At 65.9% G+C, this 96,980-nt stretch carries 89 protein-coding genes, 1 tRNA gene and 1 pseudogene; 37 read left to right on the forward strand and 54 right to left on the reverse strand.

The features are described from left to right. Positions 1 to 240: 240 nt before the first annotated feature. Entirely contained in the window at positions 241 to 2,607 is a 2,367-nt protein-coding gene (locus EO170_RS20610; protein WP_104582546.1) for a Tex family protein, read from the reverse strand. A 257-nt stretch (positions 2,608 to 2,864) separates the two neighbouring features. Continuing rightward, on the reverse strand, positions 2,865 to 3,092 hold the full coding sequence (locus tag EO170_RS20615) for a hypothetical protein (RefSeq protein WP_016904406.1): 228 nt from the start codon (positions 3,090 to 3,092) through the stop codon (positions 2,865 to 2,867). A gap of 192 nt (positions 3,093 to 3,284) precedes the next feature. Between EO170_RS20615 and EO170_RS20620 the strand changes: the two genes are divergently transcribed. Next, on the forward strand, positions 3,285 to 4,496 hold the full coding sequence (locus EO170_RS20620; RefSeq protein WP_126947817.1) for an FAD-dependent oxidoreductase: 1,212 nt from the start codon (positions 3,285 to 3,287) through the stop codon (positions 4,494 to 4,496). Here the strand turns inward: EO170_RS20620 and EO170_RS20625 are convergent. The 5 genes from EO170_RS20625 to EO170_RS20645 form a co-directional block, all read right to left on the reverse strand. Continuing rightward, complete coding sequence (locus EO170_RS20625) at positions 4,454 to 4,942, reverse strand: hypothetical protein (RefSeq protein ID WP_164741126.1); 489 nt, start codon at positions 4,940 to 4,942, stop codon at positions 4,454 to 4,456. The two genes, EO170_RS20620 and EO170_RS20625, sit on opposite strands and share 43 nt — an antisense overlap. Continuing rightward, positions 4,939 to 5,139 (reverse strand): PspC domain-containing protein, encoded by a 201-nt coding sequence (locus tag EO170_RS20630; protein WP_016904409.1) that lies wholly within the window; start codon positions 5,137 to 5,139, stop codon positions 4,939 to 4,941. The genes EO170_RS20625 and EO170_RS20630 overlap by 4 nt, the downstream gene beginning before the upstream one ends. A gap of 103 nt (positions 5,140 to 5,242) precedes the next feature. Then, complete coding sequence (locus tag EO170_RS20635) at positions 5,243 to 6,319, reverse strand: class III poly(R)-hydroxyalkanoic acid synthase subunit PhaC (RefSeq protein WP_126947820.1); 1,077 nt, start codon at positions 6,317 to 6,319, stop codon at positions 5,243 to 5,245. Then, on the reverse strand, positions 6,316 to 7,482 hold the full coding sequence (gene phaE, locus EO170_RS20640; RefSeq protein WP_164741127.1) for a class III poly(R)-hydroxyalkanoic acid synthase subunit PhaE: 1,167 nt from the start codon (positions 7,480 to 7,482) through the stop codon (positions 6,316 to 6,318). Before phaE ends, EO170_RS20635 begins: the two co-directional genes overlap by 4 nt. Before the next feature lie 54 nt (positions 7,483 to 7,536). Further along, the gene (locus EO170_RS20645; protein WP_180497015.1) at positions 7,537 to 8,199 is read right to left on the reverse strand and encodes a CDP-alcohol phosphatidyltransferase family protein; all 663 of its coding nucleotides are present in this window, start codon (positions 8,197 to 8,199) and stop codon (positions 7,537 to 7,539) included. 82 nt (positions 8,200 to 8,281) lie between these two features. Between EO170_RS20645 and EO170_RS20650 the strand changes: the two genes are divergently transcribed. After that, the gene (locus tag EO170_RS20650; RefSeq protein ID WP_126942109.1) at positions 8,282 to 9,043 is read left to right on the forward strand and encodes a 3-hydroxybutyrate dehydrogenase; all 762 of its coding nucleotides are present in this window, start codon (positions 8,282 to 8,284) and stop codon (positions 9,041 to 9,043) included. A gap of 341 nt (positions 9,044 to 9,384) precedes the next feature. On the opposite strand, the gene EO170_RS20655 is transcribed toward EO170_RS20650, so the two are convergent. From EO170_RS20655 to EO170_RS20665, 3 genes are all read right to left on the reverse strand, one after another. Next, positions 9,385 to 9,873: an 8-oxo-dGTP diphosphatase gene (locus tag EO170_RS20655; protein WP_104582543.1), complete on the reverse strand. Its 489-nt coding sequence runs from the start codon at positions 9,871 to 9,873 to the stop codon at positions 9,385 to 9,387. A gap of 64 nt (positions 9,874 to 9,937) precedes the next feature. Next, positions 9,938 to 10,447 (reverse strand): DUF1249 domain-containing protein, encoded by a 510-nt coding sequence (locus EO170_RS20660; protein ID WP_104582542.1) that lies wholly within the window; start codon positions 10,445 to 10,447, stop codon positions 9,938 to 9,940. Positions 10,448 to 10,645: 198 nt separating this feature from the next. After that, positions 10,646 to 11,467, reverse strand: coding sequence for a pyruvate, water dikinase regulatory protein (locus EO170_RS20665; protein ID WP_024939184.1), 822 nt, complete (start codon positions 11,465 to 11,467; stop codon positions 10,646 to 10,648). 142 nt (positions 11,468 to 11,609) lie between these two features. Between EO170_RS20665 and ppsA the strand changes: the two genes are divergently transcribed. Beyond that, a complete protein-coding gene (gene ppsA, locus EO170_RS20670; protein ID WP_104582541.1) occupies positions 11,610 to 13,988 on the forward strand; it encodes a phosphoenolpyruvate synthase in 2,379 nt (792 codons plus the stop codon). Beyond that, on the forward strand, positions 13,988 to 14,950 hold the full coding sequence (locus tag EO170_RS20675; RefSeq protein WP_104648934.1) for a mechanosensitive ion channel family protein: 963 nt from the start codon (positions 13,988 to 13,990) through the stop codon (positions 14,948 to 14,950). The genes ppsA and EO170_RS20675 overlap by 1 nt, the downstream gene beginning before the upstream one ends. Before the next feature lie 190 nt (positions 14,951 to 15,140). On the opposite strand, the gene orn is transcribed toward EO170_RS20675, so the two are convergent. From orn to mntR, 3 genes are all read right to left on the reverse strand, one after another. Continuing rightward, positions 15,141 to 15,725 (reverse strand): oligoribonuclease, encoded by a 585-nt coding sequence (gene orn, locus EO170_RS20680; protein ID WP_126942116.1) that lies wholly within the window; start codon positions 15,723 to 15,725, stop codon positions 15,141 to 15,143. A gap of 70 nt (positions 15,726 to 15,795) precedes the next feature. Beyond that, on the reverse strand, positions 15,796 to 16,305 hold the full coding sequence (gene tadA, locus EO170_RS20685) for a tRNA adenosine(34) deaminase TadA (RefSeq protein WP_126947892.1): 510 nt from the start codon (positions 16,303 to 16,305) through the stop codon (positions 15,796 to 15,798). A 2-nt stretch (positions 16,306 to 16,307) separates the two neighbouring features. After that, a complete protein-coding gene (gene mntR, locus EO170_RS20690) occupies positions 16,308 to 16,775 on the reverse strand; it encodes a manganese-binding transcriptional regulator MntR (RefSeq protein WP_024939187.1) in 468 nt (155 codons plus the stop codon). Between the two features lie 142 nt (positions 16,776 to 16,917). Between mntR and EO170_RS20695 the strand changes: the two genes are divergently transcribed. From EO170_RS20695 to EO170_RS20710, 4 genes are all read left to right on the forward strand, one after another. After that, positions 16,918 to 18,264, forward strand: a complete 1,347-nt coding sequence (locus EO170_RS20695; protein WP_126947825.1) for an Nramp family divalent metal transporter — start codon at positions 16,918 to 16,920, stop codon at positions 18,262 to 18,264. 226 nt (positions 18,265 to 18,490) lie between these two features. Then, a complete protein-coding gene (locus EO170_RS20700) occupies positions 18,491 to 19,315 on the forward strand; it encodes an alpha/beta hydrolase (RefSeq protein ID WP_104582537.1) in 825 nt (274 codons plus the stop codon). Positions 19,316 to 19,661: 346 nt separating this feature from the next. Continuing rightward, positions 19,662 to 20,789 (forward strand): Cache 3/Cache 2 fusion domain-containing protein, encoded by a 1,128-nt coding sequence (locus EO170_RS20705; protein WP_104582536.1) that lies wholly within the window; start codon positions 19,662 to 19,664, stop codon positions 20,787 to 20,789. Positions 20,790 to 20,833: 44 nt separating this feature from the next. Continuing rightward, positions 20,834 to 21,460 (forward strand): hypothetical protein, encoded by a 627-nt coding sequence (locus EO170_RS20710; protein ID WP_126947827.1) that lies wholly within the window; start codon positions 20,834 to 20,836, stop codon positions 21,458 to 21,460. Between the two features lie 167 nt (positions 21,461 to 21,627). On the opposite strand, the gene guaA is transcribed toward EO170_RS20710, so the two are convergent. The 3 genes from guaA to folD all read right to left on the reverse strand — a co-directional run bounded on the left by guaA (position 21,628) and on the right by folD (position 25,759). Beyond that, positions 21,628 to 23,193 (reverse strand): glutamine-hydrolyzing GMP synthase, encoded by a 1,566-nt coding sequence (gene guaA / locus EO170_RS20715; protein WP_126947829.1) that lies wholly within the window; start codon positions 23,191 to 23,193, stop codon positions 21,628 to 21,630. A 131-nt stretch (positions 23,194 to 23,324) separates the two neighbouring features. After that, the gene (guaB, locus tag EO170_RS20720; protein WP_016903541.1) at positions 23,325 to 24,782 is read right to left on the reverse strand and encodes an IMP dehydrogenase; all 1,458 of its coding nucleotides are present in this window, start codon (positions 24,780 to 24,782) and stop codon (positions 23,325 to 23,327) included. Positions 24,783 to 24,874: 92 nt separating this feature from the next. Beyond that, positions 24,875 to 25,759 (reverse strand): bifunctional methylenetetrahydrofolate dehydrogenase/methenyltetrahydrofolate cyclohydrolase FolD, encoded by an 885-nt coding sequence (gene folD / locus EO170_RS20725; RefSeq protein ID WP_104582533.1) that lies wholly within the window; start codon positions 25,757 to 25,759, stop codon positions 24,875 to 24,877. Positions 25,760 to 25,808: 49 nt separating this feature from the next. On the opposite strand from folD, the gene EO170_RS20730 reads away from it, so the two are divergent. Continuing rightward, the gene (locus EO170_RS20730) at positions 25,809 to 26,129 is read left to right on the forward strand and encodes a DUF1244 domain-containing protein (RefSeq protein WP_104582532.1); all 321 of its coding nucleotides are present in this window, start codon (positions 25,809 to 25,811) and stop codon (positions 26,127 to 26,129) included. Between the two features lie 364 nt (positions 26,130 to 26,493). Here the strand turns inward: EO170_RS20730 and galU are convergent, their stop codons facing one another. From galU to cmk, 8 genes are all read right to left on the reverse strand, one after another. Beyond that, positions 26,494 to 27,387, reverse strand: a complete 894-nt coding sequence (gene galU, locus EO170_RS20735; protein ID WP_016903544.1) for a UTP--glucose-1-phosphate uridylyltransferase GalU — start codon at positions 27,385 to 27,387, stop codon at positions 26,494 to 26,496. Beyond that, positions 27,387 to 29,294: a nucleoside-diphosphate sugar epimerase/dehydratase gene (locus EO170_RS20740; protein ID WP_164739802.1), complete on the reverse strand. Its 1,908-nt coding sequence runs from the start codon at positions 29,292 to 29,294 to the stop codon at positions 27,387 to 27,389. Before EO170_RS20740 ends, galU begins: the two co-directional genes overlap by 1 nt. A gap of 13 nt (positions 29,295 to 29,307) precedes the next feature. Beyond that, on the reverse strand, positions 29,308 to 30,285 hold the full coding sequence (locus EO170_RS20745; RefSeq protein WP_126947894.1) for a glycosyltransferase family 4 protein: 978 nt from the start codon (positions 30,283 to 30,285) through the stop codon (positions 29,308 to 29,310). Beyond that, positions 30,285 to 31,463: a lipopolysaccharide assembly protein LapB gene (lapB, locus tag EO170_RS20750; protein WP_104582530.1), complete on the reverse strand. Its 1,179-nt coding sequence runs from the start codon at positions 31,461 to 31,463 to the stop codon at positions 30,285 to 30,287. Before lapB ends, EO170_RS20745 begins: the two co-directional genes overlap by 1 nt. A 6-nt stretch (positions 31,464 to 31,469) precedes the next feature. Then, the gene (locus tag EO170_RS20755; protein WP_104533506.1) at positions 31,470 to 31,775 is read right to left on the reverse strand and encodes a LapA family protein; all 306 of its coding nucleotides are present in this window, start codon (positions 31,773 to 31,775) and stop codon (positions 31,470 to 31,472) included. Between the two features lie 66 nt (positions 31,776 to 31,841). Continuing rightward, positions 31,842 to 32,153, reverse strand: coding sequence for an integration host factor subunit beta (locus EO170_RS20760; protein WP_104582529.1), 312 nt, complete (start codon positions 32,151 to 32,153; stop codon positions 31,842 to 31,844). A gap of 87 nt (positions 32,154 to 32,240) precedes the next feature. Then, positions 32,241 to 33,926: a 30S ribosomal protein S1 gene (gene rpsA / locus EO170_RS20765; RefSeq protein ID WP_016903550.1), complete on the reverse strand. Its 1,686-nt coding sequence runs from the start codon at positions 33,924 to 33,926 to the stop codon at positions 32,241 to 32,243. A 183-nt stretch (positions 33,927 to 34,109) separates the two neighbouring features. Then, positions 34,110 to 34,793 carry a (d)CMP kinase gene (gene cmk, locus EO170_RS20770; protein WP_104582528.1) on the reverse strand — a complete coding sequence of 228 codons (684 nt, stop codon included), beginning with the start codon at positions 34,791 to 34,793 and terminating at the stop codon, positions 34,110 to 34,112. Between the two features lie 172 nt (positions 34,794 to 34,965). Between cmk and ykgO the strand changes: the two genes are divergently transcribed. From ykgO to EO170_RS20800, 6 genes and pseudogenes are all read left to right on the forward strand, one after another. Continuing rightward, positions 34,966 to 35,091, forward strand: coding sequence for a type B 50S ribosomal protein L36 (gene ykgO / locus EO170_RS20775; protein ID WP_005913193.1), 126 nt, complete (start codon positions 34,966 to 34,968; stop codon positions 35,089 to 35,091). A 241-nt stretch (positions 35,092 to 35,332) separates the two neighbouring features. Beyond that, a complete protein-coding gene (locus EO170_RS20780) occupies positions 35,333 to 35,662 on the forward strand; it encodes a hypothetical protein (RefSeq protein ID WP_104582527.1) in 330 nt (109 codons plus the stop codon). A gap of 261 nt (positions 35,663 to 35,923) precedes the next feature. Then, positions 35,924 to 36,958, forward strand: a complete 1,035-nt coding sequence (locus EO170_RS20785) for an agmatine deiminase family protein (RefSeq protein WP_126947831.1) — start codon at positions 35,924 to 35,926, stop codon at positions 36,956 to 36,958. 80 nt (positions 36,959 to 37,038) lie between these two features. Next, a complete protein-coding gene (locus tag EO170_RS20790; protein WP_104582525.1) occupies positions 37,039 to 37,923 on the forward strand; it encodes a carbon-nitrogen hydrolase in 885 nt (294 codons plus the stop codon). A gap of 40 nt (positions 37,924 to 37,963) precedes the next feature. Continuing rightward, positions 37,964 to 38,200: pseudogene (locus EO170_RS20795) on the forward strand (phosphinothricin acetyltransferase); the annotation flags it as partial. 4 nt (positions 38,201 to 38,204) lie between these two features. After that, the gene (locus EO170_RS20800; RefSeq protein ID WP_180496629.1) at positions 38,205 to 39,425 is read left to right on the forward strand and encodes a TraB/GumN family protein; all 1,221 of its coding nucleotides are present in this window, start codon (positions 38,205 to 38,207) and stop codon (positions 39,423 to 39,425) included. A 115-nt stretch (positions 39,426 to 39,540) separates the two neighbouring features. On the opposite strand, the gene EO170_RS20805 is transcribed toward EO170_RS20800, so the two are convergent. From EO170_RS20805 to EO170_RS20850, 10 genes are all read right to left on the reverse strand, one after another. Beyond that, a complete protein-coding gene (locus tag EO170_RS20805) occupies positions 39,541 to 40,452 on the reverse strand; it encodes an endonuclease/exonuclease/phosphatase family protein (protein ID WP_164741128.1) in 912 nt (303 codons plus the stop codon). Between the two features lie 62 nt (positions 40,453 to 40,514). After that, positions 40,515 to 43,652: a discoidin domain-containing protein gene (locus EO170_RS20810; protein ID WP_164741122.1), complete on the reverse strand. Its 3,138-nt coding sequence runs from the start codon at positions 43,650 to 43,652 to the stop codon at positions 40,515 to 40,517. A 26-nt stretch (positions 43,653 to 43,678) separates the two neighbouring features. Further along, complete coding sequence (locus EO170_RS20815; protein WP_104582522.1) at positions 43,679 to 44,515, reverse strand: carbohydrate ABC transporter permease; 837 nt, start codon at positions 44,513 to 44,515, stop codon at positions 43,679 to 43,681. Continuing rightward, on the reverse strand, positions 44,512 to 45,396 hold the full coding sequence (locus EO170_RS20820; RefSeq protein ID WP_024940601.1) for a sugar ABC transporter permease: 885 nt from the start codon (positions 45,394 to 45,396) through the stop codon (positions 44,512 to 44,514). Before EO170_RS20820 ends, EO170_RS20815 begins: the two co-directional genes overlap by 4 nt. Continuing rightward, positions 45,393 to 46,745 carry a sugar ABC transporter substrate-binding protein gene (locus EO170_RS20825; RefSeq protein ID WP_119128705.1) on the reverse strand — a complete coding sequence of 451 codons (1,353 nt, stop codon included), beginning with the start codon at positions 46,743 to 46,745 and terminating at the stop codon, positions 45,393 to 45,395. The genes EO170_RS20820 and EO170_RS20825 overlap by 4 nt, the downstream gene beginning before the upstream one ends. A 3-nt stretch (positions 46,746 to 46,748) precedes the next feature. After that, positions 46,749 to 48,386, reverse strand: a complete 1,638-nt coding sequence (locus EO170_RS20830) for a glucoamylase family protein (RefSeq protein WP_104582520.1) — start codon at positions 48,384 to 48,386, stop codon at positions 46,749 to 46,751. Positions 48,387 to 48,487: 101 nt separating this feature from the next. Continuing rightward, entirely contained in the window at positions 48,488 to 51,466 is a 2,979-nt protein-coding gene (locus EO170_RS20835) for a TonB-dependent receptor (RefSeq protein ID WP_104582519.1), read from the reverse strand. 119 nt (positions 51,467 to 51,585) lie between these two features. Next, the gene (locus EO170_RS20840) at positions 51,586 to 52,608 is read right to left on the reverse strand and encodes a LacI family DNA-binding transcriptional regulator (RefSeq protein ID WP_104648989.1); all 1,023 of its coding nucleotides are present in this window, start codon (positions 52,606 to 52,608) and stop codon (positions 51,586 to 51,588) included. A 326-nt stretch (positions 52,609 to 52,934) separates the two neighbouring features. Continuing rightward, entirely contained in the window at positions 52,935 to 53,204 is a 270-nt protein-coding gene (locus EO170_RS20845) for a BolA family protein (protein WP_126947837.1), read from the reverse strand. Next, entirely contained in the window at positions 53,201 to 53,500 is a 300-nt protein-coding gene (locus tag EO170_RS20850; protein ID WP_126947839.1) for a YciI family protein, read from the reverse strand. Before EO170_RS20850 ends, EO170_RS20845 begins: the two co-directional genes overlap by 4 nt. A 350-nt stretch (positions 53,501 to 53,850) precedes the next feature. Here EO170_RS20850 and EO170_RS20855 point away from each other — a divergent pair, with 350 nt between their 5' ends. The 3 genes from EO170_RS20855 to EO170_RS20865 are packed head-to-tail and all read left to right on the forward strand — an operon-like array spanning position 53,851 to position 57,566. Then, entirely contained in the window at positions 53,851 to 54,756 is a 906-nt protein-coding gene (locus EO170_RS20855; protein WP_024940608.1) for a ScpA family protein, read from the forward strand. A gap of 13 nt (positions 54,757 to 54,769) precedes the next feature. After that, positions 54,770 to 55,936: an SMC-Scp complex subunit ScpB gene (gene scpB / locus EO170_RS20860; protein ID WP_206514042.1), complete on the forward strand. Its 1,167-nt coding sequence runs from the start codon at positions 54,770 to 54,772 to the stop codon at positions 55,934 to 55,936. Then, positions 55,929 to 57,566: a pseudouridine synthase gene (locus EO170_RS20865; RefSeq protein ID WP_126947843.1), complete on the forward strand. Its 1,638-nt coding sequence runs from the start codon at positions 55,929 to 55,931 to the stop codon at positions 57,564 to 57,566. Before scpB ends, EO170_RS20865 begins: the two co-directional genes overlap by 8 nt. Before the next feature lie 171 nt (positions 57,567 to 57,737). Here EO170_RS20865 and EO170_RS20870 read toward each other — a convergent pair whose 3' ends face one another. Next, positions 57,738 to 58,175 (reverse strand): hypothetical protein, encoded by a 438-nt coding sequence (locus EO170_RS20870; RefSeq protein ID WP_104648994.1) that lies wholly within the window; start codon positions 58,173 to 58,175, stop codon positions 57,738 to 57,740. A 165-nt stretch (positions 58,176 to 58,340) separates the two neighbouring features. On the opposite strand from EO170_RS20870, the gene EO170_RS20875 reads away from it, so the two are divergent. After that, positions 58,341 to 59,111, forward strand: coding sequence for a glutaminyl-peptide cyclotransferase (locus tag EO170_RS20875; RefSeq protein WP_126947845.1), 771 nt, complete (start codon positions 58,341 to 58,343; stop codon positions 59,109 to 59,111). Positions 59,112 to 59,203: 92 nt separating this feature from the next. On the opposite strand, the gene EO170_RS20880 is transcribed toward EO170_RS20875, so the two are convergent. Then, positions 59,204 to 60,004, reverse strand: a complete 801-nt coding sequence (locus EO170_RS20880; protein ID WP_126947847.1) for an amidohydrolase — start codon at positions 60,002 to 60,004, stop codon at positions 59,204 to 59,206. A gap of 147 nt (positions 60,005 to 60,151) precedes the next feature. Then, positions 60,152 to 61,300 (reverse strand): pyridoxal phosphate-dependent aminotransferase, encoded by a 1,149-nt coding sequence (locus EO170_RS20885; protein ID WP_126947849.1) that lies wholly within the window; start codon positions 61,298 to 61,300, stop codon positions 60,152 to 60,154. A 245-nt stretch (positions 61,301 to 61,545) separates the two neighbouring features. Between EO170_RS20885 and ccmA the strand changes: the two genes are divergently transcribed. The 11 genes from ccmA to EO170_RS20945 all read left to right on the forward strand — a co-directional run bounded on the left by ccmA (position 61,546) and on the right by EO170_RS20945 (position 71,119). Next, positions 61,546 to 62,190 carry a heme ABC exporter ATP-binding protein CcmA gene (ccmA, locus tag EO170_RS20890; RefSeq protein WP_104582508.1) on the forward strand — a complete coding sequence of 215 codons (645 nt, stop codon included), beginning with the start codon at positions 61,546 to 61,548 and terminating at the stop codon, positions 62,188 to 62,190. Then, on the forward strand, positions 62,187 to 62,882 hold the full coding sequence (ccmB, locus tag EO170_RS20895) for a heme exporter protein CcmB (protein ID WP_126947851.1): 696 nt from the start codon (positions 62,187 to 62,189) through the stop codon (positions 62,880 to 62,882). Before ccmA ends, ccmB begins: the two co-directional genes overlap by 4 nt. Before the next feature lie 94 nt (positions 62,883 to 62,976). Then, entirely contained in the window at positions 62,977 to 63,729 is a 753-nt protein-coding gene (gene ccmC, locus EO170_RS20900; RefSeq protein WP_126947853.1) for a heme ABC transporter permease CcmC, read from the forward strand. After that, entirely contained in the window at positions 63,726 to 63,896 is a 171-nt protein-coding gene (locus EO170_RS20905; RefSeq protein ID WP_033483498.1) for a heme exporter protein CcmD, read from the forward strand. The genes ccmC and EO170_RS20905 overlap by 4 nt, the downstream gene beginning before the upstream one ends. Further along, a complete protein-coding gene (gene ccmE, locus EO170_RS20910; protein WP_104582505.1) occupies positions 63,893 to 64,363 on the forward strand; it encodes a cytochrome c maturation protein CcmE in 471 nt (156 codons plus the stop codon). Before EO170_RS20905 ends, ccmE begins: the two co-directional genes overlap by 4 nt. A 171-nt stretch (positions 64,364 to 64,534) precedes the next feature. Then, entirely contained in the window at positions 64,535 to 66,472 is a 1,938-nt protein-coding gene (locus EO170_RS20915; RefSeq protein ID WP_126947855.1) for a heme lyase CcmF/NrfE family subunit, read from the forward strand. Next, a complete protein-coding gene (locus EO170_RS20920) occupies positions 66,465 to 67,067 on the forward strand; it encodes a DsbE family thiol:disulfide interchange protein (RefSeq protein WP_104582503.1) in 603 nt (200 codons plus the stop codon). The genes EO170_RS20915 and EO170_RS20920 overlap by 8 nt, the downstream gene beginning before the upstream one ends. Further along, entirely contained in the window at positions 67,064 to 67,498 is a 435-nt protein-coding gene (locus tag EO170_RS20925; protein WP_164739247.1) for a cytochrome c-type biogenesis protein, read from the forward strand. Before EO170_RS20920 ends, EO170_RS20925 begins: the two co-directional genes overlap by 4 nt. Next, entirely contained in the window at positions 67,498 to 68,520 is a 1,023-nt protein-coding gene (locus EO170_RS20930; RefSeq protein ID WP_164741124.1) for a tetratricopeptide repeat protein, read from the forward strand. Before EO170_RS20925 ends, EO170_RS20930 begins: the two co-directional genes overlap by 1 nt. A gap of 962 nt (positions 68,521 to 69,482) precedes the next feature. Then, positions 69,483 to 70,685 carry a homoserine O-acetyltransferase gene (locus EO170_RS20940; RefSeq protein ID WP_126947859.1) on the forward strand — a complete coding sequence of 401 codons (1,203 nt, stop codon included), beginning with the start codon at positions 69,483 to 69,485 and terminating at the stop codon, positions 70,683 to 70,685. Beyond that, on the forward strand, positions 70,679 to 71,119 hold the full coding sequence (locus EO170_RS20945; RefSeq protein WP_126947861.1) for a DUF1294 domain-containing protein: 441 nt from the start codon (positions 70,679 to 70,681) through the stop codon (positions 71,117 to 71,119). Before EO170_RS20940 ends, EO170_RS20945 begins: the two co-directional genes overlap by 7 nt. A gap of 66 nt (positions 71,120 to 71,185) precedes the next feature. Here EO170_RS20945 and EO170_RS20950 read toward each other — a convergent pair whose 3' ends face one another. Genes EO170_RS20950 through cydD form a run of 3 tightly spaced genes read right to left on the reverse strand, consistent with a single transcriptional unit; the run spans position 71,186 to position 75,474 of the window. After that, a complete protein-coding gene (locus EO170_RS20950; RefSeq protein WP_104649004.1) occupies positions 71,186 to 71,956 on the reverse strand; it encodes a hypothetical protein in 771 nt (256 codons plus the stop codon). A gap of 60 nt (positions 71,957 to 72,016) precedes the next feature. Further along, a complete protein-coding gene (gene cydC / locus EO170_RS20955; protein WP_126947863.1) occupies positions 72,017 to 73,693 on the reverse strand; it encodes a thiol reductant ABC exporter subunit CydC in 1,677 nt (558 codons plus the stop codon). Next, complete coding sequence (gene cydD, locus EO170_RS20960) at positions 73,690 to 75,474, reverse strand: thiol reductant ABC exporter subunit CydD (protein WP_126947865.1); 1,785 nt, start codon at positions 75,472 to 75,474, stop codon at positions 73,690 to 73,692. Before cydD ends, cydC begins: the two co-directional genes overlap by 4 nt. 109 nt (positions 75,475 to 75,583) lie before the next feature. Between cydD and EO170_RS20965 the strand changes: the two genes are divergently transcribed. From EO170_RS20965 to EO170_RS20985, 5 genes are all read left to right on the forward strand, one after another. Continuing rightward, the gene (locus tag EO170_RS20965; protein WP_126947867.1) at positions 75,584 to 77,206 is read left to right on the forward strand and encodes a cytochrome ubiquinol oxidase subunit I; all 1,623 of its coding nucleotides are present in this window, start codon (positions 75,584 to 75,586) and stop codon (positions 77,204 to 77,206) included. A gap of 15 nt (positions 77,207 to 77,221) precedes the next feature. Continuing rightward, on the forward strand, positions 77,222 to 78,373 hold the full coding sequence (cydB, locus tag EO170_RS20970) for a cytochrome d ubiquinol oxidase subunit II (protein WP_126947869.1): 1,152 nt from the start codon (positions 77,222 to 77,224) through the stop codon (positions 78,371 to 78,373). An 86-nt stretch (positions 78,374 to 78,459) separates the two neighbouring features. Then, complete coding sequence (gene cydX, locus EO170_RS20975) at positions 78,460 to 78,570, forward strand: cytochrome bd-I oxidase subunit CydX (RefSeq protein WP_016903201.1); 111 nt, start codon at positions 78,460 to 78,462, stop codon at positions 78,568 to 78,570. Between the two features lie 61 nt (positions 78,571 to 78,631). Then, positions 78,632 to 78,708: transfer RNA gene (locus EO170_RS20980), tRNA-Pro, on the forward strand. A gap of 123 nt (positions 78,709 to 78,831) precedes the next feature. Next, positions 78,832 to 80,058, forward strand: a complete 1,227-nt coding sequence (locus EO170_RS20985; protein ID WP_164741129.1) for an MFS transporter — start codon at positions 78,832 to 78,834, stop codon at positions 80,056 to 80,058. Here EO170_RS20985 and EO170_RS20990 read toward each other — a convergent pair. Together EO170_RS20990 and EO170_RS20995 are read right to left on the reverse strand one after the other, a co-directional pair. Continuing rightward, positions 80,039 to 81,952 (reverse strand): CocE/NonD family hydrolase, encoded by a 1,914-nt coding sequence (locus EO170_RS20990; RefSeq protein WP_119128688.1) that lies wholly within the window; start codon positions 81,950 to 81,952, stop codon positions 80,039 to 80,041. The two genes, EO170_RS20985 and EO170_RS20990, sit on opposite strands and share 20 nt — an antisense overlap. Positions 81,953 to 82,188: 236 nt before the next feature. Continuing rightward, the gene (locus EO170_RS20995; RefSeq protein ID WP_126947873.1) at positions 82,189 to 82,578 is read right to left on the reverse strand and encodes a hypothetical protein; all 390 of its coding nucleotides are present in this window, start codon (positions 82,576 to 82,578) and stop codon (positions 82,189 to 82,191) included. A gap of 37 nt (positions 82,579 to 82,615) precedes the next feature. On the opposite strand from EO170_RS20995, the gene EO170_RS21000 reads away from it, so the two are divergent. Further along, entirely contained in the window at positions 82,616 to 83,116 is a 501-nt protein-coding gene (locus EO170_RS21000) for a hypothetical protein (protein ID WP_232099089.1), read from the forward strand. Between the two features lie 70 nt (positions 83,117 to 83,186). Here the strand turns inward: EO170_RS21000 and EO170_RS21005 are convergent, their stop codons facing one another. From EO170_RS21005 to EO170_RS21060, 12 genes are all read right to left on the reverse strand, one after another. Further along, positions 83,187 to 84,431 (reverse strand): glutamate-5-semialdehyde dehydrogenase, encoded by a 1,245-nt coding sequence (locus EO170_RS21005; RefSeq protein ID WP_126947876.1) that lies wholly within the window; start codon positions 84,429 to 84,431, stop codon positions 83,187 to 83,189. A gap of 160 nt (positions 84,432 to 84,591) precedes the next feature. Continuing rightward, positions 84,592 to 85,746 carry a glutamate 5-kinase gene (gene proB / locus EO170_RS21010; RefSeq protein WP_126947878.1) on the reverse strand — a complete coding sequence of 385 codons (1,155 nt, stop codon included), beginning with the start codon at positions 85,744 to 85,746 and terminating at the stop codon, positions 84,592 to 84,594. Positions 85,747 to 85,759: 13 nt separating this feature from the next. Beyond that, the gene (locus EO170_RS21015) at positions 85,760 to 86,020 is read right to left on the reverse strand and encodes a YciI family protein (protein ID WP_126947880.1); all 261 of its coding nucleotides are present in this window, start codon (positions 86,018 to 86,020) and stop codon (positions 85,760 to 85,762) included. After that, the gene (locus tag EO170_RS21020) at positions 86,020 to 86,373 is read right to left on the reverse strand and encodes a cupin domain-containing protein (RefSeq protein ID WP_164739245.1); all 354 of its coding nucleotides are present in this window, start codon (positions 86,371 to 86,373) and stop codon (positions 86,020 to 86,022) included. Before EO170_RS21020 ends, EO170_RS21015 begins: the two co-directional genes overlap by 1 nt. Beyond that, positions 86,373 to 87,668: an argininosuccinate lyase gene (locus EO170_RS21025; RefSeq protein WP_126947882.1), complete on the reverse strand. Its 1,296-nt coding sequence runs from the start codon at positions 87,666 to 87,668 to the stop codon at positions 86,373 to 86,375. Before EO170_RS21025 ends, EO170_RS21020 begins: the two co-directional genes overlap by 1 nt. A gap of 126 nt (positions 87,669 to 87,794) precedes the next feature. Beyond that, the gene (argC, locus tag EO170_RS21030) at positions 87,795 to 88,745 is read right to left on the reverse strand and encodes an N-acetyl-gamma-glutamyl-phosphate reductase (RefSeq protein WP_126947884.1); all 951 of its coding nucleotides are present in this window, start codon (positions 88,743 to 88,745) and stop codon (positions 87,795 to 87,797) included. Then, complete coding sequence (locus tag EO170_RS21035; protein ID WP_104649090.1) at positions 88,742 to 89,353, reverse strand: GNAT family N-acetyltransferase; 612 nt, start codon at positions 89,351 to 89,353, stop codon at positions 88,742 to 88,744. Before EO170_RS21035 ends, argC begins: the two co-directional genes overlap by 4 nt. A gap of 5 nt (positions 89,354 to 89,358) precedes the next feature. Next, positions 89,359 to 90,702 carry an acetylglutamate kinase gene (locus EO170_RS21040; RefSeq protein ID WP_119128682.1) on the reverse strand — a complete coding sequence of 448 codons (1,344 nt, stop codon included), beginning with the start codon at positions 90,700 to 90,702 and terminating at the stop codon, positions 89,359 to 89,361. Positions 90,703 to 90,750: 48 nt separating this feature from the next. Continuing rightward, the gene (locus EO170_RS21045) at positions 90,751 to 91,851 is read right to left on the reverse strand and encodes an acetylornithine deacetylase (protein WP_126947886.1); all 1,101 of its coding nucleotides are present in this window, start codon (positions 91,849 to 91,851) and stop codon (positions 90,751 to 90,753) included. Between the two features lie 196 nt (positions 91,852 to 92,047). Further along, positions 92,048 to 93,292: an argininosuccinate synthase gene (locus EO170_RS21050; protein WP_126947888.1), complete on the reverse strand. Its 1,245-nt coding sequence runs from the start codon at positions 93,290 to 93,292 to the stop codon at positions 92,048 to 92,050. A 71-nt stretch (positions 93,293 to 93,363) separates the two neighbouring features. Then, positions 93,364 to 94,389 carry an N-acetylornithine carbamoyltransferase gene (locus EO170_RS21055; RefSeq protein WP_104586076.1) on the reverse strand — a complete coding sequence of 342 codons (1,026 nt, stop codon included), beginning with the start codon at positions 94,387 to 94,389 and terminating at the stop codon, positions 93,364 to 93,366. A gap of 312 nt (positions 94,390 to 94,701) precedes the next feature. After that, a complete protein-coding gene (locus EO170_RS21060) occupies positions 94,702 to 95,193 on the reverse strand; it encodes a hypothetical protein (protein ID WP_164739250.1) in 492 nt (163 codons plus the stop codon). Positions 95,194 to 95,379: 186 nt separating this feature from the next. Between EO170_RS21060 and cysS the strand changes: the two genes are divergently transcribed. Next, positions 95,380 to 96,804, forward strand: a complete 1,425-nt coding sequence (cysS, locus tag EO170_RS21070) for a cysteine--tRNA ligase (RefSeq protein ID WP_164741125.1) — start codon at positions 95,380 to 95,382, stop codon at positions 96,802 to 96,804. The last annotated feature ends 176 nt before the right edge of the window (positions 96,805 to 96,980 follow it).

Raw genomic sequence — 96,980 nt, forward strand, 5'->3', positions numbered from 1 at the left:
TGCGGCGTGTCCTGCGGGGGTGGGCGGGCAAGGGCCCTGCAGCAAGGCCTCGGATCAGCCGCCTTACGACTGATCGTATCTGCATGGGCGCACCGCGGTGGTCGGAGGGCACGGACCCAGCAGCCAGTTGCAGATCAGCCTGCCCACGCACGCTCCAATCGCAGCAGCAGACCCGCCGCCTTGCGAGCGGGTCTATCTACACTGCCCAGCCACGCCACCACAGCCGCCGGGCACGCCGGGTCAGCTGCGCTTGGCGCGTGCGAATGCGGCGGCCAGCGCGTTGTCGGCCGGCGGTGCAGTGATGCGTGGCTTGTTGTTGCCCTGTGCCGGGCCACGTCCACCGCCACCGTCGCGCCTGCCCTGCCCCGGGCCGCCGCTGCCGCGCTGATCGCGCGATTGGGCTGCGCCATCGGCCGGTGGAGGCGTGTCGGACAGACGGCAGGTCAGTGCGATGCGTTTGCGCGCCACGTCCACTTCCAGCACCTTGACCTTGACGATGTCGCCGGCCTTGACCACATCGCGCGGATCCTTGACGAAGGTGTCCGACAACGCGGAGATGTGCACCAAGCCATCCTGGTGCACGCCGATATCGACGAACGCACCGAATGCGGCCACGTTGCTGACCACGCCTTCGAGCACCATGCCGGGCTTGAGGTGCTTGATGTCCTCGATGCCTTCGGCGAACTGCGCGGCCTTGAACTCGGGACGCGGATCACGGCCGGGTTTTTCCAGCTCCTTGAGGATGTCGCGCACGGTCGGTACACCGAACTGTTCGTCGGTGAACAGCTCCGGCTTGAGTCCGCGCAGAAAGCTGCCGTCGCCCAGCAAGGCCTTGATCGGCTTGCCGGTGCTGCCGACGATACGCTCGACCACCGGATAGGCTTCCGGGTGCACCGCCGAGACGTCCAGCGGCTCGTCGCCATCGGCGATGCGCAGGAAACCGGCGCATTGTTCGAAGGTCTTCTCGCCCAGACGCGGCACCTTGAGCAGGTCCTTGCGGCGCTTGAACGGGCCGTTGTCGTCGCGATGGCGCACGATGTTTTCCGCCACCGTGCTCGACAGCCCGGACACCCGCGACAGCAACGCCGCCGAAGCGGTGTTGACGTACACGCCGACCGCGTTGACGCAGTCTTCCACGCGCGCTTCCAGCGCCTTGGCCAAGCGATACTGGTCCACGTCGTGCTGGTACTGGCCCACGCCGATCGCCTTGGGTTCGATCTTGACCAGCTCGGCCAGCGGGTCCTGCAGGCGTCGCGCGATCGACACCGCGCCGCGCAGCGACACGTCCAGGGTGGGGAACTCCTTGGCCGCAAATTCGGACGCCGAATACACCGACGCCCCCGCTTCGCTGACCACGATCTTCTGCAGCTTGCTCGCCCCGCACAGCGCGATCGCCTCACCGGCGAGCTTGTCGGTTTCGCGGCTGGCAGTGCCGTTGCCGATCGCGATCAGCTCCACGTTGTGCTGCAGGCACAGCTTCTTGATCGTCTGCAGCGACTGGTCCCATTGCCGCTTGGGCTCATGCGGATAAATCGTCTCGGTGGCCACCAGCTTGCCGGTGGCATCGACCACGGCGATCTTGCAGCCGGTGCGGATACCGGGGTCCAGCCCCAGCACCACGCGCGGGCCGGCCGGCGCGGCCAGCATCAGGTCCTTGAGATTGTCGCCGAACACGGCGATCGCCTCGGCCTCGGCCTTTTCGCGCGCCTGGTTGAACAGGTCCAGCAGCAGATGCATGTGCAGCTTGGCGCGCCAGGTCAGCCGGCAGGCATCCAGCAGCCAGCGGTCGGCCGGGCGGTTCTGGTTGGAAATGCCGGCGTTGCGCGCCACACGCCCTTCGGCGTACTGATGGCCGGCCTCGGCATCGTTGCCCGGCTCCAGGTCCAGGTACAGGAACTCCTCGCGGCGCGCGCGAAACAGCGCCAACAGGCGGTGCGAGGGAATCCTGGACAGCGCTTCGGCGTGATCGAAGTAATCGCGGTACTTGGCGCCGGCCTCTTCCTTGCCCTCGGCAACGCGCGCGCGGATCACGCCGTTGTCGTTCAACCAGCCGCGCAGCTCGCCCACCAGGGCGGCGTCCTCGCCCCAGCGCTCCATCAGGATGGCGCGCGCGCCTTCCAGCGCCGCCTTGATATCGGCCACGCCCTTGTCTGCATCGATGAACGCAGCAGCAGCGACTTCCGGCGCCTGGTTCGGGTCGGCCAGCAGGCCATCGGCCAGCGGTTCCAGGCCGGCTTCGCGCGCGATCTGCGCGCGGGTGCGGCGCTTGGGCTTGTAAGGCAGGTACAGATCTTCCAGCCGCGACTTGGTGTCGGCCGCCACGATCTCACCACGCAATTCGTCGCTGAGCTTGCCCTGCTCGCCAATGCTGGCCAGGATCGCCGCGCGCCGTTCTTCCAGCTCGCGCAGATAGGTCAGGCGCGTTTCCAGATTGCGCAGTTGCGTATCGTCCAGCCCGCCGGTGACTTCCTTGCGGTAGCGGGCAATGAACGGAACGCTGGCGCCTTCGTCGAGAAGGGCGATGGCGGCGCGCGCCTGGGCGGGTTGGGCACCGATCTCGTCGGCGATGGTGCGAGCGATCTGCTGGGCAAGCTGGCTATCGTGCATGGCGGCGCGGCCAAAGCCGCTTCACTGAAAAAAGCATTTTCGCAGTGCTGGCCCGCCGCGGGAACCCGTTGACAGGATCACCGTAAACCTGTGCCGGCGCACACTGAAGTGACTGCCCAGGCTTGAAGTAGCTGGCTGGATGTCACGACGTCTCCGCGCGGGCGTGGCTGCATGCTGCAGCCCGGAGCGATACCTGCTGGTGCAGGGCTCCCGGTACGCCCGTCAGCCTGTACGCGGCGGCGCCCGGTTGGCCGCGCTCAGCTGGCGCGTCCGGCGTAGTGGGTGGCAGCGCGCTCGACCAGGATGCTCTCGTGCAGCGACTCCAGCGCCATCACGCGGATCTTGCCGACGTCCTTCAGCGGCACCATGCGCTCGACATAGATCTCCGGCCCGGCGTCGGTCATTGCACGCGACTTGCTGAACCCGTAAGGCACAACACCCTTGTCGCCATCTTTGCTGCCACCGACATACAGAACGATCGACATGCCCACACCCTCGTTAACAACTGTGACTACGTTAGTGGCGCGAGCATACCGACCGTGCCGTGAGGAGCTTTCCACGCACGTTAACGCCGGCTGTTTGCGGTTTGGTGACCGCCGCATCCGGGCCAGCGCCTGCACGACCGCTTCACCCGGCCTGCCCGTCCAATTGCGCTCTGCCCGCACGTACGACACCGCATGGACCTCAAAAGTGGCTACCCGTTCTGGTCGATCCGCAACGGGCTGATGCGCGCCTACCCGCGTCTGGAACAGGACACCCAATGCGAAGTCGCCATCGTCGGTGGCGGTGTCACCGCCGCCTTGATCGCACACGAACTGCTCAAGCACGGGCACGAAGTGGTGGTGGTCGAGCAGCGCGAGATCGGCTGGGGCAGTACGTCGGCCAGCACTGCCTTGCTGCAGTACGAAATCGATACGCCGATGATCGCGCTGGCCAACCACTACGGCATGCCGGCCGCCGCGCTGGCATACGGGGCATGCGCGCAAGCCATCCTCGACCTGCAAGGCCTTTGCAATACGTTGGGCGGCTGCGACTTCAGCCGTCAGGACAGCCTCTACTATGCGAGCCGGTCGCGGGATCTCAACGACCTGCGCAGCGAACTGGATACGCGAAGAACCCACAAGCTTCCGGTGGAATGGATCGAGCGCGCACCCTTGTGGCACAACTACGGCGTGCGCTCGGAGGGCGCCATCCTCAGCCGCCTGGCCGCCGGCGTCGACCCGTACCGGCTGTGCTACCGCCTGTTTGCAGAAGGCGAGCAATACGGCGCGCGCATCTACGACCGCACCACGATTGCCGCCATCACACCCTATGACCAGCATGTTCAATTGCGCACCCAGGAGGGGGTCACGCTGCGCGCCCGGCACGTCATCCTGGCCGCGGGTTACGGAAACCAGCAATGGCTGTCGCAGCGCGTGGCACGCAACCGCAGCAGCTACGCATTCGTGACCGATCCCCTGCACGACAGCGACATGGGCGCGCTCAAGCACACCATGATGTGGGAAACCGCGCGGCCCTATCTCTACCTGCGCAGCACGCCGGATGGACGCGTGGTGGCCGGCGGCGAAGACGACAGCGTCGATCTTCCCGCGCGTCGCGATGCGCGTGTCATGGGCAAGCTGAAAACGCTGCTGAAGAAAATCCACCAGACGATGCCGGATATCACCTTGCGCCCGGTATTTGCCTGGGGCGGCACCTTTGCCGAAACCGCCGATGGATTGCCGTTCTTCGGCACGCATCCCGAACATGGGCCGCGGGTGTCGTTCGCCATGGCCTATGGCGGCAACGGCATCACCTATAGCGCCATCGGTGCAGGGTTACTGCGCGCACAACTGGAAGGCAGGCCTCACCCGTTGTCGGACCTGTTCGGTTTCTCGCGCTTGCGCTGAGCCCCCCATGGCCACCAGCCGTGGCCATGCAGCGCATATCCGTCGGCCGCCCGTTCCAGCGGATTGCGAACGTGGATGCCCCCGCACAGGAAATACACCGGCAGAAACAGCGGGCCGAGCAGCATGTACTGATAGACATGGGCCCGCTCATGATCGCCCAGGCGCACCAGCGGGTGCCGGCAAAGCCCGGCGGCATGCGCATAGGTGCTGCATTGCAGGTCGAGCGAGGCGCCCTTGAGCAGGATCACATTGCCCAGCGTCATCGCCCCGCCCGGCCCCCATGGCCAGGCATGGAACACGATTGCGAGTTCCGCACCGGACCAGCGCGGACGCGCGCCGAAGCAACTGCCCGTGGCGCCGATCGCAAGACCGAGCACGGTGTTGGGCAGCGTCCACACCGCGCCCAGCACATGCAGCGCGGACCACCCGCGCCGGGCGGGCGTCAGTCGGCCTGGTTGGGGATCAGCAGCCACAGGATCAGATAGACCAGGATGCCGGGAAACGCCGCCGAGGCGATCGAAACGATCACGAACAGCACGCGCAGCAGCGTGGAACTCCAGCCGAAGCGGCGGGCGATGCCGCCGACGACGCCGGCGATCATGCGATCGTTGAGGGAACGGGACAATGCGGTGGTCGTGGCCATGGAAGGCTCCTTCGAACGTGGCGCCCAGTCTAGAAAGCGCAGCGACAGCGCGTCGTGATGGCTGCAGCGTCTGGTCTCACGTGCAGCGCAACGCGAACTCGCCTCACGCGTTGCCGCCCCGCTCCTGCAACCAACGGTGGATCGCCACCGGCACTTCGCGCTGCGCGCGCCCGGAGACATAGATGCCGATATGCCCGCCACGGAAACTCAGCTCGGTGTAGTCGTCGCTGCCGACCAGGCCACGCAATGCACGCGAGGCGTCGGGCGGCACCAGATGATCGTGTTCGGCATAGATGTTGAGCACCGGCATGTCCACCGCCTGCAGATCGACCGCCTCCCCGCCGATGTGCACCTGCCCGGTCACCAGGCCATTGCGCTGATAGAACTGGGTGACGAACTCGCGGAAGGCCTCGCCGGCCAGGTCGGGCGAATCGAAGATCCACTTTTCCATGCGCAGGAAATCTTCCAGTGCCTGCTTGTCGTCGAGGATGTCGAGCAAGCCGACGTATTTCTGCAGATTCAGGCGGAACGGCTTGAGCATCAGGTAACTGGCGTTCATCAGATCCGCCGGCACGTTGCCCATGGTGTCCACGAACAGATCCACATCGACCATGCGCGCCCAGTTGGAGAGCATGTTGTCGGGGGTGTGGAAATCCACCGGCGTGACCATGGTGATCAGGTTGCGCACCTTCGGCCGCTGCAGCGCCGCATAGCACAGCGCAAACGTGCCGCCCTGGCAGATGCCGAGCACATCGACCGCCTCCAGCCCCGACTGCGCGCGCAAGTGATCCACCGCGCCATCGATATAGCGCAGCAGATAGTCCTCCAGCGTGAGGTAACGCTCGGAGCGGTCCGGGTAGCCCCAGTCCAGCACGTAGACGTCCTGGCCGTGGCCCAGCAGGCCTTTGACCAGCGAGCGGTCGGCCTGCAGGTCGACCATGTAGGGGCGGTTGACCAGCGCATAGACGATCAGCAGCGGCGTCCTGGCCACCGGCGCCTGCTCGCCGACAAAGCGGTATAGCACCACCTTGCCGTCGCGCCAGATTTCCTCGCGCTCGGTCACCCCGTAATCCACGTCTTCCACGCCGGGCAGCAACTTGAGCCCCTCGCGCAGCTTGCGCTGCATCGACAGGGTTTCCTGCATCAGGTCTTCGGCGCTGAATCCCAACGGGCCTTTCATGCCTGCGCTCCCCGTGGCTTGCGTGCGGCCGGCGTGCCGGGGGATGTGCCGCCGGAACGCCTGGAGGTGTTTTTCGACACCTTCGTGTCTTTCGTGTCTTTGCCTGGGACGGTCTTCGCCGGCGATTTCCTGACGGCCGGCGGCCGGGGCGCAGCGTCCGCCCTGGCTGCCGGGGCGCGCTTGGCCGTGGCCGGCGCAACCGGGTCAGCCGCCGCTGCAGCGGGCTTGCCGGCCGGGCTGGCCGCGGTGCGCAGCAGGCGCCGCACCGCACGTTCCAGCTCGGCGATGCGGCGGTGCGCGGCGTCCATCTCCGAACGCGTGGGCATCCCGAAACGTTCGCTCAGCTGCTCCACTTCTTCCTGCAGCGCGGCGCGCAAGCGCATATGCGCATTGGCAAAGCCGCCGTACACCTCACGAAACTGGTCGGACAGCGCGACGTCGGCATATGACTCTTCGGCAGCCTCGATCCACAGGTCGAACAAGGCACGCGCGCTGGTCAGCTGACTGCCGCTGCTTTCGTGCTCGCCCAGCTTGGAGGCAAACCGCCCGAATGCCTGCTCGATGGCCGACTTGAGTTGTTCGCCATAGGCCTGCGACTGTGCCTGGTATTCCTGCTGCGCACGGGCCAGCGTCTGCAGGCGCGCCTGGTGATTGCGGTTCAGGCCGAACGCCGGCATGTCCAGCCACGGCGCGTTTTCCTCCCGCCACTTTGCCAGGGCCTGCGCGGCGTCCTGCAGCCACGGGTCGAAGCCGCCCGGGCTGCCGCCACGCAGCGAGCCCAGCGTCCATTGCATCAGCTGCTCGCCCTGCCCTTGCACGGCACGGCGCCAGGCCTCGGAGACCTCGTTGGCCGAGGTGTCGCGCCCGGCAAACTGCGCGGCCACCTGCTGCATGGTGCCAAACCAGTCGCCGGCCTGATGACGAAAGCGGTCGATCGCCTCCTGCGCCTGCGGTGCGGCCTGGGTGGGCAGCAGCTGCGACCACCAGTCCATCGCCTTGCGCCAATCCTGCGGTGGCTCGGTGCCCGGCCCCATGCCGGGAACGGCGCCGGGCTGCGCAGCGGCGCCGGACTGGCCGTGGCGCATGGCATCTCCCCAGGCGCTCCAGTACTGGCGCGCCTTGTCTTCGAAGTTGCCGTTGTCCGAACCGCTGGTTGCCATGATCCCTTCCCGTGACTGTCCACCAGCCATCCTACCGCGTGCGCCCGGCTGTACCGGTCAGGGTTTTGGGATCCGCAACGTCTTGCTGATCATCAGCGAGCCGGACACCGCAAACAGCAGCACCAACGGGTGGAACTGCCATGGCCCGAGCTGCCACTGGCCCCACCACAAGGTCTGGCCGATATGGCCACTGCTGGCGGCCACCGCCAGCAGGATCACCAGCAGCAGGCTGGTGGGAATCGGGGTGCCTTCGAAGTACGGCACCTTGTCGGCCTCGCCGGCGATCTCTTCGGCGGTGACGTTGTAGCGCGCCAGCCGGCTCACGCCGCAGCAGACGAAATAGCTCAGCACCAGCCAGTCCCAGCCGCCGCGCATGCCGCAGGCATAGCCCAGTGCCGCAGGCGCCACGCCGAACGAGATCACGTCGGCCAGTGAATCCAGCTCGCGGCCCAGGGTCGAGGACGCCTTGCGCCAGCGCGCCACGTGCCCGTCCAGCGCATCGAACACGAACGCCAGCGGGATCAGCGCCATGCCCAGCAGCAGGTCGCCGCGATGGCCTTCCTGCAGGAAACGCATCGACGCAAACACCGCGCCGGTGCCGCAGAAGGCGTTGGCCAGGGTGAACCAGTCCGCCAGTTGGAAATCGCGCAGCATCGAGAAATGGCGTTTCATGCGGAACCTGAGAAGTGCAAGGCGCAAAGGGTAACGCGCGCACGCCATGCAGGCGACCGTTTCGCGCCATGGGCTAGTCTGGCGGTCGACGCGGCCGGTCCGGCCGGGCACGATCAACGACGAGGACAGCATGAAGCGCAGCATCCTGATCACCGGCGCAGGCAGCGGTATCGGCGCCGGTATCGCCACCGAGCTGGCTGCCGGCGGCCACCACCTGATCGTCAGCGACATGGACCTGGCGGCGGCCGAACGCACGGCGCAGGGCCTGCGCGCGACCGGTGGCTCGGCCGAAGCGCTGGCGCTGGACGTCACCGACGAGCACAGCATCGCGCAGGCATTGGCAAGCGCGACGCGTGCGCCGCAGGTGCTGGTCAACAACGCAGGGCTGCAGCAGGTGTCGGCGCTGGAAGACTTCCCGATGCAGCGCTGGACCTTGCTGGTGGATGTGATGCTGACCGGCGCCGCACGGCTCGGCCGCGCGGTCCTGCCCGGCATGCGCGCGGCCGGCTACGGGCGCATCGTCAATATCGGCAGCATCCACTCGCTGGTCGCCAGCCCGTACAAGAGTGCGTATGTCGCCGCCAAGCACGGCCTGGTCGGCCTGGCCAAGGTCATCGCCCTGGAGACCGCCGACTGCGACATCACCGTCAACACGCTGTGCCCGAGCTACGTGCGCACCCCGCTGGTGGAGCGCCAGATCGCCGATCAGGCGCGCACGCGCGGCATCGCCGAAGAGGCGGTGATCCGCGATGTGATGCTCAAGCCGATGCCCAAGGGCGCCTTCATCGACTACGACGAACTCGCCGGCACGGTCGCGTTCCTGATGTCGCATGCCGCGCGCAACATCACCGGGCAGGCGATCGCCATCGATGGCGGCTGGACCGCGCAGTAAGCACGGCTGGCGAAATTTTCACCAGCCGACGTGGCGGCCTTGCGCCGCAAGGCGCGCACGCAGTTGTCCACAGACTTGCGCAGGATCCATCCACAGCGGGTGTGGAGAAATGCGTGGAGACGAATGCGACCGGCATGTGGCCACAGCGTGCAACGCCGCTTGCGCTTGCGCTCGCCAACCTTGTCCTGCGTGCATTGCCGTCACTGACCGAACTACACGGTCTAGGGAAGACAAGAACGGTCTAGGGAAGACAAGAAACAGTGCGCAGGCGCAGGAAGACACCGGCGGCCATCCGGCTGCGGCCGCGCTCGCCTGACGACTGCACCTGACTGGATCGCCACTCAGACGCGCGAGTACGTCCACGACTGCATGCGTCCGTCGCGATACGGCATCACGCCATGAAACGGGCGCGGGTCGCCATCGAAGACCAGCGGCAGGAAATTACGGTCGCCCTCCCACATCGGCACCTGGTCCATGCGGTCGATCGCCACCCACTCCAGCGTGCCTTCCGGGTTGGAGGCCTGAGGCTCGCCTTCGAAGCTGTGGATCAGGAACACGAAGCCCAGCCAGTCCTCGCCATGCTTGCCGAATCCCGGCCAGCTGATGGTGCCGCGCAGTTGCATGTCTCCGCACTCCACACCGGCCTCTTCGCGAATTTCGCGGCGCATGCCGGCCAGCACGTCTTCGTCCGGCTCCACCTTGCCGCCGAGACCGTTGTACTTGCCCAGGTGCTGATCGCCGGGGCGGGCATTGCGATGGATCATCAGGACCTGGGTGCCGTCGGGCGACAACAGGTAACCGAGCGTGGCGACGATGGGGGTATAGGGCATGGCGGGCGATCTGACATCGAGCGCATCAGTATGACCGATGCCGCCCAAGCGGCGTGGCGCAGACTCAGCCGGCCGCGGCCTGCGCACCGGGGCGCGGTGGCGCCACGTACTCGGCATCCAGGCGCAAGGTGGCCACGCCATGGCCGCGCTCGGCCAGATAGTCCAGCCACTTGCCCAGGAAGGTGTTCATGCGCATGCGGTGGCTGATCAGCTCGGCCGGCGGCGGGAACAGTCCCATCACGTCCTGCCAGCGACGGCCGACATAGCAATGGGTGGTCTCGGCCTGGCGGGCATCGCGGTACAGCCGCACATAGGCCGACGGGTCCGGCTCGCCGGTCACCGGGTCGCACAGGTCGTAGGTCAGCCGCAGCTCGACCGTGTAGCGGTGGCATTCGATCACGTCCAGACGCAGATCCAGGCCATCGCCGATCGAGGACACGTAGGAGCCAGGAGCGAGGTCGGCCGGTGCGAACAACCGGGTCAGGTGCTGGAAGTTTTCTGCGTACAAGCCCATCAGCCAGCCGAACCGGCTCAACTTGGGGATGCGTTCGAGTTTACTCAGTGCTTGCGCCATGAACCGATCCTACACGCTGCGCTGCCGCACGGGCAGCATTGACGACCGGCCACCGGCAGGCCTACCTTGGCGGAGCACTGCCCCGCCCGCTGTGTTTCCTTGACGCTTGCCAACAGACCGTAATACGTCGCGGCAGGACCTGGTTGTGAAGATGCAACGCGCCTCCCCATCCCGAATCCCGCCACACAAATCCCCGCCTCAAAACATCTCGCGTTGCAGCCCCAGCGTGGACAACACCTTGCTGGAAATCTCCTCGATCGAGGTATTGGTGGTGCTCAAGGTCGGAATGCGCTCCATCTGGAACATGCGCTCGGCGGTGGCCACCTCGCGCCGGCAGGTCTCCGCCGCGCTGTAGCGTGAATTGGCACGCCGCTCCTGGCGGATCTGCTGCAACCGCTCCGGGTCGATGGTCAGGCCGAACAGCTTGCTGCGGTAGTTGCGCAGGCGCGGCGGCAGGCGCTCGTTTTCCAGATCTTCCTCGGTCAACGGATAGTTGGCGGCGCGGATGCCGTAATGCAATGCCAGGTAGATGCAGGTCGGCGTCTTGCCGGCGCGCGACACCGCCACCAGGATCACGTCGGCCTCGTCGTAATTGAGTGCGATGCCGTCATCGTGGCTCAGCGCAAAGTTCATCGCGTTGATGCGGCGGTGATAGGTCTCGAAATCCACCATGCCGTGCGCACGCCCCACCCGCGAATGCCGCGGCGCATTGAGCTCGCGCTCCAGCGGTTCGATGAAGGGCGCGAACACGTCCAGCATCAGGGCGCCGCTTTCGGCCAGGATCATGCTCAGTTGGGGATCGACGCAGGAATTGACCACCACCGGGCGCACCTGGTACCGCTCGCCTGCCGCGCGCACGCGCAACGCCGCATCGCGCGCTTTTTCTGCATCATCAATGAACGACATGCGGTCGGTGACGAAGTTGAATCCGCTGAACTGCGTGAGCAGGCTATGCCCAATCGTTTCAGCGGTGATACCGGTTCCATCGGAGACGTAGAACACCGGCCGAATTGTTGACATCAAGACCACCTCTTTGAACTGGTGTCCAAAACTTACGGGTTCATGCTTGTGCAGATTCCGCTGTGCACTGCATCATAGCGGCTTCTTCCTACGGACGCGGCCATCCAGCCCGCTCGGGCGATGGCCATACGGAGCATCGCGCTTGAACGAGAATATCCTGTGGTTGCATGAGCTACGCCTGGCCGATCTGGCCCGCGTAGGCGGTAAGAATTCCTCGCTCGGCGAGATGATCGGCAACCTGGCCGGGCTTGGCGTTTCGGTTCCCGGTGGATATGCGACCACTGCCGAAGCTTTCAAGGACTTCATCGCGCATAACGATCTGTCCAAGCGGATCTTCGACAAGCTTGCAACGCTGGACGTCGAAGACGTTGGCGCCCTCACCATCGCCGGCAAGGAAATCCGCGGCTGGGTGATCGATGCGCCGCTGCAACCGGAACTGGACCGCGACATCCGCACCGCCTACGCACAGCTGTGCGCGGAAAACGGTGGCGGCGAGGTGGCCGTGGCGGTGCGTTCGTCGGCCACCGCCGAAGATCTGCCCGATGCCTCGTTCGCCGGTCAGCAGGAAACCTTCCTCAATGTCACCGGCGCCGACGATGTCGTGCACAAGGTCAAGGAAGTGTTCGCCAGCCTCTACAACGATCGTGCGATCGCCTATCGCGTGCATCATGGTTTCAAGCACGAAGACGTGTTCCTGTCGGCCGGCGTGCAGTTGATGGTGCGCTCGGGCGTCGGTGCGGCCGGCGTGCTGTTCACCCTGGACACCGAATCGGGCTTCCGCGATGTGGTGTTCGTCACCTCCAGCTTCGGCCTGGGCGAGATGGTCGTGCAGGGCGCGGTCAACCCGGACGAGTTCTATGTCTACAAGCCCACGCTGACTGCGGGCAAGCCGGCAATCCTGCGCCGCTCGCTCGGCAGCAAGGCGATCCGCATGGTCTATTCGGACGTGCCCGGCGAGCGCGTGCGTACCGAAGACACGCCGGTGGAACTGCGCAGCACCTTCTCGATCAGCGACGAAGACGTGCAGGAGCTCTCCAAGCAGGCACTGGTGATCGAAAAGCATTACGGCCGCCCGATGGATATCGAGTGGGCCAAGGACGGTGTCAGCGGCAAGCTGTTCATCGTGCAGGCGCGCCCGGAGACCGTGAAATCGCGCAGCCATGCCACCCAGATCGAGCGTTTCTCGCTGGAAGCCAAGGACGCCAAGGTCCTGGTCGAGGGCCGTGCGGTGGGCGCCAAGATCGGCAGCGGCGTGGCCCGCGTGGTGCGTTCGCTGGACGACATGAATCGCGTGCAGGCCGGCGATGTGTTGATCGCCGACATGACCGATCCCGATTGGGAGCCGGTGATGAAGCGAGCCTCGGCCATCGTCACCAACCGCGGCGGCCGCACCTGCCACGCGGCGATCATCGCGCGCGAACTCGGCGTGCCGGCCGTGGTCGGCTCGGGCAACGCCACCGACGTGATCAGCGACGGCCAGGAAGTGACGGTCAGCTGCGCCGAAGGCGATACCGGCTTCATCTACGACGGCCTGCTGCCGTTCGAGCGCACCACCACCGACCTGGGCAACATGCCGCCTGCCCCGCTCAAGATCATGATGAACGTGGCCAACCCCGAGCGCGCGTTCGACTTCGGCCAGCTGCCCAACGCCGGCATCGGCCTGGCACGCCTGGAAATGATCATTGCCGCGCATATCGGCATCCATCCCAACGCGCTGCTGGAGTACGACAAGCAGGACGCCGACGTCCGCAAGAAGATCGACGCCAAGACCGCCGGCTACGGCGATCCGGTGAGCTTCTACGTCAATCGCCTGGCCGAGGGCATCGCGACGCTGACCGCCTCGGTGGCGCCGAACACGGTGATCGTGCGCCTGTCGGACTTCAAGTCCAACGAGTACGCCAACCTGATCGGCGGCACGCGCTACGAGCCGCATGAAGAGAACCCGATGATCGGCTTCCGTGGCGCCAGCCGCTACGTCGACCCGTCCTTCACCAAGGCCTTCTCGCTGGAGTGCAAGGCGGTGCTGAAGGTGCGCAACGAGATGGGCCTGGACAACCTCTGGGTGATGATCCCGTTCGTGCGTACGCTGGAAGAAGGCCGCAAGGTAATCGAGGTGCTGGAGCAGAACGGGCTCAAGCAGGGCGAGAACGGTCTGAAGATCATCATGATGTGCGAGCTGCCGTCCAACGCGTTGCTGGCCGATGAATTCCTGGAGATCTTCGACGGTTTCTCGATCGGCTCCAACGACCTGACCCAGCTGACCCTGGGCCTGGACCGCGATTCGTCGATCGTGGCGCATCTGTTCGACGAGCGGAATCCGGCGGTCAAGAAGCTGCTGTCGATGGCGATCAAGTCGGCGCGCGCCAAGGGCAAGTACGTGGGCATCTGCGGCCAGGGGCCGTCGGATCACCCGGAGCTGGCCGAGTGGCTGATGCAGGAAGGCATCGAGTCGGTGTCGCTGAATCCTGACACCGTGGTCGATACCTGGCTGCGTCTGGCCAAGCTGAAGAGCGAGAGCTGATGGGCATGCTGGGTGCAGTGGCGGCGGCGGCTGGAGCCGTCGCCGCAAGGCCGGTGGCGACCAAGGCGGCGGAGCCGGCGTTCAACTGGGCAAACATCCCGTGGGCGCAGTACGTGCTCAACTGGGGACTGGCCCTGCTGATCGTGGTGGTCGGCATGTGGCTGGCCAAGCAACTCAGCCAGTGGCTGCACCGTGCGCTGACCCGCGCGCGCGTGGAGATCACGCTGACCAACTTCCTGCGCAATGTGCTGTATGCGTTGTTGCTGGTGCTGGTCTTCGTCACTGCGTTGAGCAAGATCGGTGTGCCGCCGACCTCGCTGATCGCAGTGCTGGGTGCAGCCGGCCTGGCGGTTGGTCTGGCGTTGAAGGATTCGCTGTCCAATATCGCTGCAGGCGTGATGCTGATCGTGCTGCGGCCGATGCGCGATGGCGACCACGTGGTGATTGCCGGCCAGGAGGGCATCGTCGACGAGATCAGGATCTTCCAGACGCGGATCCGTTCGTTCGACGAGCGCATGATTACCCTGCCCAACAGCACGATCACCACCTCGCCGATCGTCAACTACAGCACCCTGCCCAACCGGCGCCTGGAAGTGACGGTGGGCGTGGGCTACGGCGACGATCTGAAAAAAGCCCAGCAGCTGTTGCTGCAGATTGCCAAGGACAATCCGAACCTCCTGGAGTCGCCGGCACCGTTCGTGCAGGTCACCAACCTGGGCGAAAGCACGGTGGACCTGATGTTGTTCGCATATGCGACCAACGGCAATTTCGGCGCAGCCAAGAGCACCACGCTGGAACAGATCCGCAACCAGTTGCTGGAAAACGGGCTCAATATCCCGTATCCGCAGCGCGACCTGCACGTGTACCACCACGATGCCGACGGCAAGCCGATCTCCGACCTGCTGCTGAGAGGCATCGCCGACGATGGCGACCTGAGCAAGGGGCCGTCGCTGGCACGCTGACGTGCTGGATGGCGTGACGCAAAAGCAAAAGGCCGCATCGAAGGATGCGGCCTTCTTGCTGGATGCGCTGGCACCGTGTGCGTCTGGCTACGCGGTCAGCGGCGAACCCCGCGCGCTGCTCGGCGCACGCAGGCCGCAACTGGGCACGTCAACACGCCACGCCCACCGCGTGCAACACCGCAGCTAGCGCTCAGCCCTGCGCCTTTGCCTGGGAATCGCCGCCCAACGCGCCCATGAACTGGCGGTAGTGCCGCAGCTCGTCGATCGAATCGCGCACATCGCTCAGGGCGGTGTGCGCCGAGCTCTTGGCAACCCCATTGGCCACCGTCGGCGCCCAGCGCCGTGCCAGCTCCTTGATGGTGGACACGTCCAGGTTGCGGTAATGGAAATAGCGCTCCAGGCGCGACATCTGGCGGTGCAGGAAGCGGCGATCCTGGCAGATCGAGTTGCCGCACATCGGCGAGGCACCGGCGCGGATCCACTCGCCCAGGAAGGCCACCGTCTGCGCTTCTGCCTGGGCATGGGTGACCTGGCTGTCGAGCACACGCTGCCACAGGCCCGAACGGCGGTGCTGGTTGCGGTTCCATTCGTCCATGGCTTCCAGCGTTGCCAGCGGATGGGCGATGGCCAGTTCCGGCCCTTCGGCAAGCACGTTCAACTGCGCATCGGTCACGATGGTGGCGATCTCGATGATGGAATCGCGATCGGTATCCAGGCCGGTCATTTCCAGATCGATCCAGATCAGTCGGTCGTTGCCTGCAAGGGTGTCTGCCATGTCGCCGTCCTGTGGAGGGCCGTCGCCGGCCAGATGCTGAAGGGCGCGCATCATACCGCGGCCGCGCCGCTCAGGGCGCGAGGGGCGGCTTGCCACGCTTGGCCCTGAAGTAATTGGTCAGCCGCAGCCCCGCCTCGGCGGCCAGGACGCCACCACTGACCTGCACGCGGTGGTTGTGGCGCGGGTCGGCGGGCAGGTCGAACACGCTGCCGCAGGCGCCGGTCTTGGGGTCGCTGGCAGCGAATACCACCCGGGCGATACGCGCATGGATCATCGCCATTGCGCACATCGCGCACGGCTCCAGCGTGACGTACAGCGTGCAGCCGATCAGCCGATGGTTGGCCAGGTGGCGGCCGCCTTCGCGCATGGCCATGATCTCCGCATGCGCGCTGGGATCGTGGCTGGCGATATTGAAGTTCCAGCCTTCGCCCAGCACGTTGCCCTGCGCATCGATCAGCAGCGCGCCGACCGGGATCTCGTCAAAGTCGCGTTCGGCACGCTCGGCCAGCTGCAGGGCGCGTTGCATCCACTGTCGGTCGATAAGCGCCTGCGCCGCGTCGACCGACGTCTCCACCCGCATGCTCACGCGGCGCTGCCGCCCTGGCGATCCAGGAACGCGGCGAACGCGGCCACGGTGGCTTCGCTGACATGGTGCTCGATGCCTTCGGCATCGCGCCGCGCGGTGGCCTCGTCGATGCCCAGCGCAAGCAGGAAGCGTTCGACGATCTGATGGCGCTGCCGGCTGGACGCGGCCAGCGCCTCGCCGGCCGGGGTCAGGAACACCCCGCGGTAGGGGCGCTGCACCACCCAGCCGTCGCGCACCAGCCGCTTGAGCATCTTGGCCACGGTCGGCTGGGCCACGCCCAGGCGTGCGGCGATATCGACCTGGCGCGCCTCACCGCCGTCGACCAGCAGATCGGAGATCAGCTCCACGTAGTCCTCGACCAGCTCGGCGCGACGCGCCTCGCGCACCTGACGGAAGCTCTCCATGTGCACCTGCGCGTCGATCAGCGCCGGCGCGGCTGCTTCCAGCTTTTCGCTCTTGCCCACCCTCATCCCCGTCATCACGTCCGGCGCCAGTGCCGGGATGCGTAGTTTGAAGCACGCAGCCGATCATTACGATTTAAATTGCCAATGCTCAACAGCATAGCAGTTGCTATATCATCCGTATGACCCTAGCCAGCCTGCCCGCATGTCCGCCGATCTCCGTCCCAACGCAGCCCTGCCCCTCCCCTCGCCGGCAGCGGCCCATGGCGGGCTGGGCGACCACCACGCCAGCGTCGCCGTGCCCAAAGGAGGCCACTGGTGGTTCCGGCTGCTGGCGTTTCTGGGCCCGGGCTACATGGTGTCGGTCGGGTACATGGACCCGGGCAACTGGGCCACCGACCTGGCCGGTGGCTCGCAGTTCGGCTATCTGCTGCTGTCGGTGATCCTGTTGTCCAACCTGATGGCGATCGTGCTGCAGAGCCTGTCGGCACGGCTGGGCATCGCCACCGGGCTGGATCTGGCGCAGGCCTGCCGGGCGCGTTATCCGCGCGGGGTGAACCTGGCACTGTGGGGCATCTGCGAACTGGCGATCATCGCCTGCGACCTGGCCGAGGTGATCGGCACCGCCATCGCGTTGAAGCTGTTGTTCGGCATTCCGCTGACCGTGGGCGCCATCATCACCGCGGTGGACGTGGTGCTGGTGTTGCTGCTGATGAATCGCGGTTTCCGCGCGCTGGAAGCGTTCGTGATCGCGCTGCTGTTGATCATCTTCGTCTGCTTCGGCATCCAGATCGCGCTGGCGGCACCGCCAATCGCAGCCGTGCTGGGCGGCTTCATTCCGCGTGCGCAAGTGGTCACCGACCCGCATGCGCTGTATCTGGCGATCGGCATCATCGGTGCGACGGTGATGCCGCATAACCTGTACCTGCATTCGTCGATCGTGCAGACACGTGCGTACCCGCGCACCGATGTGGGCCGCAAGTCGGCGCTGCGCTGGGCGGTGACCGACAGCACCGTGGCGTTGATGTTCGCGCTTTTCATCAACGCCTCGATCCTGATCCTCGCGGCGGCGGTGTTCCATGCGCAGGGCCGTACCGATGTGCAGGAGATCGAACAGGCGCATGCCCTGCTCGCACCGATGCTGGGCGTGGGCCTGGCCTCGACGCTGTTTGCCGTCGCGCTGCTGGCCTCCGGCGTCAATTCCACCGTCACCGCCACGCTGGCTGGACAGATCGTGATGGAAGGCTTCCTGCAATTGCGCTTGCCGCCGTGGCTGCGCCGCCTACTGACGCGCGGCATCGCCATCGTGCCGGTGGTGATCGTGACCTGGCTGTATGGCGAGGCCGGCACCGCGCGGCTATTGGTGCTGAGCCAGGTAGTGTTGTCGATGCAGCTGCCGTTTGCGGTGATCCCGCTGGTGCGCTTCGTGTCCGACCGTGCGTTGATGGGCGCGCTGGTGGCACCGCCCTGGCTGGTGCGCATCGCCTGGGTCATTGCGACGGTGATCGTCGGCTTGAACCTGAAGCTGCTGTGGGATACCGCGCTGCAGTGATCCGTCTCGGCGACCAGCGGCGGTGATCTGCCCGTCCGGTCGAGGCTGATGCGCTGGCGGCGCCTTGCAGATACCGAATGCACAACGGCCGACGCCGGACGCCGCAGCTTTCTCATCTCCGGCACGGCCACCGTGGCAGCGTTGGCGCTGCCGGGCGTCGCCAGTGCTGCCCCGGCGTGACGCGCTCACCCCACCGCCCCAACCGACCAACAACGGAGTCAAGCCGATGTCCAATTTCGTCACCCGCCCCGACGGCGCCACCATTTTTTACAAGGACTGGGGTAAGGGCCAGCCGGTCGTGTTCTCGCACGGCTGGCCGCTCAGCGCCGATGCCTGGGATGCGCAGATGCTGTTCATGGGCCAACAGGGCTTCCGCGTGATCGCGCATGACCGCCGCAGTCATGGCCGCTCGTCGCAGACCTGGGACGGCAACGACATGGACACCTATGCCGACGACCTGGCGGCTGTGATCGAAACGCTGGACCTGCAGGACGCGATCCTGGTCGGCCATTCCACCGGCGGCGGCGAAGTGGCGCATTACGTCGGCCGCCATGGCAGCAAGCGCGTGGCCAAGGTAGTGCTGGTCGGCGCGGTGCCGCCGCAAATGGTCAAGAGCCCGACCAATCCCGGCGGCCTGCCGATGAGCGTGTTCGACGGCATCCGCGACGGCGTGGCCAAGGACCGCTCGCAGTTCTATCAGGACCTGACCACCCCGTTCTTCGGCGCCAACCGCGACGGCCACAAGGTCACCCAGGGCATGCGCGACGCGTTCTGGCTGCAGGGCATGCTGGGCGGCCACAAGGGCCAGTACGACTGCATCCAGCAGTTCTCCGAAGTGGACTACACCCCGGACCTGGAGAAGATCGACGTGCCCGCACTGGTGGTGCATGGCGACGACGACCAGATCGTGCCGATCGACGCATCCGGCAAGCTGTCGGCCAAGATCATCAAGAACGCCGAACTGAAGATCTACGCCGGCGCTCCGCATGGCCTCACCGTGACCCACGCCGATCAGTTCAACCAGGATCTGCTGGCCTTTGCAAACGCCTGACCTGGTTCGATTCGGGTTACTGAGCCGACTCGCGAGAGTCGGCTTTTTCGTGCGCTCCTGCTTCGCATCGCCCGTTCGAAGTGCGCAAGATCCACTACGCCGTTTTTTTTCTGCTCACGCCCATTCCGCCGCGACCTGCAACAAGGTCGAGCCTGCTTGAACGCCCGGCCACACGGCGCACCTGCCGCGCTGCCAAATCGATCGCCTTGAGCTATCGTATGCACCGCCAGCGGCGTGGGGGCCGCTTCAGCATCGTGTACAACCGCCGATAACGGCTAGGTCCGACCGCTGCCGGGGGGCTGCGGCGCACTCGATCCAATCACTAAACGCGTTCAGGGGAATTGCGATGCTTCGTCACTCTTTGCGGGTGCGCCTGCTGTTGCCGGTGCTGGCCTTGGTGCTGGTCGTGGTGGCGGCACTGACGGTCATTCTGGCCATTACCGAAGCGAACCGGGTCAGGTTCGAGGCCGGCGACGCGATCGAGCGCCAGTCGGTGTCCCTGCAGACCTTGTTCTCGGTCACCCGCGCGATGATGCTGGACCGCGTCAACTCCTCCATGCGCCAGCTGCGCAAGGAAGCCAACGCACACGGCGCTGCAAGCATCGGCAACGAAGTGCGCGTGGGCGAGCGCAATGCCAACGACCTGCTGCTGGGCCAGAAGGCGCAGGCCAACGACTTCGACATGCTCGACGATGTAACCGCCATCCACGAAGGCACCGCCACGCTGTTCTCGCGTACCGGCGATGACTTCGTGCGCATCTCCACCAACGTCAAGAAGGACGACGGCAGCCGCGCCATCGGCACCGTGCTCGATCCCAACGGCCAGGCCGCCGCCAAGCTGCGCAACGGCGAAAGCTTCTATGGCGTGGTCGACATCCTCGGCAACCCGTACGTCACCGGCTACGAGCCGATCTTTGCCGGCAACGACAAGCGCGTAATTGGTGCCTGGTACGTTGGCTACAAGGCCGACACGCAGGCGCTGGAAAACGTGGTCAGCAGCCGTCGCGTGCTCGACTCCGGCTTCATCGCCGTGTTCGACAGCAAGAACACGCTGCGCTTCCAGTCCACAACCGGTGCCACCACCGACACCGCCACCATCGAGCGGATCGTCAAGGACACGCCTGACGACTGGGTCGTGACCAAGCAGGAAGTGCCGGACTGGGGCTTCACCCTGGTCTCGGCCTACCCCAAGAGCGACGTCAATGACGTGATCGTGCGCCAGTCGCTGTGGATCGCCGGCATCGGCCTGCTGGTCTGCGCCTTGCTGCTCGGCCTGCAATGGGCGTTGATCTGGAGCCGCGTGCTGCGCCCGATCCAGCACCTGACCACCGTGGCCGAAGAGCTGAGCCTGGGCAAGTGGAACCACACCATCGACGAGGTCAACCTCAAGGATGAAATTGGTACCCTGGCGCGCGCCATCTCCCGCCTGTCCAACAGCGTGCGGCTGGCGATGGAACGGCTCAGCAAACGCTGAGCCCCGCGCACCCACTTCGTACCAGATGATGCAAGGAAGACGCCATGTCCACTGAATTCCGTCCGCTGATCGACGTGCTGCGCGAGCTCAAGGCGCTGGCACTGAAGAAGGCGTCCGGCTTTCTGTTCGTCGTCACCGAGGAGAACCACTCCTGCATCGTCCGCCTCAACGCCGGGCAGATCGAAGAAGTGGTGTTCCGCATGTTGCGCAATGACGAGGCGGTACAGCGCCTCACCATGGTCAACGCGGCCAAGGCCCGCTTCCAGGCCGACCCCGGTGCCGGCATGGGCAAGCCGTCGCTGCTGAGCGACGACGCGCGGCAGTGGTTGATGGGCGGTTTCGAACAGGATCTGGGTGGTGCGCCGGCTGGGCCGCGTGCGCCAATTGCACCGGCACGCGTGACGACTGCAGCAACGCCTGTCGCGGCACCGGGCGCGTCGCCTGCATCCGTCGGCGGCGGATCTGCACCAGACGAGCGCGTCCGCGATGCACTGGAGAAGGTCGCGTTGAACTACCTCGGCCCGATCGCCGGCATGCTCTGCGACGAAGCCTGGGACGCATCGAGCGACATCGAACAGGTGCTCAACCAGCTGGGCGCCAACCTCTCCACGCCGCAGGAAACGCAGAAGTTCATGGCCGATGCCCGTGTGGCGCTGGCCAAGGCGCACTGAAGAAGTTGGCGGCGGCGCGGCACAGCACAATCGACGTCGACATCTGCAAGCGCTACGCACTGCTTTCCAGTACGGCGCGCAACTGGCGATGTACCACTGAACGCAAACCTGTCGGCTAACTGCACGCCCTGACGAAAAGGCGCCTCACGGCGCCTTTGTCGTTCAACTCACTCCCACTCGATCGTCGCCGGCGGCTTGCCGGAGATGTCGTAGACCACGCGCGAGACGCCGCGCAGTTCGTTGATGATGCGGTTGCTCACCGTGCCGAGGAAGTCGTACGGCAGGTGTGCCCAGTGCGCGGTCATGAAGTCGATGGTCTCCACAGCGCGCAGCGCGATCACCCATTCGTAGGCGCGTGCGTCGCCGACCACGCCCACCGACTTGACCGGCAGGAACACCGCAAATGCCTGGCTGGTCTTGTCATACAGATCGGCCTTGCGCAGCTCGTCGATGAAGATCGCATCGGCCTTGGCCAGCAGTTCGGCGTATTCGCGCTTCACTTCGCCCAGGATGCGCACGCCCAGGCCAGGACCCGGGAACGGATGGCGATACACCATCGTGCGCGGCAGGCCGAGTTCGACACCGAGGCGGCGCACTTCGTCCTTGAACAATTCGCGCAACGGTTCGACCAGGCCCAGCTTCATGTGCTCGGGCAGGCCACCGACGTTGTGGTGGCTCTTGATCACGTGCGCCTTGCCGGTCTTGCTGCCGGCCGACTCGATCACGTCCGGATAGATCGTGCCTTGCGCCAGCCACTTGGCATTGGCCAGCTTGTTGGATTCTTCGTCGAAGATCTCCACGAACAGGTTGCCGATGATCTTGCGCTTGGCTTCCGGGTCGCTGACGCCTTCGAGCTTGGCGAAATAGCGGTCGGCCGCGTTGACGCGGATCACCTTCACGCCCATGTGCTCGGCGAACATCGCCATCACCTGGTCGCCTTCCTGCCAGCGCAGCAGGCCAGTATCGACGAACACGCAGGTCAGCTTGTCGCCGATCGCCTTGTGCAACAGCGCGGCCACCACCGACGAATCCACGCCGCCGGACAGGCCGAGAATCACTTCGTCATCGCCCACCTGCTCGCGCACGCGCGCGATCTGGTCGTCGATGATGTTGGCCGCCGTCCACAGCGTCTGGCAGCCGCAGACATCGACCACGAAGCGGCGCAGCAAGGTCTGGCCCTGCAGCGTGTGCGTCACTTCCGGATGGAATTGCACGCCGTACCAGCGCTTGTCCTCGTTGGACATTGCCGCCACCGGAATGCGGTCGGTCACTGCGGTAACGGTGAAGCCCGGCGGCACCTGCGAGACATGGTCACCGTGGCTCATCCATACGTTCAAACGCGACGCGCCGGCATGGTCGGTCAAGCCTGCGAACAAGGCATCGGCCGCCACCACATCGACTTCGGCATGGCCGAATTCGCGTTGATCGGCCGCTTCCGTAGCACCGCCCAGCTGCGCCGCCAGCGTCTGCATGCCGTAGCAGATGCCGAACACCGGCAGGCCGCTGTCGAACACTTCCTGTGGCGCGACCGGCGCACCCGGCAAGGTGGTCGACTCGGGACCACCGGACAGAATGATGCCCTTGGCACCGAAACCGGCAATCTCCGACGGGTCGTGATCCCAGGCCCAGATCTCGCAATACACCCCGATCTCGCGGATGCGCCGCGCAATCAGCTGGGTGTACTGCGCGCCGAAATCGAGGATGAGGATCTTGTCGCTATGGATGTTGGTCATTGAGAGCCGGAATTGGGAATTCGGGATTGGGGATTTGCAACAGCGGAATGGCAGCGATGCACCGCGCCGAAGGAGATGCGGCGGGCTGTTACGAATCCCCAATCCCGAATCCCCAATCCCGCGGATGGGCATCAGCCCATCCGGTAATTCGGCGGTTCCTTGGTGATCTGCACGTCGTGGACATGGCTCTCGCGCTGGCCGGCACCGGTGATGGTGACGAACTTCGGCTTGGTGCGCATTTCCTCGATGGTCGCGCAACCCACGTAGCCCATCGTGGCGCGCAGGCCGCCGATCAACTGATGGACGATGCCGCCGACCGGGCCGCGATACGGCACGCGCCCTTCGATGCCTTCCGGCACCAGCTTGTCGGCATCGCTGGAATCCTGGAAATAGCGGTCCTTGGACCCCTTCTCCATCGCGCCCAGGCTGCCCATGCCGCGGTAGCTCTTGTAGCTGCGGCCCTGGAACAGTTCGACCTCGCCCGGGGCCTCCTCGGTGCCGGCGAACAGGCCGCCGACCATCACCGTGGAGGCGCCGGCGACCAGTGCCTTGCCGATGTCGCCGGAATAGCGGATGCCGCCATCGGCGATCAACGGAATGCGGTCCTGCAGCGCCTCGGCAACCATGTCCACCGCGGTGATCTGCGGCACGCCGACACCGGCGACCACGCGCGTGGTGCAAATCGAGCCCGGACCCACGCCGACCTTGACCGCATCGGCGCCGGCGTCCATCAGCGCCAGCGCGGCATCGCCGGTGACGATGTTGCCGCCGATCACCTGCAGCTGCGGATACGCCTTCTTGACCCAGGCCACGCGATCGATGACGCCCTGCGAATGACCGTGCGCGGTATCGACAATCACCACATCCACGCCCGCCGCAGCCAGCAGTTCGATGCGCTGCTCGGTGTCGCCGCCCACGCCGACCGCCGCGCCGACCAGCAGGCGCGTGGATCCGTCCTTGGCGGCGTTGGGATTGTCGGTCTTCTTCTGGATGTCCTTGACCGTGATCAGGCCGCGCAGCTCGAAGCTGTCGTTGACCACCAGGATCTTTTCGATGCGGTTGCGGTGCAGCAGCTCCAGCACTTCCTCGTCACTGGCGCCTTCGCGCACGGTGATCAGGCGATCCTTCTTGGTCATGATGTGGCGGACCGGATCGTCGAGCTTCTTCTCGAAGCGCATGTCGCGGCTGGTGACGATGCCGACCAGTTCGCTGCCATCCACCACCGGCACGCCGGAGATGTTGCGCGCGCGGGTCAGCTTGAGCACCTCGCCGATGGTCGTGTCCGGGCTCACCGTGAACGGCTCGGTGATCACGCCGGATTCGAACTTCTTGACCCGGGCGACTTCGCCGGCCTGCTGCGCAGGAGTCAGGTTCTTGTGGATGATGCCAATGCCGCCCAGCTGGGCCATGGCCACCGCCAGGCGGTGTTCGGTCACTGTGTCCATCGCGGCCGAGAGAATCGGCAGTTTCAGGCGCAGATCGCGCGTCAGCCGGGTTTCCAGGCTGACGTCCTTGGGCAGGACGATCGAATGGGCGGGGACGAGGGAAACGTCGTCGTAGGTGAGAGCTTCAGCCTGGATGCGGAGCATCGGCGGACCCGAGTTTGGGGAAGCGCGGCATTTTACCCTGAAAGCCTTCACGAAGACACAACGCGACTGCAATGCAGCGTTACGCGCGCGCCTCAGCCAGCCGCGTCGGCCGCTTCCAGCGTGTTCTGCATCAAGGTGGCAACCGTCATCGGCCCCACCCCGCCCGGCACCGGCGTGATCCAGGCCGCACGTTGCACGGCCGCCTCGAACCCCACATCGCCGACCAGGCGGCCATCATCCAGTCGATTGATGCCGACATCGATCACTACCGCGCCCGGCTTGACCCATTCGCCGGGAATCAGGCCCGGTCGCCCCACCGCCACCACCAGGATATCGGCATTGCGCACGCTGGCTTCCAGCACTGCGGGCGGGGTGAACTTGTGGCAGCTGGTAACCGTGCAACCGGCGATCAGCAATTCCAGCCCCATCGGCCGGCCGACGTGATTGCTCACGCCCACGATGGTCGCATTGCGGCCGCGCACCGGCTGGTCGGTGTGCGCCAGCAAGGTCACGATGCCGCGTGGTGTGCACGGACGCAGGCCGAATTCGCGCAGCGCCAGATGCCCGACATTCTGCGGATGGAATCCATCGACGTCCTTGCGCGGATCGATACGCTGGATCAGGCGGTTGGCATCGGGGATGCCGGGCAACGGCAGCTGGATCAGGATGCCGTGGATCTTGGGGTCGGCATTGAGCTGGTCGATCAGCCGCGCCAGCTCGGCCTCGCTGGTGCCTTGCGGCAAGTCGTAGTCGAAGGCCTCGATACCAACCTTTTCCGCCGCACGCCGCTTGTTGCGCACATATACCGACGAGGCCGGATCGCCACCGACCAGTACCACCGCCAGCCCGGGGCGCGTCCTGCCGGCGGCCAGGCGCGCATCCACGCGCAGCTTCAACCCGTCGAGCAGTTCCTCGGCGATGCGGCGACCATCGAGAAGGCGGGCCGGAGCAGAGGCAGCTGGCGCGGAAACGGTCATGGGGCGTCAGGTGTAGAGTCGAAGGCCGTCTATTGTCCCCGATTCCGCCATGACCGACACCACCTCGACACCCGATTCCACCACCACGTCCATCGAAGCGGCCGCATTTCGCCGTCTGTTGCAGCATCTCAACCAGCAGCGCCCGGATGTGCAGAACATCGACCTGATGATCCTGGCCGGCTTCTGCCGCAACTGCCTGGGTGACTGGTACCGCGAAGCCGCCGAAGCGCAGGGCCAGCCGATGAGCAAGGAGCAGGCGCGCGAAGCGGTGTATGGCATGCCGTTTGCCGACTGGAAGCAGCGGCACCAGAAAGACGCCACGCCCGAGCAGCTGGACGCCTTCGCGGCCGCTCAACGCCGGCACGGCTGAGTCAATCGGTCTGTCCCCCAGGCCGGCACCTCGGCGCCGGTCGCTCAATTCCCTGAGGCGTTCTCGACCGGCTACGACAACTGCATCGCGACGCCGGATCTCGCGGGCAATGGCGGCGGCCTCGTCCACGCCCAGCTCGACCAGCGCCGCCTGCCGGGACGCCAGCGCCGACGCGAAGGTTCGCGACCCTGGCAATCCACTCCGGCGGCGACCAACTGCACTGCGTGCTCACGGCCGCAGGCGCGCACCAGCACGTTGGCCCGCCGTGTCGATCACCAACGGCACGGCGTTCTGGCCAGCAAGGGCCCAAACGACGAACGACGCCAGATGGCGTCGTTCGTGGATGCAGGCGATGGCCAGGCAATCAGCCGCGCGCGTCGGCCTCGGCCAATGCGGTGCGCAGGATTTCCTTGGCCGGCCCGCCATGCTTCTCGTGCTCGAGCGCGAAATGCACGGTGGCTTCGATCAGGCCGATATGCGCGCCGCAATCGAAACGGCGGCCTTCGAAGCGGTAGGCATCAACGGTTTCCTGTTGCAGCAGCCCGGCAATCGCATCGGTCAACTGGATTTCGCCGCCAGCGCCGGCGCCGGTCTCTTCGAGCAGCTCGAAGATCTTCGGGTTGAGCACATAGCGGCCGACCACGGCCAGATTGCTCGGTGCCACTTCCGGCTTGGGCTTTTCGACGATGGCGTTGATGCGGCCCTTGCGGCCATCGAACGCATCGGTGGCCACGATGCCGTAGCTGGCGGTCTTGTCGTGCGGCACATCCTCGACGGCAATGACGCTGCCACCGGAGGCCTCGGCCACATCGGCCATCTGGGTCAGTGCGCCGGCGCCGCGGTTCCAGATCAGGTCGTCCGGCAGCAACACCGCGAACGGCTCATCGCCGACGACGGCCTTGGCACACAGCACGGCATGGCCCAGGCCAAGCGCTTCGGCCTGCGTCACGAAAATGGCGCGCACGCCTTCCGGCAGGGCATGCCGCACCAGCTCCAGCTGCTCGAGCTTGCCGGCACGCTCGAGCTTCTGCTCCAGCTCGTAGGCCTTGTCGAAGTAGTCGGCGATGGAGTGCTTGTAGCGATTGGTCACGAAGATCAGCGTGTCGCAACCAGCCTGGATGGCTTCGTCGACGGCGTACTGGATCAGCGGTTTGTCGATGATTGGCAGCATTTCCTTCGGAACCGTTTTGGTTGCCGGAAGAAAGCGGGTCCCAAGACCTGCGACGGGGAATACGGCCTTGCGAATACGCTTGCTCATTAAAGTCTTCTGACCTCACGTGCGGGGAATGGAACGACCGTATCAGATCGCGCGTCGACTTTCCGTCGAGCCGCCGCGAAATCCGGCATCAGGCTGCCCAGCACAGTCTCCATCGCCTTGATGTCATAGCGGTTAACCGCCTCACGCAGGCGCGTCACCAGCTGCAACACCTGCTCGTGCGAGAACTCGCGCACGCCGGCCTCCAGAATCTTGGGATGCGCGGTGGGGCGATAGTCCTCGTCGGAATAGAACAGGGTTTCGTGCAGCTTCTCGCCTGGACGCAAGCCGGTATAGAGGATCGCCACGTCCTTGCCGGGCTGCTTGCCGGCGAGACGAATCATCTGCTCGGCGAGCAGGCGAATCGGCACCGGCTCGCCCATGTCCAATGTGTAGATCGCCCCGTGCGAGGCGGAGGCGGCGGCCTGCACCACGAGCTGGCAGGCTTCCGGAATGGTCATGAAGTAACGTGTCACATCCGGGTGCGTCACCGTGACCGGGCCGCCCTGGCGGATCTGTTCGCGGAACAACGGCACCACGCTGCCGGCCGAATCCAGGACGTTGCCGAAGCGCACGGTGATGAAGCGCGTCGGCGCATCGCGCGCGTCGAGACTCTGGCAGATCATCTCGGCGTAGCGCTTGCTCGCGCCCAGCACATTGACCGGCTCGACCGCCTTGTCGGTGGAGATGAAAACGAAGGTCTCGATGCGTGCACGCTGGCAGGCGCGCGCCACGTTTTCGGTGGCCAGCACGTTGTTGCGTACCGCCTCGCGCAATTGCTCTTCCAGCAATGGCACCTGCTTGTAGGCGGCGGCATGGAACACCGCATCAGGCGGTGCGGTGTTCAAGGCATGCGCGACCACCGCCGGGTCGCCGCAGTCGCCCAGCACGCGCACCACTTCGATATCGGGGAACAAGCGGCGCAGGTCCGAATCGACGGTCAGCAATGCCAGCTCGTCGATCTCCAGCAGCACGATGCGGCGTGCGCCATGACGGGCGCACTGGCGGCAGACTTCCGAACCGATCGAGCCACCCGCGCCGGTCACCATCACCGTCTTGTTGGTCAACCAGTCGCGTATCAGGCGCCAGTCCGGGGTGACCGGCTTGCGATTGAGCAGGTCTTCGATTGCGACCTCCTTCAACTCGCCAGGCAACGAGCGCCCTTCCAGCACGTTGATCAACTTGGGCACCATGCGGAACGGCAGCCCGGTGCTTTCGCAGATGGCCACCACGCGCTGCATGCCGGAGGCATCCAGCGACGGAATCGCAATGACCAGCAGCTTGGCAGCCGTCTCCTTGGCGATGGCTGCCGCCTGATCCAGGCTGCCCAGCACGTTGAGACCCTGGATCTTGGCGCCATGCAGGTTGTTGGCATCGTCCAGATACCCGACCGGCACAAATGCACCGGTGCGGCGCAGATCGCGGACAAGACCCTCGGCAGCGCGACCTGCGCCCAGGATCAATACGCGCTGCGCGGCGTCGCCGGAGTGTGCAATCTGGTAATCCTTCCAGGCGCGATACAGCAACCGTGGCGTGCCCAGCAGTGCCGACAGGGCGAACGGGTAGACGACCAGCACCGACAGCGGCACCCCGTCCAGGCGGTCATAGGACAGCGCCAGCACGATCGCGACCAGGCCGAGGAAACTCGACTTGAAGATGTTCCACAGGTCCGGCACCGACGCGAACCGCCACAGCCCGCGATACAGGCCCATCTTCCAGAACACCAGGCCTTGCGCGACCAGGACGACGCCGGTGCGCCAATCCCATAACGGCAGATCGGGGGCGTCGCGCAGCATCGAGTAGCGGCCGGCGTGCAGCAGCTGCCAGCATACCCACACCATCAGCAGGTCGTGCAGCACCACCGCTGCTTGCGGCAGGGCCTTGGTCAAACGATCACGCCAGGAAATCATAAGAGTCCATTACTCACGAATTGCGCACTCCATCGCGCAGAAAAAACCAGATTGCGGTGGCACCCAGACCCCATGCCAGGGCTCCGGACACTTGCAGCCAATTTGCATCATGACGAATTAACACATACAAGCAGACGGCAGCGACGCTGAAAGCGAAATAAATCCCGGTTACCGGAACGTGCGACTCAAGCCTGCGCGCCAGCCGCTGATAGAGATGTTGGGCGTGCGGCTCCCACCAACGTTGTCCGTCGAGCATGCGAGACAGCAGCGTGAAGCCGGCGTCTACAAGAAATGCGGTCAGCGGCAGCCAGCTGATCCACCAGCTCACCTGCCCGCTCGCCACTGTCAGCGCTAGCAACGCCGCCAGCACATAGCCCAAGGCACCACTACCGCCGTCGCCCAGAAAGATGCGCGCACGTGGAAAGTTGAACGGCAAGAATCCCAGGCAGGATGCGGCGACGGCAAGACCGGCCCATGCCCAGGCGCCCGGCACGACCGCGGCAAACGCCAGGGCAGCCAGCGCCGCCTGGCTGCTGGCCAGGCCGTTGATGCCGTCCATGAAATTCCAGACGTTGATCAACATCACCGACGCCATCGCGGTGAGCACGCCATCCCAGAGCTTGCCGGTGTGATGGCTGACCAGCCAGCCCAGCAGGACCGACGCCAGCAGATGGATCGCAAACCGCAACCTGGCCGAGAGCGGACGATGGTCGTCCCACCAACCGACCCCGGCCACCAGCACCAGACCTGCGGCGAACCAGCTGATGACAAGACCTGCCGCCGGCCACAACACGCCTGCCGCCACGCACCCCGCCAGCATCGCCGCCACGATTGCCATGCCACCGCCCCGTGGCGTGGCGACCACATGGCTGCGGCGTTCGCCAGGGTGATCGAGCAGGCGCCGATGCAACGCATAGCGCCGCAACAGCCAGGTCCCAAGTGCCGCGACCGTCAGGTGCAACAGACACCACCACAGCCAGGCCTGCGGCATCAGACCACCGCGTAGTTCAACAGCGGCTTGACCGTGCCCCATTCCTTGCAGCTCGGGCACTGCCAGTGGTGCGTCTTGGCACCGAAACCGCAGCGGGTACAGCGGTAGCTCGGGTTGCGCACCAGCAACTGGTCGGTGATGTGCTTGAGATCCTGCAAGGTGCCGACCGGGTCGCTGCCTTCAGCCAGGGTCAGGTCGATCAATGCCGATTCGCCGCGGACCGATGGCCGATCCTTGAGCTGACGCCCCAGGTAGGCCAGCGCCGGCGCCACGCCATCCTGCGCTTCCATCAGCTGCGTCAACGCCAGCACCGGCGCGATGCCGCGATAGTGCTCGGTCATCTCCGACAGGAAATTACGCGCACCTGCAATATCACCCACCCGGCGATAGGCCGCCATCAACGCAGGGATGATTTCAGGCAGGTATTCCGGATCGTGCCGCGCCGCACGTTCGAACGCGCGGACGGCCGCTTCGTCGTGTCCGCGCTCGGCTTCGATGCGTCCTTCCAGAATGCCCGCACGCACCGAGGTGCCATCGGCCTGGTAGGCGCGCGCGACCGCCTGCAGCGCTTCGTCGGGCTTGCTCAAGCCGCGGTAGCGATCGGCAAGCTCGCACTCGAATTGCGAAATCAGCTTGCCCATCGGCTCGCCGGTGACTTCTTCGTAACGGGTGGCGTTGTCGATCGCCTTTTCCCAATCACGCTCGGCCTGATAGATGCCGATAAGATGACGCAACGCCTGCGGCGCACGCTGATCCAGTTGCGCCAGCTCGGTGAATACGGTCTCGGCACGATCCAGCAGGCCGGACTTCATGTAGTCCTCGCCCAGCGCCAGCAAGGCCTGCACGCGCTGTTGGTCGGTCAGGTCGGCGCGTTGCACCAGGCCCTGGTGCAGCCGGATCGCGCGATCGACCTCGCCGCGACGGCGGAACAGATGTCCCAACGCGACCTGGGTCTCGAAGGTTTCCTTGTCCAGTTCGGCGATGTGCAGAAACAGCTCGATCGCCTTGTCCGGCTGCTCGTTGAGCAGATAGTTCAGCCCGCGAAAATAGGTGCTGGACAAGCGACTGACCTGGGTATCGCCATGGCGCTGGCCACCGCGGCGGCCAACGACCCAGCCCCCCAGCGCTGCCAACGGCACGAACAGGAAGAACCAGATCCACTCGGTCAGAAAGTCCATACGCGCTTACAGTCCATCAAAGGGGCGCGGCTCGACTGCGGCAGGCGCAATCGGCCTGGCATCGGTGCGACTGACTGCAACGGCCTTGTTGGCCTGGCGCAGTTTGGAATAGAGGGGAATCACCACACTGACCAGCACCATGCCGGCACCGATCAACACACCGACCAGCAGCGCGACGATGATCGCGATCCCGGAGGTCGTATGCACACTGGAGAAAAGGAAGTCGAGAGTGACGTCCTGGGAATTGACCGCGCCGATGATCAGACCGACCAGCAGGAAGGCCAACATCACCAGCAAACGAAACACCTTCATGGCCGGACTCCGTCGAAAGAGGCTTAGCTTAACCGAGCCGACATAAACGCAGCGGCAGAACGAGCGTCAGTCGGTCGCATCAAGCAGATCGACCGGGACCACGGAGCTGACACGCTCACGCAATTCCTTGCCAGGCTTGAAGTGCGGAACATGCTTGCCCGGCAACGCGACCGACTCACCGGTCTTCGGATTACGGCCCAGACGTGGCGGGCGGTAGTGCAACGAGAAGCTGCCGAACCCGCGGATTTCGATCCGATCACCATCGGAGAGCGCCTGCCCCATCATTTCCAGCAGCGATTTGACTGCCAGATCAACGTCGTCCGCCTTCAGATGCGCTTGACGTCGCGCCAGGATTTCAATCAATTCGGACTTGGTCATGGGAAGACTTGCTTTTTCGACTGACACATCGGAATCGGCCCGGGCAAGCCCGGGCCGATCCATCACGCTCTTGCGAGCGCTACGCGCTTACTCGGACTTGTTGCTGTTCAACTGTGCACGCAGCAGCGCGCCCAGCTGAGTCATGCCGCCCGACGCAGCGGAGGACTGGTATTCCTCCAGCGTTTCGCGCATTTCGGCATCGTCCTTGGCCTTGATCGACAGCTGCAGGGTGCGGCCCTTGCGGTCCATGCCCACGAACTTGGCTTCGATCTTGTCGCCGACCTTCAGGTGCTGGGTCGCATCGTCCACGCGCTCGTTGGCGATGTCGCGTGCAGCGACGTAGCCTTCGATGCCATCGGCCAGGTCGATCGTGGCGCCCTTGGCATCCACTTCACGCACCACGCCTTCGACCTTCGAACCCTTCGGGTTGGACGCCATGTACTGGCCGAACGGATCCTGCTCCAGCTGCTTGACGCCCAGGCTGATGCGCTCACGTTCCGGATCGACTGCCAGCACGACGGCTTCCAGCGTGTCGCCCTTCTTGTAGTTGCGCACGACGTCTTCGCCGGTGGTGTTCCAGCTGATGTCGGACAGGTGGACCAGGCCGTCGATGCCGCCGTCCAGACCGATGAAGATGCCGAAGTCGGTGATCGACTTGATCTGGCCAGACACCTTGTCGTTCTTCTTGTGGGTGGCAGCAAAGGTTTCCCACGGATTGGCGGCAACCTGCTTCATGCCCAGCGAGATGCGGCGACGCTCCTCGTCGACATCCAGCACCATCACTTCGACTTCGTCACCGACCTGCACAACCTTGGACGGGTTGACGTTCTTGTTGGTCCAATCCATCTCGGACACGTGCACCAGGCCTTCGACGCCCGGCTCGATCTCGACGAATGCGCCGTAATCGGTGACGTTGGAGACCTTGCCGAACACGCGGCTGTTGGCCGGGTAACGACGGGCGATGTTGTCCCACGGATCTTCGCCCAGCTGCTTCAGGCCGAGGCTGACGCGGTTACGCTCGCGATCGAACTTCAGCACGCGCACGTCCAGCTCGTCGCCGACGTTGACGACCTCGGACGGATGGCGCACGCGCTTCCAGGCCATGTCGGTGATGTGCAGCAGGCCGTCGATACCGCCCAGGTCCACGAACGCGCCGTAATCGGTCAGGTTCTTGACGACACCCTTCAGGATCGCACCTTCCTGCAGCTTGTCCATCAGCTGCTCGCGCTCTTCCGAGTGCTCGCTCTCGACCACGGCACGACGCGAAACCACCACGTTGTTGCGCTTGCGGTCCAGCTTGATCAGCTTGAACTCGAGTTCCTTGCCTTCCAGGTAGGCCGGGTCGCGCACCGGGCGCACATCCACCAGCGAACCAGGCAGGAACGCGCGGACATCCTTGATGTCCACGGTGAAACCACCCTTGACCTTGCCGCTGATGCGGCCGGTGATGGTTTCGTTCTTTTCCAACGCCTCTTCCAGCTCGTCCCACACCATTGCGCGCTTGGCCTTCTCGCGCGACAGCACGGTCTCACCGAAGCCGTTCTCGATGGAATCGAGGGCAACCTTGACCTGGTCGCCTACGCCGACATCGATCTCGCCAGCGTCATTACGGAACTGCTCGATCGGCACGATGCCTTCGGACTTCAGGCCAGCGTTGATCACCACCACGTCGCCGCGCACTTCCACGACGGTACCGGTGACGATCGAGCCCGGCTTCAGCTTCGCCAGATTGGCTTGACTGGCTTCGAACAGTTCAGCAAAAGATTCTGTCATTTGAATTTTACTCAGTTGAACACACGGGCGTTGATCGTCGAATGCGACAGATGCCAAGCGCCCAGCCTGTTGGTCGACTCCGGACAGCGAGTCGGTTAAGTAGTCATAGAACCGCCACACGGGATGTGCGACGGAGCCTTGGAACGCCTTACGGTCGGCGGGACATGCCCGCTTGCGGAACGCTTACGACGACGTGCGGGCGGCTAACACCCCGACCACACGCTGGACGACATCCTCGATCCCTATTCCGCTGGTATCGATCAGCACGGCGTCTTCGGCCGGCCGCAATGGCGCCACCACCCGCTGCGCATCACGGGCATCTCGAGCCATGATCTCGCGCAGCAGGTCGTCAAAGATAACCGAAACACCCTTTTCCATCAACTGTTTATGGCGACGGCCCGCACGTTCTTCGGCACTGGCGGTCAGAAACACCTTGAAGGCGGCATCGGGGAAGATCACCGTGCCCATGTCGCGCCCGTCTGCAACCAGGCCGGGCGCGCGCCTGAATGCGCGCTGGCGCTCTTTCAGCGCGCTGCGCACCTCGGGAATGGCGGCAATTGCCGAAGCCAGCGCCCCGGTGGTTTCCAGGCGCAGCTCGCCAGTGGCATCGGCGCCGTTGACCAGTACCCGCAGCCCCGCCTCGCCCGCGTCGTCGAACTCCACCTTGGTATCGAACGTGCAGCGCACCAGCGCGGCCGGGTCGGACACGTCCAGATCGGCCCAGCTCGCCGCCACGCCCACGGCGCGATACAGTGCGCCCGAATCGAGGTAATGCCAGCCCAGCCGGGCGGCCACGATCCGGCTCACGGTGCCCTTGCCGGCGCCGGAGGGACCATCGATGGTAAGGACGGGCGAAAGGTCGGTCATTCAGGTTTCCGGAAGGTCATCAGCCGGTAGTGTAGCGCCGCTCGCAGCGATTGCGATGCAACCACTTGAAAGCACGACGAAAAGCCGGTTAGAATTGCCGGCTTAATTCTGGGTGCACCCTCGATTGCGGGCACTCTTCCATCGAATCCAACCGTTTACGCCGAGGTGTGCCATGAAAGTCCTGTCCTCCCTGAAGTCTGCGAAGACCCGTCACCGCGACTGCAAGGTGGTCCGCCGCCGCGGCAAGGTCTTCGTGATCTGCAAGTCGAACCCGCGTTTCAAGGCGCGTCAGCGCTAAGCTTTCGCCGCGCGTGCAAGACCCGAGAAAGCCGCCTCCGGGCGGTTTTTTCTTGGCCGATGCTTCACGCCGGCGATGGCTACATGCAGGCTGGAGTGTGTCGGGGGCATGGCGGGCTTGGCGCGGCATTCAAACTGACCGACATCCGGCGCGGCGTTGGGTAACACCGCCCTGCAGGCACGCCCGTCCTGGTTTTTGCTGTAATCACCATCCGAATCTTGTCCACTGGGGAGTAGATGACATGCGCAACCGTTTGTTTGTCCTGCCGCTGATCGCACTGATGGGGATCAGCGCCGTCGCGTCGGCCGATACGCTGCTGGTGGACCGGGTACAGCAAAAGCCTGCCGCTGCCCTGCCCCTGCGCGGCGACAGCATGAGCCAGGTCGAAGGCCGTTACGGTGCGCCGCAGGAAAAGCTGGAACCGCGCGGCGGCCAGAAGCGCCAGTGGCCGACGATCCACCGCTGGGTGTATCCGGCCTTCACCGTGTACTTCGAAAAGAGCCGGGTGATCGACGTGGTGGCCAATCAGGCCGATGCCAACGAGATTGGACCAAAGCCACCGATCAGGTGATCGGGTGGCGTTCGAGCGCCATCGGATGGTGGCTGCAACGCTGGTCTGATCCAATGATGCGCGGGATACGATCACTGCGCGCTTCATGCAACGGCGATGTCGTGCAGCACACCCCGGATGCAGGCAGATCGCGAGCGTCGATGCGAGTTACCCGCACGCGCCGATTTGAGGCGAGTCCCTCGCAAGCGCCCGCACATCCCTGTGCGGGGATTTGAATTAACAGCCTGGGCTTGCCTGGGCATTGATGGGTAATTTTCAGGTATGACCGATAGCATCCGCTTTCCCGCCGAGTGGGAACCTCAATCCGCCGTGTTGATTGCATGGCCGCATGCGGGCACCGATTGGGCCGAGCGTCTTGCCGAGGTGGAAGAGACCTATATCGCGCTGGTCACGGCGATTTCCCGCTTCGAGCCGGTGATCGTGTGCGTGGCCGATGACGATCTGCAGATCTACGCGGAAGCGCGGCTGCGCTCGGCGCGGGTGGACATGGCGCGGGTGCGCTTCGTGGTTGCGGCCTACAACGACACCTGGCTGCGCGATTCCGGCCCGATCACGCTGCGCCAGGATGGCGGCTTCCGCCTGATGGATTTCCGCTTCACCGGCTGGGGCGGCAAGTTCGAGGCGAGCCTGGACGATCAACTGGTCACTTCGCTGGATGCGGCGCAGGTGTTCGTGCCCTCGCAGGTGCAGACGGTCGACTTTGCGCTGGAAGGCGGCGCGATCGAGACCGATGGTGCCGGCACATTGCTGACCACCTGGACGTGCCTGCACGAGCGGCATCCGCAGCGCACGCGCGATTCGCTGAGTGCCGACCTTGCCGCGTGGCTGGCGCAGGACCGCGTGCTGTGGCTGGATCATGGCTACCTGGAAGGCGACGACACCGACGCGCATATCGACACGCTGGCGCGCTTTGCCGGCCCGGATGCGATCGTCTACCAGGGCTGCGATGTGGCCACCGATTCGCACTACACCGAACTGCAGGCGATGGGCGCCGAACTGGCGGCGTTGCGCACCGCCGACGGGCAGCCGTATCGCCTGTTCGTGTTGCCATGGGCCGAGCCGATCCTGGATCAGGGCCGGCGCCTGGCCGCCTCGTACGCCAATTTCCTGATCGTCAACGGGGCGGTGCTGATGCCGGCCTACGGCGACAAGGCCGATGCGAGCGCGCAGGCGGTGCTGGCCGAAGCGTTTCCGCAGCACACCATCGTGCCGGTGCCGTGCCGCCCGCTGATCTGGCAGAACGGCAGCCTGCACTGCCTGACCATGCAGCTGCCCGCCGGTTTGCTGGCGGGCTGATCCATTCCTGTTCCGGCCGGCAGGCCGGTGTTACGCCATCGCGCGCTACCTTAGTGCGCCACTTCGCTGGACCAATCGCCATGACCCGTCATCTCCTTCCCGTCGCGCTGATCCAGGAGCGCAACCACGGCGACGCCGAGGCCAATCTGGCCATCATCGAATCGCGCGTGGCCGAAGCCGCCGCGCAGGGCGCCAAGCTGGTGCTACTGCAGGAACTGCACAACGGTGCGTATTTCTGCCAGCACGAGTCGGTGGACGAATTCGACCTGGCCGAGCCGATCCCCGGCCCCAGCACCGAGCGTCTGGGCGCGCTGGCCAGGCAGCACGGCGTGGTGCTGGTGGCTTCGTTGTTTGAGCGCCGCGCGGCCGGGCTGTATCACAACACCGCGGTGGTGTTCGAAAAGGACGGCCGCCTGCTCGGCAAGTACCGCAAGATGCATATCCCGGACGATCCGGGCTTCTATGAGAAGTTCTACTTCACCCCGGGCGATCTGGGCTTTGCGCCGATCGATACCTCGGTCGGCCGGCTGGGCGTGCTGGTGTGCTGGGACCAGTGGTACCCCGAGGCCGCGCGCCTGATGGCGCTGGCCGGTGCGGAACTGCTGCTCTACCCCACCGCGATCGGCTGGGATCCGGACGACCAGCAACCCGAGCAGGAGCGCCAGCGCGATGCCTGGGTGCTCAGCCATCGCGGCCATGCGGTCGCCAACGGGGTGCCGGTGCTGTCGTGCAACCGCGTCGGTCACGAGCCCTCGCCGCTGGGCGCGTCGGGCATCCAGTTCTGGGGCAACAGCCATGTGCTGGGGCCGCAGGGCGAATTCATCGCCGAAGCCGGACAGGACCCGACCGTGCTGGTGTGCGACGTCGATCTGCAGCGCAGCGAACACGTGCGCCGCATCTGGCCGTTCCTGCGCGATCGCCGCATCGATGCGTATGGCGATCTGCTCAAGCGCTACATCGACTGACCGCATGCCAGTCGAGTTGCGCGAGGCTGGCGCTGTCCGCGGCAAAGCCGTGCTTGGCGAGCTGATCGCACGCGGCAAACAACGCAGCGGTCGACCGATGATTGCGGTGATCGGCGATGCCGACACCCTGGCATCGCGACGGCTGCATGAACGTTTTGGTTTTCGCACGGTCGGAATGTTCACCGGTAACGGCCGCACGCATGGTCGCCGGCTGGACGGTGTGCAGCTGCAACGCGCACTCGGCTCCGGTGACACCGCCCCTCCTTCTGATGAATGACCCCATGACTGAGCAAACCACCCACGTTCTGGACGATGCGCTGTCCGGCCAGCCGCATCGCATCGTCGAACGCGATGGCGTGCGCTATACCTTGCTCGGCACCGCGCACGTGTCACTCGCCAGCGTGGCTGCGGTGCAGCGGGCGATCGGCAGCGGCCGCTATGACGCGGTGGCAGTGGAACTGGACGCACAGCGCCTGCAGGCGCTCAGCGACCCGGATGCCCTCGCCCGGCTGGACCTGGTGCAGGTGATTCGCAAGGGACGGGTGGCCTTGTTTGCGGCGAATCTCGCCCTGGCCGCCTACCAGCGCCGCCTGGCCAAGCAGCTCGGCATCGAACCGGGCGCGGAGTTGAAGGAAGCGGTGAACCTGGCACGCGCGCAAGGTCTGCCGGTGCACCTGATCGATCGCGAGGTCGGCCTGACCTTCAAGCGCGCGTCCGGGCGGCTGGGATTCTTCGGCAAGATGAAACTGGCCGGTGGCCTGCTCGGTGGGCTGTTCGCGGCCGACGAGGTGGGCGAAGAGGAAATCGAGAAGCTCAAGCAAGGCGACATGCTGGAGGCAAGCTTCGGCGATTTCGCCAGCGAAAGCCCGGAGCTGTACGAAACCGTGATTGCCGAGCGCGACCAGTACATGGCCACGCGCCTGCGCGAGGAAGCCAGGACGGACCAGCGCGAGATACTGGCGGTGGTCGGCGCAGGACACCTGGCCGGTCTTGCGCGCCACCTGGAACAGGACACCGCCGCGCCCGGCCCATTGCGCGAGTCGCTGGAGTACGTGCAGCAGCGCAAGCGCATTCCGTGGATCACGCTGGGCATTCTGGCGGTCATCATCACCGGCATCGGCATCGGGTTCTGGCGCGGCGGCCTGAGCATGGGCGCGGACCTGTTATTGCAATGGGCGATGTATACCGGCGGCCTGGCCGCGCTGGGCTGCCTGCTGGCCGGCAGCCACCCGCTGAGCATCCTCACCGCGGCGGTCGTGGCGCCGTTCAAGCCGTTCCGCCTGAGCGTGCCGACCGGCGCGTTTGCCGCGCTGGTCGAGGTGCACATGCGCAAACCGGCCTATGGCGATTTCCTGTCGCTACGCGACGATGCGCAGACCTTGCGTGGCTGGTACCGCAATCGCGTCTCGCGCGTGGTGCTGACGTTCCTGCTGACCAACGTCGGCAGCATGGCCGGTGTATGGCTGGCGGGCGTGCAGATCTTCAATCGCTTGCACGGGTGATTAAAAAAGCCGTCACGACCTGTGGTCTATCGACGCCTTGTAGGAGCGCACCTGGGCGCGACGGGCGTTATCGGTAAAGCCGTCGCGCCCAGGTGCGCTCCTACGTGTGGTCGAGTTACGGAGTAGCTGGCTGATCGGGTGCGAGCTGCAGGCGTACCCAGACGCCGTAGTGGTCCGAGGCCCAGCGCCCCTCGGCATACGGCGTGTCGAACAGGATGCGTGCTTCGCGGGCGAGCAGCCGCTTCTGCTGGAAGAACACATGGTCGATACGCGCCGGCTTGTCGAAGACATGCAGGTTCAAGGTGCTCACGGTGGCGTCGCTGTTGCGATGCACGCTGCCGTAGCTGTCGCCATAGCCCTTGCGTAGCGCCTCCAGATCCAGGGCATCGGCGGCGGTGTTGAAGTCGCCGGCAATCACGACCGGTGCCTGATTGCTGGTGGAGGAAATGAAATCCAGCAGGTCCGCGACCTGGCGCGTGCGCGTGGCCGTGCCGCGTGCATCGGCACGCTCGTTGAGATGGGTGACGTAGACGTTGATCGGCTGGCCGTCGATGTCGACCTGCAGATGCGCGGCAACGCGGTAATCGTCCAGCGGCTGCAGCAGGCGCTGATGCCGGGCCAGCACCTTGCGCCGGCTCAGCAATGCGTTGCCGTAGCGCTTGGGCGCATCGACCGGGTTGACAGAGACAAAGCTGTAGTCGTACCCCAGCTTGCGCGCCAGCCAGGCGGCCTGGTTCTCCACGCTGCCGCGGCGTTCGATCACTTCCTGCAGCGCGATCACGTCCGGCGCCAGTTGCCTGAGTTCCTTGGCGATATGGGCACGACGCGCCGGCCAGTCTTCGCGGTCGTGATGCAGGTTGAGCGTGACCAGGGTCATCTCGCGCTGCACTGCGCTGGTCGATGGCACTGCCCGGGATGCAGGTTCTGCGCGATCGGGCCTGTCGACCTGCACTGGTTGCGCGGCCTGCACGGCCCGGGGCGCCTGCGTGGCTTGTACGGCAACAGAGCACGGCAGCAGCGCCGCCAACACGACCGGCCATCCGGCACGCCGCCGCGCCGGCGCTGCCCAGGCCGGTCGGGGTGCGTCAGTCATTGCGTGGCGCGCTCGGCCCGCCGCACCGCGCTGGGCACATCGATCTGCACGTTGGCCGGCAGCTGTTGAATCCGCAATTCGCCGTTCTGCCACTCGGCCGATTCGCCATTGATGCTGGCCTTGCCCGGCGTGCCCTGGTACGGCCATGGCAAAACCACCCCGCCCGGCGGCAGGATCAGCCCCGGCTGCAGTTGCAGCACCAGCTGTTTGTCAGTGCGCTGCAAGGTGTAATTGAGGCGTCCATACGGGGTGCGCAATTCGGCGATGCCGATGCCCTTGCCCTCGAACCAGCGCGTCGGCGTGCCGGCAGCGATGACCAGGCTGGCGTCGGATTCGCGCCCGTAGGCGAACATGTCCAGCACCGAGCGCACGAAATCCGAGGCGACCCAGGCATGCGGCAGGTCGCCGACGAAGAACGGCGTACGCGGCGTACGCGAGACCACCTCGGCCCACTGGTTCCAGGGTTGCGGCGCGCGGTCCTTGAAGAAGAACGCGGTGGCATCCCAGGCGCGTTCGCGCCAGCCCAGGCGCACGAATGCGGCCACGTTGCGCCATTCGTAGGGTGTGTAGTCCTTCCATTCGCGCTTGCCGTCGCGGCGGTCGGAAAACTCCTTCCAGTAGCGCTCGAAGGTATTGCTCAACAGGTCCTGCGGCAGGCGTTGCTGCTCGCCCCCCGGTGCCAGTGCGATGGTGGTCGAGGTCGCATCGAAGTCGCCCAGCTCGGCCGAGCCGGGCAGGAAATCCAGGGAGTGCTGGCGCACCGTCGCACCCAGCGAGGCGATCAGGTCGCCACTGAATTCGTCGCGTGCAGTGCTGAAGCGGGCGACCTCGTCGGGCTTGTCGAGCGCGCCGGCCAGCATCACCGCGTCCTTGTAGCCGCGCAGCGCCCAGAAGTTGTCCCAGTACGAATGCACCGGCTTGGCCGAATAGCCTTCGTGGCTGATCGACACCGGCATCATTCCGTAGAAGGCCGGGTTGCGCATGAAGTTGTCCTCGGTGCGCTCGCTGGCACGCAGCGTTTCCATGTAGTCGTACGCACCGGTCACGTGCGGCCACATCCTTTCCAGGAATGCCTTGTCGCCGGTGTAGCGGTAATACTCGGCGATGTTGAAGATCAGCTCGCCGTGGCTGTCGTTCTCCGGCACCGGATCGCTGCCGCGGTCGTCCACGCAGCACGGCACCATGCCGTCGGCGAACTGGTATGGCGCGAACCAGTCGACGTATTCGCGCACCACGTCCTCGCGGCCGAGTCGCAGCAGGCCTTCGGAAATCATCGCGCCGTCGCGGATCCAGCTGCGCGAGTAGGAACGCGTCCCCGGCTGCAGACGCGGGCCGATGCGCGAGATCAGCATATGCGCCAGCGCGGTGCGCAAGGTGTCGATCACCGGCTTGCCTTCGGCCGGCACGCTGATGCGCACGCGATCGAGCTTGCTGCGCCACTGCTGGGCCACCTGCTGTTGTGCCTTGTCGGCATCGAAGCCGGCCGGCAGCTGCGCGGTGCCGGTCTGCGGAATCACCAGCGCCACCTCGCGCCGTTGACCAGGCTCCAGCTTCCAGCGATACAGCAGCATGCCCGAGGCCAGGCCGGTCTCGTCCTTGACCTGGGTGATCGCCGGCGGCGTGGCGGCGGTGAGATGGCTGACGTCCATGCCACTGTCGAAGGCACTGGCAAAGCCGGCATCCGGAGGTTGCGCGGCGAATACGCGCGGCTTGCCGTTGACGCTGACCTGTGCGCCCTGCACGGCCAGCTGGTCGATCCGGCTGACACCGCCCAGGGTGTTGAGGAACTGGGTCGGCGGATTGACCTGGAACGGACGCACCGCCAAGGCCAGGGTGAACTCACGCGCGTCCTTGCCGGTGTTGTGCAGCTGATAGCGCGCGACCAGTTGCGCCTGATCGGGCGTGCCCTGCACGAACACGGTGACGCGCAGGTTCATCAGGTCGTGATGCCAGTCGACGCTGGGAATCGGCAGGTAGTCGTCCTGCAGGCTCTGCTCGCTGCTGACGTCGGACCAATGCAGCAGCTTGCCGCCGGTGACCACGAACGGCTCGATACTGAAGCCGCCCTTGCCCACTTCCACCGCGCCGTCCTCGCCGATCAGGCCCTGCTCGGTACCACCATCCAGGCCCAGGATGGTCCAGTACGGCTGCTCGCCGGAGAAACCGCGTGGATAGCTGCCGCGCGGCGCCTGCGCGGCCAGCGATTTGATGAAATCGTTCGGTGTGGCGGCGAAGGCCAGCGGCTGCAGCTGGACTTCCTTGATGCCGTAGCGCCAGTTGGGGCCGTCCTTGAGATCGAAGCGCAGGTAACGTGCCTCGGTATCGGGCAAGGCCAGCCAGTCGGTGCCGCCGGCACCGGCGGTGACGGTGCGCAGATCACGCCAGCCGCGCCCATCGCTGGACGCGCGCACCACGTATTGCGAGGCCTGCAGGCCAGGAACCCACTGCACCACCGCGCCGCCGAATTCGCGCACCTTGCCCAGATCCAGCGTGACGGTCTGCTGCTTGACCGCGCCACTGAGCCAGAAGGTCTCCGGCTTGCCGTCGGCCAGGCGTTGTTCCAGCGCGGGCGCGGTGTCGGTGATGGCCTCGGCCTTCAACGGCGAGGTGTCTTCCGGCGGCAGCGGCGTGAGCGTCAGACGGTCGAAGCACACCGTGCCCTTGCCGCCGACCTTGTTGTAGATGGTGAACTCGACATCTGCGCTGCTGCGCAGTTGCTTTTCCTGGCCCGGGCCCCAGGCCTTTTCGATGTTGCGCTTGCGATAGCCGACGGTGGTCCAGTTCTTCGGGAAATTGAAGCCGGGCCGGTTGACCCACCACACGTTGTCGCCGCTGGCATCGATCAGCTTGACCTGCAGGTCGTTGGACGGCGAATCGCCGCGCAGCGAAAAGCCGATGCGGTAATTCTCCGGATAGGTGATCGGCAGGTTGCGGCGGATGCCGACATAGCCGGACACGCCATTGAAGTTGTAATCCAGGCACAGGGCGTGGCCGCCGGAACTGGTGGCTACCGGCCGCAGCGAACCACTGACCTGGTTGGACACCACCAGGCGCCAGGCGCCGATGTCGTTGAAGCCGTCGAGCACGCGCTCCTGCGCCTGCGCCGTGCCCGCAAACGTCGCAACAGCGGTCATGGCAAACAGTCGCAGGAACACTGGTTTCACCCCTTCACACTCCCCAGCAGAAGACCTTGGATGTAGTAACGCTGCAGCGCCACGAACAATAGCAGCACCGGAATCACCGTCACCACCGCGCCGGCCATCATCAGCTCCACGTCCATGATGTGCTCGCGCGACAGCGCCGCCAATGCCACCGGCAAGGTGTACTGCTCCTGGTCGGTCAGCACGATCAGCGGCCACATGAAGTCGTTCCACGAGCCCATGAAGGTGAAGATGGTCAAGGTGACCAGCACCGGCTTGAGCATCGGCAGCACGATCTGGAAGAAGATCCGCATCTCGCTGGCGCCATCGATGCGGGCGGCTTCGATCAGCTCGTCGGGAATGCTGCGCGCGTACTGGCGCACCAGGAAGATGCCGAACACCGTCGCCAATGCCGGCACCACCACCCCGCCGATGTTGTTGACCAGATGCAGCTGCTTCATCAACAGGAACAGCGGCAGCATCGCCACCTGCGCAGGGATCACCAGCGCGGCCATCAGGATCTTGAAGATGCGCTCGCGGCCGACGAATTGCAGCTTGGCGAACGCATAGCCGGCCATGGTGTTGATCAGCAGCGAGCCGAGCGTGATCAGCCCGGACACCATCAGGCTGTTGGCGAAGTTGCGCGCCATGCCGGTGCGCGCGAACAGCTCGTGGTAGTTGGCAGTGGTGAACGCCGAGGGCAGCATCGGCGGCGGGAAGCGGCTGGCCTCGCCGGTGGGCATGAACGACACCGACAGCATCCACAGCAGCGGCGCCAGGCTGACCAGCGCCAGCATCAGCAGGCCACCGTTGATCAGCACGGCATTCCAGCGCGATTGGCCGACATCACGACTCATATCAAATCCCTCTTGCGGCCAAAGCGCAGCATCACGGTGGTCACCGCCAGAATGATCAGGAACAGCAGGAACGCCACCGCCGACGCGCGGCCGAGGTTCCACCACTTGAAGCCTTCCTCGAACATGAAGTACAGCACGCTCACGGTGCTCTGCAATGGGTCGCCGCGGGTCATCACATAGGGTTCGGCGAACAGCTGGAAATAGCCGGAAATGGTGATCACCCCGACCACCATCAGCACCGGGCCGAGCATCGGCAGGGTGATATGCAGGAACTGCTTCCAGCGCGAGGCGCCATCGATGCGCGCGGCCTCATACAGGTCCTGCGGGATCGCCTGCAGCCCGGCCAGGAAGATCACCATGTTGTAGCCGAAGTTCTTCCACACCGCGAACAGCATGATGGTCGGCATCGCCCAGCGCGGGTCGCCCAGCCAGTCGATCGGGGCGATGCCCAGATGGCTCAGGCCGAAGTTCACCAGGCCGTACTTGATGTGGAACAGATAGCGCCAGATCACCGCCACCGCCACCAGCGTGGTCACCACCGGGGCGAACAAGGCGGTACGGAACAACGCCTTGAAGCGCGAGGCCTTGGCATTGAGCAGCAATGCCGCGCCCAGCGACACGCCGATCGACATCGGCACGCCCAGCAGCACGAAATACGTGGTGTTCCACAACGACTTCCAGAACAGCGGGGTCTGCAGCAGGTCGATGTAGTTGCCCAGGCCGACGAAGCGCAGATGGCCGCTGTCGGCCAGTGCGTACAGATCGAAGTCGGTGACGCTGAGCACCAGCGCGGCAAACACCGGCACGCCGAAGAACATGCCCAGCACCAGGATCGACGGCGCGGCGAACACCCAGCCGGCGACGGAATTACGCTTCATCATCGTGCCGCCCCCTCGCCCGCTGCAGGCGCTGCGGCAGGTGTCGCCGCAGGCGTTGCCGGTGCACCGGCCGGACCGACATGCCCGCCCTCCTGTTCGAAGATCCAGCGGCGCTTGGCCAGGATCTCGTCCACGCGTTTATCCAGTTCCTGCACGGCGGCCTCATGTGATTGGCCGCCACGCACCACGCGCTCGGTCACCAGGCGCATTTCCTGCACGATGCGCTCCCACTCCAGCACCTTGGGCGTGGCCTTGACCCGCTCCAGCTGGTCGCCGAAGGCATGCGCCAGTTCGTCGTTGGCCAGCGAGGGCAACTTCCAGGTGCTGCGACGCGGCGGCAGGTCGCCGATGATGGCGTGGAAGCGCGCCTGCACCTGCGGCTGCGACAGGTATTCGATCAGCTTCCAGCTGGCGTCCTTGTGCTGCGACGACTTGAAGATCACCAGGCTGGAACCGCCGGCAATGCCCGCGCCCAGGCCGTTGGGCCCCGGCAGCGGCGCAGTGCCCCACTTGCCTTCCATGCCCGGCGGCTGGCGCAGCTTGAACTCGCGCACGTTCCACGGGCCGGACAGATAGAACGCGTAATAGCCGTTGAAGAACTCGTACCAGACGTTGGAGACCTGGGTCTCGGAGACCTTCGGCGCCCAGCCTTTCTGATACATGGTGTCGTAGAAGCCCAGCGCCTTGCGGAAGCCCTCGCCGCGAAAGTTGCCGTAGTTGTCGTGGTCGCGCAGCAGGCGGTCGTCCTGCTGCAGCGCGAACGACAGCTGCTGCTCGAACTCGTTGAGCGGCATCAGGATGGCGTAGCGGTCCGGGCCGACCTTGCGCTTGATCGCCGCCATCACCTGTTCCATCTCGGCCCAGGTCTTGGGCATCTCGCTATAGCCGGCCTCGCGCAGCAGGTCCTTGCGATAGAACAGCAGCCGGGTGTCCACATACCACGGCACGCCATACAGGGTGCCGTCGACCAGATTGGTGTCCCACACGCCGGGGAAATAATCCTGCGGGTCGACGATCCTGGAACGCGCCACATACGGCTGCATCGGTTCCAGCGTGTCCAGCAGGGCGAACTCCGGCAGCCAGGTGTTGCCGAGTTGGCACACGTCCGGCAAGCCGTCTGCGGCAAAGGCGGTCAGCAGCTTTTCGTGCGCCGCCGTCATCGGGATGTTCTGCACATCCACGTGGATGCCCGGGTTCTGCTTCTCGAAGTCGGTCACCAGCTCGGCGACCACTTCGGCCTCCTTGCCCATGGCCCAGAAGCGCACGGTGGTCTTGCCTGGATCGGAGCGTTCGCATCCGGCCACACCCAGACAGAGTGTGGCGGACAGTATCAACAGTTTCAAAAGGCGCACGGATTACTCGGGTTTGGGGCGTTGCGTGGAGTTTTGGCGTTGCGAGGGGTCTTGCTGGGCCTGGGCAGCGGCGGCACGCGACTCGGCCATGCCCAGCGAACGCGCGGCGGCCTTCTGCTCGTCCTTCTGCGGCGCCGGCTGCGGCTCGCCTTCGGGGGTGAGCCAGCCGCCGGTGAAACCGGCGCGTTCCAGACCGGCCCGGATGTAGGGGTTCTTCTTCATCACGGTCCAGACGAATTCGTTCTGGTAATTGGCGATCATCGCCAGGATCGGGCCCTGGTCGATGGCGATGTAGTCGCTGGCCACCCAGCCGCGATCGGGCACCATGCGCCCGGTCTTGAGCGGGATGTCGTAGTTGAAGCTGGGATTGAACGAATCCAGAAAGCCGTAGCTCGAGTACAGGAAGTCGCCATAGCGCTTGTGCATCTCCTCGGTGGCCGGGATCACCACTTCCGGGGCGAACACGATCGAGGAAATCGCCGCCGACGGCACGATGGTGCCGTCGTCGAAGTTCTCGCGCAGGCCGGCGCCGCGCGAGGAGTAATGGCGGAACTGGCGTTGCTCGCCGCGGTATTCCTGGCTGGTGTTCTGCGGCCCGTCGCCGGCGGTCAAACCCCAGACGTTCTCGCCGTAGTCCTTCCACTTCATCGGGTTGTCGATGGCGTAGTCGCGCTGGGCCAGGGTGGCGCGGCGGCTGTTGAGGAAATAGTCGATGCCGCGTTCGCGCATGTACTGGTCCTGGATATCGCGGAAATCGATCCAGACATGGCTGTATTGGTGGCCGAACAGCGGGCCGAAGGACAGGTATTCCTGGCCCTGGTAGACGCCCCAGTCGTTGTTGTAGGTGCGGGTCCAGCTGGTCCACGCATCCACATCCACGCCGTGGGTCGGCGAGCCGAGCGCGAGGATGTACAGCATCATCGCCTCGTTGTAGCCCATCCAGTCGTGGTCGATGAAGCCGCTCTCGGGGAACCAGCCCATCGAGATCAGCGGTGCGCGTTGCTGCAGCCAGCGCCAGTCCACGCGCTTGTACAGCGTATCGGCGATCTGGCGGATCTCTTTTTCGCGCGGGTCGTCGCCGTCGTAGTACGACTGGGTGAACAGCACGCCCATCATCAGCAGCGCGGTATCCACGCTCGACAGCTCGACCCAGCTGTCGTAGCGGTTGCCCTGCTGCATGTCCAGAAAGTGGTAGTAGAAGCCCTTGTACCCGGCCCTACCGGTCCGCTGCGGCCCCATCGGCGCATCACGGAAGAATTTCAGTGTGGTCAAGGTGCGGTCGATCGCCTGATTGCGACTGACCCAGCCATTCTCGATCCCGATCGGATACGCGGTCAGCGCGAACCCAACCGAGGCGATGCTGGCGAACGGGCGCGACGGAAACCGGTCCGGCGACAACCCATTGAGTTCGTTGGTGGTGTCCCAGAAAAACTGGAAGGTGCGACGCTCGATGTCCGAGAACAGCGGCGGAAGCGCCGGTTTGACCGGCTTGGGTGGCAGCTGTGCTTCCACCAGGATGACTTTCACCGGTGCCTTCTTTTCGGCCACCTTGGGCTCCTCTGCCTGTTTGCAGGACGCCAGCACCAGCGCGCCCAGCAATAGTGGAATCGTCAACCAATACGAAGTCCTGCCCCTGTTCATCCGCCCCCCACTCGTGTAATCGATTACATCTCGCACGCCAACCTACCCTATCCAAGCGCCGAGTTCGACCGCCCCGGCAACTGCCGGGGCGGTCGGATACCTCACCAGTTCAGGCCAAAGGCCAGACGGAAGGTACGCATCGGCGACGCCAGCACACCGGTCGGGGTGCCGTAAGCCGTGTTCAAGTCTCCGAGTGTCCCGGTCTCGCCGTTAAAGTTGGCGTAGTTCACCCAATTGAACACGTTGAGGATATCCGCACGCACGTTGAATTTGACACCTCCGCCGGTATCCCATTCTTTATTGGCGGCGATGCTGAACTCCTTGTAGCCCAGCGTGCCGTCCGGCTTGAACTGGACGATGTAGCACTGGTCGTTGCCGGCCAGGCAATTCTGCCCGTAACGCGCGGTCTGGCTGGCCAGCGACAGCTTGCCGGACAGTTTGACCTCGTAGGGCAGCTCGTAGATGCCGGTGACCACCAGGCGGTTCTTCGGAATGCCGCCGGCCTCGCGCCAGCCATAGTCCTCGATGCGTTCGCGATCCAGTGCGTAGTGCTCGCCGAACTGGCGGTTCTCCTTGGCATCGGAATAGGTGTAGGCCACGGTCAGGCCCCAGCCCGATTCCTCGTCGAACGGCTTTTCGACCTGCAGGGCTAGCTGGTTGTTGCGGGTTTCCACGCCGTTGGTCCCGAGCACGATGGCGCTGTAGCCGTCCGGGCCGTCGGTCGGCGAGCCGGAGGTGGTGCCCGGCTGGAAGAAGGAACCGTCCGGCAGGCGGTTGCCGCGCACGAACGCGAAGCCGTCATGGCTTTCGATACGGCTCAGGGTCACGTCGGTGAACCAGTCCTGGCCCCACAGCGGCACCATGTTGCGCATGCCGATGCTGAACTGGTCCGAGTACGGGGTCTTGATGTTGTTGTCGATCAGGTAGACCTCGCGCCCGCCGCCGCCGGTGCTGCTGCCGGTCAGGGTGTTCAGCCCTTCCTGCGTGCCGTAGGCCGGATTCCATGCCGTGCATGGGTCGCCCAGGCAGGCCTGGTTGTTGGCGCTGGTGAAGTAGTAGCTGTAGGAATTGAACGAGTTGTTGAGCTGCTCGAGCGCCAGGTAGTCGAAGATGTTGCGGTCGTAGGCGCGGCCGGCACCGCCGTAGATCACGTGGGCCTGATCGCCGAACAGGTCATAGGAGGCACCCAGGCGCGGCTGCCAGGCATTCTTGAACGCCTTGCGGTTGTTGCCGGTGCTGATGAAGTTGTTGATGTCGTAGTTGGCGTTGCGCAGGTTGGTCCAGTTCTGCAAGGCACCGGCGACGTCGGACGGGGTGACGAAGTCCAGGAATGCCGGGGTTTCTTCGTAGTCGTAGCGCACGCCCAGATTCAGGGTCCAGTGCTCGTTGACCTCCCAGTCGTCCTGCAGATAGATGCCGTACTGCTTGTTCTCGGACACCACCGAGCCGCCACCTTCGACCAGCGGCGCACCGAAGCGCACCCGGTACGGCGTTTCCACATCGCTGAGGATGTTGTAGTAGTACTGCGGGTTGGCCGGGTTGAACTGGGTGGAGTCCAGATCGATGCTCTTGAACTTCACGCCCATCTTGACGGTGTGCGCACCGTGCCATTCCAGGCTGTTCAAGGTCAGGTCGTCCTGGAAGGTCCAGCCCTTCTGCCCCTTGCGCTGGAAGCTGCTGCCGGCGCCGGCGGCAAGCACATCGGTCTCGTTGCCGCGGTTGGGCGTGTAGCTGAGGATGTAACCGTTGCCGTTGTTGATCGGCGCCTGGTTCCAGAACGCGCTCTCGTAGCTGAGGTTGGCCTCGTTGAGGAAGTTGGCGCCGCTGTACTGCCAACGCAGGTTGGCGCGCTTTTCTTCCTGGCCGTTGATGCTGCCGTGCTCAAGGGTCGAGGTGCCGCCGACGTCGTTGAGCTCGTCTTCCTTGCGGTACTTGCCGCTCAGCTCGAACAGGCTGTTGTCGCCGATGGTCCAGTCGATCTTGGCGAAGTACAGGTCTTCCTTGAACGGCGTGCTGTAGGTGGCGACCAGCGGCTGCAACTGCGCAGGCAGCTGATCGACGCGGTCCGAATAGATCGAGCCGGGGATCACCACGTTCGGGGTGGTGTATTCCTTGGCTTCATAGGCGACGAAGAAATGTGCCTTGTCCTTGAGGATCGGGCCGCTGAAGGTCGCGCCGTACTGGGTCTCCTCGAAGTCGTCACGCACGCCGGCGCGCTTTTCCAGCGGGCTCTCTTCACGCCAGCTGTCGTTGCTGGTGTCCCAGAAGAAGCTGCCGTGGAAATCGTTGGTACCGGACTTGGACGAGGCGACGATGGCCGCGCCGCTGACCTGGTCGAACTCGGCCTTGTAGTTGGAGGTGATGACCTTGTATTCGCCGATCGCCGACTGCGGGAACGGATTGCCGCGGCTGGAGTCCTGGCCGCTGACGCCGCCGGTGAGCACGTAGTTCTTCTGGCTGACGCCGTCGATATAGACGTTGGTGCCTTCGGCCGAGGTGGCGCCCGAACGGACCTTGGTGGTGCCGTTGGCATCGCGGGTGAACTGCACGTTCGGCACGGTGTCGGCCAGTTCCAGGAAGTTGCGCGTGGCACGCGGCAGGTTCTGGATCTGCACGTTGGAGATATAGGTGGCGTTCTCGGAGGTACGGGTTTCCACCAGTACCGGCGGCGCCTTGACCTGCACCGCGTCCAGCGTGGTGGCGTTACCACCTTCGGCCGTGGCCGGTTCGCCGCCGACGCCCAGGTTCAGGGTCGCGGTCTGGCCGACCTGCACGGTGACGTTCTGCGAGGTGGTCTGGCCGTTGGCGGTGACGTCCAGGCGGTACGAACCCGGCGGCAGGCCACCGAGCGAGTAGCCGCCGTTGCTGACCTGTACGGTGCGGGTCAGGCCGGTGGCGAGGTTGGTCGCGGTGACCTGGGCCTGGCTGGCAGGTGCCGAGTCGACGGTGACCTGGCCGCGGATCGTCGCGGCAGCACTCTGCGCGAAGGCCGGGGCGGCGCCCAGCAGCAGGCAACTGGCCAGGGCGCAGCTGAGCAGCTTGCGCGCCGGACTGGCGGAATGGGGGTAGTGGTGGCGCATTGGTCCCTCCAGGGATCGGTACAGAATGTTGTTGTGGCGTTGCGGCTTGCAGGAACGACCGCTGCGGGGGGCAGCGGGAGCGGACAGGACGTCCGCGAAAGGGTCAGGGGCTGGAAACGTCAGAGGCCGGGCTCGCCGGCGCCGCAGGAGGCGCGGACCACCAGCTCGGGCGTGAGCAGTTGGCGGATGCCGTCGTCGTGGCCGGGCTGGTCCACCAGCCGCATCAGCCGGCTCATCGCCTGTTCGCCCAGGCGCGCGATGCTGACCCGCATCGTGGTCAGCGCCGGATGGACGAAACGGGCCAGCGGAATGTCGTCGAAGCCGGCCAGTGCCACGTCGCCGGGTACCGAGACATCGGCCTGGGCAAAGGCGTACAGGCAGCCCAGCGCGGTCATGTCGTTGGCGGCGAATACCGCGTCGGGCAGCGCGCCGTCGGCCAGCATCGCCTGCCCGGCACGGTGGCCGGAGGCCTCGTCGAAGTCGCCAGGAAATTCGATGCCCTGCGCGGTGTCGCCGTGTGCGGCAATCGCATCGCGGAAGCCGCGCAGGCGTTCGCGCGCATCGAAGTTGAGCGCCGGCCCGCCGATGAAGGCGATGCGCCGATGCCCGGCCGAGAGCAGGTGTTCGGTCATCGCCATCGCGCCGGCATGGTCGTCGATGCTCAGCACCGGATAGGCGTCGCCGGGAACGTGCGCGTTGATCAGCACCGTGGGCAGCGCCTGCGGCAGGTTGTCGGTGAGGAACCCGGGCTGCTCGGCATACGGCGACAGCACCAGCAGACCATCCACCCGCCCGCGCATGGACTGCAACGCCCTGCCCTGCGCTTCGGGGTCGCCGTGGTAACTGGACACCAGCAGATGCTGGCCGGCAGCACGCGCCGCGCCGTCGATCCCGCGGATCAGCTCGGAAAAGAATTCGCCGTACAGATCCGGCAATACCACGCCCAGGGTCTGGGTGCGCCGGCTGCTCAGGCTGCGCGCCGCCGCATGCGGGCTGTAGCGCAAGCGTGCGGCCACGTCCTGCACCAGCTGGCGCACCGGCCCGGCGACGTTGTCGTGCCCATTGAGCGCACGCGACACCGTTGCAACGGAGACCTGTGCTTCCCGAGCGACATCTTTGATGGTGACCGCACCCTTGGCCATTCGTGTCGCCCTCCGCGACCGAGTCCCAAAACTGGCGCGGACTGTAAGCGTTTTCATACAAGGGCGTAAACCCCTGTCTTCACGCCCGTGAAAACGCTTACAGATCAAGCATCTGCAAGTGATGAATACGTGAAGCAATGTGTTGCGACGCAACAAATACTGCCCATACGTCCACGGATGAAGGCCGACCGCGATCACGGTTGGGGCGGTTTGGCGCTCCGGAGGGAACGGTCGCCGCCCGTAGGAGCGCACCCGGGCGCGACAGGCCTTACCGATAAATCCGTCGCGCCCGGGTGCGCTCCTACGACGGCGGCTTGATTGGCCTGTTAGCCCGCCTCGCCGGGCGCGATCGCCTCGATCGACAGCGCGTGGATATCGGTCTGCATCATCTCCCCGACCGCGGCATAGATCGCGCGGTGCCGCGCCAGCGGCGGCTTGCCGGCGAAGGCGGCGCTGACCACGCGCACATTGAAATGCCCACGCCCGTCGCGCGCGCCGGCATGCCCGGCATGGCGATGGCTGTCGTCCACCACCTCCAGCTCGGTCGGCGCCAGCGCCGCCTGCAGCGCGGTGCGGATCCGCTCGACCCGGCTCATGGCAGCACCCGGCGGAACGGGCGCACCTCGGTGCGCACGTAGACGCCCGCCTCGACATACGGATCGGCATCGGCCCAGGTGCGGGCGTCATCCAGCGCGTCGAATTCGGCGATGACCACGCTGCCACTGAAACCGGCCGGACCCGGATCCTCGGCATCGATCGCCGGACATGGCCCGGCCACCAGCAGGCGCCCTGCCGCCGCCAGCGCCTGCAAACGGGCCAGATGCGCCGGTCGCGCCTGCTGCCGGGCCGCCAGTGCGTCGGCCCGGTCATACCCTTCGATTACGTACCACATAGGCCACCTCGCCCAAGACGTGAAGAACAGCCCCGGGATTCTAGCCGCCTCGGCGCTGGACACCGCCCCCGCGCACGCATTACCCTTGCCACCACTGCACACGCAATCGGACGCAGCGGCCCGTCGGCCCAGGCCCCACGCCTCCTCGACGACCGATTCGCTGCCCACCGCCGACCCGCGTAGACGACCTCCTCGCTGTTCCGTCGCCGCATGCCACGCGGCGCACGTTGTATGTGGATTTGTAGGATCGTGCCGGCACGGGCACGACATTGATCGCAATAACTCAAGGCAAAGCCCTGCAGGCGCGGCTCCGACCGTGGCCGGCGACCGTAAGACCCGATGTCGACCTGATGAATTCCGAACTCGCGCACGACGCGAATCCGCCAGCCACGAGCGCGCCGCCACAGCAGCAGGAAATGCGGCTGGCGGTGGTGCATGGGCAAGCGGTGCTGCAGATCCCGCAGGATCTGTATATTCCGCCGGACGCGCTGGAAGTCATCCTGGATGCCTTCGAAGGTCCGCTGGACCTGCTGCTGTATCTGATCCGCCGGCAGAATCTGGACATCCTGGATATCCCCGTCGCCGAGATCACCCGGCAGTACGTGGATTACATCAACGTAATGCAGGAGCTGCGCTTCGAACTGGCGGCCGAATATCTGGTGATGGCCGCGATCCTGGCCGAGATCAAGTCGCGCATGCTGTTGCCGCGCCCGCCCAGCGAGGAAGGCGAAGAAAACGATCCGCGCGCCGAGCTGGTGCGCCGGCTACAGGAATACGAACGCTTCAAGCAGGCTGCCGAGGATCTGGACACGCTGCCGCGCATGGGCCGCGACAGCGCGCCGGTGCAGGCGCATCTACCCGAGCGCGCCGCGGTCAAGCTGCCGCCGCCGGTGGAACTGAAAGAAATGCTGATGGCGCTGTACGACGTGCTCAAACGCGCCGAACTGTTCACCGGCCATGCGATCAAGCGCGAGGCGCTGAGCGTGCGCCAGCGCATGGGCGATGTGCTGAGCCGCCTGGACGATGGCAGGTTCTACCGTTTCGAATCGCTGTTCACGGCCGAAGAAGGCAAGCTCGGCGTGCTGGTCACCTTCCTGGCGCTGCTCGAATTGGCCAAGGAGCAGTTGCTGGACATCGTGCAGGAGGCGCCGCTGGCGCCGATCTACGTGAAGTCGCTGGCCTTGGGCAATACCAATGCGCCGCTGCAATTCTCCAGCGAATTCGACGACAGCGATGCCGCCAACGAACCCCTCTGAAGCCGATCACCGAATGGATCAAGCGTTGATCACCCGCATTATCGAAGCCGCCCTGCTGGCGAGCAGCCAGCCGCTGACGCTGGCGCAGCTGCAGGGCGTGTTTCCGGAAGAAGAACCGGCGCCGCCCGGCAGCGTCGAGCGCGCGCTGGAACTGCTGCGCGACGGCTGCGCCGAGCGCGGCGTGGAGCTGGTCGAGGTGGCCTCGGGGTTCCGCTTCCAGGTCAAGGCGGACGTGCATGGCTGGGTCTCCCGGCTGTGGACCGAGCGCCGCACCAAGTACACCCGCGCCACGCTGGAAACCCTGGCGCTGATCGCCTACCGCCAGCCGATCACCCGCGGCGAGATCGAGCAGGTGCGCGGCGTGGCGGTCAGCAGCAACATCATCCAGGCGCTGGAAGAACGCGAGTGGATCCGCGCGGTGGGCCACCGCGACGTGCCCGGCAAGCCGGCCCTGTTCGGTACCACCAAGGGCTTCCTGGATTACTTCGGGCTCAAGCGATTGGACGAGCTGCCGCCATTGTCTGAGTTGAAGGACATCGCCGAGCTGGAACCGCAGCTCCCGCTGGACCGCGACGGGCAGCTGGATGGCGCGGTCCCGGCGTCGGCAGCAATGGATGCCGAGCTTTCCGAGGCAGGTCCGGCTGCGGACGCCGATGCACAGATGGCAGGTGCTGACGGCGCTGGTGCGGCGACCACCGCTGCGGCTGGCGTGGAGTCGGAGGATGGCGCTGACGCCGATGCCGCCCCGAGCGACGCTGCGCCGGAATACCGCGATGCGGACGGTCTGCCGGCAGCGGACAGCACGGCCGACGCAACCGGCGACACCGATGATGCAATGCACGTCGACGGCGATGTCGAAGGTCAGACGGCCGGCACCGCAACTGCCGTCGACGAAGAAAACGAATACCACGCCGACGCGGTCGATGACCGCGCCAGCGCCGATGAGGCGAGTGACCAGACAGCGCAACACGCCGGGCATGCCTCGGCGCAGGACACGAACCCGTTGAACCCAGATGACGCCCGTGAGGGCGACCCCGACACCGCGCCGGGAACGCGCGCGGGCGCAGTGAACGAAGACGAAGACAACGCCGTCGCGACGACGACCGTGGCTGTTGACGAAGCCGATTCCGAACCAGAGGCCGACCCAGAACGCGTCGGCCGGAGCCAGACACATGAGTGACACCCCCCGCAAGCTGTCGTTGAACAAGCTTTCCCTCAAGCGCGACAGCGCGCCCGAAGCGCCCAAGCTGGAAGAGCGCCTGCACAAGGTGCTGGCCCAGGCCGGCCTGGGGTCGCGCCGCGCGCTGGAACAGCGCATTGCCGATGGCCTGATCAAGGTCAATGGCGCCGTCGCGCAGACCGGCATGTCGGTGCGCAGCGGCGACAAGATCGAGCTGGATGGCCGCAGTTTCGTGGCCAGCGCGCTGACCGAACCGGCGCGCGTGCTGATCTACAACAAGCCCGAAGGCGAAGTGACCACCCGCGAAGACCCCGAAGGCCGCCCGACCGTGTTCGAGTCGCTGCCGGCATTGAAGGGCTCGCGCTGGATCGCCATCGGCCGCCTGGACATCAACACCACCGGCCTGCTGCTGCTGACCACTGACGGTGAGCTGGCCAACGCGATGATGCATCCCTCCTACGAGGTCGAGCGCGAATACGTGGTGCGCGTACGCGCCCCGGAAGGCGAGGACAAGGTCTCCGACGCCATCATCGAGCGCCTGTCGCGCGGTGTGCTGCTGGAAGACGGCGGCGCCAAGTTCGACGAGATCGAACGCATCGGCGGCACCGACTCGCACGACTGGTTCCGCGTGGTGGTCAAGGAAGGCCGCAACCGCGAAGTGCGTCGCCTGTGGGAGTCGCAGGGCTGCCAGGTCAGTCGCCTCAAGCGCAGCCGCTACGGCAAGATCTCGCTGCCGCGCGAACTGCTGCGTGGGCAGTCCATCGAAGTGGCGCAGGACAAGGTCGACAGCCTGCGTGCCGAACTCAAGCTGGAAGAAGGCGCGCCGTCGGCGCTGACGCTGCAGCCGGTGATCGGCCAGCGCCGCGCCGCCAAGTCCACCGTGCACGTCTCGCGCGATGGCCGCAGCAATGCCTACGTCAACGGCCAGACCTCCGGCGCCGACGAAGGACGCGAACTGCGCCGCTTCGACAACCCGCGCGAAGATCGCGGCGGCCGTGGCCGTGGCAAGCCGGGCGGTTTCCGCGGCGGCCTCACCGTCAGCGGCGAAGCGGCGGCCAAGCAGTCGCAGCAGCGCCCATTCAAGCAACGCGCCCCCGCCAAGGGCGACCGCGGCCTTCCGGACGGCAACCCGGCCGCGTTCCGCAGCTGGTACGTGCCCGATGGCGTCAGTACCGGCCCCAGCGGTCACCGCAATGCCGGTCCCAGTGGCCCCGGCACCGGCCAGGCGCGCCCGTATGCGAAGAAGGGTCCGGGTGGCGCGCGTCCAGGCGGCGGCCCGGGCAATGCACGTCCCGGCGCAGCTGGCCAGGGGCGTGGCGGCGCCGGTGGCGGACAGGGCCAGTCGCAGGGCCAAGGCCAGCGCAAGCATCCCTATGGTCATCCGGGCAATGCGCCGAGCTTTCCGTCCGACCACGCCAACCCGGGCTTCAGCCCGTATGGCGCGGCACGTCCGGCAGCCGGCCGCCCGAGCGGCGCACGTGCAGGCGGCCCCGGTGGCAACCGTGGTCCGGGCGGCAATCGCGGTCCCGGTGGTCCCGGCGGCGCGTCGCGTGGCCCCGGCGGCCCGGGTGGTCGTCCGCCGGGTGGCGGCAATCGTCGCCCGCCAGGCGGCGGTAATCGCGGACGCTAAGCTGGCAAGACGCACATGAAAAACGGCCCTGCGAAGGGCCGTTTTTCATTGCCGCTCAGAGCACGCCAGACGTCCAGGTCAAAGCGCGGATGGGTCGGTGTGATCTGCCCCGCTCGATGAAGTCACCGCGGACCGCGCGAGCGGCGAGGCACTGCGCGCTCGACCGGCGAATTACTTGCGGCGCTCGATCACGAAGTTGCCGACATTGACACCCAGATCCACGCCCTCGCCCGTTCCGGCCAGTGCCAGCGAAATGTCGCCCTTGGTGACCACCTGTGCGGTGCTGGACTTGACGATGCCGGCATGCGCTTCGGCCGCTGCATAGGTGCCGAACAGATCATTGAGGCTGTAGGCGCCGGAGAAGCTGCCGCGGCCACCAACGATCTTGGACTTGCCGACGGTCAGGCCACCGCCCTTGCTGGAGATCTTGACCGGGATCACCGCGCCGTTGTCGCAGGTGATGGTGCCGGTGCCGCTGGCGGTCTTGTAGAACACCGACCAGCCCGACAGGTTGAACGACAGCTGGCAGTCGATGTTGCCGGCGGCCTGCGCCTGCGGTGCAAGCGTTGCGGCGCCCAGCAGCGCGAAAAGGGAAAGTGACTTGATCATGCGGGCATTCCGGTTGGTGAACGTGGCGCCGAGCCTAGCAGCGCCGATGTGGCAGCCGCGACAACATGCCGGCACCGCGCATGCGACCGTTCAGCGAATCATTATTTCGCCGGCCGGCGGCCTGCGCAGCCACAGTCTGCGATGGCGGCATGGGATGATTGCGGCATGCCACGCACCGCCTACAGCCTGCTCTTCGCCGCCCTGCTGCTGCCCACCCTCGCCCACTGCGGCGAGACCATCCCGACCCAGGGCTATACCGTCGTGCGCACCTATCCGCACGACACCGCCGCCTTTACCGAAGGCCTGTTCTATCTCGACGGCTACCTGTACGAGAGCACCGGCGAACTGGGCCAGTCCAGCGTGCGCAAGGTCGAGCTGGAGACCGGCCGCGTCCTGCAGCAGGCCTCGACACCGGCGCCGTTTTTCGGCGAAGGCATCGTGGCCTGGCACGACCGCCTGATCCAGCTGACCTGGCGCAACCAGCGCGGGTTTGTCTACGACCTGGCCACGCTGACGCCGCGCACGCAGTTCAGTTATTCCGGCGAGGGCTGGGCGCTGACCCGCGACGACAGCAGCCTGTACATGAGCGATGGCACTGCCCGCATTCGACGGCTGGATCCGCAGACGCTGCAGCAGGTCGGCAGCATCAAGGTCACTGCCCGCGGCAAGGCGCTGGACAATCTCAATGAGCTGGAATGGGTCAACGGCGAGCTGTTGGCGAACGTCTGGTTGACCACCCGCATCGCGCGCATCGACCCGGCCAGCGGCAAGGTGATCGCCTGGATCGACTTGCAGGCGCTGGTACCGGACGCCGACACCCTGACCGACCCCGGCAACGATGTGCTCAACGGCATCGCCTACGACGCCGAGCACGATCGCCTGTTCGTCACCGGCAAGCGGTGGCCGAAGATTTACGAGATCAAGCTGGGTGAGTAGCCGGGATTGGGGATTTGGGATTTGGGTTCGCAACAGCGGGCAAACGGATAGCTGTGCCTTGCCTGCTTGCACCAATCCCCAATCCCTAATTCCTAATCCCGAATCACAAATTCATCGGCATCCAGCATCGCGGGAAAACGTGCGCGATGTTCGGCCAGGGCGGCAGCGCTGAGGGTGGTGGTGACCACTTGCGGCTGCTCGCGGATTTCCACCTGCGGCTGGCCGAGGAAATCGATCACCGCGCTGTCGCCGGCGTAGTGCAGCTGATTGCCATCGACGCCGACGCGGTTGACCGCCGCCACGAAGCACAGGTTCTCGATCGCACGTGCGCGCAGCAGCGTCTTCCAGGCATAGGCGCGCGCGGATGGCCAGTTGGCAACGAACAGCTGCAGATCGAAATCCAGCTGGCCCGGCCGCTCGACATCGAAGCGATTGCGGCAGAACACCGGAAAGCGCAGGTCGTAGCAGACCTGCGGATTGATCCGCCAGCCCTTCCACTCCACCGTCAGGCGATCGCGCCCGGCCGCGTAACGCAGGTGCTCGTTGCCGAAGCGGAACAGATGGCGCTTGTCGTAGGACTGCAGCGCCCCGTCGGGCGTGGCCCACAGCAGCCGGTTGAACACGCCCTGCCCGGTGCGTAGCTGCACGCTGCCGGTGACCGCCGCCCCCAGCCGCGCGGCCTGCGCACGCAGCCAGGCAACAGTCGGCCCGTCCATGTCCTCGGCCTTGTCGATGGCATCGTTGGAGAACCCGCTGGTGAAGGTCTCCGGCAGGATCACCAGATCGGTCTGCCCGGCCAAGGGCTCCAGCAAGGCACCGTAATAGTCGCGATTGCCGGCCGGGTCATGCCAGCGGGTGTCGCCTTGGATCAGGGAGATGCGCAGGTCGTGCATTGGAGGCTCGGGAATGGGGAATGGGGAATCGGGAATCGGACAGCGGTTTGGTGAGGGCGTTACGGCATCGGGCCAAGTGCAGATTCAGATCAAAAGCGACCAACCGCTCTTACGATTCCCGAATCCCCATTCCCGAATCCCAGCTCGTCAGAGCTGCTGCAACCGCGCGACCGCCGCATCCAGGGTCGCATCGTTCTTGGCAAAGCATAGCCGGGCCAGCCGTTGTCCTTGCGGCGCCGTCTGGTAGAACGGCGACAGCGGAATCGCGGCCACGCCCTTCTCCACCGTCAGCCACTTCACGAACTCGGTGTCAGGCAGGTCGCTGACCGCCGAATAGTCCACCAGCTGGAAATAGCCGCCGGGCACCGGCAACGGCTGCAGGCGCGTGGTCAGCAACTGCTCGCGGAAACGATCGCGCTTGGCCTGGTAGAACGCGCCGAGTTGCTCGTCGTGTTCGGGTTCGTCGCGGATCATCGCGGCAAATGCATGCTGGGCCGGCCCGAAGCTGGTGAAGGTGTTGTATTGGTGCACCTTGCGGAACTCGGCGCTCAATGCCGGCGGCGCGATGGCGTAGCCGATCTTCCAGCCGGTGCAGTGATAGGTCTTGCCAAAGCTGGAAATCACGAACGCACGCTCGCGCAATTCCGGCCAGCGCAGCACCGATTCATGGCGGCGGCCATCGAACACGATGTGTTCGTACACCTCGTCCGAGAGCAGGAAGATGTCGCTGCCGCGCAGCAGCTCGGTCAGGGTCTGCATGTCGTCGGCAGACAGCATCGCGCCGGAGGGATTGTGCGGCGAGTTGATCATCAGCAGGCGCGTCTTCGGCGTGATCGCCGCGCGTAGCGCCGGCCAGTCGACGGCGAAGGTCTGCGGGTCCAGCGCCACGTGCACCGCGCGCGCGCCGGCCAGGTCGATCGCCGGCTCGTAGCAGTCGTAGGCCGGGTCCAGCACGATGACCTCCTCGCCGGCACGCACCACCGCGTGGATGGCGTTGAAGATCGCCTCGGTGGCACCGCTGGTGACGGTGATCTCGCTGTCGGCATCGACCTGCGCGCCGTAGCAACGGCGTGCCTTGCCGGCAATGGCCTGGCGCAGGGCCGCCACGCCGGTCATCGGCGGGTATTGGTTGTGGCCGGCCGCCATGGCCTTGGTCAGTTCATCGACCAGCCGCGACGGCACCGCGAAATCGGGAAAACCCTGGCCCAGATTCACCGCGCCGTGTTCGGCCGCCAGCTGCGACATGACGGTGAAGATGGTGGTGCCCACCTTGGGCAGCTTGGTCGTGAGGGGCATCGGGCCTGTCCAGGCAGCAAGCGGGGGGACCGCGAGTGTACGCAAAGCCGCCAGGTGGGTGCGCCCGGGCGGTGCAAAACAGCGTTCCCGGACACATCACGCCGCCCGATGCGCCCCGGCAGCGGGCCATCGTCGCTACAATGCGCGCCCTGCCTCACAGCGTGTCGTGCCAGCTGCTTCCCCGCGATGGCACGACACCCGCTCGCCCACCCCATGCCGTCCTGCGACGGGAGCCCGCTGCGCCGATGATCGAACCGCTGCACACTGCGCCACCGCTGCTGGCGGCGCGCGCGCTGGCTTTCAGCCGCAACGAGGAGCCGGTGTTCGGCCCGCTGGATTTCCATGTCGATGCCGGCGAAGCGCTGCTGGTGCAGGGCGACAACGGCGCCGGCAAGACCACGCTGCTGCGGGTGCTGGCCGGGCTGCTGCATGTGGAGCGGGGGCAGATCCAGATCGACGGCAAGACTGCGCGGCGCGGCGATCGCAGCCGCTTCATGGCCTATCTGGGCCATTTGCCGGGCCTGAAGGCCGATCTCAGCACGCTGGAGAACCTGCACTTCCTGTGCGGCCTGCATGGCCGACGCGCCAAGCAGATGCCTGGCAGCGCGCTGGCCATCGTCGGCCTGGCCGGCTACGAAGATGCATTGGTGCGGCAGCTGTCGGCCGGCCAGCGCAAACGCCTGGCGCTGGCGCGGCTGTGGTTGTCGCCGGCCCCGCTGTGGTTGCTGGACGAGCCCTACGCCAACCTGGACCTGGACGGCATCACCCTGGTCAACCGGATGATCTCCGCGCACCTGCGCGGTGGCGGCGCGGCGCTGGTCACCACCCACGGTGCCTACGCGGCGCCGCCGGTGCGCACGCGCATGCTCACGCTGGAGACGGCGGCATGAGCCCGCATTCGCCACTACCGTCGCTGTGGCAGGCCGCGCGCGCGCTGCTCAGCCGCGACCTGCAGCTGCTGTGGCGCCGTCGCAGCGATGCCTTGCAGCCGGCGTTGTTCGCCCTGCTGATCGTGGTGTTGTTCGCGCTGGGCCTGGGCGGGCGCCCCGACCTGCTAGCGCAGGCCGCGCCGGCGGTGCTGTGGCTGTCGGTGCTGCTGGCCGGCCTGCTGTCGCTGGATGCGCTGTTCCGCAGCGACGTGGAAGACGGCTCGATGGAGCAATGGCTGCTGGCGCCGGTGCCATTGGCGTGGCTGATCGCGGTGCGCGTGCTGCTGCACTGGGCCACCAGCGCGCTGCCGTTGATCGCGGTGACCCCGCTGCTGGGCGAATTGCTGCACCTGCCACATGACCAGCTACCGGTACTGCTGGCATCGTTGGCACTGGGTACACCGCTTCTGAGTCTGCTTGGCGCCGTGGTGGCGGCGCTGACGGTGACGATGAAACGCTCTGGTATTCTCGTGGCGTTGCTGGCGTTGCCGTTGTACGTACCGGTGCTGGTGTTCGGTGCCGGCAGCGTGGCGGCCAGCGGCCAGGGCCAGGATGCGGTGGGTGCGTTGTTGTTGCTGGGCGCCGGGCTGGTGATCGGCGTGGTGCTGGCACCGCTGGCTGCGGCTGCCGCGATCCGGATTTCGTTGAGTTGAGCCGTGCGGTCGATGCGCTGTCGATAAGACGCTCCACTCACTGCGTTGTTGCTGTTTCGAGAGCCAATGCCATTCCAAAGGCCGTTGCCATCGCATGAACGTCGTCGTCCGCTGGTTCCATCAACTCGCCTCGCCCCCGATCTTCGACCGTTTCACTGCGCGCTGGGCGCCGTGGTGCCACGCGCTGGCCGCGGTGTTGCTGGGCGCGGGCATCTGGCAGGCCTTGTTTGCGGTGCCGGCCGACTACCAGCAGGGCGACAGCTTTCGCATTCTGTATATCCATGTGCCGAGCGCGTGGATGAGCCTGTTCGTGTTCGGGTTGATGGCGGTATACGCGGCGATCGCGCTGATCTGGCGCATCAAGATCTGCGAGATCCTGGCGATGGCCTGCGCGCCGGTCGGCGCCGCGTTCACCGTGATCACCCTGCTGACCGGCAGCATCTGGGGCAAGCCGATGTGGGGCGCCTGGTGGGATTGGGACCCGCGCCTGACCACCGAGCTGATCCTGCTGTTCCTGTATCTGGGCGTGATCGGCCTGTACCAGGCCATCGACGATCGCCGTCAGGCCGCACGCGCGGCCGCCTTGCTGGCGATCGTCGGCGTGGCGCTGCTGCCGGTGATCCGCTATTCGGTGGTGTGGTGGAACTCGCTGCATCAGGGCCAGAGCATTCGCCTGCTCGGTCCTTCCACCATCGATGCGAGCATGCTGCTGCCGCTGTGGCTGATGGTGATCGGCACCAAGTTCTGGTTCGCCGGTTCGCTGCTGACGCGTGCGCGCGCCGACAACCTGCGCCGCGAAGCCGGCAAGGCCTGGATCGTGCGCGATGCGCCGGAGGGCGCGGCATGAGCTACCTGCCCTACGTCATCGCCGCCTACGCGGTGTTCGTGCTGGTGCTGCTGTGGGACCTGATCGCCGGCCGCTGGCAGGTGCGTCGCGCGTTGAAGATCGCGCAGGCGCGGCGCCTGCGCGAGCGCAAGCGCGCGGTGCCCAGCGATGCGGAGCTGATCCGGTGAACCCGCAACGGCGCCGCCGGATCTGGCTGGTGATTGCGCTGGTACTGGCCGGCGGCCTGGCGACCACGCTGGTGGCGATGGCACTGCAGCGCAACGTGGCCTATCTGTACACACCGTCGGAAGTGCTGCGCGGCGACGCCGGCGAGCACGCGCGCTTCCGGCTCGGCGGCATGGTCGAAAAAGGCTCGTTCCAGCGCGCCTCCGGTTCGTTGGAAGCGCAGTTCCGCGTCACCGATGGCGATGCGCAGTTGCCGGTCCGCTACGACCGCATCCTGCCGGACCTGTTTCGCGAGGGACAGGCGGTGGTGGCGACCGGTCGCATGCAGCACGGCGTGTTCGTGGCCGAAGAGATCCTGGCCAAGCACGACGAGACCTATATGCCGAAGGAAGTCGCCGACAAGATGGGCAGCGCGCACCGCAAGCACGATGTGCCGGCGGCCGCGGACCAGGCCGGAGCGCTGCGGTGATGTCAGGCATCACGACGTTCGCGTTGCTGCGGGGTGTTGGCGTGCAAGGTGCTTGCGCGGCCGACGACGCCGCTGTGCGCGGGCAGGCGCGTGCAGATGCTGCATGGATGGCGCCTCTGCCTTGCGCCCGCACTCGTTGCCCCACTGCATGCTCACCAATGCGCCGACCCGATGCTGCCTGAGCTCGGTACCTTCCTGCTGATTCTGGCGTTGCTGGTGGCCCTGCTGCAGGCCGCGTTGCCGCTGGCCGGTGCGCAGCGCGGACGCAGCAGCTGGATGGCAGTGGCGCGGCCAGCCGCGTTGGTGCAGCTGGGCCTGATCGCGGCGGCCTTCGCGCTGCTGACGCATGCATTCCTGGTGCAGGATTTTTCGGTGCGCTACGTCGCCGAGAATTCCAACAGCCTGCTGCCGGTGATGTATCGCTATTCGGCGATGTGGGGCGCGCACGAAGGCTCATTGCTGCTGTGGACGCTGGTGCTGGCGCTGTGGACCGGTGCGGTGGCGCTGTGGTCGCGGCAGCTGCCCGCGCACGTCATCGCGCGCGTGCTCGGGGTGATGGCGCTGGTCAGCATCGGCTTCCTGGCCTTTTTGCTGTTCACCTCCAACCCGTTCGCGCGCTTGTTGCCGGTGCCGCTGGAAGGCGCCGACCTCAATCCGCTGTTGCAGGACCCGGGGCTGATCATCCATCCGCCGATGTTGTACTGCGGCTATGTCGGCTTTGCGGTGCCATTCGCCTTCGCCATCGCCGCGCTGCTGGAAGGCCGCATGGATGCGCGCTGGCTGCGCTGGACGCGGCCATGGACCAATGTGGCCTGGGCGATGCTCACCGTGGGCATCGCGCTCGGCAGCTGGTGGGCGTACTACGAGCTGGGCTGGGGTGGCTGGTGGTTCTGGGACCCGGTCGAGAACGCCAGTTTCATGCCGTGGCTGGTGGGCACCGCGTTGCTGCATTCGCAGGCGGTCACCGAAAAGCGTGGCAGCTTCGCCAGCTGGACCTTGCTGCTGGCGATCGCCGCGTTTTCGCTATCGCTGCTGGGCACCTTCCTGGTGCGCTCGGGCGTGCTGACCAGCGTGCATGCGTTTGCGGCCGATCCCTCGCGCGGCCTGTTCATCCTGGTGTTCCTGCTGGCGGTGGTCGGTGGCTCGCTGGTGCTGTACGCGATCCGCGCGCCCCGCCTGTCGCTGGTCGATGATCCGCGCCGCGCCTTTGCCGGCAGCTCGCGCGAAACCTTGTTGCTGTTGAACAACCTGTTGCTCACCTGCGCCTGCGCGATGGTGTTGCTGGGCACGCTGTATCCGTTGCTCGCCGACGCCTTGGGCCTGGGCAAGCTGTCGGTCGGCCCGCCCTACTTCGGCACCTTGTTCGTGGTGCTGATGGCGCCGTTGGTGGCGCTGCTGCCGTTCGGCCCGCTGACCCGCTGGCAGCGCGAGCACGCCTCGCGCCCGGTGGCGATGCTCGGGCCCTGGGCCGGCCTGGCGGTTGCCGCAGGCGTGCTGGCCTGGTTCGCCGCGCCGCAGGGGCAGTGGAAGGCGGCGATCGGCGTGGCCGGCGCGGCCTGGGTGCTGTTGGGCACGCTGCGCTTTTTGTGGACACGGCGCGCCGCCAAGGGCCGTCAATTCACCGCCGAAATGCTGGGCATGGTGCTGGCCCACCTGGGCGTGGCGGTCTTCCTGGCCGGTGCGTTGCTGGTGGAATCGCTGAGCCTGCAGCGCGAGGTCGCGTTGGCGCCCGGGCAGCAGATGCAGATCGGCCGCTATGCGCTGCACTTTGATGACGTCGAAGAACTGCGCGGGCCCAATTACGTCTCCGACCGTGCCAACCTGCAGGTGTTCGAGGATGATGTGCCGGTCGGCCTGCTGCATGCGGAAAAACGCCGCTACGCCAGCGGCGGGCAGACCCTGACCGAGGCGGCGATCCGCCCCGGCCCGTTCGGCGACCTGTATGTCGCCCTTGGCGAACCGCTGGGCAATCAGGCCTGGGCGGTCCGCGTCCACCTCAAACCGTTCGTCCGCTGGATCTGGCTGGGAGCGCTGCTGATGGCGCTCGGCGGCCTGGTTACCGCGGCCGACCGGCGTTTTCGTCGTTCTCCGGAGATCCAAGATGGTTGAGTCACGTTCACCCCGCCTGCCCACTGCAGTTCTGGTGGGTGCCATCGTGCTGCTGCTCGCACTGGCAGCGCTGCTGGTCTATGCGGTGGTGCGCTCCGGTCAGGACGATCGCGATGCCCTGCCCTCTGCGCTGATCGGCAAGCCTGCGCCGGAGTTCGCGCTGCCGCTGCTGCACGACCCCAGCATCGTGGTGCACGCGCGCGAACTACGCGGCGCACCGTACATCATCAATGTGTGGGGCAGCTGGTGCCCGGCCTGCCGCGAGGAGCATCCGGTATTGAGCCGCTTTGCGCTGACCAAGCGCGTGCGCGTGATCGGCTACAACTGGAAGGACGAGCGCACCGATGCACTGCGCTGGCTCGAACAACTGGGCAACCCCTACCTGCTGGTGGTGGCCGACAAGGATGGCCGCACCGCGATCGACTTCGGCATCGCCGCGGCGCCGGAGACCTTTCTTGTCGACGGGCGCGGCGTGGTGCGCTGGAAGTACAGCGGCATGCTCACCCAGTCCGTCATCGACACCCAGCTGATTCCGGTGCTGCGCAAGATCGAGCGCTCGCCCAGTGCCGCACCGGACCTGCACGCCAAGCAATGATGCGAGCCTGGCTGCTGACGCTGCTGCTATTGCCCTGGCTGGCCCTGGCCCAGCCGGCCGGCGACCCGGCGCCGCTGCGCTATGCCTCGGCCGACGAAGAGGCGCGCTTCCATGCGTTGACCGCCGAGCTGCGCTGCGTGCAGTGCCAGAACCAGTCACTGGCCGATTCCAATGCGCAGATCGCCCAGGACCTGCGCCGCGAAGTGCTGGCGTTGATGCACGAAGGGCGCAGCGATGCGCAGATCCGCCAGTTCCTGGTGGCGCGCTATGGCGAGTTCGTGCTGTACCGCCCGCGTGTGGAATCGCGGACCTGGCTGTTGTGGTTCGGTCCGCTGCTGGCGCTGTTGATCGGCGGTGGCGCCGTCGCGTTGGTGGTGCGCCGACGCAGCGTGGCTGCGCCCGCCTTGCCCGCCGATGAGCAGGAGTGGTGATGGTCGGCTTCGTCATTGCGGCGGTGGTGCTGGCCCTGATCGTCTTCGGCGTGGCGCTGCGGCCGCTGTGGCGCGATGCGCGCGGGCTGACTGCCGGCATCGCGGTGTTGCTGCTGGCGGCGAGCGCGGCGCTGTATTGGCAGGTCGGCACGCCTGGCGCGATCCAGGCGCCCGCCGAGCGACCGGCCACGCCACGCTCGCTGGATGAAGCGATCGTGCAGCTGCGCGCGGCACTGGCGCGCAATCCCGACCAGGCCGAAGGCTGGGTATTGCTGGGGCGCGCGCTGTCCAGCCAACAGAAATTTGCCGAAGCGCGCGATGCGTTTGCACGCGCGGTCGCACTGCGTCCGGACGAGCCGGACGTACTGGTGGCTGCCGCGCAGTCGCGCCTGCTCGCTGACGACAGCGGGCGCCCGGATACGCAGGCCATGCGTCTGCTGGAACACGCGCTCAGCGTGCAACCGGACCATCAACGTGCACGCTGGTTCCTGGGTGTGGTGCAACGACAGGCCGGCCAGCCGGCCAGGGCCAGCGAGACCTGGGAGCCATTGCTGCGTGTGGTCGATGCCGCGACCCGCCCCGGCCTGCTCGAACAGATCAATGCCGCGCGACAGGAAGCCAGGCTGGAACCTATCCAGGCACCGGCGGCGCCTGCCACCCCTACCACCAATGCAGCCAGCGGAAAACGCATCAAGGTGCGGGTGACGCTGGATGCCGAGTTCGCCAAACGCGCCGGAATGCCCGGCGATACCAGCGTCTTCGTCATCGCACGCGCTGCAGACACCCCGATGCCGGTAGCAGTGGAAAGACACACGCTGAGCGAGCTGCCGTTGACCGTCACCCTGGACGACGGCGACAGCCCGATGCCGACACGTGCGCTGTCGTCGCTGGACACCGTGCAGGTGTTGGCGCGACTGTCGCGCAGCGGCAACGCGATACGCCAGTCCGATGATGTCGAGAGCGCGCCGGTGATGGTGGAACTGCCCGCCGCCGCGCCAGTGGAGTTGATGATCGGCCGCTGATTGCTCGCCGCATGTCGTTGCGACGCAATCAACGATGACACTGCACCGGAGTGCGTCGGTTGCACTGTTGAAACCCACGCACACCGACTGAAACCCACGCATACCGACCATCTGTGCTGGTCCTTGCCCGCCCACCGTCGCGGGACCCTGAGCGGCATGGATGCCGCGCCGGAGCCTACATGGACGTACTTGCGGCGTGTCCCGCGATGGTGGGCGGGCAAGGGCCTTGCAGCAAACCCGCAGCGTAGAGGGCGCGGTGCCCTCACCGCTTGCGGGACACGCCGTGAACCCGTCCCTGGGGGGCTCGGTGGCGGCATCCATGCCGCCACACGGTCCCGCAACCGGCAAGGACACCGCACCAGACAATTGGTCGGCTCTTTGTTTGAAGAGCTGTTTGTCGCGCGGTGCGCATCAGACGTGGACACGATGCTTCACGATCGAACAAGGCGCATCAGGCGCTGCTCTTAACTATGCGTACCGACCATCTCGACTGGTCCTTGCCCGCTCACCGTCGCGGGACCCTGAGCGGCATGGATGCCGCGCCGGCGCCTACATGGACGTACTTGCGGCGTGTCCTGCGATGGTGGGCGGGCAAGGGCCCTGCAGCAAACTCGCAGTGTCGAGGGCGCGGCGCCCTCACCGCACCAGACAGTTGGTCGGCTGCTTTATTGAAAACCATGCACACCGACCGTCTTGACTGGCTCTTGCCCGCTCACCGTCGCGGGACCCTGAGCGGCATGGATGCCGCGCCGGAGCCTACATGGACGTACTTGCGGCGTGTCCTGCGATGGTGGGCGGGCAAGGGCCTTGCAGCCAGGCCACAGGTCCGCCGCTCTGCAGAGTGGCATCACCCAGCGCAAGGCCTCAAACCGATTCCCGATTCCCGATTCCCGATTCCCGACTCCCCATTCCCCATTCCCATCCTGCACCCCGGCGCATGCCATGGCAGATAGAATTGCCGCATGACCGAATTCATTCCCCCCGGCACGCTGTTCCACGCGCTGCCCTCGCCGTTTCCGATGAAGCGCGGCGGCGTGTTGCACCAGGCGCACGTGGCCTACGAAACCTGGGGCACGCTGGCAGCCGATCGCAGCAACGCGGTGTTGATCGTCACCGGCCTGTCGCCGAACGCGCATGCTGCGGCAAATCAGGCCAATGCCGAGCCGGGCTGGTGGGAGGCGATGCTGGGGCCAGGCAAGCCGATCGATACCGGGCGCTGGTTCGTGGTCTGCGTCAATTCCCTGGGCAGCTGCAAGGGCTCGACCGGGCCGGCATCGATCAACCCTGCCACCGGCGCGCCGTATCGCCTGAGCTTCCCGGAATTGTCGATCGAAGATGTGGCCGATGCCGCCGCCGACGTGGTGCGCGCATTGGGCATCTCGCAACTCGCCTGCCTGATCGGTAATTCGATGGGCGGCATGACCGCGTTGGCGTTGCTGCTGCGGCACCCGGGTATCGCGCGCAGCCATATCAATATCTCCGGCAGTGCGCAGGCATTGCCGTTCTCGATCGCGATCCGCTCGCTGCAGCGCGAAGCCATCCGTCTGGATCCGCACTGGAACGGCGGCCATTACGACGACACCCGTTACCCGGAATCGGGCATGCGCATGGCGCGCAAGCTTGGCGTGATCACCTATCGCTCGGCGCTGGAATGGGACGGCCGTTTTGGCCGGGTGCGGCTGGATTCCGAGCAAGCTGCCGATGATCCGTTCGGGCTGGAATTCCAGGTCGAAAGTTATCTGGAAGGCCATGCGCGCCGCTTCGTGCGCTTCTTCGATCCCAACTGCTATCTGTATCTGAGCCGCTCGATGGACTGGTTCGACCTGGCCGAGTATGTCGATGACACACCGGCCATCGACACACGATCTGATGGCACGCAAGCTGGCGGCGCTGCTGTCGCCGCCAAGCCGGACATGGGCGCCTCGACCGACGCCACGGTACTGGCCGGCCTGGCGCAGATCCGCATCGCGCGTGCGCTGGCGATCGGTGCCAATACCGACATCCTGTTCCCGGTGCAGCAACAGGAACAGATCGCCGAAGGCCTGCGTGCCGGCGGTGCCGATGCACGCTTCATCGGGCTGGATTCGCCACAAGGCCACGATGCCTTCCTGGTCGACTTCGCGCGCTTCGGGCCGGCGGTACGCAATTTCCTGGACGCTTGCTGATTTCCAGACCTGCGCAACGGCGGCGTGGCTCGTCGCACCCGCGTGGCCCGTCGCACCCGCATGGCCTGCCGCGCAAGACGCTGGCCCTGCTGTTTCTGGTCGGCATGGCCGCGATGGCGGTTGCAGGTCGCCTGCCAATGCTGCTGGCGCTGTGGTACGCGGCCATCAGCATGGTGGCGATGCTCACCTACTGGCGCGACAAGCGCGCGGCCCAACGCGGCGGGCAACGCACACCGGAAGCGACCCTGCACCTCATCGCGCTGCTCGGCGGCTGGCCGGGCGCGTTGCTGGCGCAGCAACTGTTCCGGCACAAATCCAGCAAGGCGACCTTCCAGCTACGGTTCTGGATCACCGTCGTGGTGAACGTCGCTGCCTTGTGTTGGGCATGCCGGCAGCCTGCGTTGATGACTGCGTTGGACACATTGCCTGGTTGAGGCAACGCACGCACTCACTGCGACCGAGCGTTGCCCGCATGCATGCGCGGTGCTTTGGTCAGCGGGCTACGACTCGCCCCTGGACAGCAGCTTTACCGGCGAGTCCACCACCACGGTCTGGTCTACGGTGTCTCCAAGCGCCTGGAGGCATTCCCGCGACAATGCCTGCCGCGGCAACTCCAACGAGCGCTGGTTGTCGAGATCGCGCTTAGTGGTCGGGCCGCCCGACAGCGTGATATTCGTCTGCATGCGGGTGGACACCGGCACATTGTTCAACTGCTCGGGTTTGAAACGCTGCGCCTTGACCCATTGCGCAGCCATTCCCTCCAACCAGCGCGCTCCGCGTGCGTCGGTCGGGCTGTTGATGTGCACCTGCTCGAACGTTGCGCGCCCGTTCGCCAGCACGTTGTAGTCAATTGTCAGCTGCAACGCCGTGGCGGACAGCAGGCCCGGGGGTGGCGCCGATCTGGGCTGGAACTCAACACGCGGCGGCCGGTAAGGACCATTGCCCGCATTGGCGATCGCCAGACTGACTGCATCCTGTTTCGACACCAGACATGCTGCGACCTGCACATAAGTGACCGCCGACACCGGCCTGCCTTGCTCGGTTGGCGGTGCGAACGTCCAGGCGCTTACGCGACGCTCGATGGATTCCCGCACTTTCTCGTGCAGGCCTTGATCGGCCTGCGCCGAAACGATGGAACCATCGGGACCGACCTCGACCCTGACCTGTGTCATGAACGCCGAAGGCTTGGAGACCTCGGCCACTGCGGCCTGCGTCATGCACGCCGCCGCACAGAGCACTGCCTTCATCCATCCTTGCATGTGCTGCATCATCGATTCCTGTCGAAGTGGTTACCCGATCCTCGCTGATGGCAGCCGCCTGCGCAAGGACCCCTAGACCAACGGCTCCAGTGCACCTGCGCGCATGCGATAGCGCCGCTGCACCACACCCTCGGGCACGCTGTCGTGGGTGATCATCACCAGGCTGCGTTCGCCCAGTGCCGCCGACAGATCCAGCAGCAAGGCGTGCGCGGTATCCACGTCCAGGCCGTCGGTGGGTTCGTCCAGCAACAGGATCGCTGCATCGCGCAGCAAGGCTCGCGCCAGCGCCAGCCGGCGCGCCTGGCCGGCCGAGAGCGTGGCGCCGTTTTCGCCCACCCAGGTGTCCAGGCCGTTCTGCGCGGTGGCCCACGCACGCAGACGCACCTGGTCCAGCACGCTCCACATCGCCGCATCGCTTGCGTCCGCATCGCCGATGGCCAGGTTATCGCGCACCGTGCCGGCAAACACCGGGGCATTCTGTGGCAGCCAGGCGATGCGGCGATGCCAGTGCGTCTGCGCCACGTGGCGCAGGTCGATACCGGCGTAGCGCACCTGCCCGGCCTGCGGGTCCCACAGCCGCAGCAGCACTGCGGACAAGGTGCTCTTGCCGCTGCCGCTGTCGCCGCTGATGGCGATGCGTTCGCCGGGCGCCAGCGTCAGATCGAGCGCCTGCAGCACCGGACGTGCGCTGCCCGGCCATGCAAAGCCGACCTGATCCAGCTGCAGCATGCCGCTGCGTGGCACCTCCACCGGCTGCAGCGGATCGAGCACCGACGGCGCTTGATCGACGATGGACTGCAGGCGCCTGGCTGCAACGCGTGCGCTCTGCAGCGCCTGCAAGGCGAGCCCGGCGCCGGCCCAGACTTCCAGCAGCGCCATGGTCAGGAACACCAGCCCGGCCGCCATGCCCGCCGCAATCGATCCGCGTTCGGCCGCGCCCAGTGCCAGCCACAGCATGCCGGCCAGGCCGAGACCGCCGCAGATTGCATGCAGCAGATTGCCGCCGATCAGCCGGCGGCGCTGCAGGCGATCGCCATCGACCACTGCCGCCGCCGCCGCATCGACCTGATGCAGCCAGGCACCTTGCGCATCCACCGCGGCGAGATCGGCCGCACCTTCCAGGCCCTCGAATGCCTGCGTGCGCAATGCCGTGCGTTGCCGGGCGCGCAGCTGTTCGCGCTGCGCCCCGCCGCGCGCCACCTGCCACGGCACCACGCCACCGATGACCACGCCAAGCACCACCAGCAACAGGCCAGCCGGCGGGTGGATCAGCGCCGCTGCAACCACACCGGCAAGCCAGATGCCGAGCAATGCGCTCAACGGTGCCAGCGCGCGCACGCTCACGCCATCGACCTCGCCGATGTCGGACATCAGCCGCGCCAGCAGATCGCCGGTGCGCGTGGCCGACAAGCGGCCCGGCGCGAGCGGCAACGCGCGGCGGAAGAACCATACGCGCAGATCGCGGGCGATGCGCAGCGTGGCGTCGTGGCCGATCAATTTTTCGCCATAGCGCGAAAAGATGCGCGCGAAGGTCAGCGCACGGATGCCGGCCGAAGGCGAGAAGAAATTGAAACCGGTGCCCATGCCCGCGACACCGGCCAGGGCAGCGGCGGTCAGAAAGCTGCCGGACAGGCCGAGCAGGCCCACGCCGGCCAGCATGGTGACCAGCACCAGCAGGGCCGACAGCAGCATGCGCCAGGCATGCCGGCGGAACACGGTGCGCAGACGATCGGGCTGTGCGGGGTTCATGGCTGCTCCGATACCACGGTGGCGCCGCGCAGGTCGATCACCGTATCGGCCCACTGCATCACCGCAGCGCTGTGCGTGGCCACCACCACCGCGCGGCCGCGTGCGAACACACCCAGCGTGCGCAGCAACTCCGCTTCGGTGTGCGGGTCGAGAAAGGCGGTGGGTTCGTCCAGCAGCAACAGGTCCGGCTCACGCAGCAACAGCCGTGCCAGGGCCACGCGCCGCGCCTCGCCGCCGGACAGCCCAAAACCGCGTTCGCCGATCACCGTGTCCAGGCCCGCAGGCAACTGCGCAGCAAAGCGCAGCACCTGCGCGGCATCGGCCACCGCGTGCAGGCGCGCCGCGCCGGCCTGTGGATCGGCCAGGCGTAGATTGTCGGCGATGCTGCCGTGAAACAGGTACGGCCGCTGCGTGGCATAGCCGATGCGGGCATCCGGCCGCAGCACCACGCTGCCTGCCTCCGGCGCAAGCCAGCCGGCCAGCCCCTCGAGCAAGGTGCTCTTGCCGCTACCGCTGGCACCGATCACCGCCACGCGCTGGCCGGGCTGCAAGGTCAGCGAAAAATGCGCGACCACCCTGTGTGGCGCGCCCGGCGGCCGCAGCGCAAGATCATGCGCCTGCAGCAATGGGGCCTGCGCCTGGGCAGGTTCCATCACGCGCAACGGGGGCACCGGCACCCGCACCGTTGCCGACGGTGGCTCGAATCCTTCCAGCAGACGCTCGGCTTCGGCCACCGCCGCCAGGGCATTGGCGCGGTCGTGGTAATGCGCGGCCAGCCGCCGCAATGGCGCAAAGAATTCCGGCGCCAGCAGCAGGCAGAACATGCCCGCGCCCAGCGTCGGCAAGCCGTGCAGATTCAACATGCCCAGATAGGTCAGGCCGAAGTACAGCGCCACGATCGCCACGCTCACCGAGGCGAAGAACTCCAGCACCGTGGACGACAGGAAGGCGATGCGCAGCACCTTGAGCGAGCGCTCGCGCACGCCTTCTGCCGCGGCGGCAATGCCGCTCAACTCGGCGTCGCCGCGGCCATACACGCGCAGCAAGCCCAAGCCTTTGAGGCGATCGGCGAAGTGCCCGCCCATGCGTGCCAGTTCGCCCAACTGCTCGCGCCCGGCGGCTTCGGCGCCCCAGCCCACCAGCATCATGAAAAACGGAATCAGCGGCGCGGTCAGCAGCAACACCAGGCCCACCACCCAATCGACCGAGAACACCGCGAGCAGGATCAACGGCGGCACCAGCGTCATTTCGGTGCGCGCGAGCTGGTAGCCGACGAAGTAGCCCTCCAGCGCATCGGTGTGCGCCAGGCTCAGCTCGCCCAGTTCGCCGCTGCGTTGCCGGCGCAACCACACCGGCCCGTGCTGCACCAGGCGCCGCGCGATGCGGGCGCGCAGCTCGCGCTTGGCCACATCGGCCACCTCGCCGGTCAGCGACTGCGCCCAGGCATTGAGCATCGCCCGCCCCACCAGCGCACAGACCAGCCCCGCGCCCACGTCGCGCAGCTGCGTCAGCGCCAGATGCTGCACCAGCACGGCCTGCAGCAACCAGGCGATCGCCGCCGCCTGCGCCAGCAGCAGCACGCCGGACACCGCCACCGCCACGCCGGCCAGGCGCCGCGCACGCGTGGCCGGGGCTGCCAGTGCATCCAGCCACCGGCCGCGTTGGCGGCGCTGGGCTGGCGTTTCGCTGGCTCGCACGCTGGGCTGGCTCACATCGCTCTCTGGGAAGACATCGTGTTGCAGGCGATTGTAAGGCGCCACCTCCCGCTCCGGGCTGCGCATTGTGCCGCACCCGTCCGCCCCGGCATTGATCTGGATCAACGCGCATGTTGCGGCAAGCGCAGATGATCGGCTGCATTCCTTCATCGACACCCAACCAGGCCCACCCGCCATGATCGACTCGACAGTTGTTGAACTGTCGCGGCTGCAGTTCGCAGTCACCGCGATGTACCACTTCATCTTTCCGCCGCTGACCATGGGCCTGTCGTTCCTGCTCGGCATCATGGAGAGCGTCTATGTGATGACCGGCAAGGAGATCTGGCGGCGCATGACCATGTTCTGGGGCGTGCTGTTCGGCATCAACTTCGCCATGGGCGTGGGTACCGGCATCGTGATGGAGTTCGAGTTCGGCATGAACTGGTCGTACTACAGCCATTACGTCGGCGACATCTTCGGCGCACCGCTGGCGATCGAGGGCCTGATGGCGTTCTTCCTGGAAGCGACCTTCCTGGGCCTGTTCTTTCTCGGCTGGAACCGGCTGAGCAAGGTGCAGCATCTGGCCACCACCTGGCTGGTGGCACTCGGCAGCAACTTCTCCGCGTTGTGGATCCTGATCGCCAACGGCTGGATGCAGAACCCGACCGGCGCGGTGTTCAACCCGGACACCATGCGCATGGAAGTGGTCGATTTCATGGCGGTGCTGTTCAACCCGGTGGCGCAGGCCAAGTTCGTGCATACCGTCAGTGCCGGCTACGTGCTCGGTGCGGTGTTCGTGATGTCCATCAGCGCTTTCTACCTGCTGCGCGGCAAGCATGTGGAGATGGCACGGCGTTCGTTCGCGGTGGCTGCCGCGTTCGGCCTGTTGTCGTCGCTGTCGGTGGTGGTGCTCGGCGATGAGAGCGGCTATGCCGCCAACGAACATCAGAAGATGAAGCTGGCCGCGATCGAGGCCATGTGGGAGACCGAAGCCGCGCCTGCCGACTTCACCGCGTTCGGCATTCCCAACCAGCAGACCCATCGCAACGACTACGCGATCAAGATTCCGTATCTGATGGGGTTGATCGCCACACGTTCGCTGGACCAGCCGATCCCCGGCATCCTGGAACTGGTCGGCCGTGCCGAACACCGTATCCGCGGGGGCCAGATCGCCTACGGCGCACTGGAGCGCATCCGCGTCAACAAGGACGATGCCCAGGCACGCCAGGTCTTCAATGCGCATTGGCAGGATCTGGGCCACGGCCTGCTGCTCAAGCGCTATCGCGACGACATCGGCAATGCCACGCCGCAGCAGATCGCCCAGGCCGCCATGGACACGGTGCCGCGGGTACTGCCGTTGTTCTGGACCTTCCGCATCATGGCCGCCATCGGCATCTACCTGATTGCGTTCTTCGCCATCGCGTTCTGGTTCGCCTGCAAGCACAACTTCCAGGACAAACGCTGGTTCCTGACGGTGGCGCTGTGGACCTTGCCGCTGCCGTGGATCGCGATCGAGTGCGGCTGGTTCGTGGCCGAATACGGCCGCCAGCCGTGGGCGGTGGAAGGCGTACTGCCGACCTTCTATGCCGCATCGGGACTGGACCTGTACGAAATCGTGTTGACCCTGGTCGGCTTCACCGCGCTGTACACCACGCTGCTGGTGATCGCGATCAAGCTGTCGCTGAAGACGATCCGCAAGGGCCCGGATGCGCTGTTCCCGCCGACGCACCGCACCCCGGCACCGCACAACGACTCGCCCCACGCGTCCTCACCCAACGCCCCACTGAGCACCGGCGCGCTGGCCGGCGACGCACCGTAAGCCAGGAGAGACACCATGGATTTCATCTTGCTCGACTACACCACACTGCGCGTGATCTGGTGGCTGTTGCTTGGCGTATTGCTGTCCGGTTACGCGGTGATGGGCGGCTTCGACCTGGGCGTCAGCACCTTGCTGCCGCTGGTTGCCCGCAACGATGCCGAACGGCGGCTGGTGATCAACACCATCGGCCCGGTCTGGGAAGGCAACCAGGTGTGGCTGATCCTGGGCGGCGGCGCGATCTTCGCCGCATTCCCGCCGCTGTATGCGGTGAGTTTTTCCGGGTTCTACCTGGCGATGTTCCTGATCCTGTTCGCACTGATCCTGCGCCCGGTCGGCTTCAAGTTCCGCGGCAAGCTGGTCGACCAGCGCTGGCGCAACAACTGGGACTGGGCGTTGTTCGTCGGCGGCTGCATTCCGGCGCTGATCATGGGCGTGGCGGTCGGCAACGTGCTGCTCGGTGTGCCGTTCCACTTCGACGACAGCATGCGCATCTTCTACACCGGCAACCTGTTCGGACTGCTGACACCGTTCGCGCTGCTCGCCGGCCTGCTCAGCGTGGCCATGCTGATGGCGCACGGCGCAGCGATGCTGGTGCTCAAGACCGACGGACCGGTGGCCGCGCGCGCCGCGCGTTTCGGCAGCATCGCCGCGCTCGGCGCGGTGGCGTTGTTTGCGGCCGCCGGTGCGTGGGTGGCACTAGGTCTGCCGGGGTATGCAGTGACCTCGGTGCTGGCCACCGATGCGCCGACCAATCCACTGGCCAAGACCGCCGCACTCACCGCAGCCGGCGGCTGGCTGCACAACTACAGCAGCATGCCGGCCACCTTGATCGCACCGCTGGTCGGCCTGATCGGGCTTGCGATGAATGCGCTGCTGTTGCGCGTACGTCGCGGCGGCCTGGCGTTCCTCGCGTCGGGTTGCGCCATCGTCGGCATCGTCTTCACCGTCGGCTTTGCGTTGTTCCCGTTCCTGCTGCCCTCGTCCACCGCACCGAGCGCAAGCCTGACGCTGTGGGATGCCTCCAGCAGCCGCCTGACGCTGTGGATCATGCTGCTGGCGACCACGCTGTTCATGCCGATCGTGCTGGCCTATACGAGCTGGGTCTATCGCGTGCTCAAGGGCAAGGTCACCGCCGACGAACTGTCGGCCAATCCAAACGCCTACTGAGCAAGCCCCGCTGCGCTGCTGCGCGCATGGCGCCTGCAACGGGCCTTCAACGTCTCACGTATTTCAATGACTCAAGGAGAATGACAATGTGGTATTTCGCCTGGATCCTCGGCACCGGCCTGGCCGCACTGGCTGCGGTGCTCAACGGCATGTGGTTCGAAGCACGCGAGCCCGAGCGTGGCCAACCGCATCGGTAAAAAATATTTTCGATAGATGCTTGCCGATCTGGCATTCCCTATGTAACATACGCGGCTCCTTCGGGGTGTAGCTCAGTCTGGTAGAGCGCTACGTTCGGGACGTAGAGGTCGCAGGTTCGAATCCTGTCTCCCCGACCAGTTTCAAAACACAAAACCGGCCTCGTGCCGGTTTTGTGTTTTCAGGCGCTGGCGCATGCAGGTGCGCAGTGCGGATGGTCTGTCATGTCTGTTGTCATTGCCGCTGCCTCCCCGTCCGCCCGGTTGCGTGGTCGCGGCCTGGTGCTGGCTGCCATTTTGTTGTCCGCGTTCAATCTGCGGACCGCGGTGACCTCGTTGACGCCGCTGCTGGAACGCATTGCCGACGAGTACGCATTCGGCGCGCCCACCATGGGCGCGCTCGGCATGTTGCCGACCGCGGCATTCGCGCTCACCGGGGTCGCCACGCCGGCGTTGCTGCGCCGCTACGGCCTGCTGCGCACGGCGCTGCTGTCGATGGCATTGGCCACCCTCGGCCTGGTGTTGCGCCCGCTGTTGCCGCAGACCACCGGACTGTTCATCGGATCGCTGGTGGCGCTGGCCGGCATGGGCATGGGCAACGTGGTGCTGCCGCCGCTGGTGAAGCGCTATTTCGGCGATCGCGTCGGCGGCGTCAGCACGCTCTACATCACCGTGCTGCAGGTCGGCACCCTGCTGCCGGCACTGCTGGCGGTACCGGTGGCCGATGCGCTGGGCTGGCGCAGCTCGATGGTGGTGTGGGTGTTGCCGGCGCTGCTGGCACTGGTGGCCTGGGCCATGGTGCACACCAACCACCGCCGTCTCCGCGCGACCGGACCGGCACCGGTCACCCCCACGCCCGAAGCCGAGGGCCGCGTGGCACGCACCGCCCTGGGCTGGAGCATGGCGGTGACCTTCGGCATGACCTCGCTGGTCACCTATTCGATGTTCACCTGGTTGCCGACCCTGCTGCGCGAAGCCGGCGCCTCGCCCGCGTTCGGCGGCACCATGGTGGCGTTGTTCGCCGCACTGGGCATGGTCGGTGCCTTGACCATGCCGGCGCTGGCAGTGCGCATGCGCAACCCCTTTCCGATCGTGCTGCTGTGCGCGGCCTGCCACCTGGTCGCGTTCGCCGGGCTGTGGTGGGCGCCATTGGCCGCGCCGATCCTGTGGGTGACCCTGCTCGGCCTGGGGCCGAGCACGTTTCCGCTGGCATTGGTGCTGGTCAACCAGCGCAGCCGCACCGCGGCCGGCTCGGCGGCCCTGTCCGGGTTTTCGCAGGGCATGGGCTATGCGATGAGTTGCCTGGGGCCGTTCCTGTTCGGCTGGCTGCACGCCCACCACGGCGGCTGGACCTCGCCATTCGTCTTCCTGGTGATCTGCATCCTGCTGCAACTGGCGGCAGCCTGGGTGGCCTGCCGCCCGCAGCTGCTGGAAGACGTCTGGGCACCGGCGCCGCGCGGCGCCGGCGTGGTCAACGTACCGGCAGACTGATGTAGCTGGGCTGCTCCGGGGTCACGTAGACGCGCTGGGTGGCCTTTTGATAATCGCCGGGCCTGGCGAAGAAGATGTTGTCCACGTAGGTCTGCGGGTTGCGGTCGTACAGCGGAAACAGGCTGGACTGCACCTGCACCATCACCCGGTGGCCCGGCTGGAAGGTGTGGTTGGCAGTCGGCAGGCCGAACTGGAACGCCAGCGGCTGATTGGACGCCAGCGGCTTGGGCGTGCTGAAACTCTCGCGATAGCGGCCGCGGAAGATCGCCAGCGACACCGGCAATTCGTAACCGCCCATCTTCGGACTGGACGCCATCTCGTCCGGATAGACATCGATCAGTTTCACCACCCAGTCGCTGTCGCTGCCGCTGGTGGAGGCCTGCAGGTGCACTTCCGGTGCGCCGGCGATCTGCAGGGGTTCGGTCAGCGGCTCGGTGACGAAGGTCAGCACATCCGGGCGGCCGTCGACGAAGCGCTGGTCCTGCACCAGCCAGGTGGTCCACATGCTGCGATCGCCGAAGTCCACCGGGCGTGGCACGAACGGCACCGGCTTGGCCGGGTCGGCCACGTATTCCTCGAAGCCCGGCTGCCCCGCCGCCGGCCGCTGGAACGACAGCTTGCCGCCGGCCTGCAGGTACAGCGGTTTGCTGGCCGCGGCACAACCCTTGGCGCAGCTGCGCGGCCAGGCCTGCAGACGGTCCCAGTGATTCTCTCCGGTGTTGTAGATGAACACCGGCGGCGTGCTCGCCTTGGGCGCGCCATCGACCAGGTATTGGTCGAAGAACGGGCGCAGCACGTCGTGACGGAACTGGCGCGCGGTATCGCCGTCGAAATTCAATGCGCCCAGCGCGCTGCCGTCGTAGTTGACCTGGCTGTGCCGCCACGGGCCCATCACCAGGTAGTTGAGCGTATTGCCCTTGTCGCGCGGCTCCATCGCCGCGTAGCTATGAATCGCGCCCCACATGTCCTCCTGGTCCCACAGCCCCTGCAGCCACATGGTCGGCACCTTGAGCGGCGTGCGCGCCATCACCTTGTCCAGCGCCTGCTCCTGCCAGAACGTGTCGTAGGCGGCGTGTTCGGTGAGCTTGTGCCACCACGGCAGCTGCTCCAGGCCGGCGGCCTTGGCGAAATCCCCCGCCGAGCCGGCACGCAGCAGGTTGCTGTAGTCGTCATGGCCCTGGCGCGCGATGCCGATGCCCTTGCCGCGCTGGGTGAGCTGGCCGGTGAAATAGTCGAAGTTGACCTGGCGGAACGCACCATAGTTGAACCAGTCGTCGCCCATCCAGCCGTCGATCATCGGGCTTTCCGGCACTGCGACCTTGAGCGCCGGATGCGGGTTGGTCAACGCCATCACCACGGTGAAACCTTCGTAGGACGAGCCGATCATGCCGACCTTGCCGTTGGACTCCTTCACGTTCTTCACCAGCCAGTCGATGGTGTCCCAGGCATCGGTGGCATGGTCCACCTCGCTGGGATTGAGCGCACCGCGCAGCGGCCGGGTCATCACGTAATCGCCTTCCGAGCCGTACTTGCCGCGCACGTCCTGGATCACGCGGATATAGCCGCCTTCCACGAACACGTCATCGCCCTGTGCGAGCAGGTCCTTCATATGCGGCGAGGCCATGCGCTCGGTGCGCCCGCTGGCGTTGTACGGGGTGCGCGTCAGCACCATCGGCGCGTTGCGTGCGCCCTTGGGCAGCACGATCACCGTATGCAGCTTGACCCCGTCGCGCATCGGGATCATGACCTCGCGCTTGATGTAGTCGTTGGCGGCGTCGCTGGCCACGAACGGCTTGCCGGTGATGTCCGGCGTCATCGGCGAGGTTTGCGCCAGCGCGCCGCCGGTGGCGGCGGCAATGGCGGTGGCGAGCAGGCAGGCGGCAAAACGGCGCATCGACGACTCCGGAACGTGCGGGGGCAGTCCTCGACTGTAGGCAGGACGCGGCCTGCCGGGGGAGTGTCAAAGGTCGTGGTTGGCGGGATGGGAACACGCGGGCCAACCGCAAGGCGCGGCCCCGGCATCTGAACCAACGGAGTCCATGTATCGCTCAGCTGGCAGCCGCGAAGGCCTGGCGAGAACAATGACCAGCGCATCACTGCCGCCAAGTCGCGCGCGATCACACCCAACGATCAGCAGCGAATTATTTTCCATTGCTCGCGCATCGCGTGCTGGAGGCGATGCTGATATCCACGATTCGCACGCAAGTCGATCGCTTCGCGCTTCCATTTTTCGAAAGGGATGTTCCCGCACATGATGGAGCGGCCTTTACCAATCAGGTGCTCATCCATGGGTATTTGCGGTTCCGTCGATCGTGTCCAGTCGGGAAGATTCACATATACCGAAAGTTCTCCGGCCCAGCAGCCGCCAGCGGGCAGCACTTCGCAGCGTGTCAACAGCCCCGACCACACAGGTGGCGTGCTGGCAGGACTGAGCAGCGCGAGCCATCGCAGGAGTGCGAGCAGATCGTCTTCACGACAGCGCTCCCTCTCGCCTAGCCTTAGGGCTGTCAGCGAGGTCATGCAGTCCGTCAGGGCCGAGTACTACAAGGCGCCCCGCTTGAAATCGAGCAACAAAAAGAGAAACGCTGGCTTTGAGGAGGCCGTTCGAATCCACAATGCGACTGCAGAGATCGCCCGGATGCGACAGCAGGTGGATAACCTGGAAGAGGACGTGGTGTCGGCGGCCATGGATGGGAACGCGCACAACTGCGGTGAGCTGGCTACCCTGGCCGTCCACTATTTGCAGCAAGATCACAACCAGATCGCACGCCTTGCTTTCTTCAATGGAACAGCGCACACCGCCGCGATCGTCGGCCCAGTGCCGCGCGCAGGCAGCTTGCCTTCGGACATGACAGATTGGGACGCGGACATCTATGTCTGCGACCCCTGGTGCAATATCGCCTGCAGGGCAAACGACTATCCCGCCGAATTCAAAGAAAAGATGGAAAAGTGGGACCGCGCGGGGAAACAGGTGTGGCTGTCAGGAACTGGCTTCGTTTCCCCAACAAGCGATGAATGGATGAGCACGGTGCTTGGAGGAGAAAAGCGGGCCACGTGATCGAGTCGATGTCGGCCAGTGGCGCTGCAATGCACAGCGCCACAGGACTGAGCCGGCAACGCATGCCACTTCAATGGCGTACCTGGCCCTCGCCACGCACCACGAAGCGCTCCACGGTGAGCGCTTCCAGGCCCATCGGGCCGTAAGAATGCAGGCGCGTGGTGGAGATGCCGATCTCCGCACCCAGGCCGAGCTCGCCGCCGTCGGAGAAGCGCGAGGACGCGTTGACCATCACCACGGCAGAGCGCAGCGACTGCACGAACTGCTCGGCATTGGCGGCGTCCCGGGTGGCGATCACCTCGGTGTGGTCCGAGCCGTACTGGCGGATATGCGCCAGCGCGGTGTCCAGATCCGGCACCACGCGGATGGCAAGGATCAGGTCGAGAAATTCGGCGGCGTAATCCTCGTCGCTGGCGGCGCCAATATCCGGCAACAGTGCGCGCGTTGCCGCATCGCCACGCAGCTCCACGTTACGGTCGCGCAGGGCCTGCGCGGCCGCCGGCAGGAAACGCGCGGCGATGTCGGCATGCACCAGCAAGGTCTCCAGCGCATTGCAGGCCGATGGCCGGCTGGCCTTGCCATCGACCAACAGACGCACGGCCAGATCCACGTCCGCCGACGCATCCACGAACAGATGGCACACGCCCTTGTAATGCTTGATCACCGGCACGCGCGCATGCTCGGCGACGAAGCGGATCAGTCCTTCGCCACCACGCGGAATCGCCAGATCGACGATATCGCTGAGTTGCAGCAGCTCCAGCATGGTCTCGCGGCGTAGATCCTCGACCAGCGTCAGCGCCGCTTCCGGCACGCCGGCCTCGCGCAAGGCGCGCTGCAGGGCGCGCGCAATCGCGGTATTGGAGTGGATCGCTTCCGAGCCGCCCCGCAGGATCACGCCATTGCCGGCCTTGATGCACAGCGCTGCCGCATCGGCAGTCACATTCGGGCGTGCTTCGTAGATCATCGCGATCACCCCCAGCGGCACGCGCACCTTCTGCACGACGATGCCATTGGGGCGAACATCCTCGCGCGTGACCTGCCCGACCGGATCGGGCAGTTGCGCGACCTCGCGCAAGGCTGCGGCGATGCCGGCCAGGCGCTTGTCGTCCAGTGCCAGCCGGTCGAGCATGGCCGTGCCGGTACCCTTGGCACGGGCGGCTTCAAGATCGCGCGCGTTGGCGGCAAGGATCGATGCGGCATCGGCTTCCAGTGCGGCAGCCATCGCGTCGAGCAGGTCCTGCTTGGCCTGCGCGGACAGTTGCGACAGTACTTGCGCCGCATCACGGCATTGCAGGGCGAGGGATTTGATGGTCATTGGAGGGCCGGGATCGGGGAGTCGGGATTGGGGATTGGCAAAAGCGGACGACACCGTTTTAGCACCACAAGGGAATCAGTCGTAGGGACACGGAGGCGAGGTTCGAGAAACGCAGCGCACATGCGTTTGCCAATCCCCAATCCCGATTCCCCAATCCCCGCTACAAAAGCACCATATCATCGCGATGCACCACGTTCTCGCCATAGCTATACCCGAGCACGCTATCGATCTCGCGCGAGTGGCGGCGGGCGATGCGGCGGATATCCACGGCCGAATACTGGCTGACGCCACGTGCCAGGCAGCGCTCGCCGGCGTCGTCGCGCAGGCGGATCTCCACCATGTCGCCACGCCGGAAGTCGCCGTGCGCACCGGCCACCCCGCCCGGCAGCAGCGAGGCGCCCTTGTCGGTCAGCGCGGCGGCGGCACCGGCATCGATCAGGATTGCGCCCGCCTCCACCGGTGCGTGGCGCAGCCAGTACTTGCGGGCGGCAATGCGCGTACGCGCGGCATGGATCCGCGTGCCATGCAGGCGATCCTGCGCCAGGGCGCGCACCACATCGCCATTGCGGCCGTTGAACAGATAGGTTTCGATGCCGGCCGCACCGGCCTTGGCGGCGGCCTCCAGCTTGGTGCGCATGCCGCCGGTGCCCACGCTGCTGCCGCTGCCGCCGGCCATCGCCAGCACCTCGGCAGTGAGCTCGGGCACGTCGTCGAGCGGCCGCGCCAGCGGATTGCTGCGCGGGTCGGCGCTGTACAACCCGTCGATATCGGTGGCGATGAACAAGGCATCGGCATCGACCAGGGCGGCGACGATCGCGGCCAGGTTGTCATTGTCGCCCAGCTTGAGCTCGTCCACCGACACGGTGTCGTTTTCGTTGATCACCGGCAACGCGCCCAGCCGCAACAACTCGCCCAGGGTGGCGCGTGCGTTGAGATAGCGGCGGCGGTTACGCAGGTCGTCGTGGGTGAGCAACACCTGCGCTACCGGGCGCTCGAAGAAGCGCTGCCAGAGCGCGATCAACTGCGCCTGACCCAGCGCAGCCAGCGCCTGGCGCGCGGCGATCGGTGCGCCGGCCTCGGCCGCCCTGGGCAGGATCGCCCGGCCGGCCGCCACCGCGCCCGACGACACGATCACCAGCTCGCGCCCGGCGGCCAGATTGGCCGAGACAAATTGCGCCAGGCCCAATGCGAACCGTGGCGACAAGCCACCGCCATCGGCGGCCAGCAGGCTGCTGCCGACCTTGAGCACTGCGCGTCGCCACGGCGGCAGCGCCTGCTCGGTAAACGACGCAGCAGTGGCGATGGGCGTGCTCATGGCGACGATCTGCTCAGTGCGTGTTCCACTCATGGACGGTCAGCGTGGAGGCATCGCGCAGTACCAGCGGATCACGTGCCACGATCTGCTGCGCCTGCTGCAGGCTGTCCACGTTGACCAGCACGTAGGCGCCACCACTGCCATCGCTGAAGCCGCCGGTCAGCTCCAGCTGCCCGGCCGCACGAAGCGTGTCGAGAAATGCACGATGCGGCTGCACCACATCGGCCGGGAAATCCGGCTTGCGTATCGCCAATACCAGATAGCGCGTCGCCATCAGCCGGCCTCCTTGTCGGGTGTTGCTTCGCTACGGCCGAACGGCGTGGAAATCACCAGAAAGCGTGCTTCCCTCTCGGACAGGTTGTGCATCTGATGGGTGGAACCGGGCGGCACATGCAGGCCCTGCCCCGCGCGCAGCACATGCTGCTCGCCGTCCAGCTGCAGCATCACCTCGCCGGCCAGCACATAGAAGAAATGCCGTGCGCGGCTGTGCCGATGGCGCAGTTCGGCAGCGCCCGGCGGCATGCGTTCTTCCAGCACGCTCAGGTTGGGGTCGCGCAGCAGGTGCCAGCCATCGCTGGCCTCGCCCCAGGGATAATGTTCTGCGCTGTCGGTACTGATCACGGCCATCAGACCAGCGCCTCCCAGCGGGCACGCAGCACGTCCAGCTGCAGGTCCGCGGCGGCGCCTGGCGAGACGCGCGCGGCCAGGCTGCCTTCCGGCGTGCGGCCCTGCCCGGCGGTATCGGCCGATTCCGCCGCGGCCTTGTAGGCCTCGCGGAACGGCACACCGGCAACGGCCGCTTCCACCGCCACGTCGGTGGCGTACATGCCCGAATCGATCGCCGCACGCAGCTTGTCCGGGCGCCATTCCAGGTTGGCCAGCAGGGCCGGCAGCAGTTCCAGCGCCGCCATGCCGCGCCCGAAGCCGTGCACGATGGCGCCCTTGCTGCTCTGCAGGTCGCGGTGATAGCCCGACGGCAGCGACAGCAACTGTTCGATCTCGGTGCGCGCGGCGGCCACGCTGGCGTGGGTGGCGCGCATCAGCTCGATCACGTCGGGGTTGCGCTTGTTCGGCATGATCGAGCTGCCGGTGGTGTACTGCGCCGGCAGCGCGACGAAGGCGAACTCGCCGCTGGTGAACAACGACAGGTCCCAGGCAATCCGGCGCAGGTCCAGCGTTGCGCTGCCAAGCGCCTCGAGCGCGGCCAGTTCGTACTTGCCACGCGAGAGCTGCGCATAGATCGGCGACACCTGCAGCCGTGCAAAGCCCAGCTCGGCAGTGGTGTGTGCACGGTCCAGCGGCAGGTTGACACCGTAACCGGCCGCGGTACCGAGCGGATTGCTGTCCACCAGACGCAGGGTGTCGGCCGCACGCACCGCATTGTCGATAAAGGCCTCGGCCCAGCCCGCCCACCACATGCCGGCCGAGGACACCACCGCGCGCTGGATATGCGTATAGCCCGGCACCGGCAACGCGGCTTCTGCCTGCGCGCGATCCAGCGCCACCTTGGCGATCTCCGCGCCGAGCTCGGCCACGCGCTGCAGCTTATCCTTCAACCACAGGCGGGTGGCGACCAGGATCTGGTCGTTACGGCTGCGCCCGGTGTGGATCTTGCGGCCGGCATCGCCCAGCCGTTCGGTCAGGCGCGCTTCGATCGCAGAATGGCAGTCCTCGTAGCGCTCGTCCAGCACGAACGCACCGCTGCGGAAATCGGCAGCCAGCAGATCCAGTTGCTCGCTCAGCCCGCCCAGCTCCTGCAGCGACAGGATGCCGATGTGCTGCAGCCCCTGCGCATGCGCCTTGCTGGCGGCGATGTCGTACAGGAAGAACTCGCGGTCCAGGATGACGTCGTCGCCGGCCAGGAAACTCTGGATCTTGGCGTCCACCGCCACGCCGGGTTTTTGCCACAACAGATTGGTCATCGGAAAGCGTCTCGAGTAAGTCGTCCAGTTAAATCAACGCACATGGAGGTGCGGGCTCTTGCGAGGGACTCGCATCTTCGAATCCCCGCACATGGATGTGCGGGCTCTTGCGAGGGACTCGCATCATCAGCCAATCGCAGTCAATTCGTCCCAGCCCAACGCCAGGTTGAGATTCTGCATCGCCTGCGTCGCCGCGCCCTTGAGCAGGTTGTCCAGCGTGGCCACGACCACCACGCGCTTGTTGCCCGGCGCCAGCGTCACGCCGCCGATCTGCACGCCATGCCTGCCGGCAATGCGGCTGACCCACGGCGCTTCATCGACGATCTCGATCAGCGGGTCGTCAGCGTAACGCTGCGTGTAGCGCGCCTGGATCTGCTCGCGTGTCAGCGGCTGCTGCAGCCACAGGTTGACGGTCATGGTGATGCCGCGGAAATGCGGCGCCACATGCGGCATGAACTCAACCGGCACGCCGAGCTGCGCAGAGACTTCGCGCTCGTGCATGTGGTTGGTCAGCGCATACGGCATCAGGTTATCGGCCAGCAGCTCGGGGTTGTTCTTGTCCGACGGCGTGGTGCCCGCACCGGAATAGCCGGACACGCCGAAACACTGCGGCGGGCCGGCCAGTTGGTCGAGCAAAGGGGCGATCGTCAGTTGCATCGCGGTGGCATAGCAACCCGGGTTGCTGATGCGCTTCTGCCCGGCGTAGCTACCGCGCGTCAGCTCGGGCAGCCCGTAATACCAGGCCGGATCGAAGCGGTAATCGGCCGACAGATCGATCAGCAGTGTCTGCGGCCTGGCCGCATCGATCGCCGCGACGAAGGGTTCGGCCTTGCCGTTGGGCAATGCCAGGATCACCACGTCGGCGGCCTTGGCGGCCACCGCGTCGGCATCCAGGCTCTCGTAGCGCAATTCGCCACGATACGCAGCGTTGTGGTCGGCCACCGGCTGCCCGGCCAGTTCGCGCGAGGACACGAACAGCAGCTGCAGATGCGGGTGTGCCACCACCAGCTTGATCAATTCCGATCCGGTATGCCCGCGGGCCCCGACGATGCCGATGGTCGTTGCTTGAACAGTCATGCGTTTGCTTCCAGGCGGAACTGCAGGTGGCGTTTGACCCCGGCCCATTCCGTATCGATGATGGAGAACACCACGGTATCGCGCGGTGTGCCGTCAGGGTGACGGGTGTGATTGCGCAGCACGCCGTCCTGCTTTGCACCGAGCCGCGCAATCGCCGCGCGCGAGGTGTGATTGAACCAGCTGGTCTCGAACACCACGCTCAGGCAGCCCAGCGTTTCGAAGGCGTGTTGCAACAGCATCCGCTTGGTGTCGGTATTGACGCCGCTGCGCTGCACGCGCGGCGCGTACCAGGTGTAGCCGATCGACAGCTTGGGCACTGTCGCATCCAGCCCGTAATAGCGCGTGCAGCCGACGATCTCACCGGCCGCATCGCGCACCACGTAAGGCAGCACCCGCCCGTCGGCTTGCGCCGCCAGCGCAGCGCCCACGTAGTCGTCCACCTGCGCCGGTGCCGGCACGCCGGTGTACCACAGCCGCGACAAGGCCCCGTCGCCCAGCGCGCCGCGCAGATCATCGGCATGCGCAGCCTGCAAGGGTTCCAGTAGTGCGTGTTGCCCACGTAACGTGGGCAGCTCGCGCCAAAGCGATGGCAATGCGACGGGCGCCATCGTACTCAGCCCAGCAGCGTCGGCTGGCGCGTCGCGCAATGCGCCACGCAGTGCTGGATCTGCTCGAAGCTCTCCAGCCCGTACCAGAACACCTTCCACTTTTCCTGCTTGATGCAGCCGTCGGACTCGGCGTAGTAGAAGATGTTGACCTGGTTGTTGTGCCGCGAGCGCCAGAACAGTTGCGGGGTTTCCTCGCGCATCACGTTCCACACCGCACGGCCCAGGCCTTCACCCTGCGCATCGTCGAGCACGGCGAACTTGTCCAGGTAGATCAACGCGCTTGCACCCAGCATGCCCTCATCGGTGAGGATCACCGCGGCGCGATAGTTCTCGCTGACGTAGGCGCGCAGCAACCTGGTGTTGCTGAAGTACTCGGGCACCAGCGTGCGGCCGAAGCTGGATTCGATCAGGGTCTTGAGCCGTGGCAGGTCCAGTTCGTCCCAGGAGGTCGCGCGCAACACGCGCTCGCCGCGCCGCACCAGCGTGCCCGAGCCCTTGTGCGTGAACAGCTCCTTGGCCAGATCCGCCGGCCGGGTGATCGATACCGACGATTCCAGCGGCAGGCGATCGAGCAGGTCCTTGATCTGTTCGATCTTGACCCGCATCCCGCCGTTGATCCACGGCTGCTGCATCAGGTGATCGAACTCGGTGGACAGGTTGATCGAATCGATCACCTTGCCATCGGCATCCAGCAGACCGCCGGTGCCGGTGAGGAAGATGATCTTGTATGGCTGCAGCTCCTGCACCAGTTCGTTGGCAGCAAAATCCGCGTTGATGTTGAGGATCTGCCCGCTCGGCGTCTCGCCCAGGCTGGTGATGACCGGAATCGAGCCGGCCTGCAGGCTGGCTTCGATCGGCGCCAGGTTGACCGCCTTGACCTCGCCGACCAGGCCATAGGTGTCGCGATCCAGATACTGCGCTTCGAACACGCCGCCGGTGATCGAGGTCGCACGCGCGCCATTCTGCTGCAGCGCTTCGACCAGCTTGAGGTTGGAGGCCTGGAACACCTTGCGCACGATCGCCAGGGCTTCGGGCGAGGTCACCCGCAAGCCGTTGACGGTCTGTTTTTCGATGCCCGCTGCAGACAGCTCCGCATCCAGCTGCGGGCCGGCGCCATGCAGCACGATCGGGGTCAGGCCCACTTCCTGCAGGAACGACAGCGAGGAGGTCAGCGCGTCCAGGTCGTCGCGCAGCACCGCGCCGCCCACCTTGACCACCGCAAAGCGTTTGGCATCCAGCTGCGAGAAACGCTTGAGGTACTGGCTGATTTCCTTGGCGCTGGCCATGCTCGAAAGCAGGCGCACGATGGTCTGACGGGTCTGTTTGTGGGGCTGTGCGGAGAGGGACATTGCCGTGATCGAAGAGAGGAATGGCCGCGCCAGGCGCGGAACGCGGCTTCAGTTGCAGCCGTTAATGATGCGATGGACCGACTCTGCGTAACGCTGCAACTGCGCAAGCGTCACGAATTCGTCGGCGGTGTGCGCCTGGGCGATATCGCCCGGTCCGTACACCAGTGCGGTATAGCCACCGTCCGAGAACAGCGAGGCCTCGGTCCAGAAATCCACTGCATTGCCGATCGGCAGGTCCAGCGCATCGGCGACATCGCGTGCGGCCAGACGGCGCTCTTCTGCACGCGCGATGTCACCCGACGGCAGGCTTGGCCCGCGGAAGGTTTCTTCGAAATGCGCCGCGAGCGGATCGGCAAATCCGGCAAACGTGGCCAGCAAGCCGTTCACGTCCATCGACGGCAACGGACGAAAGCCGAAACGCAGCTCGGCCGCCGGCGCGATCATGTTGGCCTTGATGCCACCCTCGACGCGGCCGATGTTGAAACGCAGGCCGGTCAGGCCGCCGAAGCGCGCATGCGCCAGCGACTCCACATGCTCCAGTGCCCTGCCGCCCCAGCGCATCGCCTGGTGCAGCGCACTGGCGGATGGATCCTGCTTGCCCGACGCATGCCCGGCACGCCCGGCAAAGCGCATCAGCACCGAGCTGATTCCGCGATGCGCCAGCACCGCCTCGCTCATGGTCGGCTCGGCGACCAGCACCGCCTCATACGGCACTCCGCGCGCCAGGAACGCGGCGATGCAGCGCGGGTCGTTGGCTTCCTCGTCGGAGGAAAACAGGAATGCCGCATCGCCCTGCCCGGCATTGGCCGCCGCCACCAGCGCCGCTGCCGCCCCCTTGATGTCGCAGACGCCCAGACCGATCACGCGATCGTCGGTACGCCGCATCACGTGCGGATCGGCACTCCAGTGCGGCGAATCCGGCACCGTATCCAGATGCACGTTGAACAGGTACTTGGGCGCACCGCGCACCGCATACAGGCTTACCGCACCGGCACCGTGGTCGATCACCTCGACCTGGAACCCGGGCAGCTGCGCGCGCAGATAGTCGAAGATGCCGCCCTCGGCAGCGATCGCCCGCGGCGGGTTGCGGGTGTCGAAGGACACCAGCTTTTGCAGATGCGTCAGTGTGTTGTCGAGCAGTGTGGTCATTGATCGCGTCTTGATTGCGTCGGCCAGAGGGTGGTCGGTCTTTCTAACGCCCCTCTGGCCCTTCCCCCGCCTGCGGGGGAAGGTGCCCGACAGGGCGGATGGGGGCATGCGGCAGGTCGCCCTCATCCGGCGCGATGCGCCAGCTTCTCCCGCACGCGGGAGAAGCAAGATGCCGGCTGCCTGCGGAGCGGTCGCCTCAGCGATTCACCTGCGCATACAGCGTCGAGCTCATCCCGAACAGCTTGATGAAGCCTTCCGCCTCTTCCACGCCCCAGTCGGCCGACTGCGCATAGGTCGCGCCCTTGGTGTTGAGCAGATGCGGCGAACGCACCGCCACCGCATCGACGCGGCCACCGCGGGTTTCCAGCGTGACCTCGCCGTTGACCTTGGACTGCGACGACTTCAAAAACGCCTCGATGTCGGTCTTGAGCGGATCGTGATAGAAGCCTTCGTACACCAGCTCCACCCACTTGCGCGCCACATCCGGCTTGAAGCGGTTCTGCTGCTTGGTCAGCACCGCATCTTCCAGCGCGCGGTGCGCGGTCAGCAGCGAGATCAGGCCGGGCGCTTCGAACACGATGCGGCCCTTCAACCCGATCACGGTGTCGCCGGTATACACGCCGCGGCCCACGCCGTAGGGCGCGAACAACTTGTTGAGCTGGGCCAGGATCTGCTCGCCGGGCAGCGTCTTGCCGTTAAGCGCGACCGCCTCGCCTTCGACGAACGTCAGGGTGACGGTCAGCGCTTCGGCCGGCCACTCGCTGCGCGGCGCGCACCAGCCACGCGCACCTTCACCCGGCGCTTCCCACCGGTCGATCTCGCCGCCGGACATGGTCAGCCCAAGCAGGTTCTCGTTGATGGTGTAGGCCTGCTGCTTGGCGCGCACGCCGAAGCCGCGCTCTTCCAGATACTTCTGCTCGTAGGCGCGGGTCTGGGTGTGCTCCCTCTGGATCTCGCGGATCGGCGCCACGATCTGGTAGTCGCCCAGCGCCTTGACCGCCAGATCGAAGCGCACCTGGTCGTTGCCCATGCCGGTGCAGCCGTGGGCGATGCTGCGCGTGCCCAGTTCTTCGGCGCGCTTGAGCGCGGCATCGACGATCAGGTACCGGTCGGAGACCAGCAGCGGGTACTGGCCCTGGTAGCCTTCGCCGGCCCACACGAACGGCTTGACGAAGCCCTGCCAGATGGCCGGACCGCCATCGACGGTGACATGGCTGGCCGCGCCCAGCTCGGCGGCGCGCTTCTCGATGAAGTCGCGTTCCTCCGCATCCACGCCGCCGGTATCGGCGAACACGGTGTGCACCGCATAGCCCTGCGCCTGCAGATACGGAACGCAGAAGCTGGTGTCGAGGCCGCCGGAGAAGGCGAGAACGATATCCTTATTTGTGCCGGGATTGGAGAGTGGGGATTCGGGATTGGTGGAAGCGGTCTGCTGCGACATGGGGGTCTCTTTAGAAGTTGACTAGGTTGGGTCGGGAGCCGGGTTCGCCGTTGCGAATCCCAAATCCCCAATCACGAATCCCGGCTGCCCTGGCCCACCAGGGCAGCCATGATCGCCTTCTGCACATGCAGGCGGTTCTCGGCCTCGTCGATGGCGATACAGTTGGGCGAATCCATCACCGCGTCGGTGGCCTTGACGTTGCGACGCAGCGGCAGGCAGTGCGAGAACACGCCGTTGTTGGTCAGCGCCATCTTGCGTTCGTCGACGATGAAGTGCTGGTACTGGTCGCGGATCGGCTTTTCCGGCTCCCAGTTACCGAAGAACGGCAGTGCGCCCCAGCTCTTGGCATACACCACGTCGGCGCCGGCATAGGCGCTGTCGATGTCGTGGCTGACCTGTAGCGAGCCGCCGCTTTCGGCCACGTTCTGCGCCGCCCAGTCCATGTAGCGCTCGTCCAGGATGTAGTCCGGCGTCGGGCACAGCAGGGTCACGTCCATGCCCATGCGGGTGGCGATGGTCAGCGCGGAATTGGCCACCGCGGTGTTCAACGGCTTGGGGTGATAGGTCCAGGTCAGCACGTACTTCTTGCCGCGCAGATCCTGGGTGCCGAAGTGTTCCTGCAAGGCCAGCGCGTGCGCCAGCTCCTGGCACGGGTGGGTGATCGTCTCCATGTTGATCACCGGCACCGGCGAGTACTTGGCGAAGCTCCTGAGCACCTGGTCCTCGCGGTCCTTGGACCAGTCGACGAACTTCGGGAACGCGCGCACGCCGATCAGGTCGACATAGCGGCCCAGCACGCGCGCCACTTCGGCGATGTGCTCCTCGGTGTCGCCATCCATCACCGTGCCCAGATTGAACTCGATCGGCCAGGCATCCTTGCCCGGCTGCAGCACCACTGCATGCCCGCCCAGCTGGAACGCGCCCAGCTCGAAGCTGGTCCGCGTGCGCATGGACGGGTTGAAGAACACCAGCGCGATCGACTTGCCCTTCAGCTCGCTTCCCAGCTTGTTACGTTTGAACAACGCGGCCTGGGTCAACAGCGCGTCCAGTTCGGCGCGGCTCCAGTCCTGGGTGTTCAAGAAGTGCTTCAGTGACATCGATCGGTCCTTGTGCTGCGTGCTTCTGCTGCGTGGTCCGCCAGGAGCGACGGGGTGCGCGACATGCGCGTTTCTTGCGGTTGAAACTTTTGTGACGTCAAAACGAAAAAACCCAGCCTCAGGGCTGGGTTTTCAACAGCGGAACAGCCAAACGCTCCGGTTACCCAGCGAAAATGTGGGATTCCGGTCGGCGGGCACGCGAGGTCATGCCGGAGGCCATCCGGGCGGCGCTGGTGTCGTGCTGAAAGGCGTTTGCGTGCATAGGGCGCGAATCCTCGCATGCATGCGGGTACGGCGCAACCGCTGCGCGACTCAGCGCGGCGGCGCGACGATGGCGTCGGGGATGTAGGGGGTGACCGACACACGGATGCGCAGCCGGTTGCCCGGGTCTTCCGGCAGCCGCGAGCGGTACTTGGTGCCCTTGTAAACGTAGTCCACGTCGAAGGCGATCGGCCGCCGGAACTCGCGCGGCACTTCCACCACCCGGCAGTTGCGCCGCGTGCTGGTCGGTGGCACTGCCATCGGCACGGCGGCCGGCTCGGGGCGCCGCGAGAACATCTCCTTGACCGAATCCACCATCCGGTTGATGCGGCCTTCGTCCTCGGCCGGCACCACCGGCGCGACCGGCTCGGCCTCGCACTGCTCTTCGATGCGGGTGGCACGCAAGGTCTGGTAGACCGGCTCGACGTTGAGCACCTGCGCGTAATCCAGCTTCACGTTCTCGATCACCACCACCCTGTTCTTGGGATCGGTCTCTGCCGCATGCGCTGACGGTGCCTGCCAGGCGAACACACACAGCAGCAGGAAGAACGGGGAAGGTCGCATCAGTACCAGGGGGGCGGAGCGAAGCAATACGTAAGTGTATGGAGCTTGCGATCCCTTGGGCTGAACGCAGCCCATCCGGTCACCGGCATCGTGGTAGGCAGACGGCTGGTTCGCCATCCCGCCGCGACCGGCTAGAATCGCCCGGTTATCCTTTTCCAGATGCCGATGAGCCTGCGCCTGCACAACAACCTGACGCGGCGGGTCGAGCCGTTCGCACCGCTCGATCCGTCCAGCCCCACCCTGTATGTGTGCGGCCCCACCGTCTACAACTACGCGCATATCGGCAACGCCCGCGGCCCGGTCGTGTTCGATGTGCTGGCCGCACTATTGCGGCGGCGCTTCGGGGCGCTGCGCTACGCGCGCAACATCACCGACGTGGACGACAAGATCAATGCCGCCGCGCAGGCGCAGGGCGTGCCGATCTCGACCATCACCGACCGCTTCGCGGCGATCTATCGCCAGGACATGGCCGCGCTCGGCGTGCTGCCGCCGGACATCGAACCGGAAGCCACCGCGCATATCCCGCAGATCGTGGCGATGATCGAGCAGCTGATCACCAATGGGCATGCCTATGCCGCCGAGGGCCATGTGCTGTTCGCGGTGGCCAGCTTCGCGCACTACGGCAAGCTCTCGCGCCGCGATCCGGACGAGATGCTGGCTGGCGCGCGCGTGGACGTGGCGCCGTACAAGCGCGACCCGGGCGACTTCGTGCTGTGGAAGCCGTCCAGCGACGAGCTGCCCGGCTGGGACTCGCCCTGGGGCCGCGGCCGCCCGGGCTGGCATATCGAATGCTCGGCGATGGCCGCCGCGCACCTGGGCCCGACCATCGACATCCATGCCGGTGGCGTGGACCTGCAGTTCCCGCATCACGAGAACGAGATTGCGCAGAGCGAATGCGCACATGGCGGCGCCACCTTCGCCCGCTTCTGGCTGCACAACGGCATGCTCAATTTCAGCGGCGCCAAGATGAGCAAGTCGCTGGGCAACATCGAGACCGTGCACGACCTGATCGCCAGGCACCCGCCCGAGGCGCTGCGCTACGCGCTGCTGAGCGCGCATTACCGGCAGCCGCTGGACTGGTCCGATGGCTTGATCGAACAGGCCAAGAACACGCTGGATCGGCTGTACGGCACCGTGCGCGACCTGGCCGCGGCCGAGCACGCCGCAGGGATCGCCCCCGCGCCGCCGGCCGCGATTCCCGACGAGGTGGAGGCCGCGCTCGACGACGACCTCAACACCCCGCTTGCGCTGTCGGTCATCGCCAGCATCGCCTCCGAGGCCCGCGCGCTGCGCACCCAACTCGCGCATGGCGGCGACGCACCGGCAGGTGTTGCCGCGCTGTCCGGGCTGAAGTCGCGGCTGCTCGGCGCAGGCCTGGCACTGGGCTTGCTGCAGCAGGATCCGGCCGCCTGGTTCTCGCGCGGCACCGACGCCGGCGACGATGCGCGCATCACTGCGCTGGTCGAAGCACGCAATGCCGCGAAGAAGGCCAGGGATTTTGCCCGCGCCGATGCCATCCGCACCCAGCTGGCCGACGAAGGCATCGTGCTGGAAGACACCCCGCAAGGCGTGCGTTGGAAGCGCGCATGACCCTCTTTCCTTCTCCCGTCGGGAGAAGGTGCCCCGCAGGGGCGGATGAGGCTGCGAGCGAAGCCACATGTGCCTTCCTTGAGGTAAGGGCGACGCCACCCGCATCGAATTCCAGCGAGGCGTCACCCCTACCCTCACCCCCACCCCCCGCTCCGCGCCCCGGCCCGTGCTGGCGG

This window comes from Xanthomonas sp. BRIP62409 (assembly GCF_003992965.1).
Classification (GTDB): domain Bacteria; phylum Pseudomonadota; class Gammaproteobacteria; order Xanthomonadales; family Xanthomonadaceae; genus Xanthomonas; species Xanthomonas euroxanthea.

Bases quoted from the DNA above. Each gene is read 5' to 3' on its own strand.
- EO170_RS20610 (WP_104582546.1), bottom strand. From the start codon at position 2,607: ATGCACGATAGCCAGCTTGCCCAGCAGATCGCTCGCACCATCGCCGAC.
- EO170_RS20615 (WP_016904406.1), bottom strand. From the start codon at position 3,092: ATGTCGATCGTTCTGTATGTCGGTGGCAGCAAAGATGGCGACAAGGGT.
- EO170_RS20620 (WP_126947817.1), top strand. From the start codon at position 3,285: ATGGACCTCAAAAGTGGCTACCCGTTCTGGTCGATCCGCAACGGGCTG.
- EO170_RS20630 (WP_016904409.1), bottom strand. From the start codon at position 5,139: ATGGCCACGACCACCGCATTGTCCCGTTCCCTCAACGATCGCATGATC.
- EO170_RS20635 (WP_126947820.1), bottom strand. From the start codon at position 6,319: ATGAAAGGCCCGTTGGGATTCAGCGCCGAAGACCTGATGCAGGAAACC.
- EO170_RS20645 (WP_180497015.1), bottom strand. From the start codon at position 8,199: ATGGCGTGCGCGCGTTACCCTTTGCGCCTTGCACTTCTCAGGTTCCGC.
- EO170_RS20650 (WP_126942109.1), top strand. From the start codon at position 8,282: ATGAAGCGCAGCATCCTGATCACCGGCGCAGGCAGCGGTATCGGCGCC.
- EO170_RS20655 (WP_104582543.1), bottom strand. From the start codon at position 9,873: ATGCCCTATACCCCCATCGTCGCCACGCTCGGTTACCTGTTGTCGCCC.
- EO170_RS20660 (WP_104582542.1), bottom strand. From the start codon at position 10,447: ATGGCGCAAGCACTGAGTAAACTCGAACGCATCCCCAAGTTGAGCCGG.
- EO170_RS20665 (WP_024939184.1), bottom strand. From the start codon at position 11,467: ATGTCAACAATTCGGCCGGTGTTCTACGTCTCCGATGGAACCGGTATC.
- EO170_RS20675 (WP_104648934.1), top strand. From the start codon at position 13,988: ATGGGCATGCTGGGTGCAGTGGCGGCGGCGGCTGGAGCCGTCGCCGCA.
- orn (WP_126942116.1), bottom strand. From the start codon at position 15,725: ATGGCAGACACCCTTGCAGGCAACGACCGACTGATCTGGATCGATCTG.
- tadA (WP_126947892.1), bottom strand. From the start codon at position 16,305: ATGCGGGTGGAGACGTCGGTCGACGCGGCGCAGGCGCTTATCGACCGA.
- EO170_RS20695 (WP_126947825.1), top strand. From the start codon at position 16,918: ATGTCCGCCGATCTCCGTCCCAACGCAGCCCTGCCCCTCCCCTCGCCG.
- EO170_RS20700 (WP_104582537.1), top strand. From the start codon at position 18,491: ATGTCCAATTTCGTCACCCGCCCCGACGGCGCCACCATTTTTTACAAG.
- EO170_RS20705 (WP_104582536.1), top strand. From the start codon at position 19,662: ATGCTTCGTCACTCTTTGCGGGTGCGCCTGCTGTTGCCGGTGCTGGCC.
- EO170_RS20710 (WP_126947827.1), top strand. From the start codon at position 20,834: ATGTCCACTGAATTCCGTCCGCTGATCGACGTGCTGCGCGAGCTCAAG.
- guaA (WP_126947829.1), bottom strand. From the start codon at position 23,193: ATGACCAACATCCATAGCGACAAGATCCTCATCCTCGATTTCGGCGCG.
- guaB (WP_016903541.1), bottom strand. From the start codon at position 24,782: ATGCTCCGCATCCAGGCTGAAGCTCTCACCTACGACGACGTTTCCCTC.
- folD (WP_104582533.1), bottom strand. From the start codon at position 25,759: ATGACCGTTTCCGCGCCAGCTGCCTCTGCTCCGGCCCGCCTTCTCGAT.
- EO170_RS20730 (WP_104582532.1), top strand. From the start codon at position 25,809: ATGACCGACACCACCTCGACACCCGATTCCACCACCACGTCCATCGAA.
- galU (WP_016903544.1), bottom strand. From the start codon at position 27,387: ATGAGCAAGCGTATTCGCAAGGCCGTATTCCCCGTCGCAGGTCTTGGG.
- EO170_RS20740 (WP_164739802.1), bottom strand. From the start codon at position 29,294: ATGATTTCCTGGCGTGATCGTTTGACCAAGGCCCTGCCGCAAGCAGCG.
- EO170_RS20745 (WP_126947894.1), bottom strand. From the start codon at position 30,285: ATGCCGCAGGCCTGGCTGTGGTGGTGTCTGTTGCACCTGACGGTCGCG.
- lapB (WP_104582530.1), bottom strand. From the start codon at position 31,463: ATGGACTTTCTGACCGAGTGGATCTGGTTCTTCCTGTTCGTGCCGTTG.
- EO170_RS20755 (WP_104533506.1), bottom strand. From the start codon at position 31,775: ATGAAGGTGTTTCGTTTGCTGGTGATGTTGGCCTTCCTGCTGGTCGGT.
- EO170_RS20760 (WP_104582529.1), bottom strand. From the start codon at position 32,153: ATGACCAAGTCCGAATTGATTGAAATCCTGGCGCGACGTCAAGCGCAT.
- rpsA (WP_016903550.1), bottom strand. From the start codon at position 33,926: ATGACAGAATCTTTTGCTGAACTGTTCGAAGCCAGTCAAGCCAATCTG.
- cmk (WP_104582528.1), bottom strand. From the start codon at position 34,793: ATGACCGACCTTTCGCCCGTCCTTACCATCGATGGTCCCTCCGGCGCC.
- ykgO (WP_005913193.1), top strand. From the start codon at position 34,966: ATGAAAGTCCTGTCCTCCCTGAAGTCTGCGAAGACCCGTCACCGCGAC.
- EO170_RS20780 (WP_104582527.1), top strand. From the start codon at position 35,333: ATGCGCAACCGTTTGTTTGTCCTGCCGCTGATCGCACTGATGGGGATC.
- EO170_RS20785 (WP_126947831.1), top strand. From the start codon at position 35,924: ATGACCGATAGCATCCGCTTTCCCGCCGAGTGGGAACCTCAATCCGCC.
- EO170_RS20790 (WP_104582525.1), top strand. From the start codon at position 37,039: ATGACCCGTCATCTCCTTCCCGTCGCGCTGATCCAGGAGCGCAACCAC.
- EO170_RS20800 (WP_180496629.1), top strand. From the start codon at position 38,205: ATGACTGAGCAAACCACCCACGTTCTGGACGATGCGCTGTCCGGCCAG.
- EO170_RS20810 (WP_164741122.1), bottom strand. From the start codon at position 43,652: ATGACCGCTGTTGCGACGTTTGCGGGCACGGCGCAGGCGCAGGAGCGC.
- EO170_RS20815 (WP_104582522.1), bottom strand. From the start codon at position 44,515: ATGAGTCGTGATGTCGGCCAATCGCGCTGGAATGCCGTGCTGATCAAC.
- EO170_RS20820 (WP_024940601.1), bottom strand. From the start codon at position 45,396: ATGATGAAGCGTAATTCCGTCGCCGGCTGGGTGTTCGCCGCGCCGTCG.
- EO170_RS20830 (WP_104582520.1), bottom strand. From the start codon at position 48,386: ATGAACAGGGGCAGGACTTCGTATTGGTTGACGATTCCACTATTGCTG.
- EO170_RS20835 (WP_104582519.1), bottom strand. From the start codon at position 51,466: ATGCGCCACCACTACCCCCATTCCGCCAGTCCGGCGCGCAAGCTGCTC.
- EO170_RS20840 (WP_104648989.1), bottom strand. From the start codon at position 52,608: ATGGCCAAGGGTGCGGTCACCATCAAAGATGTCGCTCGGGAAGCACAG.
- EO170_RS20845 (WP_126947837.1), bottom strand. From the start codon at position 53,204: ATGAGCCGGGTCGAGCGGATCCGCACCGCGCTGCAGGCGGCGCTGGCG.
- EO170_RS20850 (WP_126947839.1), bottom strand. From the start codon at position 53,500: ATGTGGTACGTAATCGAAGGGTATGACCGGGCCGACGCACTGGCGGCC.
- EO170_RS20855 (WP_024940608.1), top strand. From the start codon at position 53,851: ATGAATTCCGAACTCGCGCACGACGCGAATCCGCCAGCCACGAGCGCG.
- scpB (WP_206514042.1), top strand. From the start codon at position 54,770: ATGGATCAAGCGTTGATCACCCGCATTATCGAAGCCGCCCTGCTGGCG.
- EO170_RS20865 (WP_126947843.1), top strand. From the start codon at position 55,929: ATGAGTGACACCCCCCGCAAGCTGTCGTTGAACAAGCTTTCCCTCAAG.
- EO170_RS20870 (WP_104648994.1), bottom strand. From the start codon at position 58,175: ATGATCAAGTCACTTTCCCTTTTCGCGCTGCTGGGCGCCGCAACGCTT.
- EO170_RS20875 (WP_126947845.1), top strand. From the start codon at position 58,341: ATGCCACGCACCGCCTACAGCCTGCTCTTCGCCGCCCTGCTGCTGCCC.
- EO170_RS20880 (WP_126947847.1), bottom strand. From the start codon at position 60,004: ATGCACGACCTGCGCATCTCCCTGATCCAAGGCGACACCCGCTGGCAT.
- EO170_RS20885 (WP_126947849.1), bottom strand. From the start codon at position 61,300: ATGCCCCTCACGACCAAGCTGCCCAAGGTGGGCACCACCATCTTCACC.
- ccmA (WP_104582508.1), top strand. From the start codon at position 61,546: ATGATCGAACCGCTGCACACTGCGCCACCGCTGCTGGCGGCGCGCGCG.
- ccmB (WP_126947851.1), top strand. From the start codon at position 62,187: ATGAGCCCGCATTCGCCACTACCGTCGCTGTGGCAGGCCGCGCGCGCG.
- ccmC (WP_126947853.1), top strand. From the start codon at position 62,977: ATGAACGTCGTCGTCCGCTGGTTCCATCAACTCGCCTCGCCCCCGATC.
- EO170_RS20905 (WP_033483498.1), top strand. From the start codon at position 63,726: ATGAGCTACCTGCCCTACGTCATCGCCGCCTACGCGGTGTTCGTGCTG.
- EO170_RS20915 (WP_126947855.1), top strand. From the start codon at position 64,535: ATGCTGCCTGAGCTCGGTACCTTCCTGCTGATTCTGGCGTTGCTGGTG.
- EO170_RS20920 (WP_104582503.1), top strand. From the start codon at position 66,465: ATGGTTGAGTCACGTTCACCCCGCCTGCCCACTGCAGTTCTGGTGGGT.
- EO170_RS20925 (WP_164739247.1), top strand. From the start codon at position 67,064: ATGATGCGAGCCTGGCTGCTGACGCTGCTGCTATTGCCCTGGCTGGCC.
- EO170_RS20930 (WP_164741124.1), top strand. From the start codon at position 67,498: ATGGTCGGCTTCGTCATTGCGGCGGTGGTGCTGGCCCTGATCGTCTTC.
- EO170_RS20940 (WP_126947859.1), top strand. From the start codon at position 69,483: ATGACCGAATTCATTCCCCCCGGCACGCTGTTCCACGCGCTGCCCTCG.
- EO170_RS20950 (WP_104649004.1), bottom strand. From the start codon at position 71,956: ATGATGCAGCACATGCAAGGATGGATGAAGGCAGTGCTCTGTGCGGCG.
- cydC (WP_126947863.1), bottom strand. From the start codon at position 73,693: ATGAACCCCGCACAGCCCGATCGTCTGCGCACCGTGTTCCGCCGGCAT.
- cydD (WP_126947865.1), bottom strand. From the start codon at position 75,474: ATGCGCAGCCCGGAGCGGGAGGTGGCGCCTTACAATCGCCTGCAACAC.
- EO170_RS20965 (WP_126947867.1), top strand. From the start codon at position 75,584: ATGATCGACTCGACAGTTGTTGAACTGTCGCGGCTGCAGTTCGCAGTC.
- cydB (WP_126947869.1), top strand. From the start codon at position 77,222: ATGGATTTCATCTTGCTCGACTACACCACACTGCGCGTGATCTGGTGG.
- cydX (WP_016903201.1), top strand. From the start codon at position 78,460: ATGTGGTATTTCGCCTGGATCCTCGGCACCGGCCTGGCCGCACTGGCT.
- EO170_RS20990 (WP_119128688.1), bottom strand. From the start codon at position 81,952: ATGCGCCGTTTTGCCGCCTGCCTGCTCGCCACCGCCATTGCCGCCGCC.
- EO170_RS20995 (WP_126947873.1), bottom strand. From the start codon at position 82,578: ATGACCTCGCTGACAGCCCTAAGGCTAGGCGAGAGGGAGCGCTGTCGT.
- EO170_RS21005 (WP_126947876.1), bottom strand. From the start codon at position 84,431: ATGACCATCAAATCCCTCGCCCTGCAATGCCGTGATGCGGCGCAAGTA.
- proB (WP_126947878.1), bottom strand. From the start codon at position 85,746: ATGAGCACGCCCATCGCCACTGCTGCGTCGTTTACCGAGCAGGCGCTG.
- EO170_RS21015 (WP_126947880.1), bottom strand. From the start codon at position 86,020: ATGGCGACGCGCTATCTGGTATTGGCGATACGCAAGCCGGATTTCCCG.
- EO170_RS21020 (WP_164739245.1), bottom strand. From the start codon at position 86,373: ATGGCCGTGATCAGTACCGACAGCGCAGAACATTATCCCTGGGGCGAG.
- EO170_RS21025 (WP_126947882.1), bottom strand. From the start codon at position 87,668: ATGACCAATCTGTTGTGGCAAAAACCCGGCGTGGCGGTGGACGCCAAG.
- argC (WP_126947884.1), bottom strand. From the start codon at position 88,745: ATGACTGTTCAAGCAACGACCATCGGCATCGTCGGGGCCCGCGGGCAT.
- EO170_RS21035 (WP_104649090.1), bottom strand. From the start codon at position 89,353: ATGGCGCCCGTCGCATTGCCATCGCTTTGGCGCGAGCTGCCCACGTTA.
- EO170_RS21040 (WP_119128682.1), bottom strand. From the start codon at position 90,702: ATGTCCCTCTCCGCACAGCCCCACAAACAGACCCGTCAGACCATCGTG.
- EO170_RS21045 (WP_126947886.1), bottom strand. From the start codon at position 91,851: ATGACCACACTGCTCGACAACACACTGACGCATCTGCAAAAGCTGGTG.
- EO170_RS21050 (WP_126947888.1), bottom strand. From the start codon at position 93,292: ATGTCGCAGCAGACCGCTTCCACCAATCCCGAATCCCCACTCTCCAAT.
- EO170_RS21055 (WP_104586076.1), bottom strand. From the start codon at position 94,389: ATGTCACTGAAGCACTTCTTGAACACCCAGGACTGGAGCCGCGCCGAA.
- cysS (WP_164741125.1), top strand. From the start codon at position 95,380: ATGAGCCTGCGCCTGCACAACAACCTGACGCGGCGGGTCGAGCCGTTC.